This is a genomic window from Nocardiopsis coralli (assembly GCF_014892575.1).
GTDB lineage: Bacteria > Actinomycetota > Actinomycetes > Streptosporangiales > Streptosporangiaceae > Nocardiopsis > Nocardiopsis coralli.
Genome location: NZ_JADBGI010000009.1, coordinates 113579 through 224466 on the forward strand (window position 1 = coordinate 113579; position 110888 = coordinate 224466).

The following is a 110888-nucleotide window of genomic DNA, read 5'->3' on the forward strand; positions in this document are numbered from 1 at the left end:
GTGGCTGCGGTGGTCGCACTCGAGCTGGTCGACGAGGTCGGTGGGTGAGACGACCCATCCGTTGGTGGTGGCGAACACGCCCGGCTCCCCCTGGGTGTGGCTGTGTGGTTGGTGGGGATTGTGTCACGGGGGTGGGACGGGTGGGGGTGGGTCTGTGGGGTGTGTGGTGGTCCTGCCCGGGGTGGGGGTGCCCCCGGGCAGGGGTGGTGGTGTTATTCGACGACCTGCCAGTCGACGGTGCCCACGCCGGATCCGGTGCCGATGATCTCGTCGAAGGCTGCGGTGGACAGGTCCAGGCAGCGTCCGTCGATGTAGGGGCCGCGGTCGTTGATGCGTACGGTGACCGATTGGCCGTTGGAGGGGTTGGTGACCTCGACCTTGGTGTCGAAGGGCAGGGTCTTGTGGGCGGCGGTCATGGCGTGGGTGTCGAAGGTTTCGCCGTTGGCGGTGGTGGAGCCGTGGAAGCCGTCTCCGTAGAAGGAGGCTTCGCAGGTGCCGCCTTCGCCGGTGGGCTCTGCGCCCGATCCTGATTCTTCGTTCTCGCCGGTCCCGGGGGTGTCGTCCTGGGGTTGTTCGGTGGGTTCGCTGTCCTCGGTGACGGCCTCGCCCTGGGAGGAGGAGGTGGCGTTGGCGCCGGATCCGCGGGTGTCCTCTCCCCCGGCCTGGTCGTCGGGCTGGTCCTGTTGGTCGCTGTCTGCGGCCGAGTGCAGGGGGTCGGTGGCGGCCTCGGGGACCGTGGCGGCCTGGGAGGCGTCCTGGGGTGAGGTGTCGGTGGCGATGACCGCGGCGGTGGCGGTGCCGCCCACCAGCAGGGCCGCGCCCACGGCCGAGCCCATGAACAGTGCGCGCCGCTTGCGGTGGCGGGCGGCTGAGCGGCGCGGCCCCAGGGTGGTGGTCTGGTCCGGGGCGTCGTCGGGCCGGTGTGTGCCCATCAGGTGTGTCCTTCGAACGGGAACAGGGTGAGCGGTGGGCCCGGGCGGCTGTGGAGCGTGGCCGTGGGCGTGTGCCCCCTGGTGGTCGTGCCGGGCTGTGGGCGGAGGTGGTCTCCGGGCCGGGCGGGAAGGGCGACCTGGGAAAACGGGGTGCGCATGACCGCTTGGAGAGGACTCGCACGGGGTCCGAGCGCTGAGCCTATGAGTAACGCGAGGGTAACGTTACCGGAAAGGCGGGGTTTGTGGAACTTCTCACCCGGTCTCGTGCGGGCGGGGCAGGTCGGGGCGGCGCGGGCCCATGCCCTGCGGGAACAGGTCGGTGTGTGCGTGGTGCAGGGGTGTGCCGGCCAGGTCGGCGACGGCGTGGGCCAGGGAGGGGTTGTCCAGGTGTCCGCCCACGGCGGTGATCGTCTGCGCCAGGGCGGTGCGGGGGTGGGCGCCCAGGTGGGTGATGGCGTAGAGGGCGGCCACGGCGGGGGTGCGTGAGGCCCCGGCCCAGCAGTGCAGGAACACGTGGTGGCCTTCGGTGCGCAGGTCGGCGACGGCTTGTGCGGCCTGGGTGAGGGTGTGGTGGAGGTTGGTGTTGGCGCCGGGCCGGTCGTGCAGCCACGGGCGCACCCAGTGGGTGGGGTCCAGGTGGGGTGCGTCGCTGGGGTGGGTGCGGCAGAGCGAGACCGCGGCGGTGGGTGTGGTGGGGGCGGTGCGTAGGTGGTCGATGTTGCCCAGGCTGACGCCGTGGTCGTGGGGGTGGGGTGTGGTGAAGGGGGGAAGGCGCAGGTCGTCTCGGGTGCGGATGGGGTGGTGGGGCCACTGGTCGGGGTGGTGGCCGTGCAGGGCTGTGAGGGCGCGTTCGGTGTGGGTGTGTTGGTCGTGGCCCAGGGCGCGCAGGCTGTGCGGGTCCAGGGCGGAGATGCCCCAGTGGGCGGTGGCCAGGGCCGCGGTGTACAGCAGGGTGTCGGGGTGGGGGTGTTGGCGGGCGGCGGTCAGGGTGTGGTGCAGGTGGTGGGCGGCCAACGTGTGCTGGGCGGGGTGGTGGGGCGGTTGGGGTGTGTGGGTGAACAGGTGCAGTGAGGCGGTGCGGGGGTCGGCCGAGTTCGGGGTGGGTGGGGGTGGTGTGCGGGTGTGGACCAGGGCGTGCAGGTGGTGGGCCCAGGTGCGGTCGGCCGGGTCGGTGGCGGTGTGGGGTGCGGTCAGGGCGGTGTGGACCAGGTCGGTGACGGCGCGGGCGTGTTGGGGGTCGCGCTGGTGCAGGCGGGCGGCGGCGGTGGGTGCGCAGGCGGCTCCGGCGGCGCGGTCGTCGGTGGGGTCGGGTGGGAGCACGGCGGGTGGCCTTTCGGGCGGGGGTGGGTCCGCCCGTGTGTGTACCCGTTCTCAGTGGGGGTCGGTGGCCAGGCGGTAGCCGCGTTTGACGACCGTTTGGATGAGGCGGGGGTTTCCCAGGGCGGTGCGCAGGCGTGCGACGGCTGTTTCGACGGCGTGGGTGTCGGCGTCGGGTCCCAGGCAGGAGAGCAGGTGGGTGCGGGTGCAGACCTGTCCGGGGCGGTGGGCCAGGGCGTGCATGAGGCGCATGAGGGTGGGCGAGAGGGTGTGCACGCACCCGTCGAGCAGGACGGCGTGGCCGCGTAGGCGTAGGTGGTGGCCGGCCACGCGCAGGGTGGGAAAGCGCGCGGGCAGGGTTTCGGTGAGGGTGCGTACTTGGGCGCCGATGCGGGCGCGGCGGGGCCATTGGGTGGGGATGTCGTGGGCTTGGAGGGGGCGTGCGGTGACCGGTCCCACGCACATGGCCATGACGTCGTTTTTCAGGGCGCGGATGAGGTGGTGTTGGTGGCCGGTGTGGTGGGCGCGGGTGAGTAGGCCTGCGGCGGCGGGGGCGCTGGTGAAGGTGATGGCGTCGATGCCGCGTTGGCAGGTGGTGTCGATGAGGTGGTCCAGGGGTGTGGTGTCGGTGGGGTGGGTCCAGCGGTAGACGGGGATCTCGATGACGGTGGCGCCGGCCATGCGTAGGGCGGCGGTGAAGTCGGGCAGGGGTTCGCCGTGGAGTTGGACGGCGATGCGTTGTCCTGCGACGCCTTGGTCGAGCAGGTGGTCCAGGACTTCGGCGGAGGATTCGGAGGGTGGGGACCATTCTTCGGTCAGGCCGGCGGCGCGGACGGCGCCTTTGGCTTTGGGGCCGCGGGCCAGGACGCGGGAGTGGTGCATGGCGGTCTTGAGTTGTTCTGCGGTGCCCCAGGTTTCGCAGGCCTCGAGCCAGCCGCGGAAGCCGATGCCGGTGGTGGCCACGACGATGTCGGCGGGGTGGTGGGCGAGTTCGTCGGAGACGCGGGCCAGGCGGCGGTCGTCGGCCAGGGGCAGGATCTGCAGGGCGGGGGCGGCGATGACGTGGGCGCCTTTGCGGGTGAGGAGGGCGGTGAGTTCTTCGGCGCGGCGGGCGGCGGTGACGGCGACGGTGAAGCCGGCCAGGGGTTGGGTGGTGGGTTGGTTCATGGGGTGTCCTGTTCGGGGCGGGTGTGGATCTGTATGTGGTGGTTGTGGGTGCGGACGGGGTGGGTGTTGAGGCGGGTGGTGGGGTCGGTGAGGCTGTGGCCGGTGGCCAGGTCGAAGGTGTGTTTGTGCAGGGGTGAGGTGAGGGTGGGGCGGCCGTGGTGGTCGCCGATGATGCCGCGGGCCAGGACGGCGGCTCCGGTGTAGGGGTCGATGTTGTCCAGGGCGTGCAGGTGGTGGGTGTGGGTGCGTACCAGGACGAGTTGGGTGTGGTCGGGCAGCAGGACGGCGAGGGGGTCTTCGGGGTGCAGGTGGTGGCTGGGGCAGGCGGTGATCCAGGTGTGGGTGGTGGTTGTGGTGGTCATCGGGTGGCCTCCTGGGGGCGGGTGGTGGGCAGGCCCAGGTCGGTGGGGGTTGTGGGGACGGGTTGGTCGCGCACGGTGGTGAAGGCGATGGTGGGGTCGGGGGTGTGGGGGGCGTTGGTGAAGGTGGTGAAGCGGGCGAGTTTGTCGGGGTCGTTCAGGACGTCGGCCCATTCGTCGGTGTAGTGGGCCACGTGTTCTTCCATGGCTTGTTCGAGGTCGGCGGCGATGCCGAGGCTGTCGTCGAGGACGACCTCGCGCAGGTGGTCCAGGCCGCCGTCGAGGTTCTCGATCCAGGGGGCGGTGCGTTGGAGGCGGTCGGCGGTGCGGATGTAGTACATGAGGAAGCGGTCGATGGTGCGGATGAGGGTGGGCTCGTCCAGGTCGGTGGCCAGGAGTTGGGCGTGGCGGGGGGTGAAGCCGCCGTTGCCGCCGACGTAGAGGTTCCAGCCGGTGTCGGTGGCGATGATGCCGAAATCCTTGCTGCGGGCTTCGGCGCATTCGCGGGCGCATCCGGAGACGGCGGATTTGAGTTTGTGGGGTGCGCGCAGGCCGCGGTAGCGCTCTTCGAGGCGGATGGCGAGGGTGACCGAGTCCTGGACGCCGTAGCGGCACCAGGTGGTGCCCACGCAGGATTTGACGGTGCGTAGGGATTTTCCGTAGGCGTGGCCGGATTCGAAGCCTGCGTCGACCAGGCGGCGCCAGATGTGGGGCAGTTGTTCGAGGCGGGCGCCGAGCAGGTCCACGCGTTGGGCGCCGGTGATCTTGGTGTAGAGGTCGAAGTCGCGGGCGACCTGGCCGATGGTGATGAGTTTGTCGGGGGTGATCTCGCCGCCGGGGATGCGGGGCACGACGGAGTAGGTGCCGTTGCGTTGCATGTTGGCCAGGTGGCGGTCGTTGGTGTCCTGCAGGTGGGCGCGGTCGGGTTGCAGGATGTGGCCGGTGCCGGCCGAGGCCAGGATCGAGGCGATGGCGGGTTTGCAGAGGTGGCAGCCGCGTCCGGTGCCGTGGGTGGTGATGAGTTCGGAGAAGGTGCGGATGCCACTGGCGCGCACGATCTGGTGCAGGTCGGCGCGTGAGTGGGTGAAGTGTTCGCACAGGGCGGTGGATTGTTCGATGCCGGCGTCGTTGAGCAGGCGGGTGAGGGTGGGAACGCAGGAGCCGCAGCTGGTTCCGGCGCCGGTGTGGTTCTTGAGGGTGTCCAGGGTGTGGCAGCCCTGGTCGATGGCGCTGGTGAGGTCGTTCTTGGTGACGGCGTTGCAGGAGCAGATCTGGGCGGTGGCGGGCAGGTCGGTGGCGGTGGGTGCGGGTGCGTTGGGGCTGATGAGGGCGAGCGGGTCGCCGGGCAGGGTGTGGCCGAGCAGGGGGCGCAGGGTGGCCAGGGCGGTGGTGTCGCCGACCAGGACGGCGCCGAGCAGGGTGGTGGCGTCGTCGGAGAGCACGAGTTTGGCGTAGCGGCCGCCGGCGGTGTCGTTGACCACGACGTCCAGGGCGCCGGGGGTGGTGGCGTGGGCGTCGCCGAGGCTGGCCACGTCCGCGCCCAGGAGTTTGAGTTCGGTGGCGGGCCGGGCGGGGGTGAAGTGGGCGGGGTGTCCGGTGAGGTGGTCGGCGGCCGTGTCGGCCATGGCGTTGCCGGGGGCGATGAGGCCGTGCACGGTGCCTTGGTGGGAGGCGACTTCGCCGATGGCGAGGATGTCGGGGTGGCTGGTGGTGCAGGTGTGGTCGATGGCGGCGCCTCCGCGCGGGCCCAGTTCGAGGCCGGCTTGGCGGGCGAGGTGGTCGCGGGGGCGGATGCCGACGGAGAAGACGACCAGGTCGGCGTCCAGGGTGGTGCCGTTGTCCAGGTGCAGGTGGTTGGTGCCCTGGGGGGTGGTGGTGATGTGGGTGGTGGCGGCGCCGGTGTGCAGGTGCAGGCCCAGGTCGGTGATGTGGGTGGCGAGCAGGTGGCCGGCGCCGGGGTCGAGTTGGGCGGGCATGAGGTGGTCGGCGAGTTCGATCACGTGGGTGTCAAGGCCGAGCAGGCGTAGGGCGTTGGCGGCTTCGAGGCCGAGCAGGCCGCCGCCGATGACGGCGCCGGTGCGGGCGCCTGCGGCGGCGCGGGTGATGGCGTCCAGGTCGTCGATGGTGCGGTAGGTGTGGCATCCGGGCAGGTCGTGGCCGGGGATGGGTGGGACGAAGGGGTCGGAGCCGGTGGCCAGGACGAGGCGGTCCCAGTGGTGGGTGGTGCCGCCGGTGGTGGTGGCGGTGTGTGCGGTGGGGTCCAGGTGGGTGACGGTGTGGCCGGTGAGGATGCGGGTGTTTGGGCTGGTCAGGGGCGGTAGGGCCAGGTCGTCTTCGGTGGCGCCGTCGGCGTAGGTGGACAGGGCGACGCGGTCGTAGGCGGGGCGGGGTTCTTCGCCCAGGACGGTGATGCGCCACTGGTGGGTGGTGTCGCGCTGGTGCAGGGCCTGGACGAGGCGGTGGCCGACCATGCCGTTGCCGATGACGAGGAGGTCGTGCATGGGGGTGCTCTCCTTGGGGTGGCGGGCTCTGGGCTCAGGGAACCGGTGGGCTGTTGCTGCGGGGTCAGGTGCGGGTGTCGGGGGTGTTTCGTTGTGGTCTCTGTGCAGGTGGGCGTGGTGTGAAGGGGTGGAGGGTCGGGGCGGGTCCGGTCCCCGGTGTGGGTGGGCCGGGGTGGGCCGGGGTGTGCCGATGACGGCTGGCGCGGCCGCCCCTCCCCCGGCCCTGCTGGGCGCGCACCCAACGAGTCGTGACCCTGCGTGTTCCTGGTCACGGGCGGGCCGCCCTGGCGCCGGGCGCGGATATCGTGGCTGCGCACAGTGCGTGAGTGAGGGTGGTGGACATGGCCGAGCCGGGCCGTGACGCGGTCGAGCACGGGCAGCAGGCCCTGGGCGGGCAGACCGGGCAGAGGGAGCAGGACGGGCCGGTTGCCGAGGTGGTGGGGCTGGTGTCGTTGGGTTCTGAGGACGCTCCGGCGTGCTCGGACGGTTTTTGCGGTTGAGGGGGAGGCTTCGTGCAGGTCGAGATCTGGTCCGACATCGTGTGCCCGTGGTGCTACATCGGTAAGCGCCGTTTCGAGCGGGCCCTGGGCGAGTTCGCCGGCGCCGATCAGGTGCAGGTGCGCTGGCGCAGCTTCCAGCTGGACCCCGACTTCCCGGTGGGGGTGAGTGAGCCGGTCTACGATTCCTTGGCCAAGAAGATGGGTGCGCCCATCGAGCAGGTCGAGGAGATGACGGCGCGGGTGACGCAGGTGGCCGCCGAGGAGGGGTTGGACTACGACCTGGCCGGCGGGGTGATGGTCAACACCTTCGATGCGCACCGGCTGTTGCAGGCCGCGCAGGACCAGGGGGTGGGCGAGGGCGCTCACGAGGTGTTCCTGCGCGCCCAGCTGGTGCAGGCGCGGGATCTGTCCGAGCCCGAGGTGCTGGTGGAGCTGGCTCAGGAGGCGGGGTTGGAGGCCGGGCTCGCCCGCCGGGTGTTGGGCAGTGACGAGTACGCGCGCCAGGTGCGCGAGGACGTGGCGCTGGCGCAGAAGCTGGGCGGTACCGGGGTGCCCTTCTTCGTGTTGGACCGGGCTTTCGGTATTTCGGGGGCCCAGCCGGTGGAGGTGTTCGTCTCGGCGCTGGAGCGGGCCCGGCAGGCCTCGACCGCCTGAGGGGTGCGGGGGTTGTGGCGGGGCGGGGTGCACGTGTGGTGTGCCCCGCCCCGTTGGTGTTGGTGGGGGTCAGTTGTTGGGGCGGGCCGGGTCGGTGTGGGTGTCCTGGTCCGGGTGCGTCGGTGTCGGGGTGGTGGGGTGGGGGCGGCGGCGCAGGGTGGCCACGGCGACACCGGCCAGGCACAGCAGGCCGCCGGCCAGGGCCAGGGGTGCCGGGGCCTCGGACAGCAGTAGCCAGGACAGGGCGATGACCAGCGGGGGTGAGAGGTAGGTGGAGGCGGCCAGGCGGCCCGCGGTCACGTACGTCAGGGCGTATCCCCAGGTCAGGAATGCGATGGCGGTGGGGAAAACGCCGAGGTAGATCATCGTGAGGGTGGCTGGGGGCGGTGCGGCGGCGGTCTGCTCGGCCAGCTGCGGGGCGTAGGGCAGGGCCGCGACCGCGCCGGCGAGGCAGCCCAGCCATGTGAGGGTCAGGGCGTCGACGTGGTCGAGCAGGCGTTTCTGTCCGGTGGCGCTGGCCGCGTAGAGGAGGGCGGCGAGCAGGCCGAGGGCGACGCCGGCGGTGTCGCCGAGCCCTGAGGAGGTGCCTGCGGCGATGAGTGCGACCCCGCCGAAGGCGAGCGCGACGCCGATGAGCAGGCGGCCGGGGAAGCCTTCGCCGAGCAGTAGGCCGGCGAAGAGCGCCACCAGTGCGGGGGCGGTGTTGACCAGCAGGGCTGCGGTGCCTGCGTCCAGGTGCTGTTCTGCCTGGTTGAGGACCAGGTTGTACAGGCCGAACCAGGCCACACCCCAGGCGATCGTGGCGGCCAGGGGTCGGCCCCGGGGCAGGCGCAGGGTGCGGCGGGTCCACACGGCGCGGGCGGCGACGATCGCGGTCAGCACGGCGGCGCCGGCCAGGAGCCGGCCCAGTGCCAGTGCGCCCGGGGAGAAGTCGTGCCCGGCGGCGCGGATGCCGACGAAGGCCGAGGCCCACAGGGTGACGGTGACGGCTGCGGCCAGGGCGGGCAGGGCGGCGTGCGCGGCTGCGGGGCGCTGGGGTGTGGATGTGGGCGCGGTGGCGGGTTGGGGCCGCTGGTGTGGGCGTGGTTCGGTCATGGGGCCATCGTGGCGCTGCGGGTCGGTGAAGGACCAGCGAATAGTCCTTACGCACGATTCAGTGGGGCTTTATGGTCGGGGGATGCTCGATGTCCACCGGTTGCGTGTGTTCAGTTCGGTCGTGGCGAGCGGGTCGGTGCAGGGTGCTGCGGCCAACCTGGCGTACACGCCTTCGGCGGTCAGTCAGCACATCACGGCGCTGCAGCGTGAGACCGGGTTGGTGCTGTTCGAGCGGGTGGGGCGGGGGTTGCGTCCTACCCCGGCCGGGCTGGTGTTGGCTGCCGAGGCCGATGCGGTGTTGGCGCGGCTGGGTGAGGCGGAGTCCCGGGTGGCCGATCTGCGTGCGGGGCGCACGGGCACGCTGTCCATCGCTTACTTCGCCTCTGCGGGTGCGGCGTGGTTGCCCTCGGCGGTGCGCCGTGTCTCGGAGGCCTTTCCCGGTGTGCGTCTGGATCTGCGGTTGAGTGAGGCGTTGCCCGCCGACCCGGGTGTTCGCGCGGATCTGCAGTTGATCGTGGAGACCGAGGGTTTCGCTCCGGGGCCGGGGTTCACCGCGCACCGTCTGCGGGAGGATCCCTACCTCGCGGTGCTGCCGCGCGAGCATGCGCGTGCGGGTGAGGGGGCGATCGATCTGTTGGATCTGGCGGGTGAGCCCTGGATCGACAACGATGTCGCTGACGGGCCGTGCCGTGCGCGGCTCGTGCAGGCGTGCCATGCAGCGGGGTTCGCTCCGCCGTTTCGGCTCCGGGCGCACGATTATCCGACGGCGATGGCGTTCGTCTCGGCGGGGATGGGCATCACGGTGATCCCGGGGTTGTGTTCGGTGCTGTTGCCGCCGGATCTGAGGGCGGTGCCCGTGGTGCGTCCCGCCCCGGTGCGTACCGTGACCGCGGTTCTGCGTTCGGCGAGCGACGGGCCGCCTCTGCGCGCGGCCCTGGAGGCTTTCCGTGCCCTGGCCGCGGGGGATCCGGTCCCTGGCCCGTCCGGGTCCGGTCACCGGAGCCGGCCTGGGCCCATCGGGCAGGACGGGCGGCCTGACGTGCTCACCTGAGGAGAGGGACCTCTCCCCCGGCGCGGCCTCGGCCGTGGGCCAGGGCCTGTGTTGTGTGCACCTTCTGTCGCCTTGGCGAGTCCTGCGCCGAATGCCTCGTTCGAGGGACTGCGCCGCGCACGTCCCTCGAGGGTGAGGGTGGGCGTATCCGGTGGTGCCCCGCAAGGCCGAGGAAGCAGGCCCCTCACTGTGCGCTGCTTGGCGAGCTCAGCAGTTTCACACAGCGGGGCCCGGCCTCGGTATGCAGCTGCGCTGAAGAGATCGGCGTTCGTCGGGGGCGTTGGTGGCGGGTGGTGGGTGGGCGCCGCCGAGCCGGTCTGTGGCCCGGGTGGTGCTCACCGGGCGGCCGGGGCGGGGCGGGCGTCGATGAGGTCCTGGACCTGGCGTGTGCATCCTCCGCAGCCGGTGGTGGCGCGGGTGCGCGCCGCCACGGCGTCCCGGTCGGTGGCGCCCTGGTCCAGGGCGTCTTCGATGGTGCTGCGGTGTACGGCGTTGCACCGGCACACCAGCGGGTCCTGCTCCGGTTCCTCCTGGCTGTGGCCCAGGGCCGAGGGAAGCCCCTGCAGCAGGGCGAGCAGGTCCTGCGGGGGCGGGGCGCCGGTCTCGTACATCTGGGCCAGGGTTGCGGCGGCCTCGGGGAAGCCGAGCAGGACGGCGCCTCGGATGCGGTCGCCGGTGACGGTCAGGGCTCCGTAGCGTCCGGTGCGCGGGTCGGTGACGGTGACCGTGTCCCCGGCGTCGGGGTCGGGGTGGTCGGGGTCGGTGTCGACCTGGCCGAAGGCGGTCAGGTCGATGCCGGTGGCTTTGAGGCGTGTGACGGGGCGGGTGCCGGTGTAGGTGGCGCCGGGGTCGGTTCCGGTCAGGCGGCGGGCCAGGACTGCGGCTTGTTCCCATCCGGGGGCCACGAGCCCGGCGGGGGCGCCGGGGTGGCGGGCGCAGTCGCCGATGGCGTGCACACGGGGGTGGGAGGTGGCCAGGTGGTCGTCGACGACGATGCCGTGGTCGGTGGCCAGGCCGGCCTGCTGGGCCAGGTCGGTGGTGGGTGCCACCCCGGCGGTGACGATGCAGGCGTCGGCGGCCAGGACGTGGCCGTCGTCCAGTTCCAGTCCGGTTCCGGGGATCCACCGTGCGGCCACGCGCCAGGTGTGTACCTGTACGCCCAGGTCGGTGTAGAGGCGGGTGAGGATGCGGGCGGCGCCGCGGTCGATCTGGCGGCGCATGATCCAGGGTGAGGATTCCACCAGGTGCACGCGGATGCCGGCCTGGGCCAGGCCGCGGGCGGTCTCCAGGCCCAGGACTCCCCCGCCCAGGACGACGGCGGGGGCGCCGGGCTCGAGCAGGGAGGTGATGCGGTGGCAGTCGGCGGCCTGGCGCAGGGCGCTGACGCCGGGTCCGGGGGTGCCGTCGCTCTCGCGCAGGCCGGGCACGGGGGGTAGGTGGGCGTGGGCGCCGGTGGCCAGGACGAGTTCGTCGTAGTGCAGGTGGGTGCCTTCGTCCAGGGTGAGGGTGCGGGCGAGCGGGTCCAGGTGGGTGGCGGTGGTGTCGGTGCGGATGTGGACGTGGTCGGCGGGGGTGTGGGGCAGGGCGATGGTGTGGTCGGTGTGGTGTCCGGCCAGCACGTGTGGGAGCAGGATGCGGTTGTAGGCGGGGCCGGGTTCGGTGCCCACGGCGGTCAGGTGTACGCGGGTGCCGTCCGGGTCCAGGCGGGTGATCTCTTCGGTGAAGCGGGAGCCGACCATGCCGTGGCCGACCAGGGCGATGTGGCGGGGGCGGCTGGTCATGGGCGTCCTTCCGTGGCGGGGTCGGGGGCGGGGGTGATGCGTACGGCGCTGACCTTGAATTCGGGCATGCGGCTGGTGGGGTCCAGGGCGTGTTGGGTGAGGGTGTTGGCGGCCTGGTCGTGGGCGTAGTGGAAGGGCACGAAGACGGTGTCGTGGCGTGCGGTGGGTGTGGTGTGTACGCGGGCGGTCATGGTGCCGCGGCGTGAGGTGAGGTGGGCGCGGGCGCCGTGGGTCAGGCCGTGGTGGGCGGCGGTGTCGGGGTGGATCTGGACGGTGGCTTCGGGGTCGGTGGTGGCCAGTTCTCTGATGCGGCGGGTCTGGGCGCCGGATTGGTAGTGGCCGAGCAGGCGTCCGGTGGTGGCCCAGAGGGGGTAGTGGGTGTCGGTGGTTTCTGCGGGGCCGTGGTGGGTGGGTGTGCTGAAGCGGGCGCGGCCGTCGGGGTGGGCGAAGGTGTCCAGGAACATGCGGGGTGTGGAGGGCACCCGGTCGGGGTCGGGTTCGGTGGTGGTGGGTCGGGGTGCGGGCCAGTACTGGGGGTGGCCGGCGGTCAGGTGGTGGGGGTCGATGCCGGAGTAGTCGGCGCGTCCGCCGGCGGAGGCGCGGGCGAGTTCGGCCAGGACGGTGTCGGCGTCGTGGGGGAAGTGGTGGGGGTCGGCGCCCAGGCGCGGGGCCAGGTCGGACAGGACCTGTAGGTCGGTGCGTACGCCGGGGGGCGGGTTCTGGGCGCGGGTGCGGCGCAGGAGGCGCCCTTCGAGGTTGGTCATGGTGCCCTCTTCTTCGGCCCATTGGGCTGTGGGCAGGACGACGTGGGCCTGTTGGGCGGTTTCGGAGAGGACGAAGTCGCAGACGATGAGGTGGTCCAGGGCGGCCAGGCGTTTTTTGATGAGGGTGGTGTCGGGTGCGGACACGGCGGGGTTGGAGCCCATGACGAAGAGGGAGCGGGGGCCGTGGGGGGTGCCCAGGGCGGCCAGGAGTTCGGTGGCCGAGCGGCCGGGTCCGGGCAGGTCGTGGGGGGTGGTGTTCCACAGGTGGGCGATGTGGGTGCGGGCGTCGGGGTCGGTGATGTGGCGGTATCCGGGGAGTTGGTCGGCTTTTTGTCCGTGTTCGCGTCCGCCTTGTCCGTTGCCCTGGCCGGTGATGCAGCCGTAGCCGGAGCCGGTGCGTCCGGGTAGGCCCAGGGCGAGGGCGAGGTCGATCCAGGCGCCGGCGGTGGCGGTGCCGGTGGCGTGTTGTTCGCTGCCGCGGCCGGTGAGGATGTAGGCGGAGCGGTTGCGGGCGGCGTGGCCGAGCAGGTCGGCGGCGGCGCGGATGTGGTGGGCGGGCACGCCAGTGATCTCTTCGGTGCGTTCGGGCCAGTGGGCGGCGGCTTGGGCCCAGGTGGTCCGGAAGCCGGTGGTGCGTTGTTCGATGTAGGTGTGGTCGAGGTGTCCGGCGGTGCGGGCGGCGTGGAGCAGGCCCAGGGCCAGGGGCAGGTCGGTTCCGGGGCGGGGTGCGAGGTGGAGTCCGCCGTGGTCGAGGGCTTGTTGGGCGGTTGGGGTGCGGCGGGGGTCGATGACGATGAGGGTGGGTGCGGCCAGGTGGCCCATCATCGGGGGCATGGTTTCGGCGGGGTTGGCGCCGGCGAGCAGGACGACTTGGGCGGTGGCGATGTCGGTGAGGGGGAAGGGCAGGCCGCGGTCGAGGCCGAAGGCGTGGTTGGTGGCGGCTGCGGCCGAGGACATGCAGAAGCGGCCGTTGTAGTCGATCTGTGAGGTGCCCAGGGCCAGGCGGGCGAATTTGCCCAGGAGGTAGGCCTTTTCGTTGGTGAGGCTGCCGCTGCCGTAGACGGCGTTGGCGTCGGGGCCGTGGGTTCGGCGTAGGTGGTCGAGGTGGTGGGCGGCGGTGTCCAGGGCCTGTTCCCAGGTGGCGGGTTCGAGGTGGCCGTTGTGGCGGATGAGGGGTGTGGTGAGGCGGTCGGGGTGGGTGAGCAGGTCGGGTGCGGTCCAGCCCTTGCGGCACAGGCCGCCGCGGTTGGTGGGGAAGGGGGCGGGGCGGGCCCTCAGGTTCCCGTCGGGGCCGGGTTCCAGGTGCATGGCGCATTGCAGGGCGCAGTAGGGGCAGTGGGTGGTGCTCATCGGGTGGCGGCCTCGGCGGGGGCGGGTGCGGTGGTGTGGGGGCGCAGGTACAGGAACCGGGTCAGGGCGGCGCAGCCCAGGTAGAACAGGGCGAAGGCGGCGAAGGCGTGTGCGGTGGTGCCGAAGGCGGCGAAGGATTCGCGGAAGGCGATGTTGACGCCCACCCCGCCCAGGGCGCCGACGGCGCCGATGAGGCCGAGCATGGAGGAGGCGGTGCGTTTGGTGTGGGCGCGGGTGGCCTCGGGGTCGGCGCCGGCGGCGATGGCGTGCTCGGCGCGTTGGTGCTGGATGGTGGGGATCATTTTGTAGGTGGAGCCGTTGCCCAGGCCGGTGAGGGTGAACATCAGCGCGAAGGCGCCCACGAACAGGGCCAGGTGGGCGGCTTGGACGGCGGCGACCAGGGCCAGGGCGCAGGCGGTCATGGCCAGGAAGACCCAGAGGGTGACGCGGGCTCCGCCGTGGGTGTCGGCCAGGCGCCCGCCCAGGGGGCGGATGAGGGAGCCGATCACGGGGCCCAGGACGGCCACGGCGGCGGAGGTGATGGGTGCCAGGCCGAACTGGGACTGCAGGAGCAGGCCGAAGGCGAAGCCGGTGCCGATGAAGGATCCGAAGGTGCCGATGTAGAGCACGCTCATGGTCCAGAAGTGGCGGTCGGTGACGGCGGAGAGTTGGGCGCGGGCGTCGGAACGCACGTGGGTGAGGTTGTTCATCGAGCGCAGGGCCCACCAGGTGGCCAGGGCGATCAGGGGCAGGTAGATCAGCGGCACCAGGTGGGGTGCGGCGGTGGTGAACAGGGCGATGACGGCCAGTCCGACCAGTTGCACGGTGGCCACGCCGATGTTGCCGCCGCCGGCGTTCAGGCCCAGGGCCCAGCCTTTTTCTTTCTCGGGGAAGTAGGAGTTGATGTTGGCCATGGAGGAGGAGAAGTTGCCTCCGCCCAGGCCGGCGGTGGCGGCCAGGGCCATCATGAGCCAGAAGGGGGTCTGGGGGTTCTGTACGGCCACCAGGGCGGCGAGTGTGGGTGCGATGAGCAGGGCGGTGGAGATGATGGTCCAGTTGCGTCCGCCGAACAGGGGCACGGCCAGGGTGTAGGGCACTCGGAGTACGGCGCCGACGAGGGTGACGGTGGACAGCAGCAGGAACTTCTGTTCGGGGGTGGTGGAGAAGCCGTGCTCGGGGATCATGAACAGCACCAGGACCGACCAGATGCTCCAGATGGAAAAGCCCAGGTGTTCGGAGGCGATGGAGGCCCACAGGTTGCGGCGGGCGAGGGGGCGTCCGGTCTGTTCCCAGAAGTGGGGGTCTTCGGGGTGCCAGTGGTTGATCCAGCTGGGCCGGGTACGGTCGGGGCGCAGGTGGTCGGTGAGGGGCACGGGTCTGCCTTCCTGGGGCGGGTGGGGTGGCCGCCTCAGAACCTAGGCAGGGCGGGTTGCGTGCGGGTGTCCTTGCGTAACGTGCGCGCAACGGTCGGCTCACCCGGGGCAGGTCGGGGCGGTGAAGGGGGGTGTGTTCGGGGCGCAGACAGGCGTGGGGGCGTGTGGGACGGTGTGCGCATGTGTGCGCGGGTGTGGGAGTGGGACGGTGCGGGGGCCGGTGAGCAGGAGCGGGCGCAGTGGGCGCGTGTGTATGCCGGCGGTGAGGCGGAGGTGGCCGGGGGCGGGCTCTCGGCGGGTGAGGTGGCCGAGCGGGTGCGCGGTTCGGGTTCGCCTCAGGTGTGGCGGTGGGCGGCGTGCACGGGGTCGGGCGGTGCGGTGGTGGGTGTGGGTGAGTTGCGTCGTCAGCCCTTCGATGCGTCGGTGGGTGCGTTGCGGTTGTACGTGGAGCCGGGGGCGCGCCGTCAGGGGTTGGGGATGCGGTTGCGGGCGGCGGCGTTGGAGCGGGCCCGGTCCGAGGGGATGGAGCGTACCCAGAGCACGGTGGTGGCCGGGCCGCAGGGTGAGGATTTCGCGCGTACGAGCCCGTGGTTGCGCACGGTGCTGGCGCTGGAGCTGCACCAGCAGGTCTTGGACGAGCCCACGTTGGCGCGGTGCCGGTCGTTGGCGTCCTCGCCGCGTCCGGGGTATCGGCCCGCGCACTGGGTGGGCCCGGCCCCTGATGCGTTGGCGGCCTCGTTCGGGCGGGTGATGGGGCACTTGTTGGAGGCTCCGGGTGCGGGGTTGCGCGGGGGCGGTGTGTGGGGTGCGCAGCAGGTGCGGGCCTGGGAGCGGCGCATCACCGAGGACGGGGCGCGTCTGGTGGTGGGTGCGGTGCTGGACCGGACCTCTGATGAGGTGGTGGCGGCCACGGCCAGCACGGTGAGCCGGTCGCAGGTGGCGTTGCAGCACGACACGGCGGTGTTGCCGGCGCATCGGCGCAAGGGGTTGGCGATCCGGGCCAAGGCGGCTCAGGCTCTGCGTATCCACGAGTATTTCCCGCACGTGCGGGTGTTGTCGGTGATGGTGGAGCCGCCTCATACGGCGATGGTGGCGTTGAACCGTTCGCTGGGGTATGTGCGGGTGGGTGAGCGGTTGTTGGTGGAGGAGGATCTGCGCCGCGGGTGAGCCGGTACCGGGCCGGGCGGGGCGGGTAGGTGGGGGCCATGGACGAGCGACCGGTTCTGGTGGTGGGCGGTAGTGGTTCGACGGGGCGGCGTGTGTGCGCGGCGTTGACGGGGGCCGGGTGTGCGGTGCGGTCGGTGGCGCGGTCGGCGCGGGTGCGCTTCGACTGGGCCGATCCGGCCACGTGGGAGCAGGCGGTGGACGGGGCGCGTGCGGCTTATGTGATGGCGCCCGACGGGGTGTGGGTGGATCCAGCGTTCCTGGAGCGGGCCGTGGAGCTGGGTGTGGAGCGGGTGGTGCTGCTGTCCAGTGATGCCCTCGAGCAGATGGGTGATGAGCGCCTGTTGGCCGCGGAGGAGGCGGTGCGTTCGTTGGTGCCCGAGTGGACGGTGTTGCGGCCGGACTGGTTCGATCAGAACTTCGACGAAGGTGTGCTGTTGGAGCAGGTGCGTGCTGGTGCGGTGGTGGTGCCGGTGGAAGGGGTGCGCCAGGCGTTCGTGCACGCGGGCGACATCGCGGCGGTGGCCGCGGCGGCTCTGACCGGGGAGGGGTTGGTGGGGCGCACGTTGCGGGTGACGGGGCCGCGGGCGCTGTCTTTTGCCGAGGCGGTGGCGTTGGTGTCCGAGCAGGCGGGGTTCGAGGTGCGGTTCGAGGGTGGGGCGAAGGATTTTGTGCGGGTGCTCTCGCGGGCGGGTGTGGACGGTGAGCAGATCGATCGCATGCTGGCCTCGTTCGCGGGGTTGGTGGAGCGCGGTGATGCGGTTCCTTCGGGTGTGGTGGAGCAGGTGACCGGGCGCGCGGCGGTGGATTTTGCGGATTTTGTGGTGGAGGCGGCCCCGGCCTGGCGGGTGTGAGGAAGGTCGGGCACACCACGCTTCCTACTGGCCGGTAACATCGGGGTATGAGCCTCGACCCCACCGCTGGAACCTCCCGTTTCGACCGCGACACCGCCGTGGACAAGCGCGAGGACGGCGAGTTCACCGCCACCCTCACCGACGCCTGGACCACCTTCACCACCCACCCCAACGGCGGTTACGTCCTGGGGGCGGCGCTGCAGGGGCTGGGCCAGTGCCTGTCCCAGCCCGATCCCCTGGCCGTGTCCGCGTTCTTCCTGCGCCCGGCCGCGCCCGGCCCGGCCACCGTGTCCACCGAGGTGGTGCGCGAGGGGCGGCGTACCGCGACGGGCCAGGCCGTGCTGGAACAGGGCGGCAAGCAGGTCGTGCGGGTGGGCGCCACCTACGGCGACCTGGCCCCGGACCCCTCGGCGCGCGAGCTCAGCCTGGAGGAGCCGCCCGACCTTCCCGACCCCGAGCAGTGCCTGGTGCCCGCCGAGTTCGACGGGACCGCCCAGGGGACCTCCATCGCCGCCAGCGTGCAGTACCGCTACCCCTCCCGGCCGGGGTGGCTGGACGGGCGCACCGACGGCCGGCCCCACTCCGAGTTCTGGATGCGCTTCGCCGACGGGCGCGCGGCCGACACGCGTGCGCTGGTCTCGATGGTGGACTTCGCTCCCCCGGCGGTGCTGGAGATCGGTGAGTTCCAGACGGTGACGGTGGAGCTGAGCGTGCACGTGCGCGCCCGCCCGGCGCCGGGGTGGCTGGCCTGCCGGGTCTTCACCAAGCACGTGGCCGGCGGGCTGCACGAGGAGGACGTGGAGCTGTGGGATGCCCGGGGCACGCTGGTGGCCCAGGCCCGCCAGCTCGCGATGCTGCTCTGAGCCGCCCTGTGTGGGGCCCGGCCGCCGTGGTGCGGCGCGGGCCCCCTTTTTTTGTGTGGTGTTCAGACCACGGCGCGGAAGTGGGTGGTCAGGCGGTGGTCCTGGTCGAGCAGGTGGAAGGCCACGCCCGGGGGTTGGTCCATGGCGGCGGTGTGTTCGCTGTCCCAGGGCATGGGTGCGCTGCGGATCAGGGCGGGGGCCAGCAGCAGGGGCAGTCCGGCGAAGGTGGTGACGCCGGCGGTGTGGGCGTGGCCGACCAGGATGCCGGCCACGCGGGGGTGGGCGCGCAGGAGTGCGGCCAGGTCCTGGGCGTTGTCCAGGCGCACGCGGTCGGAGAGGGGGTGGTGCACGCGCGCGGGCGGGTGGTGGAAGGCCAGCAGGGCGGGGGTGTCGCCTTCCAGGGATTCCAGGGTCTGGTTGATCCACATCAGGGTGGCCGGTTCCAGGTGTCCGCCGTCGTGGCCGGGGACGGTGGAGTCGCACACCAGGACGGCGGTGCCGTGGACGTGGTGGAGCTGGTTGAGGGGTTCTCGGGAGGGGGCGCGGCCCAGCAGGTGGCGGCGCAGGGCGGCGCGGTCGTCGTGGTTGCCCGGGCAGGTCAGGACGGGGAAGGGCACGTCCAGGAGTTGGGCGGCGCGGTGGTATTCGTCCTCGGCGCCGGTGTGGGCGAGGTCGCCGGTGACCAGCAGGGCGTCGGGGCGGCGGTGTAGGCGGGTGAGGTGGTCCAGGGTGCGGGTGGCGCGTTCGGTGGCGCGTTCGCTGCCGTCCAGGTGCAGGTCACTGATGTGGGCGAGCAGAAGTGTCAACGGGGGTCCCTCCACCGGCGGGCCGGGCCGGTCTTCTCACGGTTCGACGCTTTTTTCGTGAGAACGCTAGTGCGCGCCCCGTGGGCGGGCAACCGGTGTTGGAGGGGCTCGTTGCGGCTCTGAGCAGGGACGAGGGGCGGGGTGGGCGTGCCCGCCCCGGTCAGGTGTGGGCGGGGTTGCGGGTGCGTGTGCGCCGGCGTGTGCGTCGCCGGCCCAGGAGTCCGTGGCGGGGTGAGAACAGGTAGGCCAGGGTGAAGGCGCCGGCCTGGGCCAGGACGATGGATCCGCCGGTGGAGATGTTGAGGTGGAAGCTGGTGAACACGCCCAGGACGGCGGCGGTCACGGCCACGGCGGTGGCGATGGCGAGCATGCGTTCGAAGCGGTCGGTGAGCAGGTAGGCGGTGGCGCCGGGGATGATGACCATGGCCACGACCAGGATGATGCCGACCGCTTGCAGGGCCACCACGACGGTCACGGCGAGCAGGCCCAGCAGGAGGGTTTCCAGCCGGCGGGGGTTGAGGCCGATGGCGTGGGCGTGGACACGGTCGAAGGCGTAGAGGGTCAGGTCGCGGTGTTTGTACCAGACCACGGTCAGCACGAGCGCGGCCAGGGCCAGGATCTGGACGATGTCGGTGTCGGTGACGCCCAGGACGTTGCCGAAGAGGATGTGGCCCAGGTCAGTCTGGCTGGGTACGCGTGAGATCAGGACCAGGCCCAGGGCGAACATGGCGGTGAAGACCACGCCGATGACGGCGTCCTCCTTCACGCGTGAGGTGCGGTTGACGGCGCCGATGAGGGCGACCGAGCCGGCGCCGAAGACCAAGGCTCCCAGGGCGAAGGGCAGCCCGAACATGGCCGAGAGCACGACGCCGGGCAGGACGGCGTGGGAGACGGCGTCGCCCATCAGGGACCAGCCCATGAGGGTCATCCAGCAGGACAGGACGGCGCAGACCACGCCCGCGACCACGGCCACGAGCAGGGCGCGTTGGACGAAGGCGAACTGCAGGGGTACGGCGAAGAAGTCGACCAGGGCGGTCAGGGCATCCATACCGGGCCTTCCTCGGGTGTGTGGACGCCGAAGGCCTCCATGAGCAGTTCGGGGCGCAGGACCTGATCGGGGGTGCCGCGGGCCACGACGCGGCGTTGGAGCAGGACGGCGCGGTCGCACAGGGCGGGGACCTGGGCCAGGTCGTGGGTGGACACGAGCAGCGTGTGGCCCTGTTCGCGCAGGGTGCGCAGCAGTTCGATGATGGTGGATTCGGAGTGTTTGTCCACGCCGGCGAAGGGTTCGTCCAGGAGCAGGACCTGGGCCTGTTGGGCCAGGGCGCGGGCGAGGAAGGCGCGTTTGCGTTGGCCGCCGGACAGGGCGCCGATCTGGCGGTCGGCCAGGTCGGTCAGGCCGGTGCGGTGCAGGGCCTGGTCGACGGCCTCGCGGTCGGTGGGGCGGGGGCGGCGCCGGGTTCCCATGTGGCCGTAGCGGCCCATCATGACCACGTCGCGTACGCGTACGGGGAAGGCCCAGTCGACCTGTTCGGACTGGGGGACGTAGGCGAGCAGTCCGGCGCGGCGGGCGGCGGTGTGGGTGCGGCCCATGATGCGTACGCGGCCGTGGTCGGGGCGGACCAGGCCCAGGACGGTCTTGAACAGGGTGGATTTGCCGGAGCCGTTGGTGCCGAGCAGGCCGCAGATGAGTCCTGGGGGCACGTCCAGGTCGACGTGGTCCAGGGCCAGGACCTCGCCGTAGTGGACGGTGGTGCCGGTGACTTCGATGGCGGCGGTGTCCTGGCCGGTGTTCACTGGCGGTCCTCCCCCTGTGTGAGGCCTTCGGCGATGGCCTCGGCGTCGTGGCGCAGCAGGTCGAGGTAGGTGGGTACGGGTCCGTCGGCCTGGGAGAGGGAGTCGACGTAGAGGGTCTGGCCCAGTTCGGCGCCGCTCTCGCGGGCCACGGCCTGTTGGGAGCTGTCGTTGACGGTGCTCTCGCAGAAGACGGTGGGTACGTCGTTGTCTTCGACGAAGTCGACGACGTCGGCGATCTGTTGGGGTGTGCCTTCGTTCTCGGCGTTGACGGGCCACAGGTAGGCCTCGGCCAGGTCGGCGTCGCGGGCCAGGTAGGAGAAGGCGCCTTCGCAGGTGACCAGGGCGCGGGAGCGTTCGGGGACGGCTTCCAGGGCCTGGTCGAGGTCGGTGGCGACCTGGTCGAGGTCGCCTTTGTAGTCCTCGGCGTTGTCGGCGTAGGTCTGTGCGCCGTCGGGGTCGAGTTCGGTGAGGGCGTCGCGGATGTTGTCGACGTAGGTGCGGCCGTTGTCGGGTGACATCCAGGCGTGGGGGTTGGGTTCGCCCTCGTACTCGCCGGAGGTGACGGGGATGGTGTCGATGCCCTCGGTCAGGGTGCGGGTGGGGGCGTCGATCTGGTCGGTGAACTGGTCGAACCAGGCTTCCAGTCCCAGGCCGTTCTCCAGGACGAGGTCGGCCTCGGAGCCGCGCACGAGGTCGTCGGGGGTGGGTTCGTAGCCGTGGATCTCGGCGCCGGGGCGGGTCAGGGAGGTCACTTCGAGGCGCTCGCCGGCCACGTTCTGGGCCATGTCGGCCAGGACGGTGAAGGTGGTCAGGACCAGGGGGCGCTCGTCGCCGTCGTCGGTGGCGCCGCTGGTGGTGCAGGCGGCCAGGGTGAGGGTGAGGGCGGCCGCTGCGGTGGCGGTGACCGGTGCGGTCCTGTTCATCAAGCGCCCCAATCTCCAAAGTTCGGCACGCCTAACTTTTTACCACAACCTGGACGAACAGCACAGCGTCGGTGCTTGCCCCGGCCCCGGTGGGCACTCCGCGGGCGAGGCCGGAACCGGGTGCGCGTGGTGCCCCTGGCGCCGGGGCCGGGGGCCCTACACTCTTGGGCCATGACGACCACCGACCCCCTCCAGCGCACCACGCTGGAGCTGCCCGAGGGCCCGCTGAGCGTCCTGACCGCCGGAGACCGGGGCACCCCGGTCGTGCTGCTCAGCGGCGGTGGCCTGGACAACGCGCTGCTCAGCTGGCGCCACCTGATGCCGGACCTGGCCACCGACCACCGGGTGGTGGCCCCCGACTGGCCCAAACAGGGCCGCAGCCGCCCCTGGAACGGGGTGGCCGACCACGCGTGCCTGGTCGAGGCCCTGCAGGCGGTCATGGATCATTTCGACATCGAACGCGCCCACCTGGTGGGCCTGTCCCAGGGCGGGGCGGTGGCCCTGGCCCAGGCCGCCGCACGCCCCGAGCGGGTGGAGCGGGTGGTGGCCCTCGCCCCGGGCGCGATCACCGCCTACCCACCGGGGGTGCACCAGCTGCTGTGGGTGAGCGCGCGCAGCCGCCTGCTCAACACCACGCTGCCCACCCTGCTGGCGCGCGACCGCTCCCGGGTGGCCGCCATGGCCCGCCGGGGCCTGTTCGCCGGGCCGGTCGCCGACTTCGACGAGGTGGTGGAGGAGATCTTCGAGGAGGCCGCCCAGAACGGTGCTGGCTCCTCCGACTGGCAGAACACCTCGGTGAACGCGTGGGGGCTGCAGGTGGACCTGCGCCCGCAGCTGGAGCACATCAAGGCGCCCACCCTGTTCCTGCAGGGTGAGCACGATGTGGCGGTGCCGCCGCGGGCCACCATCGCGGCGATGCGCCGGGTCCCGGGCGCGCGCCTGCGTATGCTGCGCGGCAACGGGCACTGGCCCAACCGCCAGTCCCCCGGTCTGGTCAACCGGTTGGTGCGCGAGTTCCTGACCGAGGGGGTGCCCGAGGCCGGCCCGGGCAGTCGCGGTGAGAGCCCGGTGTGAGGCGAGGGCCACCTGTGGCCCGGATCCGGCTCCGCGGGCGGCCCGGGGGCGGTAGCCTCGTGGTTCGTTCTGGCCCTTGTCGCAGGAGGTATGCGGTGCTCGACACCTGGACCGCGATCGACTTCGAGACCGCCAACAACGACCGCGGCAGCGCCTGCGCCGTCGGTCTGGTCCGGGTCAGCGGCGGGCGGGTGGTGGAGCGGTACAGCACCCTGATCCGCCCGCCCCGGGCGGTGGACTTCTTCAGTTTCCACAACACCGCCGTGCACGGCATCACCGCCCAGGACGTGGCCGAGGCCCCGGGGTGGGAGCGGGTGCACGCCGACATCGTCGCCTTCGCCGACGGTTCGCCGCTGGTGGCCCACAACGCCGCCTTCGACGTGGGGGTGCTGCGCCAGGCGTGCGCGCACAGCGGTATGGCCCACCCCGAGTGGGACTACGCGTGCACGCTCGCATTGTCGCGGCGTACCTGGGCCGATCTGGCCGACCACAAGCTGCCCACGGTGTGTGCCCACATCGGCCACACCTTGAGCGCCCACCACCGTGCCGATGCCGACGCCGAGGCCGCCGCCCGTGTGCTGTTGGCCGCGATGGAGCACCACGGCACGACCTCGCTGCTGGAGTTGTCGGGGGCCTCGGGTCTGCCGTTGGCCCACCTGCCCGCCGGAGCGCCGGCGCCCGCGCCCGCGGTGCGCGGCGGTGGCGGGGAGGACCGGTTCAGCCGGTGGCAGCGCCAGGCGCGCAGCCCCCTGCCGCAGGCCTCCCCCGACGCCGACCCGGACGGGCCCCTGTTCGGGCAGGTGGTCTGTATCTCCGGTGACCTGCGGGCCATGGACAAGACCGAGGCGTGGAAGCGTGTGGCCGAGGCCGGCGGGCACCCGGCCAAGAACGTGACCAAGAAGACCGGTGTGCTGGTGGCCGGGGGCAGCGACCACGGCGGTAAGAGTTCCAAGCACCGCCAGGCCGAGGACTACGCCGCCAAGGGGCAGCGGATCCGTATCGTGGACGAGGCCGCCTTCCTGTCCCTGCTGGGCCTGGACGACACCTGAGCCGCGGCGCGCACCGGCCCCTGCCCGCGCGCACGCGAAAAGGGGCGCCCCCCGGACGGGAGGCGCCCCTTCGTCGTGCTGCGGGTGATCAGTGGTTGTTGTTGGCAAAGCGCAGGATCGCCCCGTTGTCGGCGCTGGTCTGGCCGTGGTCGAGCAGTTCGGTGAAGGACGCGTGCGAGGCCACCGCCGAGCGCAGCATCAGGGCGCTGGCCGGGGCTCGGAAGACCTCCGGTTCGGGCTGGCCCAGGTCGGCGGGGTCCTTGGCCACCAGGATGGGCTGGTGCAGGCTCGCGTGCAGCTCGCTCTCGCCCTGGCGTTCGGCGCCCAGGAACAGGGTCTGTACCCGCGCCTCGGTGAGCATGTGCACGGCCTCGTCGGTGCCCTTGACCGCCTGGTCGTGGGCGAGTTTTTGCTGGTAGTCCTCGAGCGCTGCGTCGTGCTCGCCGATGATGAAGTCGCTCAGGGCCTGCTCGGCGGCCTCGTGCAGGCGGGCCTGGGCGTCGGGTCCCCCGCGCCCGCCCGGGATGTGGCGGATGGGTGTGGTCAGTTGGCGCGGGCCCAGGTTGTCGCGCAGGTAGGCGATGGCTTCTTCGTCGCCCCCGACCAGGATGATCTTGGCGTCGACCGCGCGTACGGCCTCGCGCACGTGTTCGGCGACCTTGGCGGTGTTCTCGCGCCACATCTCCTGGGCGGCGTGTTTGGCGTTGCCGCGTCCGCCCAGTCCGCCGCGCTGGCCGGGGCCTCCGCGTCCGCCCAGGCCGTCGATGTTGTGCATGGTCTCGCCCTGGGAGTCCTCTTCCAGGACGGGGCGTTCGGTGGGCCGGTCGGTGTAGCCCACGACCTTGGCGTTGACCCGGTCCAGGGCCACCAGGACGTAGGGGATGTGGCGTCCGCGGTCCACGACCAGCGGTAGCGGGTCGGGGACGGGCATCCAGGTGGCGCGGTCGCTCTGTGGCGGGATGGCCAGGGTGTGCTCGCCCAGGAGTTCGCCCCGGGAGGCGAACAGGGACTGGCCGTGGTGGCCGTAGGAGCGTGAGGAGCCGTCGCCCACGGCCTCTTCCAGCACGTCGAGGGTGGCGCGGTCGGTGCCCAGCTCGGCCAGGTGTTGGCGCAGGTGGCGCCAGCGCAGCTCGATCTCCTTGTCGGCGTCGGTGCTCTGGCGGCTGGTGTCCAGGTGTACCGAGGCCACGGGGGCGTCGGTGCTGTAGAGCGGTCGCAGAAAACCCAGGTCCATGTGCGCGCAGGGCGTGTGTTCCCCCGCCCCGCCCACCTCCTTCTTGGGGTCGGCCTACGGACATCCTCGGACACAGGGTGCGATCTGGACATAGGTGTGGTCGAGGTGAGCGCGCTCCTTGTCCAAGGATTTGCCCCCGACTGACCTGGGCCGCCGCGTGTGTGGGCGCGCGCGGGGGCGGGTGTGTGTATCGAAGTGGTGACGGAGTGCCTGTCGTGGTTCTCTTGGAGGCCACGGGGGTATTGGCTGTGGGCGGATGACCGGAAACCACCAGTTTCGGTGGTCCTCATTGCGTTCCACAAGAAACGACCCGAAACGACGAAGGACACCGATGTCCACCGAACCCCCAGCAGCACCACCCTCGCTGCTGCGCCGCTACCTCGACATCCCCCTCATCTGGAAGATGGCCGTCGCCCTGGTGTTGGGCATCGTGGCGGGGCTGGCGATCAACGCCGCCGGTGTCCAGGAGCGGGCCCTGCCCGTGCTGGAGCCGCTCGGCGAGATCTTCCTGAGCCTGCTGCAGATGCTGATCTTCCCGCTGATCATCACCACGCTGATCGTGGGGGTGACCTCGATCTCCCCGCAACGTCTGGGGCGCATCGGCGGCAAGATCTTCCTGTTCTACCTGATCACCTCGGCCTTCGCCATCGCCGTGGGTCTGGCCCTGGCGCTGGCGGTCTCCCCCGGCTCGGGGCTGCAGATGCCCGGTGAGGCCGACGAGACGGCCGAGGTGCCCTCGGTGGTCGAGACGCTGGTGGGCATCGTGCCCGCCAACCCGTTCGAGGCCCTGGTCGAGGGCAACGTGCTCGCCGTCATGTTCATGGCGCTGGTCTTCGGCCTGGCGCTGACCTACATGATGAACAGCGACGACGAGCGCGCCCAGGACCTGGGGATGTTCCTGCGCAAGGGCACCGACGCCGCCGCCGACCTGGTCTTTCGTGTGGTGCGCGGGGTTCTGGAGTACGCGCCGGTGGGTGTGTTCTCCCTGATCGCGGTGGTGCTGGCCGACACCGGGGCCGAGGCGATCGGGCCGCTGCTGCAGCTGACGGCCGTGGTCTACGGCGCGATCATCCTGATGATCGTGGTCTACGCCGTGATGTTGCTGATCTTCCGTACCCCGCTGGGTGCGTTCTTCGCCGCGGCCAAGGACCCCATGGTGACCGCGTTCGTCACCCGTTCCAGCAACGGCACCCTGCCGGTGTCCACGGCCGCGGCCAAGCGCATGGGTGTGCGCGAGGGTGTGTACGGCTTCAGCCTGCCCCTGGGCGCGACCATCAACATGGACGGCACCGCGATCTACGTGGGTGCGGCCACGGTGTTCGTGGCCAACGTCGCCGGGGAGACCCTGACCCTGGGCCAGCTGGCGACCGTGGTGCTGGTGGGTGTTCTGGCCTCCGTCGGGACCGCGGGTGTGCCCGGGGCCGGCCTGGTCATGCTGACGATGGCCACCCAGTCGGTGGGCCTGCCCATGGCCCCGGTGGCTCTGGTGGCCGGTATCGACGCGCTGCTGGACATGGCCCGCACCATGTGCAACGTGACCGGTGACCTGGTGGGTACGCGCATCGTCGCCTCCACGGAGAAGGGGATGCTGCGCGCGCCCGGTGAGGAGGACGAGGAGGATCCCGAGCGGCAACGGGTCTCCTCTCCCCCGGCCGGCACCGACCCGGGGGCCGGTGAGCCGGGGCCCTCGCGCGAGGATCCCTGACCTACCGTCTGTTCCCATGGGGCCGCCGCCCTTTTCGCCCTGGACCGGGGTGGGAAGGGCGGCGGCCTTTTTGTGCGCGGGGTGTTCAGGGGCGCAGGTCGGCGCGCACGCGTTCCAGGAAGGACAGCAGGGCCCGGTCGAAGGCCTCGGGGCGTTCGAGGTTGGGGGTGTGCCCGGCCCCGTCGATGCGGGCCACGACCGAGTCGGCGATCTTGAGGTGCATGGCCTCGGTCAGGTCGGGCGGGGTGAAGGCGTCCTGGTCGCCGACCACGAGCAGGGCGGGTGCGCTGATGTGGCGCAGCAGGCCCAGGTGGTCGGGGCGCCGGGCCCGGCCGCGCAGGGCGGCCGCGGCGCCTTGGGGCGGGGCCTGGCACATCATGGTGTGCACGCGGGCGGCGGTGTGGGCCATGGTGCGCACGTTGTCGGCGCTCATCATGCCCACGATCATCTCGTCGGCGTAGCCCTGCATGCCTTCGCGCGCCAGGCGGTCGGCCAGTTCGTGGCGGCGCTGGTGGCCCTGGGGGCTCTCCGGGCGCGGGTCGGTGGCCACCAGGGTCAGGGAGTCGATGCGGTCGGGGAAGAGGCGGTAGAGCTCCAGGGCGATCTGTCCGCCCATGGAGGTGCCCACGACGCTGGTGGCGGGGATCTGCAGGTGGTCGAGCAGGGCGCACAGGTCGCGGGCGAAGGTGTCCAGGCAGGTGGTGCCTTCCACGACGGTGCTGTGGCCGTAGCCGCGCAGGTCGGGGGCGATGGCGCGGAATCCGTGGTCGGCCAGGGTGTGGATCTGGGGGTGCCAGAGGGTGTGGTCGAAGGGGTGGCCGTGCAGCAGCAGGACGGGGTGGCCGCTGCCGTGGTCGGCATAGCGCACGTCGATGTCGCGCACGGCGGCGGTGCGCGGTTCTGGTCCCGGTTGGCGGGGGTGCGTCGTAGGTGCCACGGCCTCTGATGCTAGTGGGGGGCGTCGTCCTTCAGGATTGCGCCCCGGGGCGGGGCACGGTGTGCCTGGTGGGCGCGGTGCGCGGCCGGGCCGCAGGCGTGCCCCCGTCGGGGTGCCTGCGGCCCGTGGACCGTCTCCCGCCGTCCTCGGGAGGCGGTGTGCGCCCGGGCCCCTGTGTCGGGGCCCGGCCGGGCTCCCGCACGGGCCCGGTCCCTGGGGAAGACGCGTTCGAGGGCGGTTCGGTTCTAACGGCTCCGTGGTGTGTGCCCGCGCGGGTGCCGGTGCGGGGCCGCCATGATCACGCCGATCAGCGCGTAGGGCAGCACGAACAGGGTGAACACGGCCGGGTGGCCCAGGCCGGTGCTCAGTCCGGCGTAGGTGGCGAAGACGGCGATGGCGACCGCTTCGGTGCCCAGGCCCGCCAGTGAGGTGACGGTGGCGCGGGCGCGGCCGGTGATGGTCTGTTGCAGGCGGGCGTCGGCCACCACGGCCAGCATCTGGTAGAGGGCGAAGCCGGCGCCCAGCAGCACCCATCCGGCCCAGGTGCCCAGGTGGGCGCCGGCGGCCGCGGCCAGGGTCGCTGTGAGCAGGGCCAGGCCCAGGACGGGTCGGGGCCACAGGGCCGCGCGTGCGGCCAGCAGGCCTCCGGTGGTGACGAAGGCCCAGACCACGAGCAGCACGGCCGGGACCTGTGCGGCGGGCACGCCGGCGTCGGAGGCCAGCAGGGGGATGTACTCCTCCAGGGATTCCCAGAAGGCGGTGGCCACCACGAGCAGGATCAGGGCGTGGCGTACCGGGCGGCTGGTGCGGGCCTCGTGCAGGCCCGAGCGCAGGGTGGCGGCGTAGCCGGGTTCGGGCTCGTCGTGGGTGTGGGCGGGTGTGGTGGTGCGGTGTTCGGGCAGGGCCAGGCCGGCCAGGGCGCCGAGCAGGCACACGGCGATGCTGGCGGTGCCCACGGCCGTGTAGCCGCCCAGGGCCATGGCGGGTACGGCCAGCAGGGCGGCGGCCCCGACCGAGGCCACGCCCAGGGCGCGGGTGATGCCCATGACGCGGGCGTAGTGGTCGGCGGCGCCGCGGTGGTCCAGTTCGGTGTGGACCAGGGCCTCCAGTGCCCCGGAGGCCAGGGCACCGCCGGCGCCCCAGAGCACGAACCCGGCGGCGAAGGCCGGGTAGGAGGGCGCCAGCAGCCACAGGGCGAAGCCGGTGCCGGTCAGCAGCGGGGCCAGGGCGAGCAGGTGGCGGCGCGGGACGAGGTCGGCCAGGGCCCCGCAGGGCACGGCGAGCACGACCGCGGTCAGGGACCAGATCACGAACAGGGAGCTGATCTGGGACACCGACAGGCCGCTGCGTTCGAACAGCAGCGCGTAGACCGGGTACAGGAGCACGAACTCCTGGCACACGGCGTAGGCGTACAGGGGCCTGGTCAGGCGTGGCAGGCGCGCGTGGTGGGCGCGCCGGGCATGGGTGGTCATCGAGGTCTTTCGGGTCGGCTCCGGTCGTGGGCGGCGGTGTGGGCTCCCGGTGGGAGGCCCTCGTGCCTGCGGGGTCGACCGACCTCGGATGCGGCTCTAGCGGTGTCGTTGGTCCATGGTTCCAGGATGCCAGAGGGTGCGGGCAGGGCGCGACGGCTTTTACGCGACGACTACCGCTCCCCTGCTGGTCAGTGGTTGTGCGGGCTGATCCACAGGGCTTCGGCGGCCACGAGCCCCAGGGCTTGGTGGCGTTCGCCGTCCTGGGAGGTGTGCACGGTGATCTCCATGGAGCCGGCGAAGGCCTGGTGGCGTTGGACCCGCACGTGCATGCCGATGCCGATGTCGACCTCGGCGAGGTAGCGCAGCAGGTCGGGGTCGGTGTCGTTGACGCGCACGATGGTTCCGGCGGTGCCTTCGTCGGCCTCGGAGAGCAGCAGGGACTCGCGCTGGACGATGTCGCCCTCGCGGGTGGGGATGGGGTCCCCGTGCGGGTCGACGACGGGTTCGCCCAGGTGGGCGGCGATGCGGTCGACGAACTTGTCGGAGACCACGTGTTCGAGGATCTCGGCCTCGTCGTGGACCTCGTCCCAGGAGTAGCCGAGTTCGGCGACCAGGTAGGTCTCGAGCAGGCGGTGGCGGCGCAGGACCGACAGGGCGGCCTTGGTCCCGGCCTCGGTGAGGCTGACGGCGCCGTAGCGCTGGTGTTGGACCAGGCCGAGTTCGTTGAGTTTGCGCAGCATCCCCGAGACCGAGGAGTTGGACACCGACAGCCGTTCGGCCATGCCGGAGATGGTCACCGGGCCGGTGCCCCTCTCCTGGAGGTCGTAGATGACCTTCACGTAGTCCTCGACCGACGTGGACGGTCGTGTCGGTGCGTTGTCCATGGCCGTAACCGTACCGTGAACGCCGTGGGGGCGGCCATCTCGTGCTCGGGGGCTGTGGACGGCCGCCGCCCCGCCCTGTCGCGTGTGGACTCCCCCGCGGATGCGTGTGCCCGGTGGGCCGGTGGGGGTTGTGGTCGCTGCGGTGGTGTTCGAACGGATCGCCCTTGTGGCGCAGGGGTTGTGGGGTCGGTGCAGGTCGTGGCGTTGCCCGGTGTGCGAACTGCGGTATGATTCGAACATAAGTTCTATTTCGGCACTCCTTCCCCACGGGCCTCGCCCGTGCCGAAACCGGCACACCAGGGGAAGGGGCGGACCATGGCGCGTTCGAACGCACACGTGGACTTCGTGCATCTGAACGTGGCCTCCTCGGCCTCGCCGCGCTACGGCACCGCCGATCCCGAGGCGCTGGTGCAGCGGGCCGCCGAGCTCGGCCAGGGCCTGCTGGCCCTGACCGACCGCGACAGCGTCTCGGGCGCGGTCAAACACGTGCGCGCCTGCCAGAGGGCCGGGGTGCGCCCGGTCCTGGGCTGTGACCTGGCCGTGGCCGCGCCCGAGGGCGGACGGGTGCTGCTGCTGGCGCGCGGGCGCAGGGGCTGGGCGTGGCTGTGCCGGCTCATCACCCGCGCCCACGAGCACGAGCCCCCGGCCCTGCCGCTGCAGGAGCTGGAGCAGGCCCAGGACGTGGTCGCCCTGCTGGGCCCCGGCTCCGACGTGGGTCTGGCCCTGGCCGCGGGCCGCCCCGGTCAGGCCCAGCGCCTGTTGGAGCGCTGGCACGCACGCACCGAGACCGTGTTGGAGGCCGTGGACCACTACCTGCCCGGGCAGCGCTCCACGGCCCGCTCCCTGCTGGCCCTGGCCGAACGCACCCGCACCATGGCCGTGCTCACCAACGCCGTGCGCTACCCCGCCCAGGAGGGCGCCGAGGTCGCCCACGTGCTCGACCAGGCCCGCCGCTGGCTGCCCGGGGGCACCCCGCCCGGCCCGGCCACCGCCCAGGCCCACCTCAAGGGCGGCGCCGCCATGCTGGAGGTGGCCCAGCGCCTGGTGCAGGATCCGGCCGCCGCGCGGCGGCTGATCGCCCACACCAACGCCCTGGCCGCCTCCTGTGCCCTGGACCCCGACGCCGACCTGGGTATGGACCGCACCCATCTGCCGCGCTTCTCGGGCCCGCGCGAGCGTCTGTGGCGCTCCTGTGAGGAGGGCCTGGACCGGTTGGGTCTGGATCGGGACGAGCAGGCGCGCCACCGGCTCGCCGAGGAGCTGGGCATCATCGAGCACAAGGGGCTGTCGGCCTACTTCCTGACCGTGGCCGAGGCCGCCGACCGTATCCGCGACAAGGGCATCCGCTGCTCCATCCGGGGTTCGGGCACCGGCAGCCTGGTCAACCACCTGCTGGGCATCTCGGCGGTCAACCCCCTCGACCACGGGCTGCTCATGGAACGGTTCCTGACGCTGAGCCGCAAGGGCCTGCCCGACGTGGACCTGGACGTGGAGTCGGCGCGCCGTCTGGAGGCCTACGACGCGGTCTTCGCGGCCTATCCCGACACCGCGTGTGTGTCGATGATGGAGACCTACCGGGCCCGCAGCGCCATCCGCGACGTGGGTGCGGCCATGGGGGTGCCCCCGCACGAGATCGACCGCCTGGCCAAGGCCTTCCCGCACGTGCGGGCGCGGCGGATCCGTTCGGCCGCCCAGGACCTGCCCGAGTTGCGGGGGCTGGACGGGTCGGGGGTCAGCGCCGAGACCGCCCACACCCTCTTCCGGCTGGCCGAACACCTGGACGGGCTCCCCCGGCACACGGCCATGCACCCGTGCGGGCTGGTGGTCTCCGACTCGACCCTGGCCGAGCGCACGCCCCTGCTGCCCAGCCGTGCGGGCTATCCCATGGTCGCCTTCGACAAGGACGACGTGGAGGAGATGGGCCTGATCAAACTGGACGTGATCGGGGTGCGCATGCAGTCGGCCATGGCCACCGCCCGCGAGGAGATCGAACGCACCACCGGCAGCGCCCCGGACCTGGAGGACCTGCCCCAGGACCCGCACGTGTACGAGATGGTGGCCTCCTCCAACACCCTGGGCTGTTTCCAGGTGGAATCGCCCGGCCAGCGCGAGCTGGTCAGCCGTCTGCGCCCGGCCGGCATGGAGGACCTGATCGTGGACATCTCCCTGTTCCGGCCCGGGCCGGTGGGCAGCGACATGATCGGCCCCTACCTGGACGCGCGTGACGGCAAGGCGCCGCCGCGGGCGCCGGCGCCGATCCTGTCGCAGGTGCTCGCCGAGACCGGCGGGGTGGTGGTCTTCCACGAGCAGGTGTTGAAGGTGCTGCACACCATGACCGCGTGCGGGCTGGACCGGGCCGAGGCGATGCGTCGCTCCCTGAGCAGCGAGGAGGGGCGTGAACAGGTGCGCGAGGCCTTCACCGCTATGGCTGCCGACTGCGGGCACGACGAGGCCACCGTCGCGGAGGTCTGGCGGGTGCTGTCCTCGTTCGGTTCGTTCGGGTTCTGCAAGGCCCACGCCGCGGCGTTCGCGTTGCCCACGTACCAGTCGGCCTGGCTCAAGCGCCACCATCCGGCCGCCTTCTACGCGGGGGTGCTCACCCACGACCCGGGCATGTACCCGCGCCGGGCGGTGGTCGACGACGCCCGCCGTTTCGGGGTCGCGGTGCTGGGGGTGGACGTGAACCGTTCCGGGCAGCAGTGGCGGGTCGAGCTGACCGAGTCGGGTGTGTGGGGTGTGCGGGCCTGCCTGGAGGACGTGCGGGCCTTGAGCGGTGCGGAGGTCGAGCGGGTCCTGGCCGAGCGGCCCTTCCACTCGCTGCCCGATGCGGCCGCGCGGGCGCGCCTGTCGCGTGAGGCGTTGGACAACCTGGTGCGGGTGGGGGCCTTCGATGCGCTGTACGGGGTCGGTGAGCAGGCGGGGGCTGTGCACCGGCGTGAGTTGTTGTTGCAGGTCAGTGCGTTGGATCGGGCCGGGCGCACGCGTGTGGGTGCGGGGCAGTCGGCGTTGGAGGTGACCGGGTCGGCCCCGCAGGCGCACCTGCCGCCGATGAGCGCCGAGGAGCGTACCGGGGCCGAGTTGCAGGTGCTGGGTTATGAGGTCGAACGCCACCTGTTGCAGGGACACGCGGAGGTGTTGGCCGCGCTGGCCGCCGACCACGGGCTGGTGCGCGCCCGCGATCTGCACCTGGTTCCGACGGGCCGCCAGGTGCTGGTGGCGGGGGTGAAGGTGGCGACCCAGACCCCGGCGGTGCGTTCGGGTCAGCGCATCATCTTCACGACCGTGGACGATGCCACCGGTCTGGTGGATCTGACCTTCTTCGAGTCGGTGCAGGAGCGGTGCGCGGCCACGGTCTTCGGTGCGTGGTTGTTGGTGGCGCGGGGTCGGGTGCGCCGTGCGGGGTCGGGGATGGCCACGGTCACCGCCACGCACGCTCTGGACCTGGTGGAGCTGGGCCGGGCTTGGCAGGAGGGCGGACGTGCGGGGTTGGCGGGGGCGGTGCATGCGGCCCCGGGTGTTGGCGGGCCCGGTGTGGGCGGGGGTCGTGTGCGGTACGTGACGGGGATGACGGTCTCGCCGTATGCGGATCTGCGTTCGGACCCGGTGCCCTCGCGCGGGCTCTGGCACGCCAGCCCGGGCAGTTCGGGCGGGTGAGCCCGGGTCGGGGGTGGTCAGCGGGCGGTCAGGGGTACGGCGGCCTTGAGCAGCATCTCCTCGTACTCGGCCTGGGGGTCGGAGTCGAGCACGATCGCCCCGCCGGCGCCGACGGTGTATCGGCCGCCTGCGCGTACGGCGGTGCGGATGACGATGTTGAGGTCGGCGGCGCCGGTGTCGGCGATGTAGCCCAGGGCGCCGGAGTAGACGCCGCGGGCCGAGGACTCCAGGCGGTCGATGATCTCCATGGTGCGTTGTTTGGGGGCGCCGGTCATCGATCCGCCGGGGAAGCAGGCGCGTACGGCGTCCAGGGCGTCGACGTCGGGGCGCAGGTGTGCGCGCACGGTCGAGACGAGTTGGTGGACGCTGGCGTAGGACTCGGTGTACATGAACGCGGGCACTTGGACGCTGCCGGTGCGGGCGACCCGGCCCAGGTCGTTGCGTAGCAGGTCGACGATCATGAGGTTCTCGGCGCGGGTCTTGGCGTCGGTGGCCAGGGCGCGGGCGGCGCGGGTGTCTTCGTCGGGGTCGCTGTGGCGGGGGGCGGTGCCCTTGATGGGGCGGGATTCGGCGGTGCCGTCGGGGTCCACGCGCAGGAAGCGTTCGGGTGAGCAGCTCAGGACGGTGAGGCCGTCCAGGCGCAGCAGGGCGGCGTAGGGGGCGGGGTTGGCGCGGCGCAGGCGGCGGTAGAGCTCGAGGTCGCCGGTGTCGTCGTCGGGCAGGTGCAGGCGGTCGGTCAGGCAGATCTCGTAGCTCTCGCCCTGGGTGAGTTGGGCCAGGCATTCCTTGACGTCGGTGAGGTAGCCGGCGTGGTCGCGTTCGAGCAGGTCGGCGGGGTCGGGTCGGTCGGTTGTGGGTGGGGTGGGGGCGGGCAGGGGTTGCAGGTCGGTCAGGGCTCGGCGGGTGTGTTCGAGCCATTGGTGGGCGTGGGGGCCGTGGTCGTTGCTGACGAGGTAGGTGCGCCGGTGGTGGTGGTCCACGGCCACGAAGCGGTCGCAGCGCATCCATACGGCGTCGGGGGTGGGGGCGGTGTGGGCGGCGCGGCCTCCGCAGTGGGCCTTGAGTTCGTAGCCGAAGTAGCCGACGTGGCCGCCGGTGAAGTCGAAGGGCAGGTCGGGGCTGGTGGGGGCGGGGGTGCGGCGGCGTTGCAGGGCGGTGAAGATGTCGCCGTTCTCGTGGTGGCCGCTGCCGTCGGGCGTGCGGATGTGCACGTTGTTCTGGTCGACGTGGTGGGTGAGGACCTCTCCGGTGGCCGCGCCGAGGAAGGAAAAACGTGCGGGGCCCTGGGGCAGGGAGCTGTCGAGCCAGAAGGCGGGGACGGTGGTGCCGTAGAGGCGGTCGAAGGCGGCCTCGGTGTCGGTTTCCCAGGGCAGGACCTCGACCAGGGGTGCGGGCCGGGTGGGGGTGGTTGCGTTCGGGGTTTGGGGGGCCGGTTCGGGGGCGGGGGTGTGTGCGGCGCCGGTGGTGCGGGGGCGGGCCAGGGCGGCGAAGTTGGTGATCAGGGCGTGGCCGCTCTGGCTGGCCACGGACTCGGGGTGGAACTGCACGCCCCAGCGGGGCAGGTCGCGGTGGGCCAGGCCCATCAGGACGCCGTCCTCGGCCCGGGCGGTGGCCTGCAGGGTGTGGGGCAGGGGTTCGGCCACGGCCAGGGAGTGGTAGCGCACGGCGGTGAAGTCCTGGGGCAGGTGCGCGAACAGGTCGGTGTTGTTGTGGTGCACGCGGGTGAGGTGGCCGTGCAGGGGGCGGGGTGCGGCGCTCACGTGGGCGCCGGCCAGGTGGGCGATGGCCTGGTGGCCCAGGCACACGCCCAGGACGGGCAGGGCGGTGGTGGCCAGCAGGTCGGGTACCCGGCCCAGGTCGCGGGGGTGTTGGGGGCGTCCGGGGCCGGGTGAGAGCACCAGGGCGTCGTAGGCGGACGGGTCGAGGCGGTCCCAGGCGGGGTCGTCGTTGGTCACCACGGTGGGCCGCTCGCCGGTGACCGCGGCCACCAGGTGCGCCAGGTTGTAGGTGTAACTGTCGTGGTTGTCCACGAGGAGAACGCGCATGCTCGCCCCTTTTTTTCCGCTCTGCGGTATTCCAGGGTAGGGCGCTGCGGTGGGCTCCGGTGCGGGCCGGGGCGGGGCAGGCGTTCGTCCACAGGTGGCAGAGCGCCTCTGGTGCCCGGGCCCGGGCGGGGGTAGAACTACGTTGAGGGCTCTTTCGGGGCCCGGTGCGCCGTAGCGGATGGAGAGCGTGGGTGATCTCATGGCCGCGATCCTGGTCCTGTTCATGCTGGCCATGGGTGTGTTCGTGGCCGTGACGGTCTCCGCGGCCGCCCACGCGGCCACGCCGCGCCCGTGGCACCGCGGTCCGCGCGGGCCCTTCTCCCGGTTGGCGGGCCCCGAGGGCGAGCGGGAGGTGCCTGCGGGCATGGATCCGGCCCTGGCCGAGCTGCGGATGCGTTATGCGCGCGGTGAGATCGGGCGTGAGGAGTTCCTGCAGCGCAAGATCGACCTGGAGTGAGCCCGGCCCGCACGCTTGTGGTGGGGTCCCCCGAGTCTCATTCCCACATGAGGCGGTGGGCGGTGGCCACCTCCACCGGATCGCTGCCCAGGTGGGCCAGCCACACCTGCTGTCCGTGCCCGCGGCGGGTGTAGAGCACCTCGCCGTCGCTGACCCAGCGGCACCAGGCCCGTTCGAAGGCGCGGGCGCCCTGGCGGTTGCGTCCCAGCAGGGCAGGTACGGCGTGGTGCACGGTGGTGACCGGTGTGCGTGCTCCCAGGGCGGCGCGCCAGGTGCGGGCGCGGTGTGCGGCCCGGTGGGGTGGGGTGGGCAGCACGTGGCGGGCGACGATGTAGCGGGGGTGTTCCACCAGCGGGGCCAGGACCTCTTCCAGGCCTTGGGTGAAGTGCTCGGCGGCCTGTCCTCCGGCCCCGGTCAGGGTGAAGCGGTAGATGCCGTCGGTGTCGCAGTGCACCCGTACCCCTTGGGCGCCGATGGGTGCGTGCCCGGCCCCGTGCAGGGCATCGGCGACGGCTGCGGCGTAGCGGGCCGTTTCGACCGGGAGCGCGGCCTGGGCCAGTACCCGGGTGGTGTGGCGGTGGCGGCGGCGCAGTACCAGGGCCCCGGCCGCGGCCGCACACACCGCGGCTGCGGTGAACCAGCCCGGTGCGGTCCATCCCGCGAGGAGGAACAGCACGGCCAGGGCGGCCAGGATCCCGGTGGCGGGGGTCAGTAGCTGCGGGGCGCCGGCGGTGGCGCGTGCGCCGGAGGGTGTGGTCACCGCTTCCGGTGGGACCGGTGCGGGCAGGTCCTGGCCCGCGCCGGCCGTGGTGGAGGGCGGGCGCCGGTGCTGGCGTACGCGCAGGGTCGGCAGGAGGGTGTCGTGGTAGGGGGCGCCCACGTTCCAGCGTTGGCGTGTGCGGTGGCGTTGGCCGGCGCGGGTGAGCATGCGGGCGTTGAGGGCGTCGGTGTCGGTGGGCGGGTTGTAGGGCGAGAGGGAGGCGTCGATGTGGGCGATGCCGCTCATGATCTGTCCGTCCTGGTCCACCCCGAGGTAGCCGTCGTGTTTGCGTACGAACCGGTCCCAGTCGGCGTGCCCGCGCGGGTGGTCGTGGTCCAGGCACACGACCGTCCAGGTGTGGGCGCACTTGTCGGGCCAGTTCGGGTCCAGGCGCAGGGCGCGTCCGCGGCTCTGCACGACGGCGGTGGCGGTGGTGGCGGTGGTCAGGTCCACGACGGTGTTGACGCCGCGGGCGTCCCAGCCTTCCCCGAGCAGGGCGCGGGTGCCCACGAGTACGTGGCTGTGTCCCTGTTCCAGGAACCGTGTCAGGGTGGCGGTCCAGGTGCGTGAGGTCCAGGCTCCCTCGATCACGTGCAGGCCCTGGTCGGGGCGGGCGCTGAGCTGCAGTCCGGGGTGTTCGGCCCGGGCGAAGGCGAGCAGGTCGGCTGCGGTGTCGGGGCCGCAGGCCACGGTGCGTCCGGTCACCAGCAGCGGGTGCAGGTCGCGGGTGCGCGGGTCGGTGGCCAGTAGTTGTACCTGTAGGCGGGCCGAGCCGGAGTCGGGGGCGAGCACCTCGCGCAGGGCCGCGGGCAGGCGGGAGCCGGCGCTCTCGTGGTCGCACAGGACCAGGGCGCGCAGTCGCTCGCCCAGGTGGGCGTGTTCGGCGGCCAGGATCTCGACGGTGGCGTGGGACTTGGCGTCGCTGCGGGCCAGGACGCGGTCCACGGGTGAGGCGCCCCGGCGTACGCCGTTGCGGGTCAGGTGGTGGCCCACGGCGGGCAGGGCGGTGCGGATGCGTTCGAGGGCATCCTGGTCGTGGTCGGGGTCCAGGCCGGTGCGGGCGTAGGCGCCGATCAGGGCGGTCCAGTCCTGGTCGGTGGGTGGGCGGCGGTGGTGTTCGAGGGTGCGGGCGCCTTGGGGCAGGGCGCACAGTCCGGCGTGGTGCAGGCGTAGGACGGCCTGGGCCAGGTCAGGGGTGGAGGTGGCCACGTGGGACCAGTCCAGGTGGCCGCCGGAGTCGGTGGGGCGGTGCACGAAGCGGGCGTCGATCCAGGCCAGGAAGTCGGTGGTGGCGAAACCCGGGCGGAGCAGGTCGGTGCACAGTTCGGTGAAACGGGTGCCCTGTTCGGCGAGGTACTGGTGTTCGGCGGTGGTGGGGCGGGTGAACCAGGCCAGTTCGGCGAAGGGGGCCAGGTACCCCTGCCGGACGAGGGCGGGTACGGAGGCGCCGACGACGGGGGTGCCGAAGAGGCGGTCGACCAGGTCCTTCTCGGTGCTGGTCAGTGTGGTGGCGGGGGTTCCGGTCAGGCCGATGACGCGGGCGTCGGGAAGGTCGGTGAGGATCTCGTCGATCAGGCGTCCCCAGACCTGGAGCAGGTGGTGGCACTCGTCCAGGAGCAGGGTGAGGGGGCCGGCCTGCTGCAGGGCCCGCACGAGGGCGCGGCCGTTGGGGTGCAGGCGGTCGCGTACGGGGGTGGTGGAGCGGCCCTCGGCGTCGGTCTCGGCCTCGGGGTCGAAGACGGCCAGGGACTGGTAGGTCAGGACGGTGACGTCGTGGTCCAGGCCGGGTCCGGTGCCGGCCGTGGCGGGGGTGGCGTCGGGGTGTTGGAAGGAGCGCCAGTGGGAGATCCACTGGTTCTGGACGGCGGTGTTGGGCACCAGGACGACGGTGCGCCGTCCCAGGCGGCGTGCGGCTTCCAGGCCCACGAGGGTCTTGCCGGACCCGGGCGGCAGGACGATCCAGGTGCGGTGGTGTCCGCTCTGCCAGAGCTGCTCGACCTGCTGCAGGGCCTGTTCCTGGTAGGGGCGCAGCGCGTGGGGCCAGTGTGCGGTGTGCATCGCTTCCATCGGTCTCTCTCCCGGGCGGCGGCGGTGCCCTTCCCCGCCTCGGTGGGACGGGGAAGGGCACCGTGTCCGCGCTCCATTAGACCGGTTCGAGATGCAGGTCCGGCCCGGGTGCCGCCGTTCGTGTGAGGGACGGCGGCACCCGGGCCGGTGGGTGTGCGGTGGTGCGGGGCCGGGTCAGCCCTGCATCTCCTCCAGGGTCTTGCCCTTGGTCTCGGCCACGAACTTCCACACGAACAGCAGCGAGAGCAGCGCGAAGGCGGCGTAGACCATGTACGTGGCGCTCAGGTTCCAGTCGCTCAGGGACGGGAAGCTGACGGTGACCGCCCAGTTGGCCAGCCACTGGGTGGCGGTGGCCACGCCCATGGCGGCGGCGCGGATGCGCAGCGGGAACATCTCCCCCAGCAGCACCCACACGACCACACCCCAGGACAGGGCGAAGAAGAGCACGAAGGAGCTGGCGGCGATCAGCGCGACCACGCCCCAGACCTCGGGCAGGGCGACCTCTTCGCCCTGGACGACCGCGTTGGAGAAGGCCAGCGCGGCGGTGGCCAGGGCCACGGTCATGCCGGCCGAGCCGATGAGCAGCAGGGGCTTGCGGCCGATGCGGTCCACGAGCAGGATCGCGATGACGGTACCGACGATGTTGACGATGGAGGTGAACAGGCTCAGCAGCAGCGAGCTGCCCTCGTCGATGCCCACCGACTGCCACAGCGAGCTGGAGTAGTAGAAGATGACGTTGATGCCGACCAGCTGCTGGAAGGCGGAGACGCCCATGCCGATCCACACGATGGGCAGCAGCCCGTAGCGGCCGGCCAGGTCGCGCAGCTTGGGGCGGACCTCCGAGCCCAGAGCGCGGCGGATCTCGGTGATGCGCCCCTCGACGGAGTCGGGCCCCTCGATGCGGGTCAGGACCGCGCGGGCCCGGTCGGTGTGGCCCACGCGCACCAGGTGGCGGGGCGATTCGGGGATGCAGAAGCTCAGCGCGATGTAGAGCGCGGCCGGGACGACCTCGATGCCCAGCATCCACTGCCAGGCCTGGACGGGGCCGAGCATGTTCGCGGCGCTGCCGTCGGCGGCCTGGGCGATGGCGTAGTTGACCAGTTGGGAGGCGGCGATGCCCAGCACGATCGCGAGCTGCTGCAGGGAGGCCAGGCGTCCGCGGTAGGCGGCCGGGGAGACTTCGGCGATGTAGGTCGGTGCGATGACCGAGGCCAGGCCGATGGCCACGCCGCCCAGGATGCGCCAGGCGGTCAGGTCCCAGATGCCGAAGGGCAGGGCCGAGCCGATGGCGCTGACGACGAAGAGCACGCCGGCGATGCGCATGACGGGCAGGCGGCCCAGGCGGTCGGCGAGCTGTCCGGTCAGGGCCGCGCCCAGGACACAGCCCAGCAGGGCCGAGGCGACGGTGAAGCCGAGTGTTCCGGGGCCCACGTCGAAGCGGCCCTGGATGGCGTCGACGGCGCCGTTGATGACGGAGCTGTCGTAGCCGAACAGGAAGCCGCCCATCGCGGCGGCGGCCGCGATCAGGGTGACGTGGGTCAGGCTTGCCCCTCCGGCGCCGGGGCGCGCGGCCCGGGACGCGTCGGTCGAGCTCATGGTGGTTTCCTTCCCCCAGGGGGTGCCCGGTGCCCGTGGGGGGTCGGGTCAGAAGATCCGGGCTGTGTGTGCGTACGTTCGGGCGGCCGGCACGGTTTCGGACATCGATGAGGTCCGGGGGTATACCGGCTGCGCAGGACCTTACTACTAATACTTGACGTAAGTCACCCCGGAGGGCGCATCAAATCACCATAACCCGGATGAGGTGGGGCGGAACCCGCAGGAACCCGCCCGTGGCTCGACCGGTCCGAGTCAGGCGGGCTGCGTCGGACGGTCGGGACGGAAGGGCTCCAGGTCCAGGCCGGTCTCCCGGTCCAGGGCCAGTTGCGCGGCGACCCTGCCCTGGAAGGGGCCGAAGGTCAGCCCCTGGGAGTCCAGGCCGGTGGCGACCACGACCCCGGGCACGGCCTCGATGCGCCCCAGGAGCTGGTGGCCGTCGTGGGTGGCCGGGCGGAAGCCGACACGGGCCTGGGCCAGGGTGGCCTCCTGCAGGCCGGGCATGGTCTCCAGTGCGGTGGTGAGCAGTTGGGAGAGTTCGCCGGCGGTGGCGCGGTAGGTGAAGCCGGCCTCGGGGCGGCGCGTTCCGGAGGTGGAGATGCGGTCGGGGGCGAAGGCCACGGCGTGGAAGTCGTGCTCGCCGAAGCGCACACCGGGCCAGCTGCCGGTGCGCTGTCCGGGCAGGGCGAAGTGCGCCATCTGTCCGCGTACCGGGAAGAGCGGGAGTTGGACCCCGGTGGGGGCGAGCAGGGCGGCCGACCAGGCGCCCGCGGCCACGATCGTGACCGGGGCGCGCACTGCCTCCTCGCCCACACGTACCCCGCTCACGCGGTCGCCCTCCCACATCAGGTGGGCCTGGCCCGTGCGCAGGTGCAGGCCGCGTTCCTGTGCGGCCTCGATGAGTGCGTGGCGGGCCAGGGCGCCGTCGAGGCGGGCCCCGCCCTCGATGAACACGCCCCGGTCGCGCTCGGGCAGCAGCGGGAAGAGCTCGCGCGGGGTTCCCGGGTCCAGGCGTTCCACCCGTCCCATGGTCTGGAAGCCCTCGCGGCGGGAGAGGGAGTCCATGAGCTCGAACCCGGAGTCGGCGCCCTCGGCGTCCACCGACAGGGCGCCGGTGACCTCGTATCCGGGTGGGTGGCCGTCCTCGTCGAGTTCGGCCATCAGGCGGGGCAGGTGGGCGGCTGCGGCGAGCTTGAACGCCCAGTCGGCGGGGGTGTCCCAGGGGAAGGGCCAGGGGTGGATCACCCCGGTTCCGGCCGGGGTGGCGGCCCCGGTGTGGGAGGAGGACACCAGCATGGTGGAGGCGCCCTGGGTGGTCAGGTGGTGGGCGGCACTGGCGCCCACGATGCCGCCGCCGACAACGATCACGTCCATGGGCCTGGGCATGCCCCGGCGGGAGGTCGCGAACACGTGGCTCGGGCGGGCGCAGGGTCCCGGTTCGGGCCGGTACCCGGCCCGGTGCGCTGGGTGTGTGCATCGGACAGTGGGCTCCCCCGGCCCCGGGTCCGAGCGCGTGGGGGGCTGCTTCACCCCGGCGGCGGCCCAGGGGCGCCCTTACACGAGACGGGTGGCGCGCCGAACGGTGTCTTGTGTCGGTACCGAACAGCAGGTGCGCGGGGGCCGGTGTCCGAGCGTGGTCGGGTTCTGCTTCACCCCCGACGGGCGGGTGGTGCGGGTGTGCCGTGGGCACCTGTGCGGCGCGGCCGCGCGGTACCTTTGGCGACCGAACGTGCGCAGCGCATGGCGTTGCGTGATCCCACCCTCGCCCGGAGGTCACCCCACGTGGACGGTTTCACCTACCAGGGGACCGCGCTGACGCGCCGCCCCTCCCCCGAACTGGACCGGGGCATCCGCACCCATCTGGAGTACGAGCCCGTGGACCCGGTGCTGGCCGCGCGCCAGTACATCGTCTACCAGGAGGCGCTGGCCTCCGCGGGGTGGCGGGTGCGCGAGGTCGAGGCTGACCCGGGCCGGCCCGACTCGGTGTTCGTGGAGGACACCCTGGTGGTGTGCGAGGACCTGGCCGTGCTCACGCGCCCGGGTGGGGCCGGCCGGCGCGAGGAGGTGCGCGGCGCGGAGAAGGCCGTGCGTGAGCTGGGCCTGCGCGTGGGTCGTATCGAGGCGCCGGGGCACCTGGAGGGCGGTGACGTGCTCCAGGTCGGCACCACGGTGTACGTGGGTCTCGGTGGGCGCACCGACGCCGAGGGCGCCGACCAGTTGGGCCGGTTGCTGGCTCCGTTGGGGCGCACGGTGCACACGGTGGAGCTGGGTCAGGTACTGCACCTGAAGTCGGCGGTGACCGCGCTGGCGGACGGCACGCTGGTGGGCCTGCCCGACCTGGTCGAGACCGGTGCGCTTGGCCCGGTGCGGCCGGTGGCCGAGGAGGCGGGCGCGCACGTGCTGCCCCTGGGCGGGCGCGAGGTGCTGGTCAGCGCGGCCGCCCGCGAGACGGTGCACCGGTTGACGGCCGACCACTGGCGGGTGGTGCCGGTGGACATCTCCGAGTTCGAGAAGCTCGAGGGGTGCGTGACGTGCCTGAGCGTGCTGGTGCCCGACCCGGCCCGGTGAGCCTCTGCCCGCAGCAGAAACACGAACCCTGCGGCGGCCCGGGGCGTCGGTTCCGGTGGAGTGTTCGCCGAAACGAGGGAGGAACCCCATGCTCGTACGCAGCCAGACCCTGACCGACCAGGTGGACTACGCCTACGCGGCGGTGGCTCAGGGGCCCGCCCAGGTGGTGTGGACCGCCGGCGCCTGCCCGTTGGACACCGAGGGCAACACGGTCGCCGTGGGCGACGTCGCCGGCCAGGCCGTCCAGGTCATGGACAACCTGGCCACCGCTCTGGGTGAGGCCGGTGCGGGGTTGAGCGATGTCGTCAAGACCACGGTGTACGTGGCCAGTTCGAGCCAGGAAGACCTGGTGGCGGCCTGGGAGGTCGTGCGCGGGCGCATGGGAGAGCACGACGCCCCCAGCACCCTGCTGGGTGTGGCGGTGTTGGGTTATGACGACCAGCTCGTGGAGGTCGAGGCCGTGGCGGTGCTGCCGGGGGCCTGACCCGGCAGGGTCACAGGCGTTTGACCTCGGTCAGGTCGATGTCGAGGTCGTAGGGGCGGGCCGTGCTCAGGCGGTCGTGGTGGATCCCGGTCAGGCCGTAGGAGCGGCCGGCGGGGTCGAGTTCGTAGGTGTGGACGACAGGGACCCCGTCGTTGTTCTCCACACGCCAGAAGTGGGCGATGCCCGCCCCCGCGTACAGCTGGGGTTTGCGGTCGCGGTCGCGTTCGGTGGACTCCGGGGAGACGACCTCCACGGCCAGGACCACGTCTTGGGGAAAGAACGTGGTCTGTTCGTTGTCGATCGAAGCGGCCTGAACCACCATCAGGTCCGGTTCGGGGCGTTGGCGCGGTCCCAGCGTCACGGTCATTTCGCGCCGGATGCGGTAGGGGGCGGGGGCGGCCGCGCGCAGCGCCTGGACCAGCAGGTCCACAGCGGTGGTGTGCCATCCGGTGCGCGGTTCGGCGAAGACCAGGGCGCCCTCGTCGAGCTCGGTGTGGGCGGGCAGCCCCACCAGGGCGTCCAGGTCGGCTGCGCAAAAGCCCTCACGCGGGCCGGATTCGTCGGCGTTCATGGGGGCCTTCCTCGGGTGGGCTCGACTGCGAAGAACATATCGCTCCGGGGCCGGGCGGGTGGCAGACCCGTGAAGATCGATCACGGGGTGTGACCGAACCGGGCGCGCACGTGACCCACATCCATTACGTTGAGGAGTCGTTTACCTTCGTTACGTGATGAAAGCAGGGGTGCTGGTTTGCCCGCCCAGATCCGACCCGCGTGCCCGGAACTGCGTGACCTGAGCGTCCAACCGACCGTGTCCGGGCTCGGTCCCGGTTACAGCGTGGCCCGGTGGGACGCACCGTGGGCGTTGGAACCCGAATGCCGAGAACGCCTGCACTCCCTGTTGCGGGCCTTGGCGGCGCGTGCCTTCGCCGCCGACCACTCCGATTACTGGGACGCCCGTGTGGCCGGCGGGTTCTTCGACCGCATCTCGACCCTGGCGCTGATCCTGGGCCCGGACGGCTCCCCCGTGGGGTGGGGCGGCTACCACCGGCACCGGTTCGCCGACCGGCGCGCCCTGTACCTGGACGCGGCCGGGGTCGAGCCCGATCACCGCCGGTTCGGCCTCTCGGCGGCCCTGACCCTGCACTTCATGGCCCGCGAGATCCGGCGCCACCCGTGGGCGGCCACCTACGTGCTGCTGCGCACCCGCCACCCGGCCGTCTACGCGGGCTGGCGCAAGGGCCTGGGTGCGGGCCGTGTCTTTCCCAACGAGCACCGGGCCGTCCCCGCTCAGGTCCGGCACGTGGCGCAGGAAGCGGCCCGCTGGTTGGGTGACGGGCCCGGGCTGGAACCGGGCGAGCTGGTGGTGCGCGACGCCTACCGCATGTTCGAGGGCCAGGTCTACGGGTGCGAGCCCACGTGCGGGGACGAGCGCATCGACGCCTACTTCGCCGACCGGGTCGGGTCCAAGGACGCGGTCATGGTCGTGGCCCGCCTCAACGCGCCTCTGCTGGCCGCGGTCATCGCCGCCCGCCGCCTGCGTGAGCTGCACCGGCGCTACCCGTGGGCCGGCCGGCGCCGGTGAGGTGGGCCGGATCATCCATCAGCTCGGCGACGTCGCGTACGCGGTCCACGGCCTGTGCCAGCGCGCGGCTGTGCGACCAGGGCATGAGCGGGCTCTGCGTGAGCCCTTGGTTCAGGCACCGGGCGAACTCCAGGGCCTGGAACCGGTGAGTGTCTGCCCCCTCTTCCCGGTGCAGGCGCTCGGGCGCGGCCCCGTGGCGGTGCAGCACCGCGTCGGTGGCCTGGCCCGTCCCCTCGATCTCGATGCGCCCCGCCGAACCCGTGATCACCGCCCGGGCCACGTCGGGGCGTGAAGCACACGTGAGGGTGGCCGTGGCCCCGCCGCCCCCGCGCGCCAGCACGGTGGCCAGGGTGTCGACCGTGCGCCCCGGTGCCAGCTGCCGGGCCGCGCCGAGCACGGTCAGTTCCCCCAGGTACCAGGTGGCCGCCGAGAGCAGGTGTGTTCCCAGCAGCGACAGTGCCCCGCCGCCGCGTTCGGCGTCGAAGAAGGGGTGCGCATGGTCGTGGTCCAGGCCGGCGCCGAGCTCGGCGTGCACCGAGAGCACCGCCCCGATCGCGCCCTGCTCGACCATGGTCCGTGCCAGGCGCTGCACGGGTACGTGGCGCGGCGCCGAGCCCTCCATGAGCAGCAGGTCCCGGTCCCGGGCCGCCTGGATCAGCTCTGCCGCCTGCAGGTCGTTGGCGGCCAGCGGTGCGCGCACGAGCACGTGTTTGCCCGATTCCAGCGCGGCCAGGGCGTGGGTGTGGTGCCAGGGGTGGGGGGTGGCCACGTACACCGCGTCCACGCCGGGGTCGGTGGCCGGTCCGGTGCAGCTGCCGTGGGCGGTGGCGGCCCCGTGGGTGCGGGCGAAGGCCTCGGCGCGCGCCGGTGAGCGCGAGCCGACCGCGGCCAGGTGCGCACCGGGCACGGTGGCCAGGGCTCGGGCGAAGGCGTGGGCGCTGTGACCGGTTCCGATCAGGCCCCACCGGGGGGAGGGCTCCTGTTGTGCCATGAGGGCATCCTAAAAACAGGGCCAACTCGGGTAGGAGAGGGGATGATGCTCGGTTTCACGGCCGGTGGACCGTACTGTGGCCTGGAAACCGGGCCCCGCGGGGCCGCGCGGGAGACCGAAGGAGGAGGAATGTCGGAGACGCTCGCCCGGAGACTGGGAGTGCAGGCCGGCGACCGGCTGCTCGTCCTCAACGCCCCCGAGCGTTACTTGCGCTTGTTGGACCCGCCCTCGGACCTGCACATCGACCTGGGCCCCATCGAGGGCGCGGTCTACGACGACGTGCACCTGTTCACCCTGGACCGGGGCACGGTCGAGCGGGAGAGTTCGCGGACGTTGGCCGCGGTGGGCCCCGAGACCCGGTTCTGGGTGTGTTATCCGCAGAAGGGCGGCACGATCATCACGGACCTGACCGCCGACAAGGGGTGGGACACCTTCGTCGACGCCGGGTGGCACAGCACCGCCCAGGTACCGATCGACTCGGACTGGGCGGCGCTGCGGTTCGAACCCGCGGGCTAGACCCCCCCCGTTCAGGAGCGCGAGAGCTGGACCGAGCCGCTGACGGTGTCGATCCTGATCTGGGCGTCGGCGTCGGGTGAGGTGTCCACGCCGATCTCGCGGTCCCCGGAGGTGGAGTCGCCGCTGACGTCGTAGGCGCCCTCGGGCACCTGGGCGCGCACACTGCCGCTGGTGGTCTCCACCGTCAGCATCTGCAGTTCCTGGCCGCTGTTGATCTCGACGTCGCCGGAGACGCTGGAGAGGTCGGCCTGGGTGAAGTCGCCGACGGTGACGGTGCCGCTGGTGGAGTCGGCCTCCACCTCCTGGCCCGCGTAGCCGGACAGGTCCACCTCGCCGGAGGTGGTGGTGGCCCGGGCGCGCTCTCCCTCACCGGTGGCGCTGATGTCGCCGCTGGTGGTCTCGGCCTCGACGGAGCCCTGCACGTCGGTCAGTTCCAGGCGTCCGGAGACCGCCTCGGCGCTCACCTCGCCCTGGTGGTCGGCCACGGTGATGTCGCCGCTGGTGGTGGAGGCGCGCAGTTGGCCCTGCAGTCCGGAGGACTCGACGGGGCCGCTGATGGTGGTGACCTCCAGGTCGGTGTCGGCGGGCACGGTGATCTCGTAGTCGGCCGAGCAGGTGGCGAAGAACAGGCCCGGTCCGGTGCAGCCGGCCTCCACCTGCACGCCGTCGCCGGATTCGGTGACCGATTCGTCGACCCCGCGCAGGGGGCTGGTGCTGAGCGTGCGCTCGACCTGGACCTCTTCGACGTCGGCGGTGACGATGCGCACCGATCCGCTGGTGCGGTTGTCGATCTGGACGCGGGATCCGGCGTCGAAGGTGTCGGAGGCCTGCTCGCGGGTCACTGCGACGTTGCCCAGCACCGACAGGACCGTGGCCGCCACCAGGGCCAGGGCCAGCAGCCCGCCCAGGAACAGCCACAGGCCCACGCGCGAGCGGCGCGGTTCCTTGCTGGAGGAGGCGTAGAGTCCTCGGGCCTTGAAAGTCACGTCGTTCCCCTTCTGTGTGGAGGTGTGTGTTGCCTCCGTCTGTGTTCGGTGTGTTCAGAGCCGGTCGGCGCCGCGCAGGAAGCGCAGGACGGCCTGCACCCGGCGGTGGTCGTGGTCGTCCTGGTTCAGGTCGAGCTTGGTGAAGATCGAGCGGATGTGCTTTTCCACGGCGCGTTCGGTGATGGACAGTTCCACGGCAATGCCAGCGTTGTTGAGCCCCTGGGCCATGACCTCCAGGACCTCGTTCTCGCGCGGGGTCAGGGCCTCCAGGGCGCTGTCGCGGTTGCGGCTGAGCAGTTGGGTCACCACCTCGGGGTCGATGGCGGCGCCGCCCTCGGCGACCCGGCGCAGGGTGGCCAGGAACTCCTCGATGTCTGCGACGCGGTCCTTGAGCAGGTATCCGACCTTGGTGGATCCGGCTCCGAGCAGGTCGGCGGCGTAGCGGCTGACCACGTGCTGGGACAGCAGCAGGACCGCCACGTGGGGGTGTTCGCGGCGGATGCGGACCGCGGCCTCGATGCCTTCCTCGGAGTAGGTGGGGGGCATGCGGATGTCGATCAGGCACAGGTCCACGCGCGGGTGGTCGGCGACCGAGGCCAGCAGCGCGTCGGCGTCGCCCACCTGGTCGAGGATGTGCACCCCTGATTCGGCCAGGAGCAGGGCCATGCCGCCGCGCAGCAGGACCGAGTCCTCGGCGATGATGACGCGGGGTCCGCTGTTGTTGTCGGCGGGTGCGGGGTGGTCGGTGTGGCCGTGCACTGCTCATGCCTCCCACGGGATGTCTGCGGTCAGGACGGTTCCCCCGCCCTGCGGGGTGCCCACGATCAGGTGTCCGTCGACGGCGTCGACGCGGTCCCAGAGCCCGTACAGGCCGGTGCCGTTCTCGGGGTCGGCTCCCCCGACGCCGTCGTCGGTGATGCTCACGCGCAGCAGGGCGCGCTGGGGGCGTGTGCTCTCGATACGGCGGGCGTGGATGCTGACGTGTTCGGCGCCGGCGTGTTTGGCGACGTTGGCCAGGGCCTCGCAGACCACGTAGTAGGCCACGCCCTCGGCGCGTTTGGAGGGGCGCTCCTCCAGGTCCACGTGCAGGCGGACCGGGACGGGGGCGCGTTCGGCGGCCACGGGCAGGGCCGAGGTCAGGCCGTGGTCGGTCAGGACCTTGGGGTGCAGGCCGCGGGCGACCTGGCGCAGGTCGTCCATGACCTCGCGGGAGTCCTGTTGGGCCTGGGTGATCAGTTCCAGTGCCCGGTCGGGGTCCGATCCCACGCGGGCGCGTGCGCGGGTCAGGGTCAGGGTGAGTGCGAGCAGGCGTTGTTGTGCGCCGTCGTGCAGGTCGCGTTCGATGCGGCGCCGTTCGGCCTCGGCGGCGTCGACCATGCGCAGGCGGCTGTCCTGGACGTGCATCAGGCGCCGGCGTACGCGGGCCTCGGGCGCTTCCAGGAGCAGGGTGCGGTGCAGGTACATCTCCGAGTCCACGACCAGGGGTGCCAGGCGGATGCCGGCCAGGGCGGCGAGCGGGGCGAGCAGCATCAGGGCCAGGGGCCACCACAGGTCGGCGCCCTCGGCCCCGCGGCCCAGGACCACGACCAGGCCCAGCAGTGCTCCCAGGGCCGAGGCTGCGCCGCAGACCACGAGTACGACGGTGGTGCCGGCCAGGAGCAGTCCGTGCAGGCCGGCGACGGTGCTGTAGACGACCATGGACCAGGCGCGAGCGCCGAAGAGGAAGCGCCAGGTGCGCATCAGGGGTCCTGAGGCGGGCAGCGGGTCGGGGGTGTCGGCCTCCACGATGCCGAAGACGGTGTCGAGGCGGTCGCGTTGGATGCGGCAGGCCAGGCGGGCGGTGAGGGTGGCCAGTACGCACAGCAGGGCGGCCAGGGCCAGGACCTCCCACGACAGGGTGGGGAGCATGCCCAGTTCGGTGCTCCAGGGCAGCCAGGGGCGGGCGAAGGTCAGCACCAGGGCGGTCACGGCGGCGGCCAGCATCAGGGCGGGCAGGAGGTAGAACACTCCCAGCGGCAGTGACGTCAGAAGGTGCAGGACCTCCACGGCGCGTTGGCGCCAGGCGGTCCCGGTACCCGGGGCCACCGGTGGTGCGGTGTCGGTGTCATGGCTGCTCACGTTCTCAAATCTAGGCTTCGTGGCGCTTCGGGATCGATCCCACCACCACGTGGATGCGGGGTAGTGCGACCACCACCGCGGGCCGGGGTGCGCTCGTGTGGTGGGAACCATGGCGGTGTCGCGGTGCGTTGGCCGGGCGTGGCGGACGAAGGGGTGCGGGTGCAGGAGCAGGGTGTGAGCGGGGCGGGGCCGCGGGTGCGGTGGGTGCGCGGTTGGTGGGCGCCGGCGGCGGTGGCGGCGGCCGCGTTGACGTGTTGGGGTGCGGCCGTGCTGGGGGTCTTCGCCGCCCTGTGGGTGGTGCCCCCGGTGTGGGAGGCGGCCGGCGGCCCCGGTGGGCAGGCGGGGCGCACGGCCTGGGTGGTCGGTGTGTGCGCGGTGCTGGTGGTGGTGGCCGCTGGTGTGTTGCAGTTCGTTCCGCGGGCGTTGGGCGCCCGGGCGCCGCTGCGTACCTCGTTGGTGCTGTTGGCCGTGGCGGTGCCGGTCGGCGGTGTGGCGGTGCGCGACGAGGAACCGGCGGCGTTGGCGCTGGTGGGTGTGGCCGTGCTGGTGTGGTCCTTCGTGGTGGGGCGGTGGTCGCTGGCCCGGCGCCGCATGTTCTGGCGGGCCCCGGTGGCGTTGGCTGGGTTCGCGGCCACGGTCGCGGTGTTGTGGTGGGTGCTGCCGCAGTCCGACGGGGCCTGGACGGGCGCGCCCCAGCAGGAGGACGTGCTGGGCGCTGCGGTGCTGGAGCACCCCGAGTGGGAGCCGGCGGGGCTGGCCGAGCACGAGGGGGTCCAGGAGGTGCACCTGGTCTATGCGCACGAGGGCGGGGCCCGGTTGCGGGTGCACACCCACGAGGGGGTCTCGGCGCCGACGTTGGGGTGCGCCGAGGCCGAGGCGGGCACGTGCGAGCAGGTGGACACGATGGTGGTGCGCCAGGACGAGGAGGACCCCGAACGCGTGGCCGACGTGCGTATGCCCTCCGAACAGGGCGGTGTGGTGCTGTTGCGCTGGGAGGGGGCCCAGGAGGGGCCCCAGCCGCTCACCGAGCTGGCGGCCCAGGTGCGCCCGGCCGGTGCGGGTGATGCCGGGGAGCTGGAGGATCTGCCCGAGCCCGGCTGAGGCCGCGGGTGGGACCGGGGAGGACGGTCTTTGGTCCCTTCATCAGGGCGGCGGGGGCGGTTAGCCTGGGCGCATGTACGGGCCGCGGGCCGGTCCCTGCCACTATCCCTGGCAGGGGCCGGCCCGCGGTGCGTGTGGGGGTGTGTCTCAGGCGCGCAGCGTGTGCAGGAGCGCGTTCCACTCGGTGGCGGGCACGCTCAGGTGGCCCAGGGTGCGGTGCTGGGTGTCGCGCACGTGCGTGGTGGGGCCTTCGGCGACCTCCACGCAGTTGCCTCCGCCGCCGTCGCTGTAGCTGGACTTGTGCCAGTCGTTCATGTGCTCGGTCGCTCCTTTTCGATGCGTCGGATCAGCTCGAGCGTGGCCTGGGTGGACAGGGCCTCGGCCTGCATCGCCCCGAAGAGGGTGTAGGCCTGGCTGATCTGTTCCTGTTCGTCCACGATCTGGCCCCCCAGTGCGTTTTCCAGGTAGAGCACCGATCTCCGTGCATCCAAGGAGGCCAGACGGAATGGCGCGCACAACCCGGGGTTGTCCGTCAGAGGAAGGGCTTGGAGTCGGATCGTACCGCTCTCGATGAGGAAGGTGATCCATTTCAGCTGATCGGCGAGAATCTCCGGTGAACCTATGGGGCGGCTCAGGACATTTTCGTCCACGACGAGCCAGAGAAAGGTTCCTCGTCGGCGAATGTCCTCCAGTCGTGAGGTTCGTGCCCGCACGAGGCCTTCGATCTGTTCGGTGTCCGAATGGGGGTGGCGTGCCCGGATCAGGGTGCGTGCGTAGTCGGCGGTCTGCACGATGCCGGGGATCAGCACCGACTGGTACTCGCGGATGTGGCGGGCCTTGTGCTCCAGGGCCAGGGCGTCGCGGAAGTGCTCGGGTACGGCGCCCTCGCGCAGGGTGTCCTTCCAAAAACGCACGAGTTCGCCCTCGGTAGCGAACAGCTCGTCCATTTTGTCGACCTGGGGGCGGTTTGCCACCCGTGTGGCGCGTTCGATGTGCCCGACCATCCCACCGGTCACGCCCAGACGTTTTCCGAGCCGGGACTGGGAGAATCCGTGTTCCACACGGAGTCTGCGTATCTCCGCACCGAAGGGGCGCCACTTCGCGGCCGTGTTCTGCGTCATGGAAACATTAAACGACGGAATGCGACTGCCCACTACTGGATGCTGCGACAAAGGACAGTTTTTTTGTTTTCGTGGCTCGGCCGAGGCGGGCGCTGTACACAGTCCTGAGCGGGTGCACTCGCCCAGGGTGTGCACCGCGCACCGCCACGGGGGCCGGTCGAACGGCCCACCTCCACACGAAAGAGGCACACACCGTGCGTTCCACCTCGGCCGACCTCACGTTGCCCCGCCGGGTGCGGGTCGCCGGCCCCCACCGGTCGGCCCTGTTGTGCGGCAGCGCTCCGACCCAGGTGCGCCTGGCCCGGCAGTGGGCTCAGGCGGCCTCGGGGCGCGGGCCCGAGCAGGCCGCCGACCTGTCCTTGGTGGTCAGCGAGCTGGTGAGCAACGCGCTGCGCCACACCCGTTCGGGCGAGCCGGGAGGGACGGTGCGCGTGGAGATCGAACGCCTGGAGTGCGGGTTCGTCGTGGCCGTGACCGACGCGGGCCCGCCGCCGGGGGTGGAGTCGATGCCGTTCCCGCGCACGGATCCGGGGTGTGCGGGGTTGGGGCTGCGTGTGGTGGAGGCGCTCTCGGTGTGCTGGGACTGGTACGGCAACGCCGGGCAGCCGCTGACCGTGCGTGCGCTGCTCTACGAGGGGTGAACCGTGCGCGCGGGTGCGCGCACGGCTCGGGGCCGGGGTGTTCAGCCGTCCACGTGGGCCAGGAAGTCCACCAGGGCCTCGTTGACCTGGTGGGGGCGCTCCTGCTGGGTCCAGTGCCCGCACCCGGGCAGGGTGTGCTGGGCGTGCAGCTTCGGTGCGATCAGGTGCAGGGACTCGCGCAGCTGCGAGACCCCGTGCAGGGCGGTGACCATGTCCAGGTCCCCGACCATGTACAGGGACGGCACGTCGATGGTGGCCCCGGCGAAGGGCGACATCAGGCCCTGGTTGCGTTCGATGTTGCGGTACCAGTTCAGGGGCCCGGTGAAGGCGCGCTCGCCGTGGTGGGAGAAGTCGTCGGCGAAGGCGGCCACGTCCTGGGCGTCCAACCAGTCGGGCAGACAGGCGGGCTCGGGCATGGTGTCGAGCAGCTCCAGGCCCTCGGGCACCACCCAGGGCACCGGCTTGTCCAGGGCCGGGTTGTCGCCCGAGCCGCCGATGAGGATGCGGCGCACCGTGGCGGCCGGGTCGGCCGCCAGCTGGGCGTCGACCACACCGGGCTCCTGGAACCGGACCTGGTAGAAGCCCTCCCCGTAGGTCCTGCGGGTCACCGAGGGCGGGGGCATGAACGCGGGCGGGGCCGGGGGGACGCTGAGCCCGGCCACCGCGCGCACCACGTCCGGGCGCATCATGGCCCCGGACCAGGCCACGGGTGCGCCCCAGTCGTGGCCCACCACCACGGCCTGCTCCTCCCCCAGCGCCCTGATGAGGCCGACGAGGTCGCCCACCAGGTGGGGCAGGGTGTAGTCCTCGATGCGTTCGGGGCTGTGGCTGGAGCCGTAGCCGCGCTGGTCGGGGGCCACGACGCGGTAGCCGGCCCCGGCCAGGGCGGCGAACTGGTGGCGCCAGGAGTACCAGCTCTCGGGGAAGCCGTGCAGGAGCACCACCAGGGGCCCGCTGCCCTGCTCGGCCACGTGCAGGTCGAGCCCGCCCACGTCGACGGTGCTGTGTGTGATGCGGCTCGTGTCGCCGGTGCTCAACGCCGGGTCCCTTCTGTCGTGCTCCGCCCGCTCGTGCGGGGCCGTGCGGCAGACCCTAGAGGCCCGGGGCCGGAGGGGGTCGGGCGGGGCGGCCACAGCGCGGCGTCTCATATCAAGAGATGCGGATCTCACGTGAAGAGATGGAGGTGCTAAGGTCGGGCCGCTCGCAGACCTCCACCAGAAAAGGGGCGGACCATGGCCCGTTACACCCACGGCCAGCACCCCACCGTCACCGATTCCTACCGCTGGCGCAACGCGACCAATGCCGCGGCCTACGCGCTCGCCGAGTTCACCCCGGGCCGCACGGTGCTGGACGTGGGCTGCGGGCCGGGCAGCATCACCGTCGACCTGGCCAGGCGGGTGGCCCCGGGCCGGGTCACGGCCCTGGACTCTTCCGAATCGGCCGTGGAGCTGACCCGGCAGAGCGCCGCCGAGGCGGGGGTGGACAACGTCGACTTCGTGGTCGGTGACGTGCACGCCCTGGAGTTGGCCGACGACAGCTTCGACGTGGTGCACGCCCACCAGGTGCTGCAGCACGTGGGCGATCCGGTGGCGGCCCTGTCGCAGATGCGCCGTGTGGCCCGGCCCGGCGGGGTGGTGGCGGTCTGCGACTCCGACTACTCCGGGATGTTCTGGTATCCGCGCCTGCCCGAGCTGGACGCGTGGATGGACCTGCACCAGAGGCTGGCCCGCCGCAACGGGGGCGAGCCGGACGCGGGCCGGCACATGGTCGCCTGGGCGCACTCCGCCGGGTTCGAGGACGTGCAGTACGTGGTCGAGGCCTGGAACCACTCCACCCCCGACCGGCGCCCGTGGTGGGGGCAGATGTGGGCCCGCCGGATCCTGGAGTCGGACACCGCACGCCAGGCGCTGGAGGAGGGTCTGGCCACCCGCGAGGACCTTCAGGAGATCTCCGCGGGGTGGCTGCGCTGGAGCGAGGACCCCGACGGGGTGTTCGTGGTTCCGCGCGGGGCGCTGCTCTGCCGCGTGTGAGCCGGTCGGCGCCGGGAGCGGGTGGCAGGTGCGGGGACCGCGGGTAGGCCTTCACCACGACCGCCCGGACCCGGCCGCCGGGCGAGGACGCCACCCGCGGAGGATCCCATGTCGCAGCTGCCGATCGGTTTCTGGCTCAAACACCTGGACCGGCTCATCGAGAACGACTTCGACCGGATCCTGGCCGCCGAGTCGCTGGGGCGGCGCCACTGGCAGGTCCTGCACTCGCTGCACGAGGGTGCGGCGACCCTGGCGGTGTTGGACGAGCGCCTGGCGCCGTTCCTGGACGAGGAGGAGCTGACCGCGGCGCCGGTGGTCGAGGCACTGCGCGAGCGGGGCTGGGTGGAAGGCCTGGTGTCGCTGTCGCTGACCGAGGCGGGCACGCGCGCCCACGCCGATCTCTTCGCGCGGGTGGAGGAGTCGCGGCGCCGGCTGAGCGAGGGCATCAGCGAGCGCGACTACCGTGCGGCGGTGGAGGTGCTCGAGCGTATGTCGGCCAACCTGGAGAACCGCTGAGCACTCCCCCGCGTGGGCGCCGCGGGGGCCGGGCGGGTCACAGGAACGCGGTGAGGTCCTTGCTCATCTCCACGAAGGCCAGGTCCTCGCGTTTGGGTTCGCCGAAGGCCGGGTCTCCGTAGGGGAAGGGTTCGGTGCGCCCGGTGCCGGTGTAGCCGCGGCGTTCGTACCAGGCGATGAGCTCGCTGCGCTGGGCGATGACCATCATCCGCATCAGGGGTGAGCGCCACAGGCGGGCGGCGGTGCACTCGGCCTCGGCCAGCACGCGCCTGCCCAGTCCGCGGCCCTGGAAGCCGGGGGCCACGGAGAACATGCCGAAGTAGGTACCGCCCACCCCGCGCTGGAGTTCGCAGCAGGCCACGAGGGTGCGGTCGGACTCGGCCAGCAGCACGGTGGTGTCGGGGCGGGCCACCAGTTTGCGCACGGCGTCGGCGTCGATGCGCTGGCCGCCGAGCAGGTCGGCCTCGGTGGTCCAGCCCTGGCGGGAGCTCTGGCCCCGGTAGCAGGAGTTGACCAGGTCGGCCAGGGCCTGGGCGTCGGCGTCGGTGGCGGCGCGGTAGCTCAACTCGAGTGGGGCCGCGCCCTCGGTCTCGGTGCTGGTCACAGAGGTCCCCTTCCCCGTTTTTCCCCAGAACACGGTACCGGCCCGGCCGGTGCGCACCGGACACCGAGGGTCGGATCGCCCACCGCCGGGGCCGGGGCGCGGGGTGTGCGGGGCCTCAGTCGCTGTCGCGGGCGAGGTGGTCGCCGATGCGGCACAGGAAGGTGCGCAGGCGCTGTTGCACGTCCTGGGCCCCGGTGACCAGGGGGGTCACGCCCAGTTGCAGGGCCAGGCCGTCGACGTAGGTGTGCAGGTGTTCGGCCCACTCCTCCACCCGGGGGTCGGGGTGCGGGCCGCTGGGGTCCTGCAGGGGCGCGTGGGCCAGGGCGGCGACCAGTTGGCGGTAGAGCTTGCGCTGCTGGTCCCAGCGTTCCTGGCGGTGTGCGTCCTGTTCGCCGAGCTCGCCGGCGGCTTCCCAGGCGCGGTACTCGGCGCGGCGGGTGGGGTCCAGGGGCAGCAGCTGTTCGGCGAAGCCGGCCACGCGCTCGATGAGGTCGGGGTCGGCGTCGGGGGCCTGGGCCCGCCGGGCCTGTTCCTGCAGGCGCTGCCTGACGCGCTGTTCGGAGAGCTCCATGGCGAAGAGCAGGAGTTGTTCGCGGGTCTGGAAGTAGTGGCGCAGCGCTCCGGCCGAGAGTCCGGCCTCGGCGGCCACCGAGCGGATGGACACGGCGGCGGGGCCCTGGTTGGCGATGACGCGCCACAGGGCCTGGGCCAGGTCGCGGCGGCGCTGTTCGTGGTCGACGATCTTGGGCACTCCCCCGTTTTAGCACAACCGTGTTGCTTTATTTAGCACGCTCGGGTTATTTTATTTGACACAGTCGTGCGAAAACCTGGAGGGCGACATGCCAACGCTCGAGACCCTGCTGCCGGTGGCCGGACTGGCCTTACTGGACACCCTGAGCCCCACGACCCTGGGGGTGAGCCTGTTCGTGCTGCTCAGCGGCGTGCGCAACGTGGGCCGCCCACTGACGGCCTACCTGGCCACCGTGGCGGCGTTCTACTTCGCCCTGGGGTGCGCCCTCATGCTGGGCCTGGGCGCGGTGCTCGAGCGCGCGGGCTCCCTGGCCGGCACCACCGCCGCCGGATGGGTCATGGTCGTGGTCGGGGGTGCGCTGTTCGCCTACTCCTGGGTCATGCCCACAGGGCCCAAGACACGGCGCAGGCCCGCCTCGCTGCGCACCACCTCGATGATCGCCCTGGGGCTGGCCACCGGCGCCCTGGAGGCCGGGACCGCCTTCCCCTACCTCGGTGCGATCGGGATCATGACCGCCGCCGACCTCGCGCCGGGCGCATGGGTGCCCATGCTGGCCGCCTACAACCTGATGATGGTGCTGCCCCCGGTCCTGCTCTACCTGGGCCACCGCGCCCTGGGGTCGCGCATGCGCCCGCGCCTGGAGCGCTGGCGCGCCAAGGTCGACGGCGCCTCACGCGAGGCGATGGCCTGGATCCTGGGCATCGTGGGTGTGCTGCTGCTGGTCAACGGCGCGCAGACCATCGGACTGCGCCAGCTGTTGGACTCCGTCGGGCTCTGAGGGGGCCGGCCGCCCGGTCGTCGCCGCGGGTTGACCTCAACGAAGCTTGAGGTTCTACGGTCGTGGCGACGACACCGAACGAGCGGCGGGACAACCCCATGAGCATGGAAATGGCCGCGTGGAACACCATGTACCACGCCACACACGCCCAGGAGGACAGCCGCCCCTTCTCCGCGGCCACCCTCAAACGCATCGGCGCCTTCGCCCGGCCCCACACCAAACCGTTGATCTGGTTCCTGGCCCTGAGCGTGCTCACCGCCGCCCTGGCCGTGGCCTCACCGCTGCTGGCCGGGCAGGTCGTCGACGTCATCGTCAACGGCGGCCCCCTGTCCATGGTGGGGGCCCTGGCCGCCCTCATCGCCGCCGTGGCCGTGGCCGAGGCCGTCCTGGGGCTGCTGGTGCGCTGGCTGTCCTCACGCGTGGGCGAGGGGTTGATCGTGGACCTGCGCACCACCGTCTACGACCACGTGCAGCGCATGCCGGTGGCCTTCTTCACCCGCACCCGCACAGGCGCCCTGGTCAGCCGCCTCAACAACGACGTCATCGGGGCCCAACGCGCCTTCAGCGACGTGCTCTCGGGCATCATCAGCAACCTGGTCACGCTGCTGCTGGCCCTGGGCGTGATGCTCGCGCTGTCGTGGCAGATCACCCTGATCACCCTGGCGCTGCTGCCGCTGTTCGTGCTCCCGGCCCGGCGCATGGGCGCGCGCCTGGCCAAGATCGAACGCGAACGCACCGTGCACAACGCCGCCATGGGCACGCAGATGACCGAACGCTTCTCCGCGCCCGGGGCGACCCTGGTCAAGCTGTTCGGGCGCCCGCGGTCGGAATCGGCCGAGTTCGCCCGCCGCGCCCAGCGCGTGGGCGACATCGGGGTACGCACCGCCATGGTCCAGGAGGTCTTCTTCACCGCCCTGACCCTGGTCTCGGCCCTGGCGCTGGCCCTGGTCTACGGGCTCGGCGGTTTCTACGCCCTCTCGGGCACCCTGCAGGCCGGAACGGTGGTGTCCATGGGCATGCTGCTGACCCGCCTGTACGCGCCCCTGACCGAACTGGCCGGGGCCCGCGTGGAGATCATGAGCGCCCTGGTCAGCTTCAGCCGCGTCTTCGAGGTGCTGGACCTCAAGCCCCTGGTGGACGAGCGTGCCGGCGCCCGCGACCTGCCCGAAGGCTCGCTGTCCCTGGAGTTCGAGGGCGTCGACTTCACCTACCCGGGCGCCGAGCAGGTGTCCCTGGCCTCGCTGGAGGACGTGGTCACGCTGGAGCACGTGCGCCCCAGCCAGGTGCTGCACGACGTCTCCTTCCGTGTCGAACCGGGGCAGATGGTGGCCCTGGTGGGTTCCTCGGGGGCGGGAAAGTCCACCATCGCCGCCCTGGCCCCGCGCCTGTACGACACCGACTCCGGGACCGTGCGCCTGGGCGGGCAGGACGTACGCGATCTGACCTTTGAGTCGCTGCGCTCGCGCATCGGGATGGTCACTCAGGACGGCCACCTCTTCCACGAGAGCATCCGCGCCAACCTGACCCTGTCCGCGCCCGGGACCAGCGATGAGCGGATCTGGCAGGCCCTGGAACGCGCACACCTGCACGAGCTGGTCGCCTCTCTGCCACAGGGGCTGGACACGGTCGTGGGTGAGCGCGGCTACCGCTTCTCCGGGGGCGAGCGCCAGCGCCTGACCATCGCCCGCCTGCTGCTGGCCGACCCCGAGGTGGTGATCCTGGACGAGGCCACCTCGGCTCTGGACTCCACCTCCGAGCGGGCCGTGCAGGCGGCTCTGGACGAGGCGCTGTCCGGGCGCACCTCACTGGTGATCGCCCACCGGCTGTCCACGGTGCGTGCCGCCGACACCATCTGCGTGCTGGAGGCCGGGCGCATCGTCGAGCGCGGGACCCACGCCGAGCTTCTGGCCCGCAACGGCCGTTACGCGCAGCTGTACCGCACCCAGTTCTCCGAGGACCAGGACGCCGGCGAGCAGGTCGGATCGGTCCTGTGACAGGCCGGGGCGGGTGCGTGCGGGCGCATCCGCCCCCGTCCCGGTCCCCCGGTGGCGCCACACCGGGGGACCGGGCCACGTTCGGGGGCTGACATGCTGGAGGGATGCAGGCCTGCAGCGAACACATCACGCACCTGGCCGGGGTGTGGGCCCACGGGTGGGCCCTGTCCCGCGGCGTCGCACCCCCCACGGCCCTGGGCAGGGCCCACCGCCTGGAGGTGGGGCTGCCCCAGCACCGTGTGCGTTACGTGGTCGCGTGCGGGCGGGACCTGGCCTCGCACGCACCGGCCTGGACCGGGCCCGGAACGGTGGTCAAGGCGTTCCTGTCCGGGCCCGAGACCGAGGCGGTGCTGGGTCCGCGCTGGCGAGTGGGTGAGGGCGAAGTCCTCATGAGCGCCGACCTGTCCGCGGGCTGCGATCCTGCGCCCGAGCCCTACCGCATCCAGGTGCAGTCGCAAGGGGCCACCCACCGGGCGTTGGCCCTGGCCCCCGACGGGCGCGTGGCCGCCGAGGCGTGGGCGGCCCTGCACGCAGGCCACGCCGTCTTCGACCGGGTCGTGACCGACCCCGAGCACCGGCGCCGGGGTCTGGGGCGGGCCCTGATGGGCGCCCTGGGCCGTATCAGTGCAGGCCAGGGCGCCCACACGGGGGTGCTGGTGGCCACCGAGGACGGGCGCGCGCTCTACACCGCGCTGGGGTGGTCGGTGGTGTGCGAGGTGACCCCGGCGCTGTTGCCCGAAGGGGCGCTCACAGCTCCTTGACCACCCGGGCGGGGTTGCCCACGGCCACCACGTTGGCGGGCAGGTCCTTGGTCACGACCGAGCCGGCGCCCACGACGGTGTTCTCGCCGATGCTGACCCCGGGGCAGACGATGACGCCGCCGCCCAGCCACACGTTGTCGCCGATGGTGATGGGCTCGGCGCTCTCCCACCCCTCCTTGCGCTCGGTGGCATCCAGCGGGTGGGTGGGGGTGAGCAGTTGGACGTTGGGGCCCATCTGCACGTACTCGCCCACGGTGATGGGGGCCACGTCCAGCATGACGGCGCCGCAGTTGACGAAGGTGTGCGCGCCCAGGGTGATGCGGTAGCCGTAGTCGACGGCCAGCGGCGGGCGCACGTAGGCGTCCTCGCCCACCGAGCCCAGGAGCTCGCGCAGGGCCTGCAGGCGTGCGGCGGTGTCCACGGGGGTGTCGTTGAAGGCGCGGGCGAGCTTCTCGGCCCTTTCCAGGTCGGCCTGGAGTTCGGGGTCCTCGGCCTTGTAGGGCTCTCCGGCGAGCATGCGTGCTTTCTGGCCGGCCATGGGCACATCCCTTCGTCGGTGCTGGGGTTCCCGACGTTAGCGTCCGGACCCGCCGCACGCGCGGGGCTTCGCCCCCATCGCGCCCCGGGGGCGGTCGGGGCGGGGTTCAGTCCAGGTTCAGCCAGATTGCCACGGCATCGTCGCGGCCCTGGTTGGAGATGCGGTGCGGGGTGGTGGAGGGGTAGGTGATGGAGTCGCCGGGGTGGAGTTCGTAGCTGTCGAAGCCCACGTCCACGGTCAGGACCCCGCTGACCACGTTGCCGATCTCGTGGCCGCGGTGGCGCACGTACTCGGCGTTCTGGCTGGAGTAGGCGCCGGGCGGGTAGACGGACTCGAAGTAGTTCATCCCCGGAACCGGGCCCGGGGTCAGGCGCCGGTAGCGCACGCCGTGGTCGAGTTCGAGCGTGGCGGCCTCCTGGTGGCGGGTGAGGATCCCCCGGCCGGGTCCGCTTGGGCCCGGCCGGGCACGCTGGATTTCGTTTTTTTCGAATGGGCACGATGGCGGCATGGCACCGACACTGCGCGAACGAACGGTCCTTCCTCCCGACGACCTCACCGAGCTGGCCGAACTCGCGCGGGGCTTGGCCGGGGACCGCCCGTGCCGCGCGCGGCTCATCGGTCCGGACGACTCGGGTATCGAGGTCCCCGAGGAGCTCTACGGGGTCCTGTGCGATGTCGTGGCGGCGCTCTCCCAGGGGTTGGCGATCTCCATCGCACCGCACAACACCATGCTGACCACCCAGGAGGCAGCAGACCTGCTCAGCATCTCCCGCCCCACCCTGGTCAGACTCCTGCGTGAGGGCGAGATCCCCTTCAGCATGCGGGGCCGCCATCGCCGGATCCTGCTCCGCGACGTCCTGGAATACCAGGAATGCACCCGGCAGGAGCGAGAGCAGGTCCTGGACCAGATGGCGGTCGAGGCCGAGGGCATGGGTCTGTACGAGATGACCGACACCCCAGATACCACCAGGTGAGATCGGTAGGCCGTGGCTTTTCCCGCTCGCACGCGGACGACTTCCTCCTGGACCAACTCGACCTGTATCCGGGGCTGACGCTCGGCGTTCTCGAGAAGCAGGCCGCCTCCTACCGCCGCGAACCGAGGACCGTTCCCGGGGTCCTTGCCCTGCTGGAGCGGACCGGTGTTCCCCGGTTCGCCGCCGACGTACGACGACACCTGCGCTGAGCACGCCCTGAACATGAGCGCCGTTCCCGGGCTGGTGGAGCCCCCTGGGCATGTACTGGCCGATGCGGTGTGCATCGGCTCAGGGCACCGCCTCGGCCCGTCCCTTGGTGCGGGTCGAGCCGCGGGGCGTGCGGGGTTCGGGCCCGGCCTGGCTCAGCTGTTGGCGCAGGGATTGCAGCAGGTCCCGGCGCTGGGGCGGGTGGGGCGGTGGCGCGGGTTCCGTTGGTGGTTGTGTGCTCGCCTTTCCCGCCTGCTGCAGGGATTGCTGGATCTGTTGTGCCAGGGCCGGGTCGGGGCAGGCGGCCTCGAGCCCGGGTTCGGCTTCGAGGTCGGGGCCCGCCTCGGACGGGGATGATGGGTCCTTCGGGTCCGGGTCGGCGGCCCAGGTCCCGGGCCGTGGAGCAGGCACCGGGGGCGGGCTCATGGGCGGGTCCTGTCCCGGGGCGCTGCGGCAGGGCCGCGAGCACACGCGGCAGGATCCTCCGGGTTCGTTGCGTACCCCCGGGTGGTCGGGACAGGTGCGTGCGGCCCGGCCCTGGGCATCCACGCTGAATCCGGGCTCGTCAGTGAAGGTGTCCGGGGGCCACTGCGCGGCGGGCCAGGTGGGCGGGGCCGGCCACAGGGGCCCGTGCACGCCCCGGCCCAGGCGCCCTGCCAGGAAGCGTTGGGCGCGTGCGAGCGAGGACATGCGGCTCATGAGCCCGGGGAAGGCCCGCTTCAGGCGATCGGCCCCGCCCAGCAGGGCGCTGATCTGCTCGGTGGGCAAGCCCGCTGCGGCCAGATCGTGAACGGCCCCGGCCAGGGACTGGCGGTCGGTGTGGGGGTTGGTGAGCGCGGCGTTGGGGATGCGTGCGATGAGATCGATCGGTCCGCGCCCTGTACTGGAGGTCCCACGCACGCATGCGCCCGCCCCCGTTGAAGAGAGGTTATTGGAAGAGAGGTCTGTAGTTCGCTGTGACCCCTCGTGGGGTTCACAGTGAGCTGCCGTGGCCGGCTCGGGCACATCTGACTGCTGTGTCCCGTTTTGCGGGGTCGGGGTCGACTCCGGGTCTCGGGGGCGGGGCACCACCGACGGGGCGGGTGCCGATGGCCGCGGCTCGAGCCGGGCTGGGGTCAGCGGCGGGCGGGTGGTCTCGTCGAGGGGTTCTTCCCCCAGGTCCTGGCGCACCCGGTTGATCTGGGCAAGGGCGTGGGGGCTGTACTCGCGGGCGGGGATGCACAGCTCCAACACCGCGGGCAGGTTGTCGGCCCTGCGCCGGCCCAGGCGCAGATCCTCGGCGAAGAAGTCACGGGCGGGCTGCGGGTCGAGCGCGCGCACGATGCCCGCCTCCAAGAGCTCGCTCAGGCCGCGTTTGATGCTGCTGAGCGAGAGGAAGCCTGAGCAGCGCTCGATCATCGACTGCTGGCGCAAGAAGCACCAGCGCCCGTCGGCATCGGCGGCCTTGGCGATGACCAGCGCCACGAGGTAGGCCTTGAACGAAGGGAACAGGCCTGCGGAGAGCTGGTCGCAGACCCACATGGTGGGAACGAAACCGATCCCGGACATGACACCCAAGGGGCGCCGGCATGCGGTGAAAGATCCGGCCGAAATCCCGGTTTCGGATACCGGGCGGGGGAGGGAAAGTGTAGACTCCACGAGTCGCCTTCCTGGTGGGTTCAGGGAGGTGGCAGTCGCCTTCCTGGTGGGTTCAGGAGGTGGCACGCCGAGGAACCTGTGGCCACAGGACTCGGCCAAACCCCGGACCGGTGTTGACGCACCGGCCGGGGCTTTTTCTTGTCGCGGTCCACATTAGCGGCCCGAACAGCAGTTCGGAGCCGTTTTCCTGGAGAAACCCCGCAGGTCAGGTCGGGTCATCCACATTTGCTGAAAAAATCACCCCTTGGGCTCATGGTCGCTTTTCGGTTGAATGCCTTGCGGTGTCCCGTTGGTCGGCGACCCATCGCTGCGTGAGCGGGGCGGCCGGGGTCGCGTTCGCCTCCTTGTGGGGCGACTCGGGTGGACTGTGGTGGCTGTGGCCGATCCCCCGCCAGGCCGTGCGACTTCTCGATGTCCAGCTCTTCGGAGCAGGTGAGCGCAATCGCCTGCACAGGGCAGCTGAGCCGGGGCGCCCGAAACACCGGTTCCGACCCCCTTGCGATCGAAGCAGCGAGAGTAAAGTGCACGGTGCCACTTTTCTGGCCTGTGCAGGAAGGCGGTGTCCCCGGATCCGTGCCGGCGCCGGAGTCGGATTTTCTCCGCGCACCTGGTCGAGTCATCCACATTCAATAGAGGCGTCACCTATCGCCCGATTCATTCTTCCTTGCCGTGAATGTATTCGATGCCGGCTCCGGGAACGCACCCCGTTCTGCTCGCGGCGATGAGTCTGCCGGTGTTCACGGGTCCACCCCTGCAACAGCACACACCGATCCACCGGGAGCACCCCATGGGCCTGATCGACATCGAACTGTTCGCCACCCTGGACCTGGTCGCACAAGCACCCGGCGGCCCCGATGAGGACCCGGTGGATTTCGCCTTCGGGGGCTGGCAGGCACCCCTGCTGGACGAGGTCGCCGGGGCCCAGATCGAGGCGGCCTACGAGGGCACCGACGCCCTGCTGCTCGGGCGGCGCACCTACGACATCTTCGCCGCCTACTGGCCCCACTACCAGGGCGAGGAGGACAACGAGATCGCCGCGCTCTTCAACAGCATCCCCAAGTACGTGGCCTCCCGGGGAGAACCCGACCTGACCTGGGACCACTCCACACAACTGGGCCCGGACCTGGCCGCAGCGGTGCGCCAGGTCCGTGAGCGCCACAACCGGGTCAAGGTCGTCGGGAGCCTGAACCTGGTGCAGAGCCTGCTGCGCGAGAAGCTCTTCGACCGCCTTGACCTGTGGGTGTACCCGATCGTGCTCGGCACCGGGAAGAAGGTCTTCGACGGGGGCGCCGTGCCCGCCAACCTCGAACTCCTGCAACCGCCGGCCGCCGGGCCCAAGGGCGCGGTGCACCTGCGCTACGGGCTCGTCGAGGGCGAGCCGGAGACCGGAGACATGGACGCACCCGACCGCGGGGCCTGAACCGCCCCTCTCCCCCGGCGGGCCGGGGCCCGAGAAGGCTCGGACGCAGACAGGGCCCCGGGCGCGCATCCGCACCCGGGGCCCGCCACACACGCGGTCTTAGCAGGTCAGCGCTGGGCCACGGCCTCCTCGACGGCGGCGGTGAAGTCGTAGAAGGTGCTGGTCGGGGCACCGTCCTCCGTGAGGAACGCATCGCGCTGGGCGCGGGTGATCTCCAGCTGGACGCCCTCATCGCGGGCGTTGCGGTTGGTGATGTTGTCGGGGCTCTCGCCCTTGAGTCCGTCGGGGACCTCCTCGGGGGCGGTGAAGTCGGCCGCGCGCAGTTCTTCGCGCACGGCATCACGCAGGTCGGTGTCCAGCCCGCCCACGTAGGTCAGGGCCTCATCGCCCGCGGCCCCGTGCCAGGCGATGGTGTAGTCGGAGTCCTCGACGATGTCGACGGTCATGGGCTCGTCGAAATTGGTGGCGGTGATGTGCAGGACGCTGTTGCCGCTGGCCTTGATGCCCTCGAACGAGGCGTAGGCGTGGCCACCGGACCGGGCGGCGTGGTCGGCCAGCTCGCTGGTGGGGTGTTCGATGAGGCCCCCGTGGATGGCGATGTGGGCGACGTCGGTCCCGCCGGCGCGTGTGATGCGCTGGTAGTCGGTGCCCTCGACCTCGTTGGCGGCCAGCTCGGCGTAATCGGCGTAGGTGTCCTCCGCCGCGGCCGATGCGGCTGATGCGGACGATCCTGCCGATGCGGCAGCCGGTGCCGCCGGTGCCAGGGGGATGGCGAGTAGGGCCGCGGCGGCCACGGTAGCGGTCCTGGAACCCATGTGTGTCCCTCCGTTCGGGGTACCGTCGCGGGCATGCTACGCCGCGCGGTCCGCCCGGACGGGCCTCCTCGCCCGCCGTCGCCGTCCTTTCGACGCGGGGGCGCCCCTCCATCGCGCGGGCAGCCGACCCGCCTGCGCACCCCGAACACAGACCCGACCCGCGCCACCCTCGCCCTGGCCCCGGCTGCGCCTCACCGCCCCAGGTAGGTGCGCAGGTGGCGGGCGGTCAGGGTTTGGCCCTGCTCGACGAGCTCGGCGGGGCTGCCCTCGAAGACCACCCGGCCCCCGTCGTGGCCGGCCCCCGGCCCCAGGTCGATGACGTGGTCGGCGTGGGCCATGACCGCCTGGTGGTGCTCGATGACCACCACCGTGTTGCCGTCGGAAACCAGGCGGTCCAGCAGCGCCAGCAGCCGGTCCACGTCGGCCAGGTGCAGGCCCGTGGTCGGCTCGTCCAACACATAGACGGCCCCCTCACGGGCCATGCTGATCGCCAGCTTCAGGCGCTGGCGCTCCCCGCCCGAGAGCGTGGTCAGCGGCTGCCCCAGGCTCAGGTAGGCAAGCCCCACGTCGTTGAGGCGGTCCAGGATCGTGCGCGCCCGACCGGTGGGGAAGAACTCCCGCGCCTCGACCACCGACATCGCCAGGATCTCGCTGATGTCCTTTCCGCGCAGGGTGTGGGCCAGCACCTCGGGGCGGAACCGCTTGCCCCGGCACTTCTCGCAGGTGGTGGCCACCCCCGCCATCATCGCCAGGTCGGTGTAGATGAGGCCGGCGCCCTTGCACTGCTCGCAAGCGCCCTCGGAGTTGGCGCTGAACAGCGAGGCCTTGACCCCGTTGGCCTTGGCGAAGGCGGTACGGATGGGGTCCAGCAGCCCGGTGTAGGTGGCCGGGTTGGAACGCCGCGAGCCCTTGATCGCGGACTGGTCCACGACCACCACACCCTCGCGCCCGGGCAGGGCCCCGTGGATGAGCGAGCTCTTGCCCGAACCGGCCACACCCGTCACGGCGGTGAGCACGCCCAGGGGCACGTCCACGTCCACGCCCTGCAGGTTGTGGCTGTTCGCGCCGCGGATGGGCAGGTGCCCGGTGGGCCGGCGCACCCGGTCCTTCAGGCGCACCCGGTGATCCAGGTGGCGCCCGGTGGGGGTGTCGCGAGCGCGCAGGCCGGCGACGTCGCCGGTGTAGGTGACGGTGCCCCCGGCCGGGCCCGCGCCCGGGCCCAGGTCGATGACGTGGTCGGCGATGGCGATGGTCTCGGGTTTGTGCTCGACCACCAGGACGGTGTTGCCCTTGTCGCGCAGCTCCAGCAGCAGGCGGTTCATGCGCTCGATGTCGTGCGGGTGCAGCCCGACGGTGGGTTCGTCGAAGACGTAGGTGACATCGCTCAGGCTCGAGCCCAGGTGGCGCACCATCTTCACGCGCTGGGCCTCACCGCCCGAGAGCGTGCTGGACTCGCGGTCCAGGCTGAGGTAGCCGAGCCCCACCTGCACGAGTGAGTCCAGGGTGTGGGCCAGCGCGTCGACCATCGGCTTGACGGAGGGCTCGTCGACGGTGCGCACGAACTCGGCCAGGTCGTCGATCTGCAGGGAGGAGCACTCGGCGATGGAGCGCCCCTGCACGCGCACCGAGCGGGCGCGTTCGTTCAGGCGGCTGCCCTCGCACGCCGGGCAGCGCGAGAAGACCACGGCGCGGTCGACGAAGGCGCGCACGGCCGTCTGCATCTTCGCCCGGTCCTTGACCAGGTAGGTGCGCTCGATCTTGGGCACCAGGCCCTCGTAGGTGAAGGTGTTGCGATCGACCTTGACCTTGGTGGTGGGCTGGTACATCAGCGTGTGCCACTCGGCCTCGGTGTACTCGCTCAGTTTCTTGTCCGCATCCAGCAGCCCGGAGCCGACGAAGACCTGCCAGTACCAGTTGCCGACCGCGTAACCGGGCACGGTGATGGCTCCCTCGTTGAGGGACAGGCCGGTGTCGACGAGCTCGGCGGTGTCCATGGTGTTGGTGCGCCCCAACCCCTCGCACTCGCCGCACATGCCCTCGGAGTTGTTGAAGCTGAAGGCGCTGGAGGGTTCCACGCGGGGTGAGCCGGCGCGGCTGAAGACCATGCGCAGCATCGCGGCGGCGTCGGTGGCGGTGCCCACGGTGGAGCGGGAGTTGGTGCCCATGCGTTCCTGGTCCACGACGATGGCCGCGCTCAGGTTGCGCAGGGTGTCCACGTCGGGGCGGTCGGGGGTGGGCATGAACGACTGCACGAAGGTCGTGTAGGTCTCGTTGATCAGGCGCTGGGACTCGGCGGCGATGGTGCCGAAGACCAGGGAGGACTTGCCCGAGCCGGACACGCCGGTGAAGACGGTCAGGCGGCGTTTGGGCACGTCCACGCTGATGTCGTCGAGGTTGTTCTCCCGAGCTCCCCTGACCTCGATGGTGTCGTGGGTGTCGGCTGCGGCGTCGATGGGCTGCACGTGCGAGGCCTCCTGCTGGTTCATTCATGTGGCGGGGTGGCGGCCGACCAACATTACTTTATGGAATAAGGGGATGCAAGCGGGGTCGGCCGGACCCACACGACCACGGCGTCCAAACACCCGCAGTGAGCTGGCACTACGCGAACTCCCTCCGGGGGCGAGGTCGATCCCACCCCTTGGCCCCCGCCCTTCCTTATGAGATAAAGTGACCATCGACGCACAGCCGTTTATCGCATAAGGAGACCATCATGGTCGTCTACGCCGGCCAGGGGGACCCCCGCCGCACCATGGCCCTGCTGTGGCGCACCCACGACCAGTCCGACCAGGGCCAGGAGCGCACCGCTCCGGGGCCCAAGAGCGAACTCACCGTCGACGTGGTCGTGCGCACCGCCATCGACATCGCCGACGCCCAGGGCCTGCAGGCGCTGTCCATGCGCGCGGTGGGCGAGCGCCTGGGACGCACCGCCATGTCCCTGTACACCTATGTGGCCAGCAAGAACGAGCTCGTCGAGCTCATGTACGACCACGCCTACGCCTCGATCGCCACCGAGGCCTCCCCCGCCGACCTGGCCGCCCAGGCCGGCGCCGAGCCCGGGGACTGGCGCGCGGCCACCACCGCCTGGGCCACGCGCCTGTGGCGCACCTACCTGGATCACCCCTGGCTGCTGGCCGTCTCCCACGCCCGCCCGGTGCTGGGGCCCAACGAGTACGCGCTCTTCGAGTCCCTGGCCGCCGTGCTGCGCGGGGCCGGGCTCTCGGCCAAGGAGACCAGCGCCGCCCACGGCAGCCTGTACTACCTGGTGCGCGGGGTCGCCTCCACCGCCGCGGAAGCGCGCGGCTCCGCGCAGGCCACCGGGGTACCCGAGGACGACTGGTGGTATGAGCGTTCGGCCGAACTGGAGCGGGTCTCCCCCGATTTCGGCGAGCGCTTTCCCACCCTGACCGCGATGGCCACCGAGGGCGCCTTCAACAACGACAACGAGAGCGAGCCCTACCTGGAGCAGGAGGCGTGGGAGACCCTGCAGTTCGGGCTCACGGCCCTGCTGGAGGGCATCGCCGCTCGCCTGCCCTCAAAGGCCTGAAAACAGGTGCGGGCCCGGCCACGTCGGCCGGGCCCCGCCCACGCGGGCCGGTCAGGGGTCAGACCCACCCGCACGCGCGCAGCGCGAGCAACAGCAGCGCGGTCAGGGCGATCGAGGTCAGCAGTGAGCCCGCGCAGCCCATCCGCGAGTTGTAGAAGAAGAACACCTGCGCTCCCCTCGTTCGGCGCCGGGGCCCGTGTGTGCCCAGTATGCCCGGGCCGTGCAACCACCGTTCCGGCGCGAGGGGACCGGCCACGCCCGGGGCCCGTGCTCACACCGCCCGGGCCAGCGTGATGATCTCCGGTGAAGTCTCGGTGAGCGGGGTGCGGTCCCAGAAGCCGTACTGGGCCTGCACCTCGAATCCGGCCCCGGACAGCAGCGCGTTCACCGCCTGAGCCTCCGGAAAGCGCAGCGTGCTGCGGCTGTGCCCCGGCTCGGCCCAGCCCTGGATGCCGTAGGCGGTGGAGAAGGTGACCAGGTCCCCTTCGACGCGTTCCAGGGTGTGCGCCGACCACGCCTGACGCCCGTCAGGGGCCTGCACCCGGCGCTCGTGCTCGGGGGTCCACCGCTGCCAGGCGCGTGCGGCCGGGTTTCGGGTCTCGAACGCCAGCAGGGCCCCGGGACGCAGCGCGCGCCGCGCCCCGGCCAGGTTGGCGGCGGTCTGCTCATCGGTGAGGAAGACCTGGAAAGCGTGGCCGGACATCGTGACCAGGTCGAACTCGGCTTCGAAGGGCCCGCCCGCCTGTCCGTCGTAGGGGCCCTGCACCAGGTCGCCGAGCGTCCATTCGATGTCGGCGCGCTCGGTGCGGCCCACCTCGAGCATGGCGTCGGCAGGGTCCAGGCCCACCAGGCGTCCGCGGTGCCCCTGCTCGCGCGCGACCCGGTGCAGTTTCCCGGTTCCGCACCCCACATCCAGGGCCTCGCCCGCGGCCATGACCAGGTCGAGGTAGAAGGGGTCCTGGGGTGAGCAGTTCCAGGCGTTGAAGACGTCGTAGAGCGCGGCCAGGTCCGGGTTGCTGTAGTGCGCATCGACCATCGCACCATCGTGGTGCGGCGCCCGCCCCCTGTCACGCGGTTTTTGCGCCTCCGTACCCTTGCCCGGTGCCCCGGACCGCGCCAGGCTCGAGGACATGGCACTCCCCGACAGCGCAGAGCAGCCCTTCGACGCCGAAGCCTTCCTGGCGCGCCCCCTGGTGGCCCGGGTGGCCACCACCGCCTCCGACGGCGCGCCCACGGTGCGGCCGGTGTGGTTCCTGTGGGAGGAGGGCGCGCTGTGGTGGATCACCGGTTCCTACTCGGTGGTGAGCAAGCACGTGGCGGCCGATCCGCGTGTGAGCGTGGTCGTGGACACCTGCGACCTGCAGTCCCTGGAGTTCCTCCAGGTCCTCATGCACGGGCGGGCCGAGGTCGTGGCCTTCGACGCCGACCTGGCCCGGCGCAAGCTCCGCCGCTATCTGGGCCAGGACGAGGCGACCTGGCCCGCCGACTTCACCGACTTCGCCGCCGACGCCCGCCTGGTCAGGTTCGTGCCCCACCGCACCGTGGTCCGCGACCTGTCCAAGACCCGGCCCTGACGCGCCTGCGTCAGGCGCGCGCCGGGCGGCAGGTCCTGCTCCACTGCCCAGGCACGGAGTGTGCCGACCTGCAAGGCGAAGAGCTCCTCACCCCGCACGTGCATGGCCTCGCGCGCCCCTCACGTGCAGCCATGGGTTCCTCGCCATGCTGCGTACGCACCGAGGGCGGGGCGCCCCGGCTCTTGAGCGCCCCGCCCGCACACACGATCGGTCAGATCAGGCCCTGGGCCAGCATGGCGTCACCGACCCGCTCGAAACCGGCCACGTTCGCGCCCAGGACGTAGTTGCCCGGGGCGCCGTAACGCTCGGCCGCCTCCTCGCACCGGTCGTGGATGCCGGCCATGGTCTCGGCCAGCTCCGACTCGGCGTGGTCGAAGGACCACGACGTGCGCCGCGCGTTCTGGCGCATCTCCAGCACGCTGGTGGCCACACCGCCGGCGTTGGCGGCCTTGCCCGGTCCGAACAGCACACCGGCCTCGCGCAGCACCGCGACCGCCTCGGGCGTGGTGGGCATGTTCGCCCCCTCGGCCACGGCGATGACCCCGTTCTCGACCAGGGTGCGGGCCGAGCGCTCGTCCAGCTCGTTCTGGGTGGCCGAGGGCAGCGCCACGTCGCAGGGCACGTCCCACACGTTGCCGCCCTCGACGAACTGCGCGCTCTGGCCGCGCCGCTCGGCGTAGACGTCGATGCGCTTGCGCTCGACCTCCTTGACCTGCTTGAGCAGTTCCAGGTCCAGGCCCTTGTCGTCGACCACGTACCCGCTGGAGTCGGAGCAGGCCACCACCGTGGCGCCCAGCTGCTGGGCGCGCTGGATCGAGTACAGGGCCACGTTGCCCGCACCCGAGACGACCACGCGCCGCCCGTCCAGGTCCTTGCCGTTGCGCTCGAGCATGCGCTGGGTGAACAGCACCGTGCCGTACCCGGTGGCCTCGGTGCGCACCCGGGAGCCGCCCCACTCCAGGCCCTTGCCGGTCAGCACCCCGGCCTCCCACCGGTTGGCCAGGCGCCGGTACTGGCCGAACATGTAACCGATCTCGCGGGTGCCCACGCCGATGTCGCCAGCCGGCACGTCGGTGTGCTCACCCAGGTGCCGGTGCAGCTCGGTCATGAACGACTGGCAGAAACGCTCGATCTCGCCCGGGGAACGCCCCTTGGGGTCGAAGTCGCTGCCGCCCTTGGCACCGCCGATGTTCATCCCGGTCAGGGCGTTCTTGAAGATCTGCTCGAAGCCGAGGAACTTGATGACGCCCAGGTTCACGCTCGGGTGGAAGCGCAGGCCCCCCTTGTACGGGCCCAGGGCGCTGTTGAACTCCACGCGGAAACCGCGGTTGATGTGCACGTTGCCGTCGTCGTCGCGCCAGGGCACCCGGAAGATGATCTGGCGCTCGGGCTCGCACAGGCGCTCCAGCACCCGCTGGTCGGCGTACTCGGGGTGGCGCTCCAGAGCCGGGGAGAGGCTGTCGAGCACCTCCAGCACCGCCTGCTGGAACTCGGGCTCATCGGGGTTGCGCCGCACTACGTGCTCGTAGGCCGAACGCACACCGGGGTGGTGATTGCGCAGGTCGGACTCACTGGCCATGGAGGTACCAGGTCCTTTCATGTGGCTGTTCTCGCTGCTGTGCACCACGCCGTTGTGGCCGACCCGAAACACACATGTGTGTCGGGTGTGTTTCGGGAAGTTTGCCCCGACGCTACACCTCTATGCGCGGCACCTTCCCTGCGCCCGGGGGGAACTGCGAAACCTCCTGCGGCGCGGGCACGTCTCACCCTGCACCCCCGGTGAACGCATCAGCCGTTCCCAGGGGATCACCGGCACTCTTCTGCCATAATCGGAACCGGGTGGGATGGACCAGATGGAGTTCCAGATCTTCGGCCCCCTGCGGGTGCGAGACCAGGCACACGAAGCAACCGTGGGCGGACACCTGCAACGGGTGCTGCTCGGGGTGCTCCTGTGCCGGGCCAACGCCGTGGTCCCCGCCCACGTGCTGATCGACGCCATGTGGGGCGGCCACAGCACCGAAGGCACCACCGCCCGCCTGCACCTGCACGTCCACCGCCTGCGCCGCCTGCTGCCCCGGCCCGAGCGCCTGGACTCCGAACCCGGCGGCTACCGGCTCACCGTCCACCCCGGAGAGATCGACGCCGAACGCTTCGAGACGCTCCTGGAGGAAGGCACCGCCCTGGGCCCCCACGACCCCGACCGGGCCGCCGAACTCATCCGCAAGGCCCTGGACCTGTGGGAAGGCCCGCCCTTCGAGGGCCTGGACGTGCCCCACCTGGTCGACACCGCCCACCGCCTCGAAGAGCGCCACCAGGTCGCCCTGCAGGAACTGTTCACCGCCGAACTGGCCCGCGGCCGACACGGCGCCGTCCTGGGCGAACTCGCCGAACAGGTGCGCCGCCACCCCCTGGACGAACACCTGCACGCCCTGCTCATGGTCGCCCACCACCGCGCCGGCCAACCCGGCCGCGCCCTGTCGGTCTACCACCGCGCCCGCCGCCACCTGCGCGAGGAACTGGGACAGGACCCCGGCCCCGAGCTGCGCCGCATCGAACAGTGCGTCCTGGCCGGGCGCCCCGCCGACCTGGCCGCACCTGCCCCCTCCCCCAGGCCCCCGGCACAACTGCCCCACCAGGCCCACGGCTTCACCGGACGCGAGCACGAACTGGCCACACTGGACACCCTGCTGCGCCCCGACACCAGCGGCCCCCACCTGCTCACCGGCACCGGCGGCGTCGGCAAGACCACCCTGGCCGTGCACTGGGCCCACCGCGCCCGCACCCACTTCCCCGACGGCCAGCTCTACATCGACCTGCGCGGACACGGCCCCCACCCGCCCCTGCCACCCGAGGAGGCCCTGGCCGCGTTCCTGCGCGCCCTGGGCGTGGAGGGGGCCTCGGTGCCCACGGGCCTGGACGAACGCGCCGCCCGCTTCCGCAGCCTGATCGCCGGACGCCGCCTGCTCGTGCTGCTGGACAACGCCCGCTCCGCCGAACAGGTGCGCCCCCTGCTGCCCGGCACCACCACCGCACGCACCCTCATCACCAGCCGCAACACCCTGCCCGCCCTGGTCGCACGCGAGGGCGCCCACCGCCAGGACCTGGAACGCCTGACCCCCGAGCGCTCCCTGGACCTGCTGCACACCCTGGTGGGCGCGCGCACCCACGACGAACCCGGCGCCGCCGCCGAACTCGCCGAGCGCTGCGCCCACCTGCCCCTGGCCCTGCGCGTGGCCGCCGAACTGGTCAACACCAGCCCCGGCCAGCCCATCGCCGACCTGACCGAAGAGCTCGCCCAGGGACAGCACGCCCTGCAGGTCCTGGACGCCGACGGCGACGAGGCCACCTCCGTGCGCACCGTGCTGTCCTGGTCCTACCGCCAACTGCCGCCGGAGGCCGCCCGCGCCCTGCGCCTGCTGGCCGCCCACCCCGGCCACGACCTGGACCTGCACACCGCCGCCGCCCTGACCGGCGCCGAACCCGCCCGCATGCGCGGGCACGTGCGCACCCTGCTGCGCGCCCACCTGCTGGAGGAACACACCCCCGGCCGCTACCGCATGCACGACCTGCTGCGCGCCTACGCCCTGGACCTGTCCCAGGACCACGACAGCGACGACGAACGCCACGCCGCCGCCCAGCGCCTGTACCGGCACTGCCTGGCCACCGTCACCGCCGCCACCGAGGCCGCCCACGGGCCCGCCCTCACCACCCGCGCCGAGCAGCGCTGCGAGGACGCCTCCGGTCACGCGCCCGCCGAGGACCGACCCGGCAGCGTCCCGCCCCTGCCCGACGCCGCCACCGCCGCCCGCTGGCTCGAGGCCAACCGCGCCGACCTGGTGCACATCACCCAGCACGCCGCCCGCACCGGAAACGAACGCACCGCCGTGGACCTGGCCTGCGCGCTGCGCCGCCACCTGAGCCTGGGCGGACACCACGACCATGCCCTGGCCGTGCACACCAGCGCGCTGTCGGCCGCCCGAGCCCTCCAGGACGCCGCCGAGACCGCCACAGCGCACCGGTGCCTGGGCTCGGTGCACCGCCGGCTGGGCCGGATCGAGGCGGCCACCGAACACATGCAGGACGCCCACACCTGCCTGCTCGACACCGACCTGGACCGCGAACAGCTCCTGCAACTGATCCAGCTCGCGGTGATGAACCTGTTCCAGGCCCAGTACCGCCAGGCCGCCGTGCACCTGCACCGGGCCCGCCGCCGCGCCGACGACCTGGGCGAGGCCGGACACGAGATCCAGGTCGGCGCACACGCCTACCTCGGGTTCTTCCTGCACCTGCTGCGCCGCGACGCCCGCGCCCTGGACCACCTCACGCGCGCCCGCGCTCTGGTCCGTCAGGAGGAGGCCTCGCGCGTGGACACCGAGGCCATCACCGGATACGTGCACATCGGCCTCGCACGCCCCGAACGGGCCCGGGCCCACTTCGAGCTCGCGCGGACCATGGCGCGCGAACGCGGGAACCGGTTCGTGCAGGCCTGGGTGCACCCGCTCGCGCTGGCCTACTGGGCGCTGGGCATGCGCGAACAGGCCTTCGCCACCGCCGAGGAGTGCCTGGCCGTGGCGTTGGGCTCCAACGAGCGCCTCATCGAACCCAGCGCCCGCAACACCCTGGGGACCCTGTTGCGCATGGACGGTTCGGCGCGCGAGGGGCTGGCCCAGCACCGGGCTGCGCTCTCGGCCGCGCAGGGGTGCAGCATCCGCTACTGCGAGGCCAACGCCCACCGCGGGATCGGCGAGGCGCACGCTTTGTTGGGCCAGGACACCGACGCGCGCGAGCACTGGGACGAGGCCGCCACCCTCTTCGGGCGCATCGGGGTGCCCCTGGACACCGAGCTGCGCCTGCGCATGCGGCGGGGCTGAGCCGGGGCCGCGGGCCGGCGGCCATATGGCATCGCCGGGTCGGTGAAAGGCCTGTGCAAGGACGCCTGCGGAGGATGGAAACGGCCGGTGGACCCACCGGTCCGGTCCACCGCGAAGGGGCGACGATGACCAGCACCTACATCCACGACTCCGGCAGCGATCTGGGCAAGGGCCAACTCGACCACCTGTCGGTGTTACTGGACGAGCACAGCCGCGCCTTCACCGGGCAGGTCGGGCCCAAGGAGGGCGACCGATGCCTCGACCTGGGCTCGGGCAACGGGTCCATGGCCCGGTGGATGGCCCAGCGGTCCGGGCTTGGGGGCCAGGTGCACGCCCTGGACCTGGACACCACCCACCTGGACGTGCCCTCCGAGGTGCGGGTGCACCGCCACGACCTCACCGAGGGTCTGGGCGCGGAGGCGCTGGGCGGGCCCTTCGACCTGATCCATGCCCGCCTGCTCCTGCTGCACCTGCGCAACCGCAGGGAGCTGTTGGCCGAGCTGACCGAGGCGCTGGCGCCCGGAGGGTGGTTGGTGCTGGGCGAGTTCACCCTCCTGCCGTTCGTCCCCCTGGAGGCGCCCTCCGACGCCGACGCCGAGCTCTACCAGCGCATCCTGCGGACCAACTTCGAACGCATCGCCATCCCGGCCGGACAGGACTACACCTGGGCCGGTGAGCTCGAAGCGGCCATGGCCGAGGAGGGGCTGGGAGGGATCGAGACGATGGAGTACCGCCGCACCGCCCGCGGTGGTTCACCGGTCTGCCGGCTGCTGGGGATCTACCTGCAGCAACTCACGCCGCCTCTGCGCGCGATGGGCACCCCGCCCGAGGAGATCGAGCGCGTGCACGAGCTCTTGGAGGATGCCCGCCTGCGCGTGGGGTTCTTCCCCTTCGTTGGGGTGCGCGGGCAGAAGCCCGCCTGAGACCCGCGTTTTCGGGCCCGAGACCGGATACGGGCTACCGGATTCCCCGGAGCAGGGCGGTCCACTCTCTGGTTGGGAAGGTCAGGTGGCCCGCGTCGCGGTTGACGGTGTCGCGCACGTGCGCGCCGTCGCTTGTTTCGCGGACCTCCACGCACTGGCCACCCGTGTTGCTGTACGAGCTCTTGTGCCATGCGCGCAACGGGGTCTCGTTCACAGGGTCTCCATGGAGGGCTGGAAATGCCTGGAGGTCCGGGCTACATCAAGAAGGACTACCAGGGGGCGTCAGTGAATGCTCCGGAGAAGGGCGGTCCACTCCCTCCTTGGAAAGGTCAGGTGGCCCACATCTCGGTTCACGGTGTCCCGCACATCCGCGCCGTTCGACGCTTCACGGATTTCGACACAATGTCCACCATCGTTGCTGTGTGAGCTGGTGTGCCACATGTTGTGTCGGGTCTCGTTCACAGAGTCGCTTCTGGGCCCGGCCTGTGGGATCCCCGGAGAAGGGCGCTCCACTCGGTGGTGGGGAAGGTCAGTGTGGTTGCTTCCCGGTGTTGGCTGTCCCGCACATCGGTGCCTGCAGGGCCCTCACGCACCTCCACGCACTGGCCGCCGTTCTGCGAGTAGCTGGACGTGTGCCACACGTGTAGCGAGGTGTCGGCCATGAGGTCTCCCTGGGGTGGAGCCTCCGCAGTCGGGGGCCTGCGGAGGCGGGGGCGTGTCTCTTAGTGGATGCCCCGGAGAAGGGCGGTCCATTCGGCGGCGGGGAAGGTCAGGTGGCCCGCGTCCCGGTTGACGGTGTCGCGCACGTGCGCGCCGTCGCTTGTTTCGCGGACCTCCACGCATTGTGAGCCGGTGTTGCTGTACGAGCTCTTGTGCCACCCAGTTTCAGTCACGTAGTCATCTCCTTCAACAACCGTTGGGATTCTTCGAGCGGGAGGGCATCGGCCAGGGCGAGTCGTTCGATGTGGAAGAGTCGCTCCAAGCCACAACTCGCGCCGAAGACGACGTTACCGTTCTGGTGATCACTGGAGGCAGCGCGGTGTCCGTCCCGCAACCTCGCGAGTAGCAGTGGCGAAGTCACCCCCATCAAGAGACGAGGTGGAGCTATCAGGTGAACCCTCACGCCTTCGCCCATGAGGTGTAAGAGGTGCGCGGACTGCTCATTGCGTACTCGGGGTGGAACCATGCTCACGCCCACAGCAGGAAACACGGCCGTGATCTGTGGAGAGTTGCGCTCCCGCAGGAGTTCGTACCGCTTACATCGCAGACCCGCTACCCGGGATATCTCCTCCTGAGTCCAGGAGGGTTGGCCTTCCTGGAAGATCAGGGTCGAGTATGACGGGCTCTGGAGCAGTCCGGGAACCAACGACGGCGAGATGTAGGTGACCTGAGAGGCGGCCTCTTCCAGTCTCCCAGCGTCGAGCATCCACGGGGGAAGCTCGGGCGGAGAGGTCAGGGCCTCCCACCTGCGTGTCAGCCTTCCGTTGAGATTGAGCGAATCGTCCAGTTTCTGAACATCTGTCCGCGCTGGCATCGAATGGCTGTTTTCCCACCTGGATAAGGTGGAAGCTGAATATCCGGCCAGGCTCGCGAGCTTTCTCAGCGTACGCCCGGATCGTTTTCGTTCTTTTGCGAGGAATTGTCCGAATTCTTGTTCCTGCATGTTTCATAAACTAGGCGACCTGTTTCAGGTTCAGCCATTGTCTCCAGAGATAGAGTCATCTACCTGGTGAAACAGCAGTCAGGCTTCGACGCTGGACGCATGATCACCCGCAACAGCCTCAACGCCTTCGCCGACGCCCGCCGAGCCTTCCGTGACCTCCGAGGGCTCGACTTCACCATCGAGTGGCACCGTTTCGAGTGGACCCACGGGGCCGACCTCGACTGCGCGCTCGTCGGTCCCACCTACCTCGGGAACATGCGGATCGGCCTGAAGAACGGTTCCCACTGGACCTACTGGTCGCGGGACGGGCGTTCGGTTCGCAGTGTGCCCCGCGGCCAGCTGCCCCGGCTGGTCGAGGACGTGTGCGACGAATTCGCCGGCTACCCCGGGTGTCCCGAATTCCCGGACCACCCGGGCCGTGCCGAGCACATCTAGCCGTCCGGCTCCTAGGCTTCGCCCATGCCCACACACGAACACGAGATCACCGCCCCCGTGGACCTGTGCACCCCCGACGGGCACCTCAACCCCGACGCGGTCGGCTGGTCACGTACCCCGCTGCACCGCACGCACCTGACCGGATCACACCTGGCCGGATCCGGGTGGGGTCGCAACAAGCGCTGGGAGTACTGGCTGGTCAGCACGCCCACCCACTCCATCGCGCTGACCCTGGCCGACATCGACTACCTGGGCCTGGCCAGTGTCCACTTCCTCGAACACGGCGACCCGGGCGACCGGGGCGACCGAGGGTCCCGGAACGCCGAAGGCGTCCACGGCGCCCACGGCGACAGCCCCGGAGCCCGCCCGCCCCGCGAACTCACCCGCACTGCCCTGCGACCCCTCGCCCACGGGGTCCACCTTCCCCCGTCCCTGGGCTCGGGTCCGGCCGCCTCCCTGGGCCCCATCCGCGCGCGCATCCGCGACACCGCCCACGGCACCCGGTTGCGCTTTTCCTGCATTACCGAGCGCGGCCCGCTCAGCGCCGACCTGACCGTGGACCTGCCCCCGGGCCACGAGACCATGAACGTGGTCATCCCCTGGAGCCCCACCCGCTTCCAGTACACCTCCAAGCACACCGCCCGCCCCGCCCGCGGCACCGTGCGCCTGGCCGGCAACGACATCGCCTTCACCGACGCCTGGGGCGTGCTCGACCACGGCCGCGGACGCTGGCCCTACGACACCCGCTGGAACTGGGGCGCCGCCGCCGGCCGCACCGACGGCCGTGTCCTGGGCCTGCAGTTCGGCGGAACCTGGACCCGCGGCACCGGCCTGACCGAGAACGCCCTGTGCGTGGACGGGCGCCTGCACAAGATCGGCGAGGAGCTCGACTGGGACTACGACCTCGCCCACCCGATGGAACCCTGGCGGCTGCACGTGCCCGGATCGGACCGGGTCGAGTTGACCTTTACGCCCTTCCACGAGCGCTCCGAGACCACCGACGCCGGGATCCTGGTCAACGACACCACCCAGTGCTTCGGCCACTACGACGGAACTGTGCGCACCGACGACGGCCGGACGATCGCGGTGCACGCTCTGCCCGGGTTCGCCGAGGACGTGCACATGCGCTGGTGAGACGGCGGCCGCGCCCGGGCGACAGGTGCGCTACACATGCAACCAAAGCGAAACTTGTCCCTCTTGTCAGGGCACAAGGATCTGGACGTACCATCATCAAAGGCTCGCGCCCACACGACGTCGTGCTCACCCCCCAGTCGCGACCGTGCTCAACAGGCCAACTCCTGCTAGCGTGCGGATCGCGAACTACGGGATGATTTAGGAGACCTGAACATGGTCCAACAGAGCCGCGAGCAGTGGGGAACGCGCGCGGGCTTCCTGATGGCCGCCATCGGCTCGGCCGTCGGACTGGGAAACATCTGGCGATTCCCCTACATCGCCTATGACAACGGGGGCGGCGCCTTCCTGCTGCCCTACCTCATCGCCCTGCTGAGCGCAGGTATCCCCCTGCTGATCCTCGAATACACCATCGGGCACCGCTACCGCTCCTCGGCGCCGCTGTCCTACCGCCGCGTAGCGCGCCCGGCCGAGGCCCTGGGCTGGTGGCAGGTGGGCGTCTGCTTCGTCGTGGCCGTCTACTACGCCGTCATCGTGGCCTGGGCGGTGCGCTACACCTGGTTCTCGGTCGGACAGCAGTGGGGCGATGACCCCGACGGTTTCTTCAACAACGACTTCCTCGAGGTCTCCGACACCCCCGGCATGGTCTCCGGCTACGTCTCCGGTGTGGCCTGGCCCCTGATCGGTGTGTGGCTGGTCGTCCTGGTCGTGTTGGCCCTGGGCGTGCGCAACGGCATCGAGAAGGCCAACAAGGTCTTCATCCCGCTGCTGGTCGTGCTGTTCCTGATCCTGGTCGTGCAGGCCCTGACCCTCGACGGCGCCGCCGAGGGCCTCAACGCCCTGTTCACCCCCGACTGGGGCGCCATGCTCGACGGCGGGGTCTGGATCGCCGCCTACGGACAGATCTTCTTCTCCCTGTCCATCGGCTTCGGCATCATGGTCACCTACGCCTCCTACCTCAAGCGCAAGGCCGACCTGACCGGCACCGCGATCACCGCGGGCTTCGCCAACAGCTCCTTCGAGCTGCTGGCCGGCATCGGCGTCTTCGCCGCCCTGGGCTTCATGGCCACCACCGCCGGCACCAGCGTCGACACCGTCGTCGAATCCGGGATCGGGCTGGCCTTCGTGGCCTTCCCGCAGATCATCTCCAGCCTGCCCGTGGGCGGGGCGCTCTTCGGCGTGCTCTTCTTCGTCTCGCTGGCCATCGCCGGTGTGACCTCGCTGATCAGCATCGTGCAGGTGATCATCTCGGCCGTGCAGGACCGCACCGGAATGGGCCGCGTGCAGACCGTCGTGCTCGTGGGCGGGGCCACCGCCCTGGCCTCGATCCTGCTCTTCCCCACCCACGAGGGCCTGTACATCCTCGACGCGTTCGACCACTTCATCAACCAGTACGGCATCGCTCTGGCCGGCCTGGTGATGATCATCGTCTTCGCCTGGGTGCTGCGCCGCCTGCCCTTCTTCCAGCGCCACGCCAACGAGGTCTCCCTCGTGCGGCTGGGCACCTGGTGGCGGGTGGCCCTGGGCATCATCACCCCGGTCCTGCTGGGCTTCATGATGTTCGACAGCCTGCGCACCGAACTCACCCAGAACTACGAGGACTACCCGGACAGCTTCCTGCTGGTCGCCGGGTGGGGCGTGGCCATCGGCGCCATCGTCTTCGGTGTCGTGATGTCCCTGCTCCCCTGGAAGCGGGCCGACCGCATCGCCGCCTCCGACCGCCAGGGCGAGACGGCCGACAACGAGCAGGACGAGGAGGAGAGCCGATGAGCACCAGCGCGATCGTCATGATGGTCATCTCCATGGTCGTGCTCTGGGGCGGACTGGTGGCAGCCGTGACCCACCTGATCCGCAACCCCGAAGAGCCCGACGAGAGCTGAACCGCAGCACCGTCACCGCAAGCCGCCCGCGCGCCACCAGGCCGCGGGCGGCTTCGTCGTGAACGCACCGGCCCGCATACCGGGGGCGGTATGTTGGAGCGCCCAGGAGAGGAGTAGTGCCCCATGGAGATGAAACCCGAGATGGTCGGCGACGGCCTGACCCGCCTGCGCCGCGCCCACGGCCAACTCTCGGCGGTGATCCACATGATCGAACAGGGCGAGGAGTGCGCGGAGGTCCTCACCCAGCTCGCCGCGGTCTCCCGGGCCCTGGACCGCGCCGGGTTCAAGATCGTGTCCAGCGGTATGCGCCACTGCACCACCGCGCGCGCCAACGGCGAGGAACCGCCCATGACCGAGCAGGAGCTGGAAAAGCTCTTCCTCGCCCTGGCCTGACCCCTCTCCCCCCGCACAAACGAGGGCCCGGCCGGAGCCTCGCCCCGGCCGGGCCGCTGCCACCGCCCGGAAGGGGTCGCACCCGGGCAGCGGGTCCTGCACGCGAGAACGCTAGGCCTTGGCGAACTCGGCGACGATGCGCTCGCAGAACGTGGGCAGGTCGTCGGGGTTGCGGCTGGTGGTGATGCCCTGGTCGGTGACCACCTTCTCCTCCACGACGGTGCCGCCGGCGTTGGCGATGTCGGTCCGGATGCTGGGGTAGGAGGTCACGGTGCGTCCGCGCACCACGTCGGCCTCCACCAGGATCCAGGGCCCGTGGCAGATCGCCGCCACGGGCTTGCCGCCGTCGACGAAGGCGCGCACGAACCGCACCGCGTCGGCGTCCACCCGCAGCTGGTCGGGGTTGATCGTGCCGCCGGGCACCACCAACGCGTCGTAGTCGCCCGCCTCGACCTCGGAGACCTCGCGGTCCACGTCGAAACGGTCGGCGGGTTCGATGTCGCCGTTCATCGACTGGATCCGGCCGCCGTGCGTGGAGACCAGCTCCACGTCGGCGCCGGCGTCCTGCAGTGCCTTCCTGGGCTGGACGAGCTCGATCCTCTCGACGCCGTCCGCTGCCAGGACCGCGACCTTGCGTCCGTTCAGTTCCCCGGCCATGACGGCCTCCTTCCTCGAGGTGCTCTCCCTGGCGGCCCTACCCGCCGGGCCCCCGGGGCTCACACACGCCCCACCAGGTGAGGTGCACCACCGGCCGGCCCGGCCACCACTGGGGCGAGGAGGAACCGGCCCGGGTCGGCCGGTACCGTTCAGAAGACCTTGCCGGGGTTGAACACCCCTGCCGGGTCCAGGGCCTGCTTCAGGGCGCGGTGCATCTGCAGCACCTGCGGGCCCAATTCCCGGGCCGCACCGGGCATCTTGAGCAGGCCCACCCCGTGCTCGCCGGTGACCGTGCCGCCCAGCTCCAGGGCCTCGTCCACGATCACCTCGAAGGCCTCCTGCGCCCGCTTCTTGGCCTCGGCATCACCGGCCGGGACGATGAACAGCGGGTGCAGGTTCCCGTCGCCGGCGTGGGCGATGTTGCCGATGTGGGTGTCGAAGCGGCGCGCGGCCTGCTCGATGCGGCCCAGCATCTCCGGAACGCTGCCCTTGGGCACACACACGTCCTCGGTCAGCAGCGGCCCCAACCGCTCCAGCGCCGGGTAGGCCAGGCGGCGGGCCTCGAAGAGCGCCTCGGCCTCCTCCTGGTCGGTGGAGCGCACCGCATAGACCGCGCCCTCACCTTCGAAGCAGGCCTGGATCTGGTCGGCCTCCTGCTCACCCGCGGCCCCGGGAAGGTCGCTGCGCGCCAGCAGCAGCACCTCGCCCTCGGCGGACAGGCCCATGTTCTTCCACTCGTCGACCGCCTGCAGGCAGAAGCGGTCGATCAGCTCCAGCGCCGAAGGCACGATCCCGGCCGCCGAGACCGCCGCCACCGCACGGCCGGCATCGATCAAGGAGTCGAAGTAGCCCACCACGGTGTGCTCGACGCCGGTGCGCAGCGGCACCAGGCGCAGCGTGACCTCGGTGACCAGCCCGAGGGTGCCCTCGGAGCCGACCATGAGCCCGGCCAGGTCGTAGCCGGTGACCCCCTTGGCGGTCCTGCGGCCCAGCCGCACGACCTCGCCGCTGCCCATGACCGCTTCCATGCCCAGCACGTAGTCGCGGGTGACGCCGTACTTGACGCAGCAGAGCCCGCCGGCGTTGGTGGCCACGTTCCCGCCGATCGTGGACCAGGGCGCCGAGGCCGGGTCCGGCGGGTACCACAGCCCGTCCTGGGCCACCCGTTCGCGCAGGTGGGCGTTGACCACCCCGGGCTGGACGGTCACGGTCTGCTGCACCGGGTCGACCTCCAGCACCCGGTCCATGCGCTCGAAGGAGACCACGACCCATCCGTCCACGGCGTTGGCCCCGCCGGACAGCCCCGTTCCGGCCCCGCGTGCGACCACCGGAACCCCGGCGCCGGCGCACACCCGCACCAGTGCCGCGACGTCCTCGGTGTGCCGGGGCCGCACCACCGCGGCCGGGCGCCCGTAAGGGGCCCACTCGGCCTCGTCGTGGGCCATGCCCTCCATGATCTCGGGGTCGGTGACCACCTGCTCGGCACCGATCGCCTCCGCCAACTCCTGGGCCACCCCGGGCATGGTCACACTCCTTCACGCCACGGTCGCCGCACCTGCCGCGGCAACGCTGCGCGCAGCCTAACGGGCCCCTGTCCGGCCCCGGACGCGCAGGTCCCCCCAGGTCCGACGTGCCGGTGTTAGCTTGGGGCCACTTCAGGGCCGAGGGAGGGCGCATGGGCACGATCGTGGTCACCGGAGCGACGGGCACACTGGGTCAGCCCGTGGCCGAACTGCTGCGCGGGGACGGCCACCAGGTCCGCCCGGCCGGGCGCCACCCCGTCGGGGAAGGCGAACCCCCGGTGGACCTGCGCACCGGCCAGGGCCTGGACCAGGTGCTGCAGGGGGCCGACACCGTGGTGCACTGCGCCTCCTCCCCGACCGGGGGCGACATCCCCGCGGCCCGCCACCTCATCGCGGCCGCCCGCGCCGCCGGGGTGGGCCACCTGGTGTACGTCTCCATCGTGGGCTGTGACCGGGTCCCGCTGGGTTACTACCGCACCAAACACGTGGTGGAGCAGGCCCTGCTCGCCTCCGACCTGGGGGTGAGCGTGCTGCGCGCGACCCAGTTCCACGACCTGGTGCGGCTGCTGTGCCGCAGCAGCGCCCGGCTGCCGGTGATGGCGGTGCCCGACATCGACGTGCAACCGGTCGGGGTGGCCGAGGTGGCCGCGCGCCTGGCCAAGCTCGCCGCCGGCCCTCCGCAGGGCCGGGTGCCGGACATGGGCGGGCCGCTGGTGCAGCCCTTCACCGAGCTGGCCCGCGCCTACCTGGACTCGGTGGACACACCGCGCCGTCCCGTCCCGGTGCGCCTTCCCGGGCGGGTCTTCGCCGCCTACCGGCGCGGGGAACACCTGGCCCCCGAGCGCAAGGTGGGTTCGCAGACCTTCGCCGAGTTCTGTGCTCTGGGAACTGACGGTTACGAGGGGCGCTACTGACCCCGCGACCTCCCACGCTCGGCCTTCAACATCCTGTTTTCAACAATCTGTTGACAACGAAGCGTTGAAGGCCGCATGCTGGGCCCATGCACACCGACACCACACCCCACGACCGCCACCGCGCCCTGATCCGCCTCACCGAACGCCACGCCACCGGCGAGCACCGCACCCGCTGGACCGAGAACGGCCTGCCCCTGACCCCCCACGAAGCGGTGCGCCGCGTCGGCGACCTTGCCGCCGGCAGCCTGCCCCTGGCCGAGGGCGAACCCGCCGTCGACGCCGACGACCTCACCGACGCCCTGACCCTGCTCCCCCACGCCCGCGCCGAGTTCGACCAGATGGAACTGGGCCTGCTCACCATGGCCAAGGGCCGCGGCATGACCTGGCAGAACATGGCCCACCACCTGGGGCTGGGCTCGGCCCAGGCCGCCCGCCAGCGCCACGACCGCCTCACCCGCCGCCTGGAAGGCTGAGCACCCGCCACCCCCCCCGGTGTCCGCAACCGGTCATCGACCCGCGCCACCGCACACCCCGCCCCCGACCAGGGCCGACGCAGACCCGCAACACCGTTCCACCCCGCCCGGCCCGCGTGATGTCCACCACCGGGCTTCCCGTCTGCGCAGGTCACACGGCCCCGATCGGGGACGCTCCCGCCGCGTTCCACCCTCGCCGCNCGCACACCCCGCCCCCGACCAGGGCCGACGCAGACCCGCAACACCGTTCCACCCCGCCCGGCCCGCGTGATGTCCACCACCGGGCTTCCCGTCTGCGCAGGTCACACGGCCCCGATCGGGGACGCTCCCGCCGCGTTCCACCCTCGCCGCCGGCACACCGGGGCCTAGGCTGAACACCAGTGGACCGACGACCCCCTAACCACCGACCGACGGTGGGGCAGCGCACAGAGACCACCGAGGAGCACCCATGCGCTTGCTCGTGCTTTCCCCCAACCCGATGATCAGGGCCGGGACGAGCGCCCTGCTCGCCCGGGGCGGCCTCCCCCAGCCGGTGGAGGAGCTCGACGCACCCGAGCTCGTGAGCGCGGCCCTGCGCCGAGCCGCCGTCGACGTCGCCGTCGTCGACATCAGGCAGGAACGCCCCGGGGTCAACGGCTACTGCGTGGCCCGCCTGATCACCGACACCACGGCCGGCGCCACCAAGGTCGTGCTCCTGTCCCACGAACAGCAGGACATCGACGTCGCCGCCGCCCTCAGGTCCGGGGCCAGCGGGGTCGTGCCCCACCACAGCGCCGCCGACTCCCTGGTCGCCGCCCTGCACTCGGTCCACCACGGCGGGCTCTACCTGGACCCCCTCGCCCTCAGCGCGGTCTTCACCGCACCCGCAGCCGCCCCCGCACCGGCCCAGGCCCCCCTGACCCGCCGCGAGGACGAGGTCCTGCACCTGGCGGGCCAGGGCCGCAGCAACCGCGAGATCGCCGCCGCACTCGTGGTCAGCGAAGGCACCGTCAAGAGCCACGTGCACCGCATCATGGGCAAACTCGGCTCCGAGACCAGGGCACAACTGGTCGCCTACTGCTACGAACACGGCCTGGTCAGGCCCTCCGCGGCCCCGACCGCCCCGGGATGCCCGGCCTACGCCGACCAACGGCCCTGACCCGCCCCCCGGGACACCCGCCAGGCCACCGGGCTCAGAACGGGTCCGAGACGATCTGCGCCACCCGGGCCAGCTCCTGCCAGTCCTCCTCGGCCGAACGGCGCAGACGCTGGTCCCCCGGATCGGTGTCCACCACCACGTACGCGCACCCCAGCGCGTGCAGGGCCTCCAGGTCCGCCCGGATCTGCTCGGCACTGCCGTGCCCGGTGCGCCGCGCGTCCTCCGGCAGCGGCGCAGAATGCACCGACACCTGGATACGCGGACACAGATCGGGCACCGGGCGTTCCTCGGCCCGAGCGATACGCCGCATCTCCGGCAGGGCCGCCTCATGCAACCACCACACCTGCGGCCACAGCGGATGCCACGCGTCCCCGTGCCGCACCGCCCGGCGCAGCGCAGCACGGCTGTTACCGCCCACCCACACCGGAGGCCCCGGCCACCGCGCGGGCGCAGGCCCGGTGTGCACGTCCCGGAACACCGCGTACTCCCCCGAGAACGTGGCCCGCTCCTGCTCCCACACCCGGCGCACCGCCCGCAGGTACTCGTCGGTGATGCGCCCGCGCCGCTCGAAGGGCACCCCCAGGGCCTCGTAACCCTGCCGCGCCCACCCCACGCCGACGCCCAGGACCAGCCGCCCGTCCGAGAGCTGGTCCAACGTCGCCGCGGTGCGCGCCAGGTCCAGCGGATGGCGGTGCGGCATGATCACCACACCCGTGCCCAGCTCCACCCGCTCGGTCCGGGCCGCCAACCACGCCAGGGACGTGAACGACTCGTAGAACGGGGCGGGAGACCGCGAGGCCGCGTCCGGGGCCAGCGCCAGATGGTCCGAGACCAGGAGCAGGTCATAACCCAGCTCCTCCACGGTCCGCCCCCACCCCAGCAGCGTCTTGGGCCCCATGTCCGGGCCGAAGTTGGGAAGGTTGACTCCGATGCGCACTACGCCTCCATCCTGATCGCCCGACCGCTCGTGCTCACTGCGCGGGCGGCAGGAGCAGCACCTTGCCGCGGACCCCGCCCGCCTCGAAGCGCCGCACGGCCTCGGCGGCCCGGGCGAAGGGCACCGCCTGGGCCACCCGCACCGTCAGGTCCTGCCGGTCGACCCAGTCGGCCAGGACCCGCAGGGAGGCTCCGTCCTGATCGACGAAGGAGACCTCGGGCTCCACCCCGCGCTCGGGCTCGGGCACCGCCGTGGGGACCACGGTCACGAACCGCCCTCCCCGGCGCACCGCCCGGATCGCCCCGGCCACCCCCGCCGTCTCGAACACGGCATCGAAACCGCCCTCCTCGGGCACCTGCGTGTACACCTCGGCCGCACCCAGGGACCGGGCCTCCGCCTGGTCGCCTTCGCGCACCAGCACCGCCGCCCGCCAACCGCGCCGCCGGGCGATCTGCACGGCGAAGCCGCCCACCGCGCCCACACCCCCGGTCACCAGGAGGCGCGCCCCTCGCGGCAGGTCCAGGCGCGACAGCGGCTGGTAACTGCTCAGGGCCGCCAACGGCAGGGCCGCCGCATCACGCAGGGGCACCGAAACGGGGGCCGGGGCCAGCAACCGGTGATCGAGCGTCACCCACTGGCTCCAGGTACCCACACCGGTCGCCGGCTGCGCGGACATGCCCACGACCGCATCTCCGACGTCGAAGGGCACATCGGCGCCCACCGACTCCACCTCGCCGGCCAGGTCCCACCCCAGGACCATCGGCAGGGGCACCCCCAGGTCCTCGCCCTTGGAGCCCGACCGCACCTGGTTGTCGACCGGGTTGACCGCGGCCGCGACCACACGTACGCGCACCTGTCCGGGGCCCGGGGCCGGGGCGTCCTGCACCTCGCCCTCACCCAGCACCTCGGGGGAACCGAACCGGTCCATCACGATCGCCTTCATCACGCTCTCCTCCACTTCTCGGAAACCTTCTCGGACCTGTGCCCGGGCGGCGCCGGGCGCTGCTCAGCCCAGACCCGCACGCGCCGGTGCGTCCGCGCTCGCGGCCTCGGCACGCCGGTCCCGGCGCAGCACCAGCAGAGCCACCGGCAGAGCCGTGAGCGAGATCGCCGCGGCCACCCAGTTGACGGCAACCAGCCCCACACCCGCAGCGATCACCAGTGCGCCGACCGGCCGTGCATCACGCTAGGAAGAGCACCCCGCCCGGGGCATCGGCGCCAGGTTGCTTTTGCCTGCACCTGTGGTTGAGTGCCCCCACCACAGGTGCAAGTCCCACACACCCCAGGAGCGCCGACCATGCCGCTGGATGCACTGCACCGCGCCCGCCGCCAGGGCCTGACCGCACAACAGGCCGCCGCCGCACACCCGCCCCGCACCACCCCCGACGCCCTGTACCTGGCCCTGTGGGCCCACGCCGACGGCCACCCCGAACCGGCCCGCGAGCACGCACAGCTGGCCCACCGCCTCGACCCCAACAGCGAATTCGCCCGCCTGCTGCCCCACCACCTCGAACGCGAACACACCGGCGTCTACGACGCACCCGAGGCCTTCGGTGCCTTCATCCGCGGCGGCGGCAACGTCGAGCTCTACCGCGCCACCTCCCGCGCCCTGGCCCGCATCCTCGACGAACACACCCCGCGCACCCTGCTCGACGTGGGCCCCGGCGACGGCCTGGCCCTGCTGCCCGCCCTCAACGGCACCGCCGGACCCGCCCCGCACGTGGACCTGGTCGAACCCAGCACCGCCCTGCTCGAGCAGGCCACCGACGCCCTGCAGGCCCAGCACATCGGCCACCGCGCCCACAACACCACCGTCGAGGAGCTGCTCACCACCCACCCCGACATGCGCTGGGACCTGGCCCAGTCCACCTTCGCCCTGCAGTCACTGTCCCCGCACGAGCGCGGCCCCGTCCTGGCGGCCCTGGCACAGCGCACCGGCCACCTGGCCGTGGTCGAGTTCGACGTCGCCCACGTACCCGACCCCTTCGACCCGCACTGGTTCGATTCCTGCCTGCAGCGCCTCGAACGCGGCCTGCGCGAGTACGAGGGCGACCGCGACCTGGTCGGAACCGGCTTCATCCTGCCCGTGGTCCTGGGCCACTTCGCCACCCACACCCGCACCAACCACGAACACTCCATCCAGGACTGGATCGGCGACCTCGAGCAGGCCGGCTTCACCCACGTGCAGGCCCACCACCTGTGCGACTACTGGTGGGAACCGGCCTGGCTCCTGCGCGCCCGAGGCCGCCACACCGGGTGAGCCCCGCACGCCCACGGCTCAACGGCTCATGCGCCGGAACCGGCCCACCGCCAGGGGCACGAACACCGCCAACAGCACCGCGGGCCAGACCAGGGCCACCCACACCGCGTGCTCGGCCATCCACCCCTGCCCCGCACCACCCGGGTTGCCGAACAGCTCCCGCGCCGCCACCACCGTGGCCGAGAGCGGGTTCCACTCGGCCACCGGCACCAACCACCCCGGCATCGTGTGCACCGGAACGAAGGTCTCGGCCACCATCGCCAACGGAAACACCAACGAGAAGAACTTCATCGCCGCCTCGGGGCTGCGCACCACCAACCCCAACCAGATCCCGATCCAGGTGAAGGCCAACCGCAACCACAACAGCAACCCCAACGCCGCCAGCGCCGCCCAGGGCCCGTTGTGCCACTGCCACCCGATCAGCCACCCCATGAACACCAGCACCGCCAGGTCCACCAGCGCCGAGACCACATCGGCCACACTGCGCCCCGCCAACAGGGCCGACGGAGCCATCGGCAGGGTCCGGAACCGGTCCACCACCCCGCGCCCCACATCGGTGACCACCGCGATCGTGGTGTTGCCGATCCCGAACGCCATCGTCAACGCGAACAACCCCGGCATGAGGAACTCGCGGTAATCCGCGCCCTCCCCCAGCACCGCACCCATCGCCTCACCGAAGACGAACCCGAACAACAGCACCGCCAGCACCGGGATCAACAGGGTGCCCACGACCTCGTCGGGCTTGCGCACCAGGTGCGACAGGTACCGGCCCGCCACCACCCAGGTGTCGGCCACCATCCACCGCGCCCGCTCCCACACAGCGGGCCCGGACCGTTCGGCCACCGCCTCACCCATCACTCTCGCCCTCCTCCCCGGTCAGGCTCAAGAACACCTCGTCCAGGCTCGGACGGCGCAACGCCACGTCCTCGACCACCAACCCGGCCTCGTCCAGGGCCCGCACCACCTTGGCCAACCCCAGCGCCCCGTCACCGGCCGGCACACTCACCCGCGCCTGATCGGCCTCCACCCGCGGCAGCACACCCGCCACCCGGCCCAGCACCTCCTCGGCCAGTGCCAGGTCCTGCGGTTCCACGACCACCTCCACACGCCCGCCGCCGATGCGCTCCTTCAACCGTTCCGGGCTGCCCTCGGCCACCACCCGCCCCGCGCGCACCACCGAGATGCGGTCGGCCAACCGGTCGGCCTCCTCCAGGTACTGGGTGGTCAGCACCACCGTGGTGCCGCGCCCCACCAACTCACGCACCGCCTCCCACACCCGCGCGCGGCTGCGCGGGTCCAACCCGGTGGTCGGCTCGTCCAGGAACAGCACCACCGGATCGGCCACCAACGCCGCCGCCAGGTCCAACCGGCGCCGCATCCCACCCGAGTACTGGCGCACCGCACGCTCGGCCGCCCCCGTCAGATCGAAGTGCTCCAACAACTCCTGCGCACGCCGGCGCGCACGGGCCCGCCCCAGGTGCGACAGGCGCGCGAACATCTCCAGGTTCCGGCGCCCGCTCAACGCCTCGTCCACCGCCGCGTACTGGCCCACGAACCCGATCCGCGAGCGCACCCAACGCGCGTGCCGGTCCACCCGGTGCCCGTCCAACCACATCCGGCCCCCGTCGAAACGCACCAGGGTCGCCATCACCCGCACCGCCGTGGTCTTGCCCGCACCGTTGGGTCCCAGCAGGGCATGCACCGTGCCCTGCTCCACCTGCAGGTCGAACCCGTCCAGAGCCGCACGCCCGCCCCCGTAGAGCTTGCGCACACCCTCGGCCCGGATCACCGTGCTCACCGCGCCACCTCCGCCTGCTCGCCCGCCCCGGACGCACCGCCCCCGGCCGCGGCCCCCGCCAGGGTGACCTCGCCCGGGCGCCCCAACGCGATCCGGGCGATGTTGGTCACCGACTCGCTGCCCGGGGCGTAGTAGGAGCAGTGCCCGCGGATCGGCCCGGTCGCAAAACGCACCGCACCGAAACCCCGCCGCAGCGGCGAGGGCCCGTGCCCCAACCCGCCCAGACGCCCGCGCGGGAAGAACCGGATCCAGTCCCGCCCACCCAACGCCGCCCACAACCGCCCCGAGTACCCCAGCGCCTGGACCGAGGCCCCGCCCATCCCGGGGCTGCCCAGCACCACACAGTCGTGCACCCGCCCCCCGCCCAGGGCCAGACCGCACACCACCGCCCCGTAGCTGTGCCCGACCAGCGTGATGTGGGCATCGGCCGGCAACGCGTGCGTCAACCGGGCCAGATCCGGGGCCCCGCGCTCGGCCGGCCCCCGCAGCGAGGCCTCCACGAACCCGTTCGGGGTGGCATAACCCAGCCACACCACCACCGCGAAACGCCCCCGCGGCGCCAGACGGTCCATGGTGCGCAACAACCCCACGCCGTTGACGCGCGGACGCGTACGCCGGCCCGGATCGAAGTAGTTGCCCAGGTGGTTGTCGTTGCCCGGCACCAGCACCACCACGTGGTCGGCGGTGGCGACCTCGCCCAGCACCTCCACGATCCGCCCCGGACCCTCGGTGCACCGGGCCAGCAGCCGCAGCCCGTGCCAGGTGTGCTCCCGGTAGGTCAACGGACCCAGCCCCGGTTCCTGCGGCGCGGCCGTGATCATGGTTCTGGTTCTCCCCGTGGTCGGGCCCCCGGTGCGAGGGCACTGAGCACCATCACTGATCACGCTAGAGACGGACCCGGCCGAACTCGATCGGGCTGCCACCCCGGCCCACCTGCACCCCGACCCACCTCCGACGGTGGTGCCACCACCACCGCACCCGCGCCCACCTGGGACAACACCCCCCGACCGGGGGCATGCCCGCCGCCCCGGGGCCGTGGCCGGGTACGGCCACCGACCGGGCATCCCTCACCCGCGGTGCACACCCACCAACCCCGAGTCGTAGGCGGCGATGACCGCCTGCGTACGGTCACGCACCCCGAGCTTGGCCAAGATCGCGGACACGTGCGTCTTGACCGTCTCCACCCCCAAGAACAGCTCGCCCGAGATCTCGCTGTTGGACAACCCCCGCGCCATGAGCACCAACACGTCCGACTCGCGCCCGCTCAGCGCCGCCACCGCCCGCACCCGGGGCCCGTCCGCGCCCGCGTGCGCCCGTGCCAGCGCACGGATCGCCGACGGAAACAGCAACGACTCCCCCGCGTGCACCACACGCACCGCCGCCAGGATGTCCTCGGGCCGGCTGCGCTTGAGCACGAACCCCTGCGCTCCGGCCCGCAACGCCCCGTACACGTACTCGTCACTGTCGAAGGTCGTCACCACGATCACCTTCGGCGGCGCAGGGGCCCGCATCAGCGCCCGCGTGGCCTCGATCCCGTCCAGGCGCGGCATCCGCACGTCCATGAGCACCACATCCGGCGCGCACCGGGCCACCAGGTCCGGCACGGCCGCCCCGTCCTCGGCCTCGCCCACCACCTCCATGTCGGGCTCAGCACCCACCAGCGCCGCCAACCCCGCCCTGACCAGGGACTCGTCGTCGACCAGCACCACCCGCACCACCGCGCTCACCCCTTCGCACCATCGATACGCACCGACAGGGTCCACCAACCGTCCCGGGCGCCGTACTCCAGCTCGCCCCCCAGCAACCGCACACGCTCGGCCGCCCCCTCCAGCCCGTGCCCGCCCCTGCGCGCGCCCGCACCCGCACCGACCGGGTTGGCCACCTCCACCCGCGCCCCGGACCCGTCAACCCGCACCCACAGCCGCACCGGACCCCCGGGCGCACCGTGACGCAACGCGTTGGTCAGCCCCTCCTGACAGATCCGGTACAGCTCACGCGAGAGGACCGGCGCCACATCCCCGACCGGCCCCTGCACCACACACTCCACCTCGGCCCCGCCGCCCCGGGCCGCGCGAACCAGGTGCTCCACGTCCGTCAGGGACGGCTCGGGCGCCCGTCCCGAACGCTCCTGGCGCAGCAGGCCCAGAACATGGTCCAACTCCCCGGTCGCGGTGCGCGCCTGCTCGGCGATGGCCTCCAGCGCCGCACGCGCAAAGGCCGGATCCTGCTCCAACACCCGCGCCGCCGTGCCCGCCTGCAACGCCACCACCGACAACGCGTGCCCGATCGAGTCGTGCAGCTCCGCAGCCAACCGGTTGCGCTCGGTCAACTCATCTGCTCGGCGACGCACCTGCGCCAACCGCTCCGAGACCGAGGGCCCGAGCAACAGCGGCCCCACCCGGGCCGCCCCCGCACCCACAGCCGCCACCACGAGCACGAACACCACCAACAGCACCAGCCCGGCCACAGGCCCCAGCACCCGGGCCGCCACCCCCGACACCTGCGGCAGCGCCACCGGCAACGCCGTCAGCACCGCCACCGCATCGGCCGGAGCACCGGTCACCGCCACCAGCGCCAGCGTGGCGGCGTCGGTGAGCACCACCATCGTGGCCACCGCCACCACCAGCCCCACCCCGAAGTGCAGGGCCAGCGCCGCACCCGAACGCACCCGCTCCCGGGGTCCGGCCCGTCCGCCGCCGGGGTCGGGCACCTGCTCCATCGGCCCCCCGAGCAGCGCACGGCCCACCTGCACCTGTTGGGCCCGCACCCCCGGCAAGAGCCCCGTGGCCCCCACCAGAACCACAGTCGCCACCGAGACCACGACCAGCACACCCGCCGACCACGTTCCGGGCCCCCACCGCGTCACCAGCGTCACCACCACCAGCACCGCCAGGCAGTAGGGCACGAACAACACCCCGCCCAACACCAGGTGCACCCAGCGTGTGTAGGTCCGGCCCCTGGCCAGCGGCCCCAGAGCCCGCCGCGCAATGCTCATGCACCAGATCCTGGCACGGCCCCGCACGCACCCGCCTCCCCCTCGCGAGGGAGCACGAACCCACCCCGGAGGGAAGCGCCCCGGGTCCGAACAGCGCCACGATCGACAGAACACGGCAACACCCGACGAGCGCACCCGGAAAGGGGACCCGCGATGACCGCGCACCCGCACCACACACCCACACGCCCGACCACCCACCGCCGGGCAGCCCGGGCCTTCGCACTCGCCGCCCTGGCCTGGTCGGCGGGCACGACCCTGATCGCGCTGCTGTGGGCCACCGGAGCGCTGGCCCTGCCACGCAACGGCCCCGAACAGGCCCTGCGCACCGGTGACCTGCTCAGCCTGCTGCCCGCCACCACCAGCAGCGCCACCGTCCTGGCCCTGGGCGCGAGCGCAACCGCCCTGGCCACCGCACTGCTGTGGGGCCTACGCACCCACCGCACCGCGCCCGTGCGCACCGGCGCGGCCGGCGGCTGGGTCCTGGCCGGGCTCGCGGCCCTGGTCCTGGTCCACGGCGGCCTGCTGCCCATCCTGGGCTACCTGCCCGTGGTGCTGCTGGCCGGATGGGCCGTGCCCGGGCTCTGGGCGGCCGCAGCACAGACCTTGACCGCCCCCGAGACCCTTCTGCTGCTCCATTTCCTGCTCGGGGCTGGGCTGTGGGCCGGCACCGCCCTGACCGCCACCCGCACCCACCGCCACACCTGCACCCGCTGTGGACGCGGCCCCCACTGGAGCCCCGAACACGAACACACCACCCGCGAGCGCGCACGGCGCACCGGACGCTGGGCCGTGGGCATCGCCATCGCCTCCGCCCTGGCCTACCCCGCCCTGCGCATCCCCTGGATCTTCGGCCACTACCCCGACTTCACCGCCCACCAGGCCCAACAGCTCGCCGCCACCGAAGGCACCACCGTCATCGGACTGGGCCTGGCCTCGGCCGCGCTGGCCGGCGCCGCCCTCATGCTCGGCCTGGTCCAGACCTGGGGAACCCGCCTGCCCGCCCCCGTCCCCTTCCTGGGCGGGCGACGCATCCCCATCAGCCTGGCCGTGGTACCGGCCGCCGTCGTGGCCCTGGCCCTGTTCGGGCTGGGACGCGCCACCGTCATGACCCTGCTGCTCACCGGCCCGAGCCAGGCACCCCTGCACGAGACCGCCTTCGCCCTGACCGCCCTGTGGGGCGCAGCACTGGCCGTGGCCGCCTGCGCCTACGCCCTGCGCCGCCGCGGCGTGTGCGGCACCTGCAACCGCGGCCTGCCCGAGAGCGCACCCGCCCGAGCCTGAACCGGCGCGGGCCCGGCGGGGCTGCGGGGGCGATCCTCGGGCCGGCCCGAACCGGTGCGGACCCTGTGTCCGGATCCGGACGTGCCATTCGTCGACGCGTAGCCCCCGCGGGTCAGGGCACCCCCTGCCCCGCCCCGGCACCAGAGCCGACCAGGATCTTGCGAAAGACCGACCCACCCGCCAGGAACCCACGCCCGCCCAACCTGCCCGCACACCGCCCGGCGCCGGCCCGGGCGGTGTGCCATCCTGACGCCATGGATGCGCACCCGACGATCACCCTCCACGTCCCACCGGACCTGCGCTTCTTCCTGCCCCCGCGCCACCGCGGCGCCCGCGTGCACCTGCCCCACGACCCCGACGCCACCCTCGGCCACACCCTGCAGTCCCTGGGCATCCCCCTCACCGAGGTCGGCCGCATCGGAATCGGCGAGGCCACCGTGGCCCCCGACCACCGCCCCGCACCCGGCGACACCATCAGCGTCGACGTCCCCTCCTGGCCCCAGAACGCACCCACCGACCCGCCCCGCCTGCTCCTGGACGTGCACCTGGGCACCCTCGCCCGCCGCCTGCGCCTGCTCGGGATCGACACCGCCTACGACAACGACCGCGACGACCCCTCCCTGCTCGCCCAGGCCAACGCCGAACAGCGCATCCTGCTCACCCGCGACCGCGGCCTGTTGTTCCGCCGCGCCCTGCACGCCGGCGCCCACGTACGCGCACAACACACCGACGCCCAACTCCACGAGGTCCTGGCCCGCTTCGCCCCGCCCCTCCACCCCTGGACCCGCTGCCCCGCCTGCAACGGGCTCCTGTACCCGGTCACCCCCGAGCAGGTCGCCCACCGCCTCGAACCCGGAACCCGCGCCACCTACGACACCTTCGCCCAGTGCAACGACTGCGAGCGCGTCTACTGGCCCGGAGCCCACCACGACGACCTGCGCCAGATCGTGCGCCGCGCCCTGCCCGACACCCCCGACCGGCCCTGAACAGGAACCCCGCCGTGTTCCCCACCCCCGCACACCCCGCCGACGCCACCGCCCTGTGCGACCTGCGCGAGGCCTGCGCCCGCTGGCAACAACAGCACGGCATCGACCAGTGGAGCCCCGGAGAACTCACCCGCGACACCTTCGCCGCCCAGATCGACCGCCGGCAGTGGTGGGTCCTGCGCACCGCAGAGACCGTGGATGCGGCCGTGCGCCTGCTCGAGCAGGACCCCCACATCTGGCCCGAGGAGCCCACCGGCGGCGCCCTGTATGTGCACGGGCTCATGGTCGAACGCACCCGCGTCGGCCGGGGCACCGGTTCCCGCCTGCTCACCTGGGCCGAAGAGCAGGCGCGCGCCCGGGGACTGCACGCCGTGCGCCTGGACTGCGTGGCCCACAACCACGCCCTGCGCCGCTACTACGAACACCGCGGTTACCTGCGGCGCGGAACCCACGACTTCGGGCCCGGCTCGGCCCTGCACCCGGTGATGCGCTACGAAAAACCCCTCTACCACCGGTGACGAGGTGCGATGCGACCGGCAACGCACGCACCTGCCCCGACCGGCCCCGCACGGGGGGGGCGCCGCGCAGCGACACCGGTCACCGCCGCTCCCGCACCCCGTCCCACCCCGGACGCAAGAGCGCCGGGACCCTGCACGGCCATCCGTCAGGACAGCCCGTACGCACCCACGAACCACGGGGTCCGATCTGTTTCAAGGGGCGCGGACCCCCGGCTTCAGGCGTGGTGTCATCCGCCCTTCGCCTCCGGTGCGCTTGCTCCTGTCCGCAACATCCGCAACAACCCCGTGGATACGCGCCGCAGGGCATGCGGTGCCGTCCGGGCCCCCGCTGCGCGACCATGGCGAAGCCCGCGCAGCAGGGGCGGGAGACCGGCCGCGAGGCGCGTAACGCCGCACGACCGAAACGTCGTGTCGGGATCCCCCGGCTGCAGCCGGGGGGAGGTGGTCACGCGACCGTCCCCCCTCACGTCCGCCGACAGCCCCGATCGAACACCCCGGGCTCACAGCCGGTTGCTCACCCCGCGCAACAGGCGCTCGAACATCCACGTGCTCGCCCCCGAGGGCAACCACCGCATCGCCCCGGGCGGGTCGGAGGTGGCCATCGCCCCCTGCGCGATCGTGGCCGCCCGCACCGCACGGCGCTCCCGGCCCCGCCCGTAACGCTCCAACGCCGCCCCCGGGTCGCCGTCCCCACCGGGGTCGGCGGCCAGCACCTCGGTCAGCGCCCCCACGTCCTCCAGCGCCTGGCCCGCGCCCAACGCCATCACCGGCGACATCGCGTGCGCCGCATCGCCCACCAGCGCCACCCTGCCCCGGTTCCAACACAGCGGCGCAGGGTGGCGGCGGTGCGGGAAGACCTCCACGTCCTGGGGCCCCAGTATCGACAACAACGTGCGCACCGGTTCGGCCCACCCGGAGTAGCGCTCCCGCAGCCCCGCCAGGGCCCGGACCGGATCGCGCTCACTGCGCTCACGGTCCCAGGGCAGGTCGATCAACCACTGCACGACGCCGTCCCCGGCCGGGTGCAGCCCCACCATCCCCTGGCGGCCCATGAACATCCGCGAGCGCGAACCCAACTCCAGGGGCAGGCGCACCAACCCCTGCCAGGTCGCCACCCCCGTCGGGGCGGCCTGCGCGGCCCCCTCACCGAAGACGGCCGTGCGCACCCGCGAGTTCACCCCGTCGGCGCCCACCACCAGATCCGCGGTCAGGCTCTGGCCGTTCTCGGTGTGCACCCGGACCCCGCCGGCGTCCTGCTCGATGCCGCTCACCCGGGCCCCGAACACGAACGCCTCCTGCGGCAACCCCTCGGCCAGGTGCGCGATCAGCTCCGAGCGGCGCACACACACCGTCGGCCCGCCCAGACGGCGCTCCAACCGCGCGGTGTCGACCTCCACCAGAGCGCGCCCGCGCGCATCGTGCGCATCCAGGGCGCTCAACCGGTGCCCCACCACGGAGGTGTCCACCCCCAGGTCGCCCAACACCGCCGCCCCGTTGGGCCACAGCACGATCGCGTACCCGCCCGTGCGCAGGGCCGGCGCGCGCTCGAGCACCCTGACCCGGTGCCCCGCCCGGTGCGCGGCCCGTGCCGCTCCCACCCCGGCGATGCCCGCGCCGACCACCACCACGTCCATACCTGCCCCCGTCCCAGATCCGAACCTGGAACCAGTGTGCCCCCGCCCCGGCGCGGGCCGCGGCCGACCCCACCCGTGCCAGGGCCGGCATTCACGGCCGCTCAACCGGCCGCGGCAACCCCCTGACCGGCCAGGACACGCTCGGCAAAACGCGATGCGATCGCCCGGTGGGCCTCGGGTCCGGGGTGCAACCTGTCCGGCAACGGCCACTTCTCGTGGTCCCGGGGCCCGAAGAGCTCGCACCCGTCCACGTAGAACAGCCGCCGGTCACGCTCGCGGCGCTCGGCCACCACCCGCGCCAACTCCCGGCGCACCACCTGCAACGTCAACCGCCCCGCGGCGACCTCGGCCGGGTCCCCCGTCGCACGGAAACGCACCTGCCCGCGGGCCAGCGCCTCGGTGTCGAAGGCCCCCGGCCCCGGGGTCTCCTCGTGGATGGGGCACCACAGGGGCGAGACGACCACCAGCGGCGCATCGGGGTGGCCCCGGCGCACCTGGTCCAGGAACCCGTGCACCGCCGGGGCGAAGGCGCGCACCCGCATCAGGTCGGCGTTGACCACGTTGATGCCCAGCTCCAGGCTGACCACATCGGCGGGAACCTCGGACAGCGACTGCGCCACGAACGGGTCCAGAAGCGCACTACCGCTGTAGCCCATGTTGACCAGCTCCACCCCGGCCTCGTTCGCCGCGCGCACCGGCCACACGCCCGTGGGCGTTTCGGCGTTGGAACCCTGACTGATGGAGCTGCCGTGGTGCACCCACACCCGCCGGCCCTCGCCGGCCGGCAGCGCCCGGACGGGGGCGTCGGCGCGCAGCGCGATGAGTTCGCAGCCCTCGTTGTGCGGCAACCAGATCCGCACGTCCTTGTCGCCCTCGCCCAGCCCGTCCATGCGCAGCGTGCCCACCGGACCGGCCACGTGTTCGACCGACCCGGTGGCCATGTCGATGCGCAGCTCGTCCCCGCCGTCCAGGGAGCCGCAGGCCACCACCCGGCCGCCGACCTGGGCCTCGTACACCCCCGGCGGGCGCGCGGGCGCGCCCACATACACCCGGCGGGAGGCGAGCGCGTCCAGCTCGATCACCCGGGCGCTGGTGCGCAGGGCCAGGTGCACGCCCGAGGGGTGGGACTGGGCCAGGAGCATCTGCGCGTCGGCGTGGCGCTCGCGGGCCCAGGCCGGAAGGCGGTGCGGGCGCAGGCCGCGTTCGGTGGCCTCCACCTCCAGGGCGCCCCGGACCAGGTCGGGGGTCAGGGGTGTGGTGGTCAAGGCTGGCATCGTCGTCCTCGTTCTGCTGGGTTGGGCCCCACGGCCGGGACCGTTCCTGCCCGGTGGGGCGCCGACGCGGTCCCATCCGCGTCCGCGCAGATCGTAGCCGTGCAGCACGCCCGGGCGCCCGCGATTTTCCTGGCCGGGAAGTGTCACTGCCCGTGTCTAGGCTCGGCACATGAGCTCACGTACCGTTGCGCAGAAGATGGGTATCCGCCCCGGCAGCCGGGCGCACCTGGCCCACGCCCCCGCCGACGCGGTCCACGCCCTGGACCTGCCCGAGCTGGACCTGCGTCAGGAGCTCGACGGCACCTTCGAGTTCCTGCACCTGTTCACCACCACGCAGGAGCACATGCGCACACGCTTTCCCGTCCTGCGCGACCACCTCGCCCAGGGCGGCATGCTCTGGGTGTCCTGGCCCAAGGGCGGGCGCCTGGGCACCGACCTGACCATGAAGTCGGTGATCGGGATCGGCTACAGCCTCGGCATGGTCGAGAGCACCTGTCTGCGCGTGGACCGGACGTGGGCCGCCCTGAAGTTCACCCGCCCCAAGCCGGGCAAGACCTACCGCAACAGCTACGGGACCCTGCCTGGGCAACGCCCGGCCCCCTCGTGAGCCCCCTGCCTGCCCCCGTGCGGCTGCGCCGGACACGGGAGAGCCCCCGCACATCCACCAGCGAGACGGGACGTTTCGTCGCGTTCACCCCCGGCCCCGTGCCACGATGTCCACATGAGCGCTCACATGACCCAGCAACAACGCGCACAGCGCACCGACGCAGCACACGAAGCCGCCCTGGCCGCCGCCCGCGAGGTGGGCCTGAACCCAACCGAACCCGCGATCCTGCACGACCTGTTCTCCGTCGTCGTGCACCTGGCACCCGAACCCGTGGTCGCCCGCATCCCCACCGTCCTGCCACCAGGCACCGACCCGCACCAGGTCGCCGCCCGCCAACAGCACGAACTCGACGTCGCCCAGTGGCTGCACGAGCAGGGCACACCCGTCATCGCTCCCTCGCCGCTGGTACCCCGCGAACCCGTGCGCCGCGACGCCTTCTCCATCACCTTCTGGCAGTACGTCGACGAGGCCCCGGGCGCCGAACCCGACTACGCCGCCAACGCCGCGCACACACCCGCACTGCACCGGGCCCTGCGCGACTACCCCGGCGACCTGGGCTTCCTCGCAGCCGCCGACCCGGCCTCCCTGACCAGCGACCTGGCCCGCCTGCACCAGCACCCCGAACTCATCGACGCCCAGGACCTCGAACGCGCCCAGCAGGAATGGCAGCTCCTTCAACCCCTGGTCACCTCCCGCGCACGCTTCGAACAGGCCTTCCCCGACACCCCGCTGCAGCCCGTGCACGGAGACTCCCCGCCCGCCAACATCTTCACCAGCACCGGCGGCCCCCTCTACGCCGACTTCGAACTGGTCAGCCTCGGCCCCGTCGAATGGGACCTGGGCGGGCTGCCCGACGAACTCGTCCAGGCCTACGACCGCAGCGCCCGCGACCAGGGCATGCACGAGTCCGACCCCGACGTCCTGGCCTTCGTCAACGCCGTGGGCAAACTGCGCGTCATCGCCACCCTGGCCCTGGTCCCGCAACTGCCCGTCCTGGCCGACCACCTCACCCCGGCCGTGCAGGAATGGAAGAAGGGACCCTTCGCCGGCGGCCTGCACCTGTGAGGAGCACCGAACCACGACCCGCGGCCCCGGCCACCGCACCGGGGCCGCACCCGTGCGCAGCGGCACGCATCACAACCCCGCCCCGCACCGCACACCCCTGCCACCCGGTACGTTCGCGGTGCACGCCCCCCGTCCCCACGTGACGCCAGGAGAACCGTTGCCCACCCGCGCCGCCCTGCTCCTCGACCGGCCCCTCACCCTGGGATCGGCCAAGATCCCCAACCGCCTGGCCATGGCACCCATGACCCGCATGCACTCCCCCGGCGGCATCCCCGGCCCCGACGTGGCCGCCTACTACGCCCGCCGCGCCGCCGCCGGAACCGGCCTGATCATCACCGAGGGCACCTACGTCGGCCACCCCACCGCCGGTGAGAGCGACCGCGTCCCCCGCTTCGCCGGAACCGAGCAGCTCCAGGGCTGGGGCCGCGTCGTACAGGAGGTCCACGCCGCCGGCGGCACGATCATGCCCCAGCTCTGGCACATCGGCATCCAGCGCGCCGCCGGGTCCCCGCCCTTCCCCGACGCCCCCTCCGTGGGCCCCTCCGGCATCGCCCTGGACGGCACCGCCGGCGCCGGGGACGCGCTCACCCTCACCGACATCGACGACCTCATCGCCTCCTTCGCCGAGGCCGCCGCCCAGGCCGAACACCTGGGCTTCGACGGGGTGGAACTGCACGGCGCCCACGGCTACCTCATCGACCAGTTCCTGTGGGAGCGCACCAACCAGCGCACCGACACCTACGGCGGCGACCCCGTCTCCCGCACCCGCTTCGCCGCCGACATCGTCGAGGCCGTGCGCGAGAAGGTCTCGGCCGACTTCCCCGTCCTGCTGCGCTTCTCCCAGTGGAAGGCCGACAACTACGACGCGCAGATCGCACCCACCCCGCAGGACCTGGACACCGTCCTGGCCCCCTTGGCCCGCGCCGGCGTCACCGCCTTCCACGCCTCCGGCCGCCGCTACTGGGAACCGGCCTTCCCCGAATCCGACCCGGCCCTCAACATCGCCGGCTGGGCCAAGAAGGTCACCGGCCTGCCCGCCATCACCGTCGGATCGGTGGGCCTGGACGGCGTCTTCGCCCCCGACCGGCTGGGCCGCAGCGCCGAGGTCACCGGCATCGACGAACTCCTGGACCGCCTGGAGGCCGAGGAGTTCGACATGGTGGCCGTGGGCCGCGCCCTGCTGGCCGACCCCGCCTGGGCCCAGAAGGTCCTGACCGGCCGCGGCGGCGACCTGGTCCCCTACACCAAGGACGCCGTGCGCACCCTGCACTGAGCACCCACGCAAGGGGCGGGCCCACCCGGCCCGCCCCTGCGCTTTTGGCCGCCGCAGGCTCAGACCCGCACGAACTCGGCCAGGTACTCACCCGTGAGCGTGGACGCCCCGGCCGCCAACTCCGCGGGGCTGCCCTCGAAGACCACACGCCCTCCCTCGTGGCCCGCGCCCGGACCCAGGTCGATCAGGTGGTCGGCCCGCGCCATCACCGCAAGATGGTGCTCCACGACCACCACCGAAGTGCCCGAGTCCACCAACCGGTCCAGCATCGCCGTCAACTGCTCCACATCGGCCGGGTGCAGACCGTTGGTCGGCTCGTCCAACACATACACCCCGCCGGGTTCGGCCATGTGCGCGGCCAGCTTCACCCGCTGCAACTCACCGCCCGAGAGCGTGCTCATCGGCTGGCCCAGACCCACATAACCCAGACCGACCTCGTGCAGGCGCCCCAGGATCCGCGCCGCCGCCGGCACCCGGGCCTGCCCCTCAGAGAAGAACCCCAGGGCACGGTCCACCGACATCTCCAACACCTGGCTGATGTCGAACCCGCCCAGACGGTGCTCGAGCACCGAGGCCTCGAACCGGCGTCCCCCGCACTCCTCGCACGTGGTGGTCACCCCCGCCATCATCCCCAGGTCGGTCTGGACCACCCCCGCACCCTTGCAGTTGGGGCAAGCCCCCTCGGAGTTCGCGCTGAACAGCGACGCCTTGACCCCGTTGGCCTTGGCGAAGGCCTTGCGGATCGGCTCCAACAACCCCGTGTACGTGGCCGGGCTGGAGCGCCGCGACCCCCGGATCGGGCTCTGATCGATGGAGACCACACCCTCACCCGCCGGGATCGAGGCGTGCACCAGCGAGCTCTTGCCCGAACCCGCCACACCGGTGACCACCACCAACACCCCCAACGGGATGTCCACGTCCACCGACCGCAGGTTGTGCGCCGAGGCCCCGCGCACCTCCAGCACCCCCGTGGGCGTGCGCACCTGCTCCTTGACCCGGGCCCGGTCGTCCAGGTGCCGGCCCGTCACCGTCGCACTGTTGCGCAACTGCTCGACCGTGCCCTCGAAACAGACCAGGCCCCCGTCACTGCCCGCACCCGGACCCAGGTCCACCACGTGGTCGGCGATCGCGATCGTCTCCGGCTCGTGCTCGACCACCAGCACCGTGTTGCCCTTGTCCCGCAACCGCAGCAACAGCTCGTTCATCCGCGCCACGTCGTGCGGGTGCAACCCCGCCGTGGGCTCGTCGAAGACATAGGTGACATCGGTCAGCGACGAACCCAGGTGCCGGATCATCTTCGCCCGCTGGGCCTCACCGCCCGACAACGTGCCCGCCGCACGGTCCAACGACAGATACCCCAACCCGATCTGCACGAACGAGTCCAACGTGTGCACCAGCGCCCCCACCAGAGGGCCCACCGACGGCTCACGCTCACCCAACGCCCGCACCCACTCGGCCAGATCACTGACCTGCATCGCACACACCTCGGCGATGTTGAGCCCGCCGATCCGGGAGGACCGGGCCGCCTCGCTCAACCGCGTACCGCCGCACTCGGGGCACTCGGTGAAGGTCACCGCACGGTCCACGAACGCCCGGATGTGCGGCTGCATCGCCTCGCGCTCCTTGGCCAGGAACGACTTGCGCACCCGCACCACCAGACCCTCGTAGGTCATGTTGACCCCGTTGATGCGCCGCTTGACCGGCTCGCGGTACAAAAAGTCGTGCAACTCCTCCTCGGAGAACTCCCGCACCGGCTTGTCCGCGTCCACCAGCCCCGACTCGGCGAACATGCGCACCGACCAGCCGCCCGCCTTGTACCCGGGCACCGTGATCGCGCCCTCGTTCAAGGACTTGTCGGCCTCGTACAGCTGCGCGGCGTCCACGTCCGCGACCTGCCCGCGCCCCTCGCAGAAGGCGCACATGCCCCCGGCCCGGGTGAAGGTCACGTGCTCGCGCGGTGCGGCCGAGGCGCGCTCGACCGTGAAGGACCCGCTCGCACGCACCGAGGCCACGTTGAAGGAGAACGCGTTGGGCGAACCGATGTGCGGCTCACCCAGCCGGCTGAACAGGATCCGCAGCATCGCGTTGACGTCGGTGGCCGTGCCCACCGTCGAGCGCGGGTCGGCGCCCATCGGTTTCTGGTCCACGATGATCGCGGTGGTCAGCCCCTCCAACACGTCCACCTGCGGGCGCGCCGAGGTGGGCATGAACGTCTGCAGGAAGGCGCTGTAGGTCTCGTTCACCAACCGCTGCGACTCCGCGGCGACGGTGTCGAAGACCAGCGAACTCTTACCGGAACCGGACACACCGGTGAAAACCGTCATCCGCCGCTTGGGCAGCACCACGTCCAACCCCTGCAGGTTGTTCTCCCGCGCCCCCAGCACCCGGATCTGCTCGTGGCTGTCGGCCACATGCACCGCCCCGTTCGCCTGTGCCGCCGTCTGGTGCTGCATCGCCGTCCCCTTCCCCCGCGCCCCTGCCGGTGCGCGCCGCTGTGCTCACCTGCCCGATCCAACCACCCGCGTGCGACAGGCGCGCCCATGCCGCGGCAACGCACGCCCCATCCCTCAGGCAGCAGCAGGGTCCGCCCCCCGGACACACGGAGCGGACCCCGAACCCAGCACAGCCCGAGCGCTCAGAACTCGGCCAGGCGCTCGGCCACACGCCGGGGTGAGCGGCCCAGGAGTTCGGCCAGCAGCGGGTCGTGCTCGGCGAAGTGTCCCTGGCGGGTGGCGCGGAACATGGTGAGCATGAAGCGGGCCGCCGGTTCGGCGACACCGCCGGCCACCTGGTCGGCGACCCACTCCTCGTCGCCGAGGACCACGCGTTCGACGGTGCGGCCGCTGTGTTCGGAGGCCAGAGCGGCGAAGTCGTCGAGCGTGAGCGCCTCGCCGGCGATCAGGGTGATGGGCCCGTCGAAGGAACGCTCACCGCTGAGCAGGGCCGCCGTGGCCTCGGACAGGTCGGCCGGTGCGGTCCAGGGCACGGGCCCGTCGGCCGGGGCGGCGATCACCCCGGTCTCACGCCAGGGCCCGAGCAGGGGGACGAAGCTGTGGGAGAAGAACCCGTAGCGCAGAGAGGTCCACGCAACCCCCGAATCGGCCAGGATCTGCTCGGTAGCGGCGTGGATGGCCGCCGGAGGGTAGGGGCCGTCGGCCGCAACGCCCTGCTGGCTGGTGTAGAGAATGCGTCCGACACCGGCCGCGAGGGCCGCCTCGATCGCGTTGCGGTGCAGGCCCACCATGTCGGCCGCCGGGTCGTTGCCCGAGACCAGGAGCACCTGGTCGGCGCCGGCGAAGGACTCGCGCAGGGCCTGCGGGTCCTCGTAGGAGCCCTGGCGTACGCGCACGCCCCGGTCGGCGAAGTGCCGGGCCTTGGCGGGCTCGCGTGCGCTGATGCCGACCTCCTCGGCCGGCAGGCGCTCCAGGAGGTGTTGCACGGTGGCCCCGTTGAGGGTGCCGGTGGCGCCGGTGACGACGATCATGTTCGTGGCCTTTCGCTGTGTGCCCGCACCAGTGTCCTGCCTGGTCGCGAGCGGTTCCATAAGTTGACCAGCATGGTCAGTTTCGTGGTGTCGCCGACAGTAGATAAACTGACCAGGCGAGTCAAATTACGGTGGCGGCCAGAGGCGGTGGGGAACATGAGCGGCACACGACCTGCCAAACCCGGGTTGCGCGCCGACGCCCGCCGCAACACCGAGCAGATCCGCCGCGCCGCGATCGGCGCCTTCCAGGGCCGGGGCCTGACCGTGCCGCTGGAAGAGGTCGCCACGGCGGCGGGGGTCAGCAAGGCCACGATCTTCAACCGGTTCGGCGGCCGGGTCGGGCTCATCGAGGCCGTCATCGAGGAGGTCGTCGCCAACGAGCTCTACGCCGTCATCGACCACACACGCGCGCTCCAGGATCCCGGAGCGCGCCTGGCGTACTACATCACCGCGATCCGCGACCTGCAGTACCGCCAGCCCACCGCCAACGACGTGCTGCTGCAGGAGTACCCCCATTCACAGCAGCTCATGGACATCTGCCGGGCCGCGGGCCAGATCTACGGCGAACTCGTCGAGGCCGGCCACGCCGGAGGAGCGCTGCGCCCCGACTGCACAGCCGATGACCTGCACGCGCTGGTCGTCGACAACGCACTGGCCCTCAAACACGGCGACCGCCCGCCGCGGGGAGACTACGACCGCCGCACGTCCTTCCTCCTCGACGGCATCCTTGTGCACGCGGGGCCTTCCGGCGGGTGAGCAGCCGGGCCGCACCGGCCAGGGGTGAGGGGCGGAGCGGGCCGATCCCCGCCGGCCCGCAAGAGGAGTTCCCTCGGGGTGGCTGCGCGGGCCGCGGTGCAGGTCGCGCCGGAGCGTCGGTCGGCCCCGAGCTCACCCAGGCAGACGACGGCGCCGTCCGAGGCCCCGCGCGTAACACCGCTCGACCATCGCCGCCCACCGGAGGGCGTGGCCGTCTACGCCCCCGGTGCGGACGGCGACCCGTTCACTGCCGACCGCTTCGTTCCCGACCACGGCGAAGCGGCCATCAACGTCCACGAGGATGTCTCGGGCCTGCGACCACAACCGAGGGGCCCGCAGAGGAGCGGACCCTCACCTGTAGGGGGTCAGTGGGGTCCGGCGTCCTGTCGGCGTTCGCAGTCCCACCCCTCCTCGATCTGGCCCGGGGCACGTGTGTTCTCCACACCGGCCGGTTCTTCGGGGGGAGGGCGTGTCGGCGCGCGGCACCCGGACAGGGCCGCCACGGCCACCGCCAGAGCGAGCAGTGTCCTGCTCTTCATCGGCTCACGGTAGGAGCGCCCGCGGCGGCCTGGAGGGGGCTCGGCCCGACCCCCGGGCCCCAGCCACACACCGGCGGCCGCCCCCGTCCCGGCCCGGGCGTTGTTCTACGCGGGCGAACACCGCAGGTAGGGCTCGGCATGCACACACCCTTGGTGACCGCGGGCGGCCCAGGGCCCGGCGCGAGGGGGTGACCGAATCGGGCCGGGCAGAAAACCGCTCGACCTCGCCTTCCCATTCTGGGGATCGTGCCGGTATGAACGAACCCGCCTTCGTGCCCGGCCTGCAGCTGTCCCGGGACTTCTACCACCAGGCCGTCCTGCCCCTGCTGGACCGGGCCCTGCCCGACACCGCGCATTCGGCCGCCCTGATGGGAACCGGGTCCGAGGTGCTGGGGCTGGACACCGACCGCTCACGCGACCACGACTGGGGCCCGCGCCTGCAGCTCTTCCTCTCCGCGCGGGACAGCGCCTGCCACGGCGCATACCTGCGCGAACACCTGGCCAACCGCCTGCCCTCGACCTTCCGCGGACATCCCACCCACTTCGAGCCCACCGGCGAGGCCCCGGGGATCGGCGTGGCCGGGCCCACCGACGGGCCGGTCGAGCACCGCGTGCACATCACCGACCCCGCCACCTGGTTCACCGACCACCTGGGCTTCGATCCCGCCCGGGGCATCACGGTGGCCGACTGGATGGCCATCCCCACCCAACGCCTGGCCGAGGCCACCGGGGGCGCCCTCTTCCACGACGGGCTCGGCCTGCTCGCCCCGGTCCGCTCCGCGTTGGCCCGGTATCCCCGCCAGGTGTGGATGCACGTGCTGGCCTGCCAGTGGCTGCGCGTCTCCCAGCGGGAGGCGTTCGTGGGGCGCTGCGCCGAGGTCGGCGACGAGCTCGGTTCGGCGGTGGTCACCGCACACCTGGCCCGCGACCTCATGCGGTTGTCCCTGCTCATGGACGGCCGCTACCCGCCCTACGACAAGTGGCTCGGCAGCACCTTCGCCCGCACCCGCCAGGGGCAGGATCTGGCCCCGCACTTGCGCTCGGCGCTGTGCGCCACCGACGGGCACACCCGGGAGGACCATCTGTGCCGGGTCTACGAGGCGCTGGCCCGCAGGCACAACCGGCTCGGTCTGAGCGCGCCGGTCGATGCGTCCACGCGCCTGTTCCACACGCGCCCCTTCCGGGTGCTGGGCGCCGAGCGCCTGTGTGCGGCGTTGAGGGAATCGATCACCGATCCGCGGGTGCGCGCCCTGCCGGTGGTGGGCGCCATCGACCAGTGGGTGGACAGCACCGACGTTCTGACCCGCCCGGATCGGTTCCGTGCCGTGGCCGAAGGGCTGACCGGCCCGGGGGTGTGAGCCCCTGGTTCGGTCCGCCGGCCGGGCCAGGAGCGGCGCCGCGGGGCCCGGCCTGGGCTTCAGGGCTGCTCGGGGACCCCTCCGTTCCGTTTCGTTGGTTCTTAACGTTACCCAGAAACGTTAAATGCTCACAGCAAACAGAATCCCGGTGCGAGACCCCAAATCCTGGCCTCCGATAACTGAACCTTCCCGAGGGTCAGAGCCTCAGAGGCTTCTGCCCGCCCCCGAGCGACACCCCGGCCGCGCCAACGTAATGAGCGCCCCCTCCTCCACCCCCGAGAACGAGCCGGGTACAGCCACAGCTGTACCGATCCCTGGACAGGGGCACGGCCCCGTGCCACCCTGAGAATTGGGCACTCGACCAAGACAGGTGCCCAAGAAACCGGAGCAGCCCCGCATGAGCACACCCAAGAGCCACCAGGTCCGCCACGACCTCCTGGAAGCCGCACGCGCCCTGATCGCCGAACGCGGCTGGACCGCCGTGAGCACCCGCACCCTCGCCCACCGCGCCGGCGTGGGCCCCGGCCTGGTCCACTACCACTTCCCCTCGCTGCGCGCCCTGCTCAACGAAGCCGCCCTGACCGGCATGGCCCAGGTCATCGACCAGACCCTGACCGACCTGCCCCGCACCGACCCCCGCCAGGGCCTGGACCACCTCCTGGGCAAACTCCACTCCTACCCGCCCGACGACCCCGCCACCGTCCTGTTCACCGAGGCCTACCTGGCCGCCACCCGCGACGCCGACCTGCGCCGGGGCATCACCGACCTCCTGCAGCGCCTGCGCACCCACCTGACCGCCTGGCTCGACGACGGCCACATCGCCGACCCCGAGAACACCGCCCACGTGCTCGCCGCCACCGCCGACGGCCTCATGCTCCACCGCTCCCTGGACCCGCACCTGAACGCCGACCAGGTCGCACCCGTCCTGCGCCGGCTCTTGAACCCACCACCCCAAGAGGAGCAACCATGACACCCGCACCCGGCACCGCCGTCGTCGTGGGCGCCGGCATCGCCGGCCTGGCCACCGCCCAACGCCTGGCCCACCACCGGTGGCGGGTCCACGTCCTCGAACAGGCCCCCGGCCCGCGCCCGCAGGGCTACATGATCGACTTCTTCGGCCCCGGCCACGAGGCCGCCCAGGCCATGGGCCTCCTGCCCCGCATCCGCGAACTGGGCCGCGCCTTCGCCCGCGCCGACCTGGTCGGCGCCGACGGCACCACCCGCGCCTCCCTGCGCTTCGACCGCTTCGCCCGCTCCCTGGGCGGCTCGGTGGTCTCACTCATGCGCCCCGACCTGGAACGGGCCCTGCGCGAATCCCTGCCCCAGAACGTGCAGGTGCGCTACGGGTGCGGACCCCGTGCCATCACAGAGGAACCCGACGGGGTACGCGTGCACCTGCCCGACGGCCACACCCTGCACGCCGACCTGCTCGTGGGCGCCGACGGCATCCACTCCACCGTGCGCCGCCTGCTCTTCGGCCCCCAGGACCGCTACCTGCACCCCCTGGGTTTCCACACCGGCGCCTACACCTTCACCGACGCCCGCATCCACGCCCTGACCCGCGACCGCTTCTGCCTGACCGACACCCTGGGCGCCCAGATGGGCCTGTACGCCCTGGGCGAGGACCGCGTGGCCGCCTTCACCGTGCACCGCACCGACCACACCGACCTGCCCGCCGACCCCCGCGA

The 110888-nt window shown here is 72.0% G+C and carries 106 protein-coding genes and 1 pseudogene (2 of these 107 running past the window's edge); 48 read left to right on the forward strand and 59 right to left on the reverse strand.

The window, feature by feature from the left end:
- The 6 genes from IDM40_RS12230 to nirB form a co-directional block, all read right to left on the reverse strand.
- Window positions 1–78, reverse strand: the 5' end (the start) of a protein-coding gene (locus IDM40_RS12230) for a TM0106 family RecB-like putative nuclease (RefSeq protein WP_193122095.1). Its footprint begins 3480 nt before the window's first position; 78 of the gene's 3558 nt are visible here — the first part of the coding sequence; the start codon lies at window positions 76–78; its stop codon lies beyond the left edge, outside the window.
- A 134-nt stretch (window positions 79–212) separates the two neighbouring features.
- Entirely contained in the window at window positions 213–932 is a 720-nt protein-coding gene (locus IDM40_RS12235) for a septal ring lytic transglycosylase RlpA family protein (RefSeq protein ID WP_193122096.1), read from the reverse strand.
- Window positions 933–1184: 252 nt separating this feature from the next.
- Window positions 1185–2252: a protein-tyrosine phosphatase family protein gene (locus IDM40_RS28640; protein WP_193122097.1), complete on the reverse strand. Its 1068-nt coding sequence runs from the start codon at window positions 2250–2252 to the stop codon at window positions 1185–1187.
- A gap of 51 nt (window positions 2253–2303) precedes the next feature.
- Window positions 2304–3416: a uroporphyrinogen-III synthase gene (locus IDM40_RS12245; protein WP_193122098.1), complete on the reverse strand. Its 1113-nt coding sequence runs from the start codon at window positions 3414–3416 to the stop codon at window positions 2304–2306.
- Window positions 3413–3778, reverse strand: a complete 366-nt coding sequence (gene nirD, locus IDM40_RS12250) for a nitrite reductase small subunit NirD (protein WP_193122099.1) — start codon at window positions 3776–3778, stop codon at window positions 3413–3415. The genes IDM40_RS12245 and nirD overlap by 4 nt, the downstream gene beginning before the upstream one ends.
- Entirely contained in the window at window positions 3775–6276 is a 2502-nt protein-coding gene (gene nirB, locus IDM40_RS12255; RefSeq protein ID WP_193122100.1) for a nitrite reductase large subunit NirB, read from the reverse strand. The genes nirD and nirB overlap by 4 nt, the downstream gene beginning before the upstream one ends.
- A 326-nt stretch (window positions 6277–6602) precedes the next feature.
- Here nirB and IDM40_RS12260 point away from each other — a divergent pair, with 326 nt between their 5' ends.
- The gene (locus IDM40_RS12260; RefSeq protein WP_193122101.1) at window positions 6603–6776 is read left to right on the forward strand and encodes a hypothetical protein; all 174 of its coding nucleotides are present in this window, start codon (window positions 6603–6605) and stop codon (window positions 6774–6776) included.
- 12 nt (window positions 6777–6788) lie between these two features.
- Window positions 6789–7430: a DsbA family oxidoreductase gene (locus IDM40_RS12265; RefSeq protein ID WP_193122102.1), complete on the forward strand. Its 642-nt coding sequence runs from the start codon at window positions 6789–6791 to the stop codon at window positions 7428–7430.
- A gap of 69 nt (window positions 7431–7499) precedes the next feature.
- Here the strand turns inward: IDM40_RS12265 and IDM40_RS12270 are convergent, their stop codons facing one another.
- Entirely contained in the window at window positions 7500–8525 is a 1026-nt protein-coding gene (locus IDM40_RS12270; RefSeq protein ID WP_193122103.1) for a DMT family transporter, read from the reverse strand.
- A 25-nt stretch (window positions 8526–8550) separates the two neighbouring features.
- On the opposite strand from IDM40_RS12270, the gene IDM40_RS12275 reads away from it, so the two are divergent.
- Complete coding sequence (locus IDM40_RS12275) at window positions 8551–9576, forward strand: LysR family transcriptional regulator (RefSeq protein WP_216630696.1); 1026 nt, start codon at window positions 8551–8553, stop codon at window positions 9574–9576.
- 335 nt (window positions 9577–9911) lie between these two features.
- Here the strand turns inward: IDM40_RS12275 and IDM40_RS12280 are convergent, their stop codons facing one another.
- Genes IDM40_RS12280 through IDM40_RS12290 form a run of 3 tightly spaced genes read right to left on the reverse strand, consistent with a single transcriptional unit; the run spans window position 9912 to window position 14844 of the window.
- Entirely contained in the window at window positions 9912–11357 is a 1446-nt protein-coding gene (locus IDM40_RS12280; protein WP_193122104.1) for an FAD-dependent oxidoreductase, read from the reverse strand.
- A complete protein-coding gene (locus tag IDM40_RS12285; RefSeq protein ID WP_193122105.1) occupies window positions 11354–13471 on the reverse strand; it encodes a molybdopterin oxidoreductase family protein in 2118 nt (705 codons plus the stop codon). Before IDM40_RS12285 ends, IDM40_RS12280 begins: the two co-directional genes overlap by 4 nt.
- The gene (locus tag IDM40_RS12290; protein ID WP_193122106.1) at window positions 13468–14844 is read right to left on the reverse strand and encodes an MFS transporter; all 1377 of its coding nucleotides are present in this window, start codon (window positions 14842–14844) and stop codon (window positions 13468–13470) included. Before IDM40_RS12290 ends, IDM40_RS12285 begins: the two co-directional genes overlap by 4 nt.
- Window positions 14845–15024: 180 nt before the next feature.
- On the opposite strand from IDM40_RS12290, the gene IDM40_RS12295 reads away from it, so the two are divergent.
- The 3 genes from IDM40_RS12295 to IDM40_RS12305 are packed head-to-tail and all read left to right on the forward strand — an operon-like array spanning window position 15025 to window position 17725.
- Window positions 15025–16011, forward strand: coding sequence for a GNAT family N-acetyltransferase (locus tag IDM40_RS12295; protein WP_193122107.1), 987 nt, complete (start codon window positions 15025–15027; stop codon window positions 16009–16011).
- Window positions 16012–16049: 38 nt separating this feature from the next.
- Window positions 16050–16862 carry an SDR family oxidoreductase gene (locus IDM40_RS12300; protein WP_193122108.1) on the forward strand — a complete coding sequence of 271 codons (813 nt, stop codon included), beginning with the start codon at window positions 16050–16052 and terminating at the stop codon, window positions 16860–16862.
- Between the two features lie 47 nt (window positions 16863–16909).
- The gene (locus IDM40_RS12305; protein ID WP_193122109.1) at window positions 16910–17725 is read left to right on the forward strand and encodes a thioesterase family protein; all 816 of its coding nucleotides are present in this window, start codon (window positions 16910–16912) and stop codon (window positions 17723–17725) included.
- Between the two features lie 62 nt (window positions 17726–17787).
- Here IDM40_RS12305 and IDM40_RS12310 read toward each other — a convergent pair whose 3' ends face one another.
- The 4 genes from IDM40_RS12310 to IDM40_RS12325 all read right to left on the reverse strand — a co-directional run bounded on the left by IDM40_RS12310 (window position 17788) and on the right by IDM40_RS12325 (window position 21251).
- Window positions 17788–18531, reverse strand: coding sequence for a metallophosphoesterase (locus tag IDM40_RS12310; RefSeq protein WP_193122110.1), 744 nt, complete (start codon window positions 18529–18531; stop codon window positions 17788–17790).
- Window positions 18532–18691: 160 nt separating this feature from the next.
- Complete coding sequence (locus IDM40_RS12315; protein WP_193122111.1) at window positions 18692–19579, reverse strand: metal ABC transporter permease; 888 nt, start codon at window positions 19577–19579, stop codon at window positions 18692–18694.
- Window positions 19567–20328: a metal ABC transporter ATP-binding protein gene (locus IDM40_RS12320; RefSeq protein WP_193122112.1), complete on the reverse strand. Its 762-nt coding sequence runs from the start codon at window positions 20326–20328 to the stop codon at window positions 19567–19569. The genes IDM40_RS12315 and IDM40_RS12320 overlap by 13 nt, the downstream gene beginning before the upstream one ends.
- Window positions 20325–21251, reverse strand: coding sequence for a metal ABC transporter substrate-binding protein (locus IDM40_RS12325; protein WP_193122113.1), 927 nt, complete (start codon window positions 21249–21251; stop codon window positions 20325–20327). Before IDM40_RS12325 ends, IDM40_RS12320 begins: the two co-directional genes overlap by 4 nt.
- 171 nt (window positions 21252–21422) lie before the next feature.
- Here IDM40_RS12325 and IDM40_RS12330 point away from each other — a divergent pair, with 171 nt between their 5' ends.
- Together IDM40_RS12330 and IDM40_RS12335 are read left to right on the forward strand one after the other, a co-directional pair.
- Window positions 21423–22325, forward strand: coding sequence for an alpha/beta fold hydrolase (locus IDM40_RS12330; protein ID WP_193122114.1), 903 nt, complete (start codon window positions 21423–21425; stop codon window positions 22323–22325).
- 95 nt (window positions 22326–22420) lie between these two features.
- The gene (locus tag IDM40_RS12335; protein ID WP_193122115.1) at window positions 22421–23374 is read left to right on the forward strand and encodes an exonuclease domain-containing protein; all 954 of its coding nucleotides are present in this window, start codon (window positions 22421–22423) and stop codon (window positions 23372–23374) included.
- A gap of 88 nt (window positions 23375–23462) precedes the next feature.
- Here the strand turns inward: IDM40_RS12335 and IDM40_RS12340 are convergent, their stop codons facing one another.
- A complete protein-coding gene (locus IDM40_RS12340; RefSeq protein ID WP_193122116.1) occupies window positions 23463–24608 on the reverse strand; it encodes a baeRF2 domain-containing protein in 1146 nt (381 codons plus the stop codon).
- Between the two features lie 331 nt (window positions 24609–24939).
- Here IDM40_RS12340 and IDM40_RS12345 point away from each other — a divergent pair, with 331 nt between their 5' ends.
- Complete coding sequence (locus IDM40_RS12345; protein WP_193122117.1) at window positions 24940–26313, forward strand: dicarboxylate/amino acid:cation symporter; 1374 nt, start codon at window positions 24940–24942, stop codon at window positions 26311–26313.
- An 85-nt stretch (window positions 26314–26398) separates the two neighbouring features.
- On the opposite strand, the gene IDM40_RS12350 is transcribed toward IDM40_RS12345, so the two are convergent.
- From IDM40_RS12350 to IDM40_RS12360, 3 genes are all read right to left on the reverse strand, one after another.
- Window positions 26399–27250: an alpha/beta fold hydrolase gene (locus IDM40_RS12350; protein WP_328807005.1), complete on the reverse strand. Its 852-nt coding sequence runs from the start codon at window positions 27248–27250 to the stop codon at window positions 26399–26401.
- Between the two features lie 245 nt (window positions 27251–27495).
- Window positions 27496–28722 carry an MFS transporter gene (locus IDM40_RS12355; RefSeq protein WP_193122118.1) on the reverse strand — a complete coding sequence of 409 codons (1227 nt, stop codon included), beginning with the start codon at window positions 28720–28722 and terminating at the stop codon, window positions 27496–27498.
- A gap of 188 nt (window positions 28723–28910) precedes the next feature.
- The gene (locus tag IDM40_RS12360) at window positions 28911–29606 is read right to left on the reverse strand and encodes a metal-dependent transcriptional regulator (protein WP_193122119.1); all 696 of its coding nucleotides are present in this window, start codon (window positions 29604–29606) and stop codon (window positions 28911–28913) included.
- A 315-nt stretch (window positions 29607–29921) separates the two neighbouring features.
- Between IDM40_RS12360 and IDM40_RS12365 the strand changes: the two genes are divergently transcribed.
- Window positions 29922–33260, forward strand: coding sequence for a DNA polymerase III subunit alpha (locus tag IDM40_RS12365; RefSeq protein ID WP_193122120.1), 3339 nt, complete (start codon window positions 29922–29924; stop codon window positions 33258–33260).
- A gap of 17 nt (window positions 33261–33277) precedes the next feature.
- Here IDM40_RS12365 and pabB read toward each other — a convergent pair whose 3' ends face one another.
- The gene (gene pabB, locus IDM40_RS12370; protein ID WP_193122121.1) at window positions 33278–35305 is read right to left on the reverse strand and encodes an aminodeoxychorismate synthase component I; all 2028 of its coding nucleotides are present in this window, start codon (window positions 35303–35305) and stop codon (window positions 33278–33280) included.
- Window positions 35306–35483: 178 nt separating this feature from the next.
- On the opposite strand from pabB, the gene IDM40_RS12375 reads away from it, so the two are divergent.
- Window positions 35484–35762 carry an SHOCT domain-containing protein gene (locus IDM40_RS12375; protein WP_193122122.1) on the forward strand — a complete coding sequence of 93 codons (279 nt, stop codon included), beginning with the start codon at window positions 35484–35486 and terminating at the stop codon, window positions 35760–35762.
- A 37-nt stretch (window positions 35763–35799) separates the two neighbouring features.
- On the opposite strand, the gene IDM40_RS12380 is transcribed toward IDM40_RS12375, so the two are convergent.
- The 3 genes from IDM40_RS12380 to IDM40_RS12390 all read right to left on the reverse strand — a co-directional run bounded on the left by IDM40_RS12380 (window position 35800) and on the right by IDM40_RS12390 (window position 41556).
- A complete protein-coding gene (locus tag IDM40_RS12380) occupies window positions 35800–38589 on the reverse strand; it encodes a DEAD/DEAH box helicase family protein (protein WP_193122123.1) in 2790 nt (929 codons plus the stop codon).
- 174 nt (window positions 38590–38763) lie between these two features.
- A complete protein-coding gene (locus IDM40_RS12385; protein ID WP_193122124.1) occupies window positions 38764–40185 on the reverse strand; it encodes a sugar porter family MFS transporter in 1422 nt (473 codons plus the stop codon).
- Window positions 40186–40437: 252 nt separating this feature from the next.
- On the reverse strand, window positions 40438–41556 hold the full coding sequence (locus IDM40_RS12390) for an NAD(P)/FAD-dependent oxidoreductase (protein WP_193122125.1): 1119 nt from the start codon (window positions 41554–41556) through the stop codon (window positions 40438–40440).
- 408 nt (window positions 41557–41964) lie between these two features.
- Between IDM40_RS12390 and ddaH the strand changes: the two genes are divergently transcribed.
- Both ddaH and IDM40_RS12400 read left to right on the forward strand, forming a co-directional pair.
- Complete coding sequence (gene ddaH, locus IDM40_RS12395; RefSeq protein ID WP_193122206.1) at window positions 41965–42750, forward strand: dimethylargininase; 786 nt, start codon at window positions 41965–41967, stop codon at window positions 42748–42750.
- 88 nt (window positions 42751–42838) lie between these two features.
- Window positions 42839–43234: a RidA family protein gene (locus tag IDM40_RS12400; RefSeq protein WP_193122126.1), complete on the forward strand. Its 396-nt coding sequence runs from the start codon at window positions 42839–42841 to the stop codon at window positions 43232–43234.
- A 10-nt stretch (window positions 43235–43244) separates the two neighbouring features.
- Here IDM40_RS12400 and IDM40_RS12405 read toward each other — a convergent pair whose 3' ends face one another.
- Window positions 43245–43805: a Uma2 family endonuclease gene (locus IDM40_RS12405; RefSeq protein ID WP_193122127.1), complete on the reverse strand. Its 561-nt coding sequence runs from the start codon at window positions 43803–43805 to the stop codon at window positions 43245–43247.
- A gap of 177 nt (window positions 43806–43982) precedes the next feature.
- On the opposite strand from IDM40_RS12405, the gene IDM40_RS12410 reads away from it, so the two are divergent.
- Window positions 43983–44816 carry a GNAT family N-acetyltransferase gene (locus tag IDM40_RS12410; protein ID WP_235997539.1) on the forward strand — a complete coding sequence of 278 codons (834 nt, stop codon included), beginning with the start codon at window positions 43983–43985 and terminating at the stop codon, window positions 44814–44816.
- Here IDM40_RS12410 and IDM40_RS12415 read toward each other — a convergent pair.
- Complete coding sequence (locus tag IDM40_RS12415) at window positions 44752–45807, reverse strand: Gfo/Idh/MocA family protein (RefSeq protein WP_216630697.1); 1056 nt, start codon at window positions 45805–45807, stop codon at window positions 44752–44754. The genes IDM40_RS12410 and IDM40_RS12415 overlap by 65 nt on opposite strands.
- A 129-nt stretch (window positions 45808–45936) precedes the next feature.
- Here IDM40_RS12415 and IDM40_RS12420 point away from each other — a divergent pair, with 129 nt between their 5' ends.
- Window positions 45937–46323 (forward strand): hypothetical protein, encoded by a 387-nt coding sequence (locus IDM40_RS12420; RefSeq protein ID WP_193122128.1) that lies wholly within the window; start codon window positions 45937–45939, stop codon window positions 46321–46323.
- An 11-nt stretch (window positions 46324–46334) separates the two neighbouring features.
- On the opposite strand, the gene IDM40_RS28815 is transcribed toward IDM40_RS12420, so the two are convergent.
- The 3 genes from IDM40_RS28815 to IDM40_RS12435 are packed head-to-tail and all read right to left on the reverse strand — an operon-like array spanning window position 46335 to window position 49427.
- Window positions 46335–47309 (reverse strand): DUF4097 family beta strand repeat-containing protein, encoded by a 975-nt coding sequence (locus tag IDM40_RS28815; protein WP_193122129.1) that lies wholly within the window; start codon window positions 47307–47309, stop codon window positions 46335–46337.
- Between the two features lie 54 nt (window positions 47310–47363).
- Window positions 47364–48068 carry a response regulator gene (locus tag IDM40_RS12430; protein WP_193122130.1) on the reverse strand — a complete coding sequence of 235 codons (705 nt, stop codon included), beginning with the start codon at window positions 48066–48068 and terminating at the stop codon, window positions 47364–47366.
- 3 nt (window positions 48069–48071) lie between these two features.
- Entirely contained in the window at window positions 48072–49427 is a 1356-nt protein-coding gene (locus IDM40_RS12435; protein ID WP_328807006.1) for a sensor histidine kinase, read from the reverse strand.
- A gap of 159 nt (window positions 49428–49586) precedes the next feature.
- Here IDM40_RS12435 and IDM40_RS12440 point away from each other — a divergent pair, with 159 nt between their 5' ends.
- Window positions 49587–50528, forward strand: a complete 942-nt coding sequence (locus IDM40_RS12440) for a hypothetical protein (RefSeq protein ID WP_193122132.1) — start codon at window positions 49587–49589, stop codon at window positions 50526–50528.
- 147 nt (window positions 50529–50675) lie between these two features.
- Here the strand turns inward: IDM40_RS12440 and IDM40_RS12445 are convergent, their stop codons facing one another.
- Window positions 50676–50843: a DUF397 domain-containing protein gene (locus tag IDM40_RS12445; protein ID WP_193122133.1), complete on the reverse strand. Its 168-nt coding sequence runs from the start codon at window positions 50841–50843 to the stop codon at window positions 50676–50678.
- Entirely contained in the window at window positions 50840–51649 is an 810-nt protein-coding gene (locus IDM40_RS12450) for a helix-turn-helix domain-containing protein (protein WP_193122134.1), read from the reverse strand. The genes IDM40_RS12445 and IDM40_RS12450 overlap by 4 nt, the downstream gene beginning before the upstream one ends.
- Before the next feature lie 194 nt (window positions 51650–51843).
- Between IDM40_RS12450 and IDM40_RS12455 the strand changes: the two genes are divergently transcribed.
- Entirely contained in the window at window positions 51844–52290 is a 447-nt protein-coding gene (locus IDM40_RS12455) for an ATP-binding protein (RefSeq protein ID WP_328807007.1), read from the forward strand.
- Window positions 52291–52331: 41 nt separating this feature from the next.
- Here IDM40_RS12455 and IDM40_RS12460 read toward each other — a convergent pair whose 3' ends face one another.
- On the reverse strand, window positions 52332–53327 hold the full coding sequence (locus tag IDM40_RS12460; protein ID WP_235997540.1) for an alpha/beta fold hydrolase: 996 nt from the start codon (window positions 53325–53327) through the stop codon (window positions 52332–52334).
- A gap of 195 nt (window positions 53328–53522) precedes the next feature.
- On the opposite strand from IDM40_RS12460, the gene IDM40_RS12465 reads away from it, so the two are divergent.
- Both IDM40_RS12465 and IDM40_RS12470 read left to right on the forward strand, forming a co-directional pair.
- Window positions 53523–54320 (forward strand): class I SAM-dependent methyltransferase, encoded by a 798-nt coding sequence (locus IDM40_RS12465; RefSeq protein WP_193122136.1) that lies wholly within the window; start codon window positions 53523–53525, stop codon window positions 54318–54320.
- A gap of 108 nt (window positions 54321–54428) precedes the next feature.
- A complete protein-coding gene (locus tag IDM40_RS12470) occupies window positions 54429–54836 on the forward strand; it encodes a MarR family winged helix-turn-helix transcriptional regulator (RefSeq protein WP_193122137.1) in 408 nt (135 codons plus the stop codon).
- 37 nt (window positions 54837–54873) lie between these two features.
- On the opposite strand, the gene IDM40_RS12475 is transcribed toward IDM40_RS12470, so the two are convergent.
- A complete protein-coding gene (locus IDM40_RS12475; protein WP_193122138.1) occupies window positions 54874–55440 on the reverse strand; it encodes a GNAT family N-acetyltransferase in 567 nt (188 codons plus the stop codon).
- 115 nt (window positions 55441–55555) lie between these two features.
- Entirely contained in the window at window positions 55556–56191 is a 636-nt protein-coding gene (locus tag IDM40_RS12480; protein WP_193122139.1) for a TetR/AcrR family transcriptional regulator, read from the reverse strand.
- A gap of 88 nt (window positions 56192–56279) precedes the next feature.
- Between IDM40_RS12480 and IDM40_RS12485 the strand changes: the two genes are divergently transcribed.
- The 3 genes from IDM40_RS12485 (at window position 56280) to IDM40_RS12495 (ending at window position 59724) form a co-directional block, all read left to right on the forward strand.
- The gene (locus IDM40_RS12485) at window positions 56280–56969 is read left to right on the forward strand and encodes a GAP family protein (RefSeq protein WP_193122140.1); all 690 of its coding nucleotides are present in this window, start codon (window positions 56280–56282) and stop codon (window positions 56967–56969) included.
- 98 nt (window positions 56970–57067) lie between these two features.
- On the forward strand, window positions 57068–58963 hold the full coding sequence (locus IDM40_RS12490) for an ABC transporter ATP-binding protein (protein WP_193122210.1): 1896 nt from the start codon (window positions 57068–57070) through the stop codon (window positions 58961–58963).
- Window positions 58964–59067: 104 nt separating this feature from the next.
- A complete protein-coding gene (locus tag IDM40_RS12495; protein ID WP_193122141.1) occupies window positions 59068–59724 on the forward strand; it encodes a GNAT family N-acetyltransferase in 657 nt (218 codons plus the stop codon).
- Here the strand turns inward: IDM40_RS12495 and IDM40_RS12500 are convergent.
- Both IDM40_RS12500 and IDM40_RS12505 read right to left on the reverse strand, forming a co-directional pair.
- Window positions 59711–60262, reverse strand: a complete 552-nt coding sequence (locus IDM40_RS12500; RefSeq protein WP_193122142.1) for a sugar O-acetyltransferase — start codon at window positions 60260–60262, stop codon at window positions 59711–59713. The genes IDM40_RS12495 and IDM40_RS12500 overlap by 14 nt on opposite strands.
- Before the next feature lie 106 nt (window positions 60263–60368).
- Window positions 60369–60689, reverse strand: a pseudogene (locus IDM40_RS12505) (cupin domain-containing protein); the annotation flags it as partial.
- A gap of 79 nt (window positions 60690–60768) precedes the next feature.
- Here IDM40_RS12505 and IDM40_RS12510 point away from each other — a divergent pair.
- Both IDM40_RS12510 and IDM40_RS12515 read left to right on the forward strand, forming a co-directional pair.
- The gene (locus IDM40_RS12510; protein ID WP_193122143.1) at window positions 60769–61236 is read left to right on the forward strand and encodes a helix-turn-helix domain-containing protein; all 468 of its coding nucleotides are present in this window, start codon (window positions 60769–60771) and stop codon (window positions 61234–61236) included.
- Entirely contained in the window at window positions 61233–61445 is a 213-nt protein-coding gene (locus IDM40_RS12515; protein ID WP_216630698.1) for a hypothetical protein, read from the forward strand. The genes IDM40_RS12510 and IDM40_RS12515 overlap by 4 nt, the downstream gene beginning before the upstream one ends.
- A 79-nt stretch (window positions 61446–61524) precedes the next feature.
- On the opposite strand, the gene IDM40_RS12520 is transcribed toward IDM40_RS12515, so the two are convergent.
- Complete coding sequence (locus IDM40_RS12520) at window positions 61525–62991, reverse strand: serine/threonine-protein kinase (protein ID WP_193122144.1); 1467 nt, start codon at window positions 62989–62991, stop codon at window positions 61525–61527.
- 811 nt (window positions 62992–63802) lie between these two features.
- On the opposite strand from IDM40_RS12520, the gene IDM40_RS12525 reads away from it, so the two are divergent.
- A complete protein-coding gene (locus IDM40_RS12525; RefSeq protein WP_235997542.1) occupies window positions 63803–64501 on the forward strand; it encodes a dihydrofolate reductase family protein in 699 nt (232 codons plus the stop codon).
- A 107-nt stretch (window positions 64502–64608) separates the two neighbouring features.
- Here the strand turns inward: IDM40_RS12525 and IDM40_RS12530 are convergent, their stop codons facing one another.
- Together IDM40_RS12530 and IDM40_RS12535 are read right to left on the reverse strand one after the other, a co-directional pair.
- Window positions 64609–65316: a poly-gamma-glutamate hydrolase family protein gene (locus tag IDM40_RS12530; RefSeq protein WP_193122145.1), complete on the reverse strand. Its 708-nt coding sequence runs from the start codon at window positions 65314–65316 to the stop codon at window positions 64609–64611.
- Between the two features lie 191 nt (window positions 65317–65507).
- On the reverse strand, window positions 65508–67802 hold the full coding sequence (locus IDM40_RS12535; protein ID WP_193122146.1) for an ATP-binding cassette domain-containing protein: 2295 nt from the start codon (window positions 67800–67802) through the stop codon (window positions 65508–65510).
- Between the two features lie 224 nt (window positions 67803–68026).
- On the opposite strand from IDM40_RS12535, the gene IDM40_RS12540 reads away from it, so the two are divergent.
- A complete protein-coding gene (locus tag IDM40_RS12540) occupies window positions 68027–68860 on the forward strand; it encodes a TetR/AcrR family transcriptional regulator (RefSeq protein ID WP_193122147.1) in 834 nt (277 codons plus the stop codon).
- A gap of 271 nt (window positions 68861–69131) precedes the next feature.
- On the opposite strand, the gene IDM40_RS12545 is transcribed toward IDM40_RS12540, so the two are convergent.
- Window positions 69132–69896, reverse strand: a complete 765-nt coding sequence (locus IDM40_RS12545; RefSeq protein WP_193122148.1) for a class I SAM-dependent methyltransferase — start codon at window positions 69894–69896, stop codon at window positions 69132–69134.
- Between the two features lie 94 nt (window positions 69897–69990).
- On the opposite strand from IDM40_RS12545, the gene IDM40_RS12550 reads away from it, so the two are divergent.
- Window positions 69991–70434: a pyridoxamine 5'-phosphate oxidase family protein gene (locus tag IDM40_RS12550; RefSeq protein WP_193122149.1), complete on the forward strand. Its 444-nt coding sequence runs from the start codon at window positions 69991–69993 to the stop codon at window positions 70432–70434.
- A gap of 211 nt (window positions 70435–70645) precedes the next feature.
- Here the strand turns inward: IDM40_RS12550 and gdhA are convergent, their stop codons facing one another.
- Entirely contained in the window at window positions 70646–72013 is a 1368-nt protein-coding gene (gdhA, locus tag IDM40_RS12555) for an NADP-specific glutamate dehydrogenase (RefSeq protein ID WP_193122150.1), read from the reverse strand.
- Between the two features lie 265 nt (window positions 72014–72278).
- On the opposite strand from gdhA, the gene IDM40_RS12560 reads away from it, so the two are divergent.
- The gene (locus tag IDM40_RS12560; RefSeq protein ID WP_193122151.1) at window positions 72279–75305 is read left to right on the forward strand and encodes an AfsR/SARP family transcriptional regulator; all 3027 of its coding nucleotides are present in this window, start codon (window positions 72279–72281) and stop codon (window positions 75303–75305) included.
- A gap of 125 nt (window positions 75306–75430) precedes the next feature.
- Window positions 75431–76228 (forward strand): class I SAM-dependent methyltransferase, encoded by a 798-nt coding sequence (locus tag IDM40_RS12565; protein ID WP_193122152.1) that lies wholly within the window; start codon window positions 75431–75433, stop codon window positions 76226–76228.
- Between the two features lie 34 nt (window positions 76229–76262).
- Here the strand turns inward: IDM40_RS12565 and IDM40_RS12570 are convergent, their stop codons facing one another.
- From IDM40_RS12570 to IDM40_RS12590, 5 genes are all read right to left on the reverse strand, one after another.
- Window positions 76263–76442 carry a DUF397 domain-containing protein gene (locus IDM40_RS12570; RefSeq protein WP_407939964.1) on the reverse strand — a complete coding sequence of 60 codons (180 nt, stop codon included), beginning with the start codon at window positions 76440–76442 and terminating at the stop codon, window positions 76263–76265.
- A 68-nt stretch (window positions 76443–76510) separates the two neighbouring features.
- On the reverse strand, window positions 76511–76669 hold the full coding sequence (locus IDM40_RS12575; RefSeq protein WP_193122213.1) for a DUF397 domain-containing protein: 159 nt from the start codon (window positions 76667–76669) through the stop codon (window positions 76511–76513).
- 17 nt (window positions 76670–76686) lie between these two features.
- Complete coding sequence (locus IDM40_RS12580; protein WP_193122153.1) at window positions 76687–76890, reverse strand: DUF397 domain-containing protein; 204 nt, start codon at window positions 76888–76890, stop codon at window positions 76687–76689.
- Between the two features lie 60 nt (window positions 76891–76950).
- A complete protein-coding gene (locus tag IDM40_RS28150; RefSeq protein WP_193122154.1) occupies window positions 76951–77121 on the reverse strand; it encodes a DUF397 domain-containing protein in 171 nt (56 codons plus the stop codon).
- Window positions 77118–77891, reverse strand: a complete 774-nt coding sequence (locus IDM40_RS12590; RefSeq protein ID WP_193122155.1) for a Scr1 family TA system antitoxin-like transcriptional regulator — start codon at window positions 77889–77891, stop codon at window positions 77118–77120. The genes IDM40_RS28150 and IDM40_RS12590 overlap by 4 nt, the downstream gene beginning before the upstream one ends.
- Before the next feature lie 66 nt (window positions 77892–77957).
- Between IDM40_RS12590 and IDM40_RS12595 the strand changes: the two genes are divergently transcribed.
- The 5 genes from IDM40_RS12595 (at window position 77958) to IDM40_RS12615 (ending at window position 81730) form a co-directional block, all read left to right on the forward strand.
- Window positions 77958–78326, forward strand: a complete 369-nt coding sequence (locus tag IDM40_RS12595) for a hypothetical protein (RefSeq protein ID WP_328807008.1) — start codon at window positions 77958–77960, stop codon at window positions 78324–78326.
- Window positions 78327–78350: 24 nt separating this feature from the next.
- Window positions 78351–79460, forward strand: a complete 1110-nt coding sequence (locus tag IDM40_RS12600) for a DUF2804 domain-containing protein (protein WP_193122156.1) — start codon at window positions 78351–78353, stop codon at window positions 79458–79460.
- Window positions 79461–79673: 213 nt separating this feature from the next.
- A complete protein-coding gene (locus IDM40_RS12605) occupies window positions 79674–81227 on the forward strand; it encodes a sodium-dependent transporter (RefSeq protein WP_193122157.1) in 1554 nt (517 codons plus the stop codon).
- Window positions 81224–81337, forward strand: a complete 114-nt coding sequence (locus IDM40_RS12610; RefSeq protein WP_193122158.1) for a methionine/alanine import family NSS transporter small subunit — start codon at window positions 81224–81226, stop codon at window positions 81335–81337. Before IDM40_RS12605 ends, IDM40_RS12610 begins: the two co-directional genes overlap by 4 nt.
- Before the next feature lie 123 nt (window positions 81338–81460).
- Window positions 81461–81730 (forward strand): metal-sensitive transcriptional regulator, encoded by a 270-nt coding sequence (locus IDM40_RS12615; protein WP_193122159.1) that lies wholly within the window; start codon window positions 81461–81463, stop codon window positions 81728–81730.
- Between the two features lie 111 nt (window positions 81731–81841).
- Here IDM40_RS12615 and IDM40_RS12620 read toward each other — a convergent pair whose 3' ends face one another.
- Both IDM40_RS12620 and IDM40_RS12625 read right to left on the reverse strand, forming a co-directional pair.
- Window positions 81842–82387 (reverse strand): type 1 glutamine amidotransferase domain-containing protein, encoded by a 546-nt coding sequence (locus tag IDM40_RS12620; protein ID WP_193122160.1) that lies wholly within the window; start codon window positions 82385–82387, stop codon window positions 81842–81844.
- Window positions 82388–82536: 149 nt separating this feature from the next.
- Entirely contained in the window at window positions 82537–83910 is a 1374-nt protein-coding gene (locus tag IDM40_RS12625) for an FAD-binding oxidoreductase (RefSeq protein WP_193122161.1), read from the reverse strand.
- A gap of 152 nt (window positions 83911–84062) precedes the next feature.
- On the opposite strand from IDM40_RS12625, the gene IDM40_RS12630 reads away from it, so the two are divergent.
- The 3 genes from IDM40_RS12630 (at window position 84063) to IDM40_RS12640 (ending at window position 86435) form a co-directional block, all read left to right on the forward strand.
- Window positions 84063–84824, forward strand: coding sequence for an SDR family oxidoreductase (locus tag IDM40_RS12630; protein WP_193122162.1), 762 nt, complete (start codon window positions 84063–84065; stop codon window positions 84822–84824).
- Between the two features lie 86 nt (window positions 84825–84910).
- Window positions 84911–85297: a DNA-binding protein gene (locus tag IDM40_RS12635; protein ID WP_193122163.1), complete on the forward strand. Its 387-nt coding sequence runs from the start codon at window positions 84911–84913 to the stop codon at window positions 85295–85297.
- 448 nt (window positions 85298–85745) lie between these two features.
- Window positions 85746–86435, forward strand: a complete 690-nt coding sequence (locus tag IDM40_RS12640; protein ID WP_193122164.1) for a helix-turn-helix transcriptional regulator — start codon at window positions 85746–85748, stop codon at window positions 86433–86435.
- Window positions 86436–86469: 34 nt separating this feature from the next.
- Here the strand turns inward: IDM40_RS12640 and IDM40_RS12645 are convergent, their stop codons facing one another.
- The 3 genes from IDM40_RS12645 to IDM40_RS12655 form a co-directional block, all read right to left on the reverse strand.
- The gene (locus tag IDM40_RS12645; protein WP_193122165.1) at window positions 86470–87372 is read right to left on the reverse strand and encodes a TIGR03619 family F420-dependent LLM class oxidoreductase; all 903 of its coding nucleotides are present in this window, start codon (window positions 87370–87372) and stop codon (window positions 86470–86472) included.
- 34 nt (window positions 87373–87406) lie between these two features.
- On the reverse strand, window positions 87407–88315 hold the full coding sequence (locus IDM40_RS12650) for an alcohol dehydrogenase catalytic domain-containing protein (protein WP_193122166.1): 909 nt from the start codon (window positions 88313–88315) through the stop codon (window positions 87407–87409).
- Between the two features lie 63 nt (window positions 88316–88378).
- Window positions 88379–88516: a hypothetical protein gene (locus IDM40_RS12655; RefSeq protein ID WP_193122167.1), complete on the reverse strand. Its 138-nt coding sequence runs from the start codon at window positions 88514–88516 to the stop codon at window positions 88379–88381.
- Window positions 88517–88669: 153 nt separating this feature from the next.
- On the opposite strand from IDM40_RS12655, the gene IDM40_RS12660 reads away from it, so the two are divergent.
- The gene (locus tag IDM40_RS12660; RefSeq protein WP_193122168.1) at window positions 88670–89632 is read left to right on the forward strand and encodes a class I SAM-dependent methyltransferase; all 963 of its coding nucleotides are present in this window, start codon (window positions 88670–88672) and stop codon (window positions 89630–89632) included.
- 18 nt (window positions 89633–89650) lie between these two features.
- On the opposite strand, the gene IDM40_RS12665 is transcribed toward IDM40_RS12660, so the two are convergent.
- The 5 genes from IDM40_RS12665 to IDM40_RS12685 form a co-directional block, all read right to left on the reverse strand.
- Window positions 89651–90487 carry an ABC transporter permease gene (locus IDM40_RS12665; protein WP_193122169.1) on the reverse strand — a complete coding sequence of 279 codons (837 nt, stop codon included), beginning with the start codon at window positions 90485–90487 and terminating at the stop codon, window positions 89651–89653.
- Window positions 90480–91430: an ATP-binding cassette domain-containing protein gene (locus IDM40_RS12670; protein ID WP_193122170.1), complete on the reverse strand. Its 951-nt coding sequence runs from the start codon at window positions 91428–91430 to the stop codon at window positions 90480–90482. Before IDM40_RS12670 ends, IDM40_RS12665 begins: the two co-directional genes overlap by 8 nt.
- On the reverse strand, window positions 91427–92251 hold the full coding sequence (locus tag IDM40_RS12675; RefSeq protein WP_193122171.1) for an alpha/beta hydrolase: 825 nt from the start codon (window positions 92249–92251) through the stop codon (window positions 91427–91429). Before IDM40_RS12675 ends, IDM40_RS12670 begins: the two co-directional genes overlap by 4 nt.
- A gap of 246 nt (window positions 92252–92497) precedes the next feature.
- Window positions 92498–93148: a response regulator gene (locus tag IDM40_RS12680; RefSeq protein ID WP_193122215.1), complete on the reverse strand. Its 651-nt coding sequence runs from the start codon at window positions 93146–93148 to the stop codon at window positions 92498–92500.
- 5 nt (window positions 93149–93153) lie between these two features.
- Window positions 93154–94425, reverse strand: a complete 1272-nt coding sequence (locus IDM40_RS12685) for a sensor histidine kinase (protein WP_193122172.1) — start codon at window positions 94423–94425, stop codon at window positions 93154–93156.
- Window positions 94426–94578: 153 nt separating this feature from the next.
- Here IDM40_RS12685 and IDM40_RS12690 point away from each other — a divergent pair, with 153 nt between their 5' ends.
- From IDM40_RS12690 to IDM40_RS12700, 3 genes are all read left to right on the forward strand, one after another.
- The gene (locus IDM40_RS12690) at window positions 94579–95706 is read left to right on the forward strand and encodes a hypothetical protein (RefSeq protein WP_193122173.1); all 1128 of its coding nucleotides are present in this window, start codon (window positions 94579–94581) and stop codon (window positions 95704–95706) included.
- A gap of 254 nt (window positions 95707–95960) precedes the next feature.
- The gene (locus IDM40_RS12695; protein ID WP_193122174.1) at window positions 95961–96692 is read left to right on the forward strand and encodes a Mut7-C RNAse domain-containing protein; all 732 of its coding nucleotides are present in this window, start codon (window positions 95961–95963) and stop codon (window positions 96690–96692) included.
- 14 nt (window positions 96693–96706) lie between these two features.
- Entirely contained in the window at window positions 96707–97210 is a 504-nt protein-coding gene (locus IDM40_RS12700) for a GNAT family N-acetyltransferase (RefSeq protein ID WP_193122175.1), read from the forward strand.
- Window positions 97211–97710: 500 nt separating this feature from the next.
- Here IDM40_RS12700 and IDM40_RS12705 read toward each other — a convergent pair whose 3' ends face one another.
- On the reverse strand, window positions 97711–98844 hold the full coding sequence (locus IDM40_RS12705; protein WP_193122176.1) for an FAD-dependent oxidoreductase: 1134 nt from the start codon (window positions 98842–98844) through the stop codon (window positions 97711–97713).
- A gap of 101 nt (window positions 98845–98945) precedes the next feature.
- Window positions 98946–100118 (reverse strand): GDSL-type esterase/lipase family protein, encoded by a 1173-nt coding sequence (locus IDM40_RS12710; protein WP_193122177.1) that lies wholly within the window; start codon window positions 100116–100118, stop codon window positions 98946–98948.
- Between the two features lie 169 nt (window positions 100119–100287).
- On the opposite strand from IDM40_RS12710, the gene IDM40_RS12715 reads away from it, so the two are divergent.
- From IDM40_RS12715 to IDM40_RS12725, 3 genes are all read left to right on the forward strand, one after another.
- Window positions 100288–100725, forward strand: a complete 438-nt coding sequence (locus tag IDM40_RS12715) for a DUF3052 domain-containing protein (protein ID WP_235997543.1) — start codon at window positions 100288–100290, stop codon at window positions 100723–100725.
- A gap of 114 nt (window positions 100726–100839) precedes the next feature.
- Complete coding sequence (locus tag IDM40_RS12720; RefSeq protein ID WP_193122178.1) at window positions 100840–101790, forward strand: aminoglycoside phosphotransferase family protein; 951 nt, start codon at window positions 100840–100842, stop codon at window positions 101788–101790.
- A 157-nt stretch (window positions 101791–101947) separates the two neighbouring features.
- Window positions 101948–103063, forward strand: coding sequence for an NADH:flavin oxidoreductase (locus tag IDM40_RS12725; protein ID WP_193122179.1), 1116 nt, complete (start codon window positions 101948–101950; stop codon window positions 103061–103063).
- A gap of 59 nt (window positions 103064–103122) precedes the next feature.
- On the opposite strand, the gene IDM40_RS12730 is transcribed toward IDM40_RS12725, so the two are convergent.
- Window positions 103123–105516 (reverse strand): ATP-binding cassette domain-containing protein, encoded by a 2394-nt coding sequence (locus tag IDM40_RS12730; protein WP_193122180.1) that lies wholly within the window; start codon window positions 105514–105516, stop codon window positions 103123–103125.
- Between the two features lie 182 nt (window positions 105517–105698).
- Window positions 105699–106547, reverse strand: coding sequence for an NmrA family NAD(P)-binding protein (locus IDM40_RS12735; protein ID WP_193122181.1), 849 nt, complete (start codon window positions 106545–106547; stop codon window positions 105699–105701).
- Window positions 106548–106703: 156 nt separating this feature from the next.
- Here IDM40_RS12735 and IDM40_RS12740 point away from each other — a divergent pair, with 156 nt between their 5' ends.
- Entirely contained in the window at window positions 106704–107303 is a 600-nt protein-coding gene (locus IDM40_RS12740) for a TetR/AcrR family transcriptional regulator (protein ID WP_193122182.1), read from the forward strand.
- A gap of 365 nt (window positions 107304–107668) precedes the next feature.
- Here IDM40_RS12740 and IDM40_RS12745 read toward each other — a convergent pair whose 3' ends face one another.
- Window positions 107669–107842 carry a hypothetical protein gene (locus tag IDM40_RS12745; protein WP_193122183.1) on the reverse strand — a complete coding sequence of 58 codons (174 nt, stop codon included), beginning with the start codon at window positions 107840–107842 and terminating at the stop codon, window positions 107669–107671.
- 254 nt (window positions 107843–108096) lie between these two features.
- On the opposite strand from IDM40_RS12745, the gene IDM40_RS12750 reads away from it, so the two are divergent.
- The 3 genes from IDM40_RS12750 to IDM40_RS12760 form a co-directional block, all read left to right on the forward strand.
- A complete protein-coding gene (locus IDM40_RS12750) occupies window positions 108097–109200 on the forward strand; it encodes a DUF4037 domain-containing protein (RefSeq protein WP_193122184.1) in 1104 nt (367 codons plus the stop codon).
- A gap of 397 nt (window positions 109201–109597) precedes the next feature.
- On the forward strand, window positions 109598–110170 hold the full coding sequence (locus IDM40_RS12755) for a TetR/AcrR family transcriptional regulator (RefSeq protein ID WP_193122185.1): 573 nt from the start codon (window positions 109598–109600) through the stop codon (window positions 110168–110170).
- A protein-coding gene (locus tag IDM40_RS12760) for an FAD-dependent monooxygenase (protein WP_193122186.1) crosses the window boundary here: on the forward strand, window positions 110167–110888 show its 5' portion. The gene runs 481 nt beyond the window's last position; the window shows 722 of its 1203 coding nt (coding positions 1–722); its start codon is at window positions 110167–110169; its stop codon lies off the right edge, out of view. The genes IDM40_RS12755 and IDM40_RS12760 overlap by 4 nt, the downstream gene beginning before the upstream one ends.

What these genes read in the sequence shown, in the direction of transcription:
- IDM40_RS12615 (WP_193122159.1), top strand. Translation starts at nt 81,461, where the DNA reads ATGGAGATGAAACCCGAGATGGTCGGCGACGGCCTGACCCGCCTGCGC.
- IDM40_RS12750 (WP_193122184.1), top strand. Translation starts at nt 108,097, where the DNA reads ATGAACGAACCCGCCTTCGTGCCCGGCCTGCAGCTGTCCCGGGACTTC.
- nirD (WP_193122099.1), bottom strand. Translation starts at nt 3,778, where the DNA reads ATGACCACCACAACCACCACCCACACCTGGATCACCGCCTGCCCCAGC.
- IDM40_RS12530 (WP_193122145.1), bottom strand. Translation starts at nt 65,316, where the DNA reads ATGGGTTCCAGGACCGCTACCGTGGCCGCCGCGGCCCTACTCGCCATC.
- IDM40_RS12270 (WP_193122103.1), bottom strand. Translation starts at nt 8,525, where the DNA reads ATGACCGAACCACGCCCACACCAGCGGCCCCAACCCGCCACCGCGCCC.
- IDM40_RS12465 (WP_193122136.1), top strand. Translation starts at nt 53,523, where the DNA reads ATGGCCCGTTACACCCACGGCCAGCACCCCACCGTCACCGATTCCTAC.
- IDM40_RS12625 (WP_193122161.1), bottom strand. Translation starts at nt 83,910, where the DNA reads ATGCCCGGGGTGGCCCAGGAGTTGGCGGAGGCGATCGGTGCCGAGCAG.
- IDM40_RS12340 (WP_193122116.1), bottom strand. Translation starts at nt 24,608, where the DNA reads ATGGACCTGGGTTTTCTGCGACCGCTCTACAGCACCGACGCCCCCGTG.
- IDM40_RS12710 (WP_193122177.1), bottom strand. Translation starts at nt 100,118, where the DNA reads ATGCCAGCCTTGACCACCACACCCCTGACCCCCGACCTGGTCCGGGGC.
- IDM40_RS12565 (WP_193122152.1), top strand. Translation starts at nt 75,431, where the DNA reads ATGACCAGCACCTACATCCACGACTCCGGCAGCGATCTGGGCAAGGGC.
- IDM40_RS12390 (WP_193122125.1), bottom strand. Translation starts at nt 41,556, where the DNA reads ATGGACGTGATCGTTGTCGGCGGCGGCATCGTGGGCGCCAGTGCCGCC.
- IDM40_RS12495 (WP_193122141.1), top strand. Translation starts at nt 59,068, where the DNA reads ATGCAGGCCTGCAGCGAACACATCACGCACCTGGCCGGGGTGTGGGCC.
- IDM40_RS12385 (WP_193122124.1), bottom strand. Translation starts at nt 40,185, where the DNA reads ATGAGCTCGACCGACGCGTCCCGGGCCGCGCGCCCCGGCGCCGGAGGG.
- IDM40_RS12605 (WP_193122157.1), top strand. Translation starts at nt 79,674, where the DNA reads ATGGTCCAACAGAGCCGCGAGCAGTGGGGAACGCGCGCGGGCTTCCTG.
- IDM40_RS12650 (WP_193122166.1), bottom strand. Translation starts at nt 88,315, where the DNA reads ATGAAGGCGATCGTGATGGACCGGTTCGGTTCCCCCGAGGTGCTGGGT.
- IDM40_RS12640 (WP_193122164.1), top strand. Translation starts at nt 85,746, where the DNA reads ATGCGCTTGCTCGTGCTTTCCCCCAACCCGATGATCAGGGCCGGGACG.
- IDM40_RS12510 (WP_193122143.1), top strand. Translation starts at nt 60,769, where the DNA reads ATGGCACCGACACTGCGCGAACGAACGGTCCTTCCTCCCGACGACCTC.
- IDM40_RS12635 (WP_193122163.1), top strand. Translation starts at nt 84,911, where the DNA reads ATGCACACCGACACCACACCCCACGACCGCCACCGCGCCCTGATCCGC.
- IDM40_RS12745 (WP_193122183.1), bottom strand. Translation starts at nt 107,842, where the DNA reads ATGAAGAGCAGGACACTGCTCGCTCTGGCGGTGGCCGTGGCGGCCCTG.
- IDM40_RS12490 (WP_193122210.1), top strand. Translation starts at nt 57,068, where the DNA reads ATGAGCATGGAAATGGCCGCGTGGAACACCATGTACCACGCCACACAC.
- IDM40_RS12355 (WP_193122118.1), bottom strand. Translation starts at nt 28,722, where the DNA reads ATGACCACCCATGCCCGGCGCGCCCACCACGCGCGCCTGCCACGCCTG.
- IDM40_RS12695 (WP_193122174.1), top strand. Translation starts at nt 95,961, where the DNA reads ATGGATGCGCACCCGACGATCACCCTCCACGTCCCACCGGACCTGCGC.
- IDM40_RS12420 (WP_193122128.1), top strand. Translation starts at nt 45,937, where the DNA reads ATGTCGGAGACGCTCGCCCGGAGACTGGGAGTGCAGGCCGGCGACCGG.
- IDM40_RS12300 (WP_193122108.1), top strand. Translation starts at nt 16,050, where the DNA reads ATGGACGAGCGACCGGTTCTGGTGGTGGGCGGTAGTGGTTCGACGGGG.
- IDM40_RS12580 (WP_193122153.1), bottom strand. Translation starts at nt 76,890, where the DNA reads ATGGCCGACACCTCGCTACACGTGTGGCACACGTCCAGCTACTCGCAG.
- IDM40_RS12285 (WP_193122105.1), bottom strand. Translation starts at nt 13,471, where the DNA reads ATGAGCACCACCCACTGCCCCTACTGCGCCCTGCAATGCGCCATGCAC.
- IDM40_RS12525 (WP_235997542.1), top strand. Translation starts at nt 63,803, where the DNA reads ATGAGTCTGCCGGTGTTCACGGGTCCACCCCTGCAACAGCACACACCG.
- IDM40_RS12295 (WP_193122107.1), top strand. Translation starts at nt 15,025, where the DNA reads ATGTGTGCGCGGGTGTGGGAGTGGGACGGTGCGGGGGCCGGTGAGCAG.
- IDM40_RS12735 (WP_193122181.1), bottom strand. Translation starts at nt 106,547, where the DNA reads ATGATCGTCGTCACCGGCGCCACCGGCACCCTCAACGGGGCCACCGTG.
- IDM40_RS12235 (WP_193122096.1), bottom strand. Translation starts at nt 932, where the DNA reads ATGGGCACACACCGGCCCGACGACGCCCCGGACCAGACCACCACCCTG.
- IDM40_RS12690 (WP_193122173.1), top strand. Translation starts at nt 94,579, where the DNA reads ATGACCGCGCACCCGCACCACACACCCACACGCCCGACCACCCACCGC.
- IDM40_RS12415 (WP_216630697.1), bottom strand. Translation starts at nt 45,807, where the DNA reads ATGGCACAACAGGAGCCCTCCCCCCGGTGGGGCCTGATCGGAACCGGT.
- IDM40_RS12445 (WP_193122133.1), bottom strand. Translation starts at nt 50,843, where the DNA reads ATGAACGACTGGCACAAGTCCAGCTACAGCGACGGCGGCGGAGGCAAC.
- IDM40_RS12715 (WP_235997543.1), top strand. Translation starts at nt 100,288, where the DNA reads ATGAGCTCACGTACCGTTGCGCAGAAGATGGGTATCCGCCCCGGCAGC.
- IDM40_RS12325 (WP_193122113.1), bottom strand. Translation starts at nt 21,251, where the DNA reads ATGAACAGGACCGCACCGGTCACCGCCACCGCAGCGGCCGCCCTCACC.
- IDM40_RS12520 (WP_193122144.1), bottom strand. Translation starts at nt 62,991, where the DNA reads ATGTCCGGGATCGGTTTCGTTCCCACCATGTGGGTCTGCGACCAGCTC.
- IDM40_RS12450 (WP_193122134.1), bottom strand. Translation starts at nt 51,649, where the DNA reads ATGACGCAGAACACGGCCGCGAAGTGGCGCCCCTTCGGTGCGGAGATA.
- IDM40_RS12245 (WP_193122098.1), bottom strand. Translation starts at nt 3,416, where the DNA reads ATGAACCAACCCACCACCCAACCCCTGGCCGGCTTCACCGTCGCCGTC.
- IDM40_RS12630 (WP_193122162.1), top strand. Translation starts at nt 84,063, where the DNA reads ATGGGCACGATCGTGGTCACCGGAGCGACGGGCACACTGGGTCAGCCC.
- IDM40_RS12280 (WP_193122104.1), bottom strand. Translation starts at nt 11,357, where the DNA reads ATGACCAGCCGCCCCCGCCACATCGCCCTGGTCGGCCACGGCATGGTC.
- IDM40_RS12400 (WP_193122126.1), top strand. Translation starts at nt 42,839, where the DNA reads ATGCTCGTACGCAGCCAGACCCTGACCGACCAGGTGGACTACGCCTAC.
- IDM40_RS12360 (WP_193122119.1), bottom strand. Translation starts at nt 29,606, where the DNA reads ATGGACAACGCACCGACACGACCGTCCACGTCGGTCGAGGACTACGTG.
- IDM40_RS12665 (WP_193122169.1), bottom strand. Translation starts at nt 90,487, where the DNA reads ATGGGTGAGGCGGTGGCCGAACGGTCCGGGCCCGCTGTGTGGGAGCGG.
- IDM40_RS12705 (WP_193122176.1), bottom strand. Translation starts at nt 98,844, where the DNA reads ATGGACGTGGTGGTGGTCGGCGCGGGCATCGCCGGGGTGGGAGCGGCA.
- IDM40_RS12375 (WP_193122122.1), top strand. Translation starts at nt 35,484, where the DNA reads ATGGAGAGCGTGGGTGATCTCATGGCCGCGATCCTGGTCCTGTTCATG.
- IDM40_RS12660 (WP_193122168.1), top strand. Translation starts at nt 88,670, where the DNA reads ATGCCGCTGGATGCACTGCACCGCGCCCGCCGCCAGGGCCTGACCGCA.
- IDM40_RS12550 (WP_193122149.1), top strand. Translation starts at nt 69,991, where the DNA reads ATGGCACTCCCCGACAGCGCAGAGCAGCCCTTCGACGCCGAAGCCTTC.
- pabB (WP_193122121.1), bottom strand. Translation starts at nt 35,305, where the DNA reads ATGCGCGTTCTCCTCGTGGACAACCACGACAGTTACACCTACAACCTG.
- IDM40_RS12590 (WP_193122155.1), bottom strand. Translation starts at nt 77,891, where the DNA reads ATGCAGGAACAAGAATTCGGACAATTCCTCGCAAAAGAACGAAAACGA.
- IDM40_RS12600 (WP_193122156.1), top strand. Translation starts at nt 78,351, where the DNA reads ATGCCCACACACGAACACGAGATCACCGCCCCCGTGGACCTGTGCACC.
- IDM40_RS12305 (WP_193122109.1), top strand. Translation starts at nt 16,910, where the DNA reads ATGAGCCTCGACCCCACCGCTGGAACCTCCCGTTTCGACCGCGACACC.
- IDM40_RS12535 (WP_193122146.1), bottom strand. Translation starts at nt 67,802, where the DNA reads ATGAACCAGCAGGAGGCCTCGCACGTGCAGCCCATCGACGCCGCAGCC.
- IDM40_RS12540 (WP_193122147.1), top strand. Translation starts at nt 68,027, where the DNA reads ATGGTCGTCTACGCCGGCCAGGGGGACCCCCGCCGCACCATGGCCCTG.
- gdhA (WP_193122150.1), bottom strand. Translation starts at nt 72,013, where the DNA reads ATGGCCAGTGAGTCCGACCTGCGCAATCACCACCCCGGTGTGCGTTCG.
- IDM40_RS12405 (WP_193122127.1), bottom strand. Translation starts at nt 43,805, where the DNA reads ATGAACGCCGACGAATCCGGCCCGCGTGAGGGCTTTTGCGCAGCCGAC.
- IDM40_RS12315 (WP_193122111.1), bottom strand. Translation starts at nt 19,579, where the DNA reads ATGGATGCCCTGACCGCCCTGGTCGACTTCTTCGCCGTACCCCTGCAG.
- IDM40_RS12470 (WP_193122137.1), top strand. Translation starts at nt 54,429, where the DNA reads ATGTCGCAGCTGCCGATCGGTTTCTGGCTCAAACACCTGGACCGGCTC.
- IDM40_RS12330 (WP_193122114.1), top strand. Translation starts at nt 21,423, where the DNA reads ATGACGACCACCGACCCCCTCCAGCGCACCACGCTGGAGCTGCCCGAG.
- IDM40_RS12575 (WP_193122213.1), bottom strand. Translation starts at nt 76,669, where the DNA reads ATGTGGCACACCAGCTCACACAGCAACGATGGTGGACATTGTGTCGAA.
- IDM40_RS12560 (WP_193122151.1), top strand. Translation starts at nt 72,279, where the DNA reads ATGGACCAGATGGAGTTCCAGATCTTCGGCCCCCTGCGGGTGCGAGAC.
- IDM40_RS12720 (WP_193122178.1), top strand. Translation starts at nt 100,840, where the DNA reads ATGAGCGCTCACATGACCCAGCAACAACGCGCACAGCGCACCGACGCA.
- IDM40_RS12730 (WP_193122180.1), bottom strand. Translation starts at nt 105,516, where the DNA reads ATGCAGCACCAGACGGCGGCACAGGCGAACGGGGCGGTGCATGTGGCC.
- IDM40_RS12485 (WP_193122140.1), top strand. Translation starts at nt 56,280, where the DNA reads ATGCCAACGCTCGAGACCCTGCTGCCGGTGGCCGGACTGGCCTTACTG.
- IDM40_RS12345 (WP_193122117.1), top strand. Translation starts at nt 24,940, where the DNA reads ATGTCCACCGAACCCCCAGCAGCACCACCCTCGCTGCTGCGCCGCTAC.
- IDM40_RS12545 (WP_193122148.1), bottom strand. Translation starts at nt 69,896, where the DNA reads ATGGTCGATGCGCACTACAGCAACCCGGACCTGGCCGCGCTCTACGAC.
- IDM40_RS12500 (WP_193122142.1), bottom strand. Translation starts at nt 60,262, where the DNA reads ATGGCCGGCCAGAAAGCACGCATGCTCGCCGGAGAGCCCTACAAGGCC.
- nirB (WP_193122100.1), bottom strand. Translation starts at nt 6,276, where the DNA reads ATGCACGACCTCCTCGTCATCGGCAACGGCATGGTCGGCCACCGCCTC.
- IDM40_RS12380 (WP_193122123.1), bottom strand. Translation starts at nt 38,589, where the DNA reads ATGGAAGCGATGCACACCGCACACTGGCCCCACGCGCTGCGCCCCTAC.
- IDM40_RS12675 (WP_193122171.1), bottom strand. Translation starts at nt 92,251, where the DNA reads ATGATCACGGCCGCGCCGCAGGAACCGGGGCTGGGTCCGTTGACCTAC.
- IDM40_RS12685 (WP_193122172.1), bottom strand. Translation starts at nt 94,425, where the DNA reads ATGAGCATTGCGCGGCGGGCTCTGGGGCCGCTGGCCAGGGGCCGGACC.
- IDM40_RS12620 (WP_193122160.1), bottom strand. Translation starts at nt 82,387, where the DNA reads ATGGCCGGGGAACTGAACGGACGCAAGGTCGCGGTCCTGGCAGCGGAC.
- IDM40_RS12755 (WP_193122185.1), top strand. Translation starts at nt 109,598, where the DNA reads ATGAGCACACCCAAGAGCCACCAGGTCCGCCACGACCTCCTGGAAGCC.
- IDM40_RS12740 (WP_193122182.1), top strand. Translation starts at nt 106,704, where the DNA reads ATGAGCGGCACACGACCTGCCAAACCCGGGTTGCGCGCCGACGCCCGC.
- IDM40_RS12610 (WP_193122158.1), top strand. Translation starts at nt 81,224, where the DNA reads ATGAGCACCAGCGCGATCGTCATGATGGTCATCTCCATGGTCGTGCTC.
- IDM40_RS12365 (WP_193122120.1), top strand. Translation starts at nt 29,922, where the DNA reads ATGGCGCGTTCGAACGCACACGTGGACTTCGTGCATCTGAACGTGGCC.